105 protein-coding genes, 1 tRNA gene, 1 other RNA gene, 2 pseudogenes and 1 riboswitch (2 of these 110 cut by a window edge) are annotated in these 112,416 nt (G+C 67.9%); of the genes and pseudogenes, 53 read left to right on the forward strand and 56 right to left on the reverse strand.

The window, feature by feature from the left end; genetic code table 11:
• From MYA_RS10780 to apbC, 4 genes are all read right to left on the reverse strand, one after another.
• A protein-coding gene (locus MYA_RS10780; protein ID WP_011885706.1) for an arginine/lysine/ornithine decarboxylase crosses the window boundary here: on the reverse strand, positions 1-1,064 show its 5' end (the start). Its footprint begins 1,216 nt before the window's first position; only the first 1,064 of its 2,280 coding nucleotides appear in the window; it begins with the start codon at positions 1,062-1,064; its stop codon lies off the left edge, out of view.
• An 81-nt stretch (positions 1,065-1,145) separates the two neighbouring features.
• Positions 1,146-1,715 (reverse strand): dCTP deaminase, encoded by a 570-nt coding sequence (gene dcd / locus MYA_RS10785; protein WP_006398615.1) that lies wholly within the window; start codon positions 1,713-1,715, stop codon positions 1,146-1,148.
• A gap of 115 nt (positions 1,716-1,830) precedes the next feature.
• Positions 1,831-2,367, reverse strand: coding sequence for a superoxide dismutase family protein (locus MYA_RS10790; RefSeq protein ID WP_014723460.1), 537 nt, complete (start codon positions 2,365-2,367; stop codon positions 1,831-1,833).
• Positions 2,368-2,501: 134 nt separating this feature from the next.
• A complete protein-coding gene (gene apbC / locus MYA_RS10795) occupies positions 2,502-3,593 on the reverse strand; it encodes an iron-sulfur cluster carrier protein ApbC (RefSeq protein ID WP_014723461.1) in 1,092 nt (363 codons plus the stop codon).
• A 352-nt stretch (positions 3,594-3,945) separates the two neighbouring features.
• Between apbC and MYA_RS10800 the strand changes: the two genes are divergently transcribed.
• Positions 3,946-4,587 carry an OmpA family protein gene (locus MYA_RS10800; RefSeq protein ID WP_011885709.1) on the forward strand — a complete coding sequence of 214 codons (642 nt, stop codon included), beginning with the start codon at positions 3,946-3,948 and terminating at the stop codon, positions 4,585-4,587.
• 374 nt (positions 4,588-4,961) lie between these two features.
• Entirely contained in the window at positions 4,962-7,127 is a 2,166-nt protein-coding gene (gene metG, locus MYA_RS10805) for a methionine--tRNA ligase (protein ID WP_041493876.1), read from the forward strand.
• A 97-nt stretch (positions 7,128-7,224) separates the two neighbouring features.
• On the opposite strand, the gene MYA_RS10810 is transcribed toward metG, so the two are convergent.
• Both MYA_RS10810 and MYA_RS10815 read right to left on the reverse strand, forming a co-directional pair.
• The gene (locus MYA_RS10810; RefSeq protein ID WP_014723463.1) at positions 7,225-11,280 is read right to left on the reverse strand and encodes a translocation/assembly module TamB domain-containing protein; all 4,056 of its coding nucleotides are present in this window, start codon (positions 11,278-11,280) and stop codon (positions 7,225-7,227) included.
• A gap of 28 nt (positions 11,281-11,308) precedes the next feature.
• Complete coding sequence (locus MYA_RS10815) at positions 11,309-13,138, reverse strand: autotransporter assembly complex protein TamA (RefSeq protein WP_014723464.1); 1,830 nt, start codon at positions 13,136-13,138, stop codon at positions 11,309-11,311.
• Between the two features lie 233 nt (positions 13,139-13,371).
• Here MYA_RS10815 and MYA_RS10820 point away from each other — a divergent pair, with 233 nt between their 5' ends.
• The 4 genes from MYA_RS10820 (at position 13,372) to panD (ending at position 15,955) form a co-directional block, all read left to right on the forward strand.
• Positions 13,372-13,560 carry a DUF3460 family protein gene (locus MYA_RS10820; RefSeq protein WP_011885713.1) on the forward strand — a complete coding sequence of 63 codons (189 nt, stop codon included), beginning with the start codon at positions 13,372-13,374 and terminating at the stop codon, positions 13,558-13,560.
• A 4-nt stretch (positions 13,561-13,564) separates the two neighbouring features.
• A complete protein-coding gene (locus tag MYA_RS10825) occupies positions 13,565-14,437 on the forward strand; it encodes a segregation and condensation protein A (RefSeq protein ID WP_011885714.1) in 873 nt (290 codons plus the stop codon).
• Positions 14,438-14,689: 252 nt separating this feature from the next.
• Entirely contained in the window at positions 14,690-15,529 is an 840-nt protein-coding gene (gene panC / locus MYA_RS10830) for a pantoate--beta-alanine ligase (protein WP_041493877.1), read from the forward strand.
• Positions 15,530-15,568: 39 nt separating this feature from the next.
• Positions 15,569-15,955 carry an aspartate 1-decarboxylase gene (gene panD / locus MYA_RS10835; RefSeq protein WP_014723465.1) on the forward strand — a complete coding sequence of 129 codons (387 nt, stop codon included), beginning with the start codon at positions 15,569-15,571 and terminating at the stop codon, positions 15,953-15,955.
• A gap of 191 nt (positions 15,956-16,146) precedes the next feature.
• On the opposite strand, the gene MYA_RS10840 is transcribed toward panD, so the two are convergent.
• From MYA_RS10840 to MYA_RS10850, 3 genes are all read right to left on the reverse strand, one after another.
• Positions 16,147-16,806, reverse strand: a complete 660-nt coding sequence (locus tag MYA_RS10840) for a ParA family protein (protein ID WP_011885717.1) — start codon at positions 16,804-16,806, stop codon at positions 16,147-16,149.
• A 138-nt stretch (positions 16,807-16,944) separates the two neighbouring features.
• Positions 16,945-17,346, reverse strand: coding sequence for a DoxX family protein (locus MYA_RS10845; RefSeq protein ID WP_014723466.1), 402 nt, complete (start codon positions 17,344-17,346; stop codon positions 16,945-16,947).
• 279 nt (positions 17,347-17,625) lie between these two features.
• Positions 17,626-19,125, reverse strand: a complete 1,500-nt coding sequence (locus tag MYA_RS10850; RefSeq protein WP_041493878.1) for a cobyric acid synthase — start codon at positions 19,123-19,125, stop codon at positions 17,626-17,628.
• A 94-nt stretch (positions 19,126-19,219) separates the two neighbouring features.
• Between MYA_RS10850 and cobU the strand changes: the two genes are divergently transcribed.
• The 4 genes from cobU to MYA_RS10870 are packed head-to-tail and all read left to right on the forward strand — an operon-like array spanning position 19,220 to position 22,638.
• Positions 19,220-19,780 (forward strand): bifunctional adenosylcobinamide kinase/adenosylcobinamide-phosphate guanylyltransferase, encoded by a 561-nt coding sequence (gene cobU / locus MYA_RS10855; RefSeq protein ID WP_011885720.1) that lies wholly within the window; start codon positions 19,220-19,222, stop codon positions 19,778-19,780.
• Positions 19,774-20,718 carry an adenosylcobinamide-phosphate synthase CbiB gene (cbiB, locus tag MYA_RS10860; RefSeq protein ID WP_014723468.1) on the forward strand — a complete coding sequence of 315 codons (945 nt, stop codon included), beginning with the start codon at positions 19,774-19,776 and terminating at the stop codon, positions 20,716-20,718. The genes cobU and cbiB overlap by 7 nt, the downstream gene beginning before the upstream one ends.
• On the forward strand, positions 20,711-21,730 hold the full coding sequence (gene cobD / locus MYA_RS10865; protein ID WP_014723469.1) for a threonine-phosphate decarboxylase CobD: 1,020 nt from the start codon (positions 20,711-20,713) through the stop codon (positions 21,728-21,730). Before cbiB ends, cobD begins: the two co-directional genes overlap by 8 nt.
• Positions 21,727-22,638 (forward strand): cobalamin-binding protein, encoded by a 912-nt coding sequence (locus MYA_RS10870; protein WP_014723470.1) that lies wholly within the window; start codon positions 21,727-21,729, stop codon positions 22,636-22,638. Before cobD ends, MYA_RS10870 begins: the two co-directional genes overlap by 4 nt.
• Positions 22,639-22,683: 45 nt before the next feature.
• On the opposite strand, the gene cobC is transcribed toward MYA_RS10870, so the two are convergent.
• Genes cobC through MYA_RS10895 form a run of 5 tightly spaced genes read right to left on the reverse strand, consistent with a single transcriptional unit; the run spans position 22,684 to position 26,922 of the window.
• The gene (gene cobC, locus MYA_RS10875; protein ID WP_011885724.1) at positions 22,684-23,268 is read right to left on the reverse strand and encodes an alpha-ribazole phosphatase; all 585 of its coding nucleotides are present in this window, start codon (positions 23,266-23,268) and stop codon (positions 22,684-22,686) included.
• On the reverse strand, positions 23,253-24,026 hold the full coding sequence (locus MYA_RS10880; protein ID WP_011885725.1) for an adenosylcobinamide-GDP ribazoletransferase: 774 nt from the start codon (positions 24,024-24,026) through the stop codon (positions 23,253-23,255). Before MYA_RS10880 ends, cobC begins: the two co-directional genes overlap by 16 nt.
• The gene (gene cobT, locus MYA_RS10885; protein WP_014723471.1) at positions 24,019-25,074 is read right to left on the reverse strand and encodes a nicotinate-nucleotide--dimethylbenzimidazole phosphoribosyltransferase; all 1,056 of its coding nucleotides are present in this window, start codon (positions 25,072-25,074) and stop codon (positions 24,019-24,021) included. Before cobT ends, MYA_RS10880 begins: the two co-directional genes overlap by 8 nt.
• A 55-nt stretch (positions 25,075-25,129) precedes the next feature.
• Positions 25,130-25,927: an ABC transporter ATP-binding protein gene (locus tag MYA_RS10890; RefSeq protein WP_011885727.1), complete on the reverse strand. Its 798-nt coding sequence runs from the start codon at positions 25,925-25,927 to the stop codon at positions 25,130-25,132.
• Positions 25,924-26,922, reverse strand: coding sequence for a FecCD family ABC transporter permease (locus tag MYA_RS10895; protein ID WP_011885728.1), 999 nt, complete (start codon positions 26,920-26,922; stop codon positions 25,924-25,926). The genes MYA_RS10890 and MYA_RS10895 overlap by 4 nt, the downstream gene beginning before the upstream one ends.
• 480 nt (positions 26,923-27,402) lie before the next feature.
• A riboswitch (cobalamin riboswitch) is annotated at positions 27,403-27,657 on the reverse strand.
• A 165-nt stretch (positions 27,658-27,822) separates the two neighbouring features.
• Here MYA_RS10895 and MYA_RS10900 point away from each other — a divergent pair.
• From MYA_RS10900 to MYA_RS29660, 6 genes are all read left to right on the forward strand, one after another.
• The gene (locus tag MYA_RS10900) at positions 27,823-28,173 is read left to right on the forward strand and encodes a hypothetical protein (RefSeq protein ID WP_011885729.1); all 351 of its coding nucleotides are present in this window, start codon (positions 27,823-27,825) and stop codon (positions 28,171-28,173) included.
• Positions 28,170-28,484: a cell division protein ZapA gene (locus MYA_RS10905; protein ID WP_011885730.1), complete on the forward strand. Its 315-nt coding sequence runs from the start codon at positions 28,170-28,172 to the stop codon at positions 28,482-28,484. Before MYA_RS10900 ends, MYA_RS10905 begins: the two co-directional genes overlap by 4 nt.
• 92 nt (positions 28,485-28,576) lie before the next feature.
• Positions 28,577-28,758: non-coding RNA, 6S RNA (gene ssrS / locus MYA_RS29655), on the forward strand.
• 70 nt (positions 28,759-28,828) lie between these two features.
• Positions 28,829-29,290: an EVE domain-containing protein gene (locus MYA_RS10910; RefSeq protein ID WP_011885731.1), complete on the forward strand. Its 462-nt coding sequence runs from the start codon at positions 28,829-28,831 to the stop codon at positions 29,288-29,290.
• Positions 29,291-29,470: 180 nt separating this feature from the next.
• Positions 29,471-30,211, forward strand: coding sequence for an SIMPL domain-containing protein (locus tag MYA_RS10915; RefSeq protein WP_011885732.1), 741 nt, complete (start codon positions 29,471-29,473; stop codon positions 30,209-30,211).
• Between the two features lie 87 nt (positions 30,212-30,298).
• A protein-coding gene (locus MYA_RS29660; RefSeq protein WP_085954470.1) for an IS5-like element IS402 family transposase occupies positions 30,299-31,116 on the forward strand; the annotation gives its coding sequence in 2 pieces (ribosomal slippage) (positions 30,299-30,647 and positions 30,647-31,116; 819 coding nt in all).
• A 157-nt stretch (positions 31,117-31,273) separates the two neighbouring features.
• On the opposite strand, the gene lgt is transcribed toward MYA_RS29660, so the two are convergent.
• Positions 31,274-32,164 (reverse strand): prolipoprotein diacylglyceryl transferase, encoded by an 891-nt coding sequence (lgt, locus tag MYA_RS10920; protein ID WP_034192612.1) that lies wholly within the window; start codon positions 32,162-32,164, stop codon positions 31,274-31,276.
• An 88-nt stretch (positions 32,165-32,252) separates the two neighbouring features.
• A pseudogene (locus MYA_RS32115) lies at positions 32,253-32,650 on the reverse strand (LysR family transcriptional regulator); the annotation flags it as partial.
• Positions 32,651-32,811: 161 nt separating this feature from the next.
• Between MYA_RS32115 and MYA_RS10925 the strand changes: the two are divergent.
• Positions 32,812-33,141, forward strand: coding sequence for a c-type cytochrome (locus MYA_RS10925; protein WP_011885733.1), 330 nt, complete (start codon positions 32,812-32,814; stop codon positions 33,139-33,141).
• Positions 33,142-33,286: 145 nt separating this feature from the next.
• Here the strand turns inward: MYA_RS10925 and MYA_RS10930 are convergent, their stop codons facing one another.
• From MYA_RS10930 to MYA_RS10940, 3 genes are read right to left on the reverse strand one after another with little or no spacing between them, the layout of a single operon-like run.
• Positions 33,287-34,036: a DUF2486 family protein gene (locus MYA_RS10930; RefSeq protein ID WP_011885734.1), complete on the reverse strand. Its 750-nt coding sequence runs from the start codon at positions 34,034-34,036 to the stop codon at positions 33,287-33,289.
• Between the two features lie 25 nt (positions 34,037-34,061).
• On the reverse strand, positions 34,062-34,478 hold the full coding sequence (locus tag MYA_RS10935; protein WP_011885735.1) for a DNA polymerase III subunit chi: 417 nt from the start codon (positions 34,476-34,478) through the stop codon (positions 34,062-34,064).
• A 34-nt stretch (positions 34,479-34,512) separates the two neighbouring features.
• On the reverse strand, positions 34,513-36,024 hold the full coding sequence (locus tag MYA_RS10940; RefSeq protein WP_011885736.1) for a leucyl aminopeptidase: 1,512 nt from the start codon (positions 36,022-36,024) through the stop codon (positions 34,513-34,515).
• A gap of 122 nt (positions 36,025-36,146) precedes the next feature.
• On the opposite strand from MYA_RS10940, the gene lptF reads away from it, so the two are divergent.
• Genes lptF through MYA_RS10955 form a run of 3 tightly spaced genes read left to right on the forward strand, consistent with a single transcriptional unit; the run spans position 36,147 to position 38,799 of the window.
• Positions 36,147-37,238, forward strand: coding sequence for an LPS export ABC transporter permease LptF (lptF, locus tag MYA_RS10945; protein WP_011885737.1), 1,092 nt, complete (start codon positions 36,147-36,149; stop codon positions 37,236-37,238).
• Positions 37,239-37,241: 3 nt separating this feature from the next.
• Positions 37,242-38,390: an LPS export ABC transporter permease LptG gene (lptG, locus tag MYA_RS10950; RefSeq protein WP_011885738.1), complete on the forward strand. Its 1,149-nt coding sequence runs from the start codon at positions 37,242-37,244 to the stop codon at positions 38,388-38,390.
• Positions 38,391-38,415: 25 nt separating this feature from the next.
• Entirely contained in the window at positions 38,416-38,799 is a 384-nt protein-coding gene (locus tag MYA_RS10955) for a sirohydrochlorin chelatase (RefSeq protein WP_014723476.1), read from the forward strand.
• Positions 38,800-38,878: 79 nt separating this feature from the next.
• On the opposite strand, the gene cobA is transcribed toward MYA_RS10955, so the two are convergent.
• From cobA to MYA_RS10985, 6 genes are all read right to left on the reverse strand, one after another.
• On the reverse strand, positions 38,879-39,628 hold the full coding sequence (gene cobA / locus MYA_RS10960) for a uroporphyrinogen-III C-methyltransferase (protein WP_011885740.1): 750 nt from the start codon (positions 39,626-39,628) through the stop codon (positions 38,879-38,881).
• 77 nt (positions 39,629-39,705) lie between these two features.
• The gene (locus tag MYA_RS10965; protein WP_011885741.1) at positions 39,706-41,022 is read right to left on the reverse strand and encodes a sulfate adenylyltransferase subunit 1; all 1,317 of its coding nucleotides are present in this window, start codon (positions 41,020-41,022) and stop codon (positions 39,706-39,708) included.
• Positions 41,023-41,044: 22 nt separating this feature from the next.
• A complete protein-coding gene (gene cysD, locus MYA_RS10970; RefSeq protein WP_014723477.1) occupies positions 41,045-42,007 on the reverse strand; it encodes a sulfate adenylyltransferase subunit CysD in 963 nt (320 codons plus the stop codon).
• 75 nt (positions 42,008-42,082) lie between these two features.
• Positions 42,083-42,829 (reverse strand): phosphoadenylyl-sulfate reductase, encoded by a 747-nt coding sequence (locus MYA_RS10975; protein ID WP_014723478.1) that lies wholly within the window; start codon positions 42,827-42,829, stop codon positions 42,083-42,085.
• Entirely contained in the window at positions 42,826-43,368 is a 543-nt protein-coding gene (locus MYA_RS10980) for a DUF934 domain-containing protein (protein WP_011885744.1), read from the reverse strand. Before MYA_RS10980 ends, MYA_RS10975 begins: the two co-directional genes overlap by 4 nt.
• Before the next feature lie 25 nt (positions 43,369-43,393).
• Complete coding sequence (locus MYA_RS10985; protein ID WP_011885745.1) at positions 43,394-45,073, reverse strand: nitrite/sulfite reductase; 1,680 nt, start codon at positions 45,071-45,073, stop codon at positions 43,394-43,396.
• Between the two features lie 216 nt (positions 45,074-45,289).
• Between MYA_RS10985 and MYA_RS10990 the strand changes: the two genes are divergently transcribed.
• From MYA_RS10990 to MYA_RS11000, 3 genes are all read left to right on the forward strand, one after another.
• Positions 45,290-46,231 (forward strand): CysB family HTH-type transcriptional regulator, encoded by a 942-nt coding sequence (locus tag MYA_RS10990; RefSeq protein ID WP_014723479.1) that lies wholly within the window; start codon positions 45,290-45,292, stop codon positions 46,229-46,231.
• Positions 46,232-46,308: 77 nt separating this feature from the next.
• Positions 46,309-47,466, forward strand: coding sequence for an ABC transporter substrate-binding protein (locus tag MYA_RS10995; protein ID WP_014723480.1), 1,158 nt, complete (start codon positions 46,309-46,311; stop codon positions 47,464-47,466).
• A 97-nt stretch (positions 47,467-47,563) separates the two neighbouring features.
• Positions 47,564-47,648 (forward strand) — tRNA-Leu (locus MYA_RS11000).
• A 128-nt stretch (positions 47,649-47,776) separates the two neighbouring features.
• Here MYA_RS11000 and MYA_RS11005 read toward each other — a convergent pair.
• Positions 47,777-48,679, reverse strand: a complete 903-nt coding sequence (locus MYA_RS11005) for a LysR family transcriptional regulator (protein ID WP_034192619.1) — start codon at positions 48,677-48,679, stop codon at positions 47,777-47,779.
• Positions 48,680-48,799: 120 nt separating this feature from the next.
• Here MYA_RS11005 and MYA_RS11010 point away from each other — a divergent pair, with 120 nt between their 5' ends.
• Positions 48,800-49,537: an SDR family oxidoreductase gene (locus MYA_RS11010; RefSeq protein WP_014723481.1), complete on the forward strand. Its 738-nt coding sequence runs from the start codon at positions 48,800-48,802 to the stop codon at positions 49,535-49,537.
• A gap of 44 nt (positions 49,538-49,581) precedes the next feature.
• A complete protein-coding gene (locus MYA_RS11015; protein ID WP_014723482.1) occupies positions 49,582-50,481 on the forward strand; it encodes an SDR family oxidoreductase in 900 nt (299 codons plus the stop codon).
• A gap of 110 nt (positions 50,482-50,591) precedes the next feature.
• Here the strand turns inward: MYA_RS11015 and MYA_RS29670 are convergent.
• Positions 50,592-50,708, reverse strand: a pseudogene (locus MYA_RS29670) (DinB family protein); the annotation flags it as partial.
• 106 nt (positions 50,709-50,814) lie between these two features.
• On the opposite strand from MYA_RS29670, the gene MYA_RS11020 reads away from it, so the two are divergent.
• Positions 50,815-51,531 (forward strand): pseudouridine synthase, encoded by a 717-nt coding sequence (locus MYA_RS11020; RefSeq protein ID WP_014723483.1) that lies wholly within the window; start codon positions 50,815-50,817, stop codon positions 51,529-51,531.
• A 105-nt stretch (positions 51,532-51,636) separates the two neighbouring features.
• The gene (locus tag MYA_RS11025; protein WP_011885752.1) at positions 51,637-51,825 is read left to right on the forward strand and encodes a hypothetical protein; all 189 of its coding nucleotides are present in this window, start codon (positions 51,637-51,639) and stop codon (positions 51,823-51,825) included.
• Here MYA_RS11025 and MYA_RS11030 read toward each other — a convergent pair.
• Positions 51,808-52,845: an NAD-dependent epimerase/dehydratase family protein gene (locus MYA_RS11030; protein WP_014723484.1), complete on the reverse strand. Its 1,038-nt coding sequence runs from the start codon at positions 52,843-52,845 to the stop codon at positions 51,808-51,810. The two genes, MYA_RS11025 and MYA_RS11030, sit on opposite strands and share 18 nt — an antisense overlap.
• Before the next feature lie 106 nt (positions 52,846-52,951).
• Between MYA_RS11030 and MYA_RS11035 the strand changes: the two genes are divergently transcribed.
• From MYA_RS11035 to MYA_RS11045, 3 genes are all read left to right on the forward strand, one after another.
• Entirely contained in the window at positions 52,952-53,983 is a 1,032-nt protein-coding gene (locus tag MYA_RS11035; RefSeq protein ID WP_011885754.1) for a CDP-6-deoxy-delta-3,4-glucoseen reductase, read from the forward strand.
• A gap of 292 nt (positions 53,984-54,275) precedes the next feature.
• Entirely contained in the window at positions 54,276-55,460 is a 1,185-nt protein-coding gene (locus tag MYA_RS11040) for an acetylornithine transaminase (protein ID WP_011885755.1), read from the forward strand.
• A 13-nt stretch (positions 55,461-55,473) separates the two neighbouring features.
• On the forward strand, positions 55,474-55,929 hold the full coding sequence (locus MYA_RS11045) for a GNAT family acetyltransferase (protein WP_011885756.1): 456 nt from the start codon (positions 55,474-55,476) through the stop codon (positions 55,927-55,929).
• Between the two features lie 29 nt (positions 55,930-55,958).
• On the opposite strand, the gene MYA_RS11050 is transcribed toward MYA_RS11045, so the two are convergent.
• From MYA_RS11050 to MYA_RS11085, 8 genes are all read right to left on the reverse strand, one after another.
• Positions 55,959-56,630 (reverse strand): DUF2278 family protein, encoded by a 672-nt coding sequence (locus MYA_RS11050; RefSeq protein ID WP_014723486.1) that lies wholly within the window; start codon positions 56,628-56,630, stop codon positions 55,959-55,961.
• A gap of 241 nt (positions 56,631-56,871) precedes the next feature.
• Positions 56,872-57,588 carry an ABC transporter ATP-binding protein gene (locus MYA_RS11055; RefSeq protein WP_011885758.1) on the reverse strand — a complete coding sequence of 239 codons (717 nt, stop codon included), beginning with the start codon at positions 57,586-57,588 and terminating at the stop codon, positions 56,872-56,874.
• On the reverse strand, positions 57,588-58,364 hold the full coding sequence (locus MYA_RS11060) for an ABC transporter ATP-binding protein (protein ID WP_011885759.1): 777 nt from the start codon (positions 58,362-58,364) through the stop codon (positions 57,588-57,590). The genes MYA_RS11055 and MYA_RS11060 overlap by 1 nt, the downstream gene beginning before the upstream one ends.
• 24 nt (positions 58,365-58,388) lie before the next feature.
• Positions 58,389-59,558 (reverse strand): ABC transporter permease subunit, encoded by a 1,170-nt coding sequence (locus MYA_RS11065; protein ID WP_011885760.1) that lies wholly within the window; start codon positions 59,556-59,558, stop codon positions 58,389-58,391.
• A gap of 19 nt (positions 59,559-59,577) precedes the next feature.
• Positions 59,578-60,528 carry a branched-chain amino acid ABC transporter permease gene (locus MYA_RS11070; RefSeq protein ID WP_011885761.1) on the reverse strand — a complete coding sequence of 317 codons (951 nt, stop codon included), beginning with the start codon at positions 60,526-60,528 and terminating at the stop codon, positions 59,578-59,580.
• 211 nt (positions 60,529-60,739) lie between these two features.
• Complete coding sequence (locus MYA_RS11075) at positions 60,740-61,573, reverse strand: branched-chain amino acid ABC transporter (protein ID WP_080957740.1); 834 nt, start codon at positions 61,571-61,573, stop codon at positions 60,740-60,742.
• Between the two features lie 270 nt (positions 61,574-61,843).
• Positions 61,844-62,824, reverse strand: a complete 981-nt coding sequence (gene ispH / locus MYA_RS11080) for a 4-hydroxy-3-methylbut-2-enyl diphosphate reductase (RefSeq protein WP_011885763.1) — start codon at positions 62,822-62,824, stop codon at positions 61,844-61,846.
• A gap of 2 nt (positions 62,825-62,826) precedes the next feature.
• The gene (locus MYA_RS11085) at positions 62,827-63,282 is read right to left on the reverse strand and encodes an FKBP-type peptidyl-prolyl cis-trans isomerase (protein ID WP_011885764.1); all 456 of its coding nucleotides are present in this window, start codon (positions 63,280-63,282) and stop codon (positions 62,827-62,829) included.
• Positions 63,283-63,417: 135 nt separating this feature from the next.
• Here MYA_RS11085 and radC point away from each other — a divergent pair, with 135 nt between their 5' ends.
• From radC to nadB, 4 genes are all read left to right on the forward strand, one after another.
• Positions 63,418-64,194 carry a RadC family protein gene (gene radC / locus MYA_RS11090; RefSeq protein WP_011885765.1) on the forward strand — a complete coding sequence of 259 codons (777 nt, stop codon included), beginning with the start codon at positions 63,418-63,420 and terminating at the stop codon, positions 64,192-64,194.
• A gap of 239 nt (positions 64,195-64,433) precedes the next feature.
• The gene (rpmB, locus tag MYA_RS11095; RefSeq protein WP_004186391.1) at positions 64,434-64,667 is read left to right on the forward strand and encodes a 50S ribosomal protein L28; all 234 of its coding nucleotides are present in this window, start codon (positions 64,434-64,436) and stop codon (positions 64,665-64,667) included.
• A 17-nt stretch (positions 64,668-64,684) separates the two neighbouring features.
• The gene (gene rpmG, locus MYA_RS11100) at positions 64,685-64,852 is read left to right on the forward strand and encodes a 50S ribosomal protein L33 (RefSeq protein WP_006478046.1); all 168 of its coding nucleotides are present in this window, start codon (positions 64,685-64,687) and stop codon (positions 64,850-64,852) included.
• 172 nt (positions 64,853-65,024) lie between these two features.
• Positions 65,025-66,611 (forward strand): L-aspartate oxidase, encoded by a 1,587-nt coding sequence (gene nadB, locus MYA_RS11105; protein ID WP_011885766.1) that lies wholly within the window; start codon positions 65,025-65,027, stop codon positions 66,609-66,611.
• 78 nt (positions 66,612-66,689) lie between these two features.
• Here nadB and nadC read toward each other — a convergent pair whose 3' ends face one another.
• The 6 genes from nadC to purN all read right to left on the reverse strand — a co-directional run bounded on the left by nadC (position 66,690) and on the right by purN (position 73,735).
• Entirely contained in the window at positions 66,690-67,571 is an 882-nt protein-coding gene (nadC, locus tag MYA_RS11110) for a carboxylating nicotinate-nucleotide diphosphorylase (RefSeq protein WP_014723489.1), read from the reverse strand.
• Positions 67,568-68,704, reverse strand: a complete 1,137-nt coding sequence (gene nadA / locus MYA_RS11115; RefSeq protein WP_014723490.1) for a quinolinate synthase NadA — start codon at positions 68,702-68,704, stop codon at positions 67,568-67,570. The genes nadC and nadA overlap by 4 nt, the downstream gene beginning before the upstream one ends.
• 282 nt (positions 68,705-68,986) lie before the next feature.
• Entirely contained in the window at positions 68,987-70,183 is a 1,197-nt protein-coding gene (locus MYA_RS11120) for a DesA family fatty acid desaturase (RefSeq protein WP_011885769.1), read from the reverse strand.
• Between the two features lie 220 nt (positions 70,184-70,403).
• Positions 70,404-71,795: a mechanosensitive ion channel family protein gene (locus MYA_RS11125; RefSeq protein WP_011885770.1), complete on the reverse strand. Its 1,392-nt coding sequence runs from the start codon at positions 71,793-71,795 to the stop codon at positions 70,404-70,406.
• 18 nt (positions 71,796-71,813) lie between these two features.
• The gene (locus tag MYA_RS11130) at positions 71,814-73,076 is read right to left on the reverse strand and encodes an RsmB/NOP family class I SAM-dependent RNA methyltransferase (RefSeq protein ID WP_011885771.1); all 1,263 of its coding nucleotides are present in this window, start codon (positions 73,074-73,076) and stop codon (positions 71,814-71,816) included.
• Complete coding sequence (gene purN / locus MYA_RS11135) at positions 73,073-73,735, reverse strand: phosphoribosylglycinamide formyltransferase (protein WP_011885772.1); 663 nt, start codon at positions 73,733-73,735, stop codon at positions 73,073-73,075. Before purN ends, MYA_RS11130 begins: the two co-directional genes overlap by 4 nt.
• Before the next feature lie 122 nt (positions 73,736-73,857).
• On the opposite strand from purN, the gene MYA_RS11140 reads away from it, so the two are divergent.
• The 5 genes from MYA_RS11140 (at position 73,858) to dut (ending at position 80,074) form a co-directional block, all read left to right on the forward strand.
• On the forward strand, positions 73,858-74,850 hold the full coding sequence (locus MYA_RS11140) for a bifunctional riboflavin kinase/FAD synthetase (protein ID WP_011885773.1): 993 nt from the start codon (positions 73,858-73,860) through the stop codon (positions 74,848-74,850).
• Between the two features lie 102 nt (positions 74,851-74,952).
• Complete coding sequence (gene ileS, locus MYA_RS11145; RefSeq protein ID WP_014723492.1) at positions 74,953-77,790, forward strand: isoleucine--tRNA ligase; 2,838 nt, start codon at positions 74,953-74,955, stop codon at positions 77,788-77,790.
• 2 nt (positions 77,791-77,792) lie between these two features.
• Positions 77,793-78,293: a signal peptidase II gene (gene lspA, locus MYA_RS11150; protein ID WP_014723493.1), complete on the forward strand. Its 501-nt coding sequence runs from the start codon at positions 77,793-77,795 to the stop codon at positions 78,291-78,293.
• A 67-nt stretch (positions 78,294-78,360) separates the two neighbouring features.
• Entirely contained in the window at positions 78,361-79,572 is a 1,212-nt protein-coding gene (coaBC, locus tag MYA_RS11155; protein WP_041493880.1) for a bifunctional phosphopantothenoylcysteine decarboxylase/phosphopantothenate--cysteine ligase CoaBC, read from the forward strand.
• A gap of 55 nt (positions 79,573-79,627) precedes the next feature.
• Complete coding sequence (gene dut, locus MYA_RS11160; protein ID WP_011885777.1) at positions 79,628-80,074, forward strand: dUTP diphosphatase; 447 nt, start codon at positions 79,628-79,630, stop codon at positions 80,072-80,074.
• Positions 80,075-80,129: 55 nt separating this feature from the next.
• On the opposite strand, the gene MYA_RS11165 is transcribed toward dut, so the two are convergent.
• The 4 genes from MYA_RS11165 to clpS all read right to left on the reverse strand — a co-directional run bounded on the left by MYA_RS11165 (position 80,130) and on the right by clpS (position 85,125).
• A complete protein-coding gene (locus MYA_RS11165) occupies positions 80,130-80,900 on the reverse strand; it encodes a COG4705 family protein (protein ID WP_011885778.1) in 771 nt (256 codons plus the stop codon).
• Positions 80,901-81,030: 130 nt separating this feature from the next.
• Positions 81,031-82,410: an amino acid permease gene (locus MYA_RS11170; protein WP_014723495.1), complete on the reverse strand. Its 1,380-nt coding sequence runs from the start codon at positions 82,408-82,410 to the stop codon at positions 81,031-81,033.
• Positions 82,411-82,513: 103 nt separating this feature from the next.
• Complete coding sequence (gene clpA / locus MYA_RS11175; protein ID WP_011885780.1) at positions 82,514-84,814, reverse strand: ATP-dependent Clp protease ATP-binding subunit ClpA; 2,301 nt, start codon at positions 84,812-84,814, stop codon at positions 82,514-82,516.
• The gene (clpS, locus tag MYA_RS11180) at positions 84,811-85,125 is read right to left on the reverse strand and encodes an ATP-dependent Clp protease adapter ClpS (RefSeq protein WP_006398529.1); all 315 of its coding nucleotides are present in this window, start codon (positions 85,123-85,125) and stop codon (positions 84,811-84,813) included. Before clpS ends, clpA begins: the two co-directional genes overlap by 4 nt.
• A 549-nt stretch (positions 85,126-85,674) precedes the next feature.
• Here clpS and MYA_RS11185 point away from each other — a divergent pair.
• Positions 85,675-85,878: a cold-shock protein gene (locus MYA_RS11185; RefSeq protein ID WP_004196460.1), complete on the forward strand. Its 204-nt coding sequence runs from the start codon at positions 85,675-85,677 to the stop codon at positions 85,876-85,878.
• A gap of 178 nt (positions 85,879-86,056) precedes the next feature.
• Here MYA_RS11185 and MYA_RS11190 read toward each other — a convergent pair whose 3' ends face one another.
• The gene (locus MYA_RS11190) at positions 86,057-87,655 is read right to left on the reverse strand and encodes a multicopper oxidase family protein (RefSeq protein WP_014723496.1); all 1,599 of its coding nucleotides are present in this window, start codon (positions 87,653-87,655) and stop codon (positions 86,057-86,059) included.
• Positions 87,656-88,342: 687 nt separating this feature from the next.
• On the opposite strand from MYA_RS11190, the gene MYA_RS11195 reads away from it, so the two are divergent.
• Entirely contained in the window at positions 88,343-88,567 is a 225-nt protein-coding gene (locus tag MYA_RS11195) for a hypothetical protein (protein ID WP_011885782.1), read from the forward strand.
• Between the two features lie 105 nt (positions 88,568-88,672).
• On the opposite strand, the gene MYA_RS11200 is transcribed toward MYA_RS11195, so the two are convergent.
• Positions 88,673-90,901 (reverse strand): NADP-dependent isocitrate dehydrogenase, encoded by a 2,229-nt coding sequence (locus tag MYA_RS11200; RefSeq protein WP_014723497.1) that lies wholly within the window; start codon positions 90,899-90,901, stop codon positions 88,673-88,675.
• A gap of 280 nt (positions 90,902-91,181) precedes the next feature.
• The gene (gene icd / locus MYA_RS11205; RefSeq protein WP_011885784.1) at positions 91,182-92,438 is read right to left on the reverse strand and encodes an NADP-dependent isocitrate dehydrogenase; all 1,257 of its coding nucleotides are present in this window, start codon (positions 92,436-92,438) and stop codon (positions 91,182-91,184) included.
• Between the two features lie 284 nt (positions 92,439-92,722).
• On the opposite strand from icd, the gene MYA_RS11210 reads away from it, so the two are divergent.
• From MYA_RS11210 to MYA_RS11225, 5 genes are all read left to right on the forward strand, one after another.
• On the forward strand, positions 92,723-93,301 hold the full coding sequence (locus tag MYA_RS11210) for a pseudouridine synthase (RefSeq protein ID WP_014723498.1): 579 nt from the start codon (positions 92,723-92,725) through the stop codon (positions 93,299-93,301).
• Between the two features lie 301 nt (positions 93,302-93,602).
• Positions 93,603-93,815 (forward strand): hypothetical protein, encoded by a 213-nt coding sequence (locus MYA_RS29675; protein ID WP_072465376.1) that lies wholly within the window; start codon positions 93,603-93,605, stop codon positions 93,813-93,815.
• A 159-nt stretch (positions 93,816-93,974) separates the two neighbouring features.
• The gene (locus MYA_RS11215) at positions 93,975-94,475 is read left to right on the forward strand and encodes a DUF192 domain-containing protein (RefSeq protein ID WP_014723499.1); all 501 of its coding nucleotides are present in this window, start codon (positions 93,975-93,977) and stop codon (positions 94,473-94,475) included.
• Positions 94,476-94,692: 217 nt separating this feature from the next.
• Positions 94,693-96,804, forward strand: a complete 2,112-nt coding sequence (gene fusA, locus MYA_RS11220) for an elongation factor G (protein ID WP_011885787.1) — start codon at positions 94,693-94,695, stop codon at positions 96,802-96,804.
• A 169-nt stretch (positions 96,805-96,973) separates the two neighbouring features.
• Entirely contained in the window at positions 96,974-97,996 is a 1,023-nt protein-coding gene (locus tag MYA_RS11225) for a HoxN/HupN/NixA family nickel/cobalt transporter (protein ID WP_011885788.1), read from the forward strand.
• 212 nt (positions 97,997-98,208) lie between these two features.
• Here the strand turns inward: MYA_RS11225 and MYA_RS11230 are convergent, their stop codons facing one another.
• Positions 98,209-99,054: an aldo/keto reductase gene (locus MYA_RS11230; RefSeq protein ID WP_014723501.1), complete on the reverse strand. Its 846-nt coding sequence runs from the start codon at positions 99,052-99,054 to the stop codon at positions 98,209-98,211.
• Positions 99,055-99,211: 157 nt separating this feature from the next.
• Here MYA_RS11230 and MYA_RS11235 point away from each other — a divergent pair, with 157 nt between their 5' ends.
• Entirely contained in the window at positions 99,212-99,958 is a 747-nt protein-coding gene (locus MYA_RS11235) for a GntR family transcriptional regulator (protein WP_034192708.1), read from the forward strand.
• 21 nt (positions 99,959-99,979) lie between these two features.
• Here MYA_RS11235 and MYA_RS11240 read toward each other — a convergent pair whose 3' ends face one another.
• Positions 99,980-101,371, reverse strand: coding sequence for a CoA transferase (locus MYA_RS11240; RefSeq protein ID WP_014723503.1), 1,392 nt, complete (start codon positions 101,369-101,371; stop codon positions 99,980-99,982).
• 138 nt (positions 101,372-101,509) lie between these two features.
• Between MYA_RS11240 and MYA_RS11245 the strand changes: the two genes are divergently transcribed.
• The gene (locus MYA_RS11245; protein WP_014723504.1) at positions 101,510-102,742 is read left to right on the forward strand and encodes a citrate/2-methylcitrate synthase; all 1,233 of its coding nucleotides are present in this window, start codon (positions 101,510-101,512) and stop codon (positions 102,740-102,742) included.
• On the opposite strand, the gene MYA_RS11250 is transcribed toward MYA_RS11245, so the two are convergent.
• A complete protein-coding gene (locus tag MYA_RS11250) occupies positions 102,715-103,038 on the reverse strand; it encodes a DUF2917 domain-containing protein (protein ID WP_014723505.1) in 324 nt (107 codons plus the stop codon). The genes MYA_RS11245 and MYA_RS11250 overlap by 28 nt on opposite strands.
• Positions 103,039-103,249: 211 nt before the next feature.
• Here MYA_RS11250 and mdtD point away from each other — a divergent pair, with 211 nt between their 5' ends.
• Both mdtD and MYA_RS11260 read left to right on the forward strand, forming a co-directional pair.
• A complete protein-coding gene (gene mdtD / locus MYA_RS11255) occupies positions 103,250-104,689 on the forward strand; it encodes a multidrug transporter subunit MdtD (RefSeq protein WP_014723506.1) in 1,440 nt (479 codons plus the stop codon).
• A 222-nt stretch (positions 104,690-104,911) separates the two neighbouring features.
• Entirely contained in the window at positions 104,912-106,186 is a 1,275-nt protein-coding gene (locus tag MYA_RS11260) for an EAL domain-containing protein (RefSeq protein ID WP_011885794.1), read from the forward strand.
• 15 nt (positions 106,187-106,201) lie between these two features.
• On the opposite strand, the gene MYA_RS11265 is transcribed toward MYA_RS11260, so the two are convergent.
• Together MYA_RS11265 and MYA_RS11270 are read right to left on the reverse strand one after the other, a co-directional pair.
• Positions 106,202-106,804, reverse strand: coding sequence for a class I SAM-dependent methyltransferase (locus tag MYA_RS11265; protein ID WP_014723509.1), 603 nt, complete (start codon positions 106,802-106,804; stop codon positions 106,202-106,204).
• A gap of 132 nt (positions 106,805-106,936) precedes the next feature.
• Positions 106,937-107,461 (reverse strand): Mpo1 family 2-hydroxy fatty acid dioxygenase, encoded by a 525-nt coding sequence (locus MYA_RS11270; RefSeq protein ID WP_011885796.1) that lies wholly within the window; start codon positions 107,459-107,461, stop codon positions 106,937-106,939.
• Between the two features lie 81 nt (positions 107,462-107,542).
• Here MYA_RS11270 and MYA_RS11275 point away from each other — a divergent pair, with 81 nt between their 5' ends.
• Both MYA_RS11275 and chrA read left to right on the forward strand, forming a co-directional pair.
• On the forward strand, positions 107,543-108,250 hold the full coding sequence (locus tag MYA_RS11275) for a Crp/Fnr family transcriptional regulator (protein ID WP_011885797.1): 708 nt from the start codon (positions 107,543-107,545) through the stop codon (positions 108,248-108,250).
• 126 nt (positions 108,251-108,376) lie between these two features.
• Positions 108,377-109,594 (forward strand): chromate efflux transporter, encoded by a 1,218-nt coding sequence (gene chrA, locus MYA_RS11280; protein WP_014723510.1) that lies wholly within the window; start codon positions 108,377-108,379, stop codon positions 109,592-109,594.
• A 118-nt stretch (positions 109,595-109,712) separates the two neighbouring features.
• On the opposite strand, the gene sodB is transcribed toward chrA, so the two are convergent.
• Together sodB and xseA are read right to left on the reverse strand one after the other, a co-directional pair.
• Positions 109,713-110,291, reverse strand: coding sequence for a superoxide dismutase [Fe] (gene sodB, locus MYA_RS11285; protein WP_014723511.1), 579 nt, complete (start codon positions 110,289-110,291; stop codon positions 109,713-109,715).
• A 239-nt stretch (positions 110,292-110,530) separates the two neighbouring features.
• Positions 110,531-111,913 carry an exodeoxyribonuclease VII large subunit gene (gene xseA, locus MYA_RS11290; RefSeq protein WP_014723513.1) on the reverse strand — a complete coding sequence of 461 codons (1,383 nt, stop codon included), beginning with the start codon at positions 111,911-111,913 and terminating at the stop codon, positions 110,531-110,533.
• Between the two features lie 450 nt (positions 111,914-112,363).
• On the opposite strand from xseA, the gene lpxK reads away from it, so the two are divergent.
• On the forward strand, positions 112,364-112,416 hold the beginning of the coding sequence (lpxK, locus tag MYA_RS11295; RefSeq protein WP_011885810.1) for a tetraacyldisaccharide 4'-kinase. Its footprint extends 976 nt past the window's final position; 53 of the gene's 1,029 nt are visible here — the first part of the coding sequence; its start codon is at positions 112,364-112,366; its stop codon lies beyond the right edge, outside the window.

Raw genomic sequence — 112,416 nt, forward strand, 5'->3', positions numbered from 1 at the left:
TTGATCATCTCGACGTTGTAGATCACGCCGTCGTAGGTGCTCTGCGTGATCGTCAGGATGCGCGGCTTCATGTCCGGGTTCTCGCGCAGCGCCTCGCGCGCGAACGGGTTGGCCTCGATCTTCTTGCGGATGTTCTCCGGCTTGAATTCGTCGCGCGGGATCGGCCCGATGATGCCGAAGTGGTTGCGCGTCGGCGTGAGGAACACCGGAATCGCGCCGGTCATCGTGATCGCGTGCAGGATCGACTTGTGGCAGTTGCGGTCGACCAGCACGATGTCGCCGGGCGCGACCGTCGCGTGCCACACGATCTTGTTCGACGTCGACGTGCCGTTGGTCACGAAGAACAGGTGATCGGCGCTGAAGATGCGCGCGGCGTTGCGCTCGGACGCGGCGACCGGGCCGGTGTGATCGAGCAGCTGGCCGAGCTCGTCGACCGCGTTGCACACGTCGGCGCGCAGCATGTTCTCGCCGAAGAACTGATGGAACATCTGGCCGAGCGGGTTCTTCAGGAACGCGACGCCGCCCGAGTGGCCGGGGCAGTGCCACGAGTACGAGCCTTCGTCGGCGTACTTCACGAGTTCCTTGAAGAACGGCGGCGCGAGCGAGTCGAGATAGACCTTCGCCTCGCGGATGATGTGCCGCGCGACGAACTCCGGCGTGTCCTCGAACATGTGGATGAAGCCGTGCAGCTCGCGCAGGATGTCGTTCGGCAGGTGGCGCGACGTGCGCGTCTCGCCGTACAGGAAGATCGGGATGTCCGCGTTGCGGCGGCGCACTTCGGTGACGAACGCGCGCAGCTCGATGATCGCGGTCGCGAGTTCGGGCAGCTCGCCGTCCGGGCCCGTTTCGCCGAGCATGAGTTCGTCGTCGTCGATCGACAGGATGAAGCACGACGCGCGGCTCGACTGCTGCGCGAACGACGTCAGATCGCCGTAGCTCGTGAGGCCGAGGACTTCGACGCCCTCCTTCTCGATCGCTTCGGCCAACGCCCGGATGCCGGAGCCCGAGATGTTCTCGGAGCGGAAATCTTCGTCGATGATGACGACGGGGAAACGAAACTTCATGGGCGATTCTCCAAAAAGAACGACCGCGGCGCGTCACGCGCAGCGGTCACCCGGAAACTGGTGAGACGTTATGCAAGCAGATCAGGTTTTCGGCAGCGTGACACCGCGCTGACCCTGATACTTGCCGCCGCGATCGGCGTACGACACGTCGCACACTTCGTCGCTTTCGAAGAACAACACCTGCGCGACGCCTTCGTTCGCGTAGATCTTCGCGGGCAGCGGCGTGGTATTCGAAAATTCCAGCGTGACGTAGCCTTCCCATTCGGGTTCGAACGGCGTCACGTTGACGATGATTCCGCAGCGCGCGTACGTCGACTTGCCGAGGCAGACGGTCAGCACCGTGCGCGGGATGCGGAAATATTCGACGGTGCGGGCCAGCGCGAACGAGTTCGGCGGGATGATGCACACGTCGCCCTTGAAATCGACAAACGAACCTTCGTCGAAGTTCTTCGGATCGACGATCGTCGAGTTGATGTTGGTGAAGATCTTGAATTCGTCCGCGCAGCGGATGTCGTAGCCGTAGCTCGACGTGCCGTAGCTGACGATCCTGCGGCCGTCCTCGGACGCGCGAACCTGATCGGGCACGAACGGCTCGATCATCTTGTGTTCTTCGGCCATGCGCCGAATCCACTTGTCGGACTTGATGCTCATAACGGGGCGCCAGGAAACGGTGCGTGACGGTGACAGACGGCGGCCGCCGCGTCGACGCGGCAGCCGGGAAAACCGGACATTTTACGCGATGATCGCCGCGTGTACGCGGCGGCGCTCAACGGATCACGCCGCAGGCCAGCGCGGGCCCCGCGCCGTGCTGCGCGAACGCCGGATCGCTCGGGTCGCGGTAGACCAGCGCCGCGCGGTTCAACGCGGAGCGCACGCCGTCGAGGGCCAGATCGGGCGCGACGATGAAGCCGGCGGCGACGCCGTTCGCGTCCGCGTGGATGTTGCCGAGATCGCCGGCGACGCGCGCGCCGGCGCGCAGCCGGTCGGCGGCCGGCGCGAACACCTGGCCGGCGCTCGAGCCGTCGCCGGCGTTGCAGTCGCCGCGTTCGTGCACCTGCAGCGCGTGATCGGTGTTCGGCGGCAGCCCGACCAGGTTGTAAGTGACCTGGACGCCGTCCGGGCGCTCGACGAACGTGACCGCGCCGCGCGCCTGCGAGCCGACGGTCGGCTGCAACTGGGCGTCGGCGCGCTTCTCGTGCGTCGAGGAAAAGGAGGTACAGCCGGCCAGCAGGCCCAGCGCGGCGGCGGTCAGCAGCGCGCGCCGCGCGCGGCCGACGCACGCGCCGTGGTGTCGTTGGTTCATTCGATCCTCATGCCGGCTGGCGGCCGTTGTAACACGGCGGCCATACCGGGCGGGTAAAGGGACCCGGGAAAAGTCGCCATGATACCGCGCCTCGCGGCGCCGTAAACAGCGTGCAGGCCCGCCCCGCAAGGGCTTTAAGTATTCTGAACAACGATCGACGGGAACTTCGACGTCATGTCGCGCGCCCGTTCCGCGATCGCCAGCGCGACGCCGCGCGCGATGTCGCGATAGCGCCGCGCCAGCGCGCCGTCCGGGTCGGCCACGACCGTCGGCGTGCCGCTGTCGGCGCGCTCGCGGATCGCGATGTCGAGCGGCAGGCTGCCGAGCACGTCGACGTCGTAGTCCTTCGCCATCCGCTCGGCGCCGCCCGCGCCGAAGATGTGCTCCTCGTGCCCGCAGTTCGAGCAGACGTGGATGCTCATGTTCTCGACGATGCCGAGGATCGGAATGCCGACCTTCTCGAACATCTTCAGCCCCTTCTTCGCGTCGAGCAGCGCGATGTCCTGCGGCGTCGTCACGATCACCGCGCCCGTCACCGGCACGCGCTGCGCGAGCGTGAGCTGGATATCGCCGGTGCCCGGCGGCATGTCGACGATCAGGTAGTCGAGCTCGCGCCAGTTGGTCTGCCGCAGCAGCTGCTCGAGCGCCGACGTCGCCATCGGGCCGCGCCACACCATCGGATTGTCCTCGTCGATGAGAAAGCCGATCGAGTTCGCCTGCAGCCCGTGGCCGACCAGCGGGTTCATCGACTGGTTGTCCGGCGACTCGGGGCGCTGGCCGTGGATGCCGAGCATCGTCGGCAGCGACGGGCCGTAGATGTCGGCGTCGAGAATGCCGACCGACGCGCCTTCGGCGGCGAGCGCGAGCGCCAGGTTCACGGCCGTCGTGCTCTTGCCGACGCCGCCCTTGCCCGACGCGACCGCGACGATGTTCTTCACGTTCGGCAGCAGCTTCACGCCGCGCTGCACCGTGTGCGCGACGATCTCCTGCGACACGGCGACACGTGCGTCGCGCACGCCCGGCACGGCCTGGAGGGCCGCCGCGATGCGCGCGCGCACGTCATCGTGCTGGCTGCGCGCCGGATAGCCGAGCACCACGTCGACCGCCACGACGTCGCCATCGATCGCGACGTTGCGCACGCCCTTGTTGGCCGCATACGGACGGCCGGTGTTGGGGTCGACGACAGCCGCCAGCGCGGCGTCGACTTGTGCCCGGTCAATGCTCATCGAAACTCCGTGAAATCGTTTTTCCGCGCGCAATCGTCAAAAAAGATCAAATTACGCAGCAAAAATCAGGAAAAGTGAAAGAATCTGTTGCACGCCATTGCGCGAATGCGCACGACGGCGCAATCTTCGCGTGCGGTATGCTATGGGGCCAAATCGGCCGCGAACCGCCTATATTGTAGAGGCTGATGCGTCGCCCTGTACGAACAGCCCCGCTGGCGAACAGGGCATGCAGCCGCCTTCGCGGCAACCGTCTACAAGGGCCTGCCCGCCGTTTTCCGGGCGTCCGTGCAACGGAGCCGCACCTGATGTTTGTCGTCGTTGTCGACTCGTTCAACCAACAGAGGAATCCAAGATGAACATGAAAATCGCGACTCGCCTGTCCGTCTTCGCACTCGCCGGCGCACTGCTCGCCGGCTGCGCCACGCAGCAAGGCAACAACACGGCCGTCGGCACCGGCACGGGCGCGGCGCTGGGCGCGGGCATCGGCGCGCTGGCCGGCGGCGGCAAGGGCGCGGCGATCGGCGCGGGCGTCGGCGCGCTGGTCGGCGGCGTGACGGGTTACAACTGGCAGGCGATCAAGAACAAGCTCGCGCCGTCGGCAGCGAAGACGGGCACGCAGGTGACCGAGCAGCCGGACGGCTCGCTGAAGCTGAACGTGCCGAGCTCGGTGACGTTCGCCACCAACCAGTACGCGATCACGCCGGCATTCACGCCGCTGCTGAACGATCTGGCGACGACGCTGAACCAGAACCCGCAAGTGACGGCCTCGATCGTCGGCTATACGGACAGCACGGGCTCGGCACAGCTGAACCAGACGCTGTCGCAGAACCGCGCGCAGAGCGTCGTCAATGCGCTCGTGCAGCGCGGCGTCGCCGGCGGCCGCCTGTCGGCACAGGGCATGGGCGCGTCGAACCCGATCGCGGACAACGCGACCGAAGCCGGCCGCGCGCAGAACCGCCGCGTCGAAATCTACCTGCGCGCGGCGCAGCAGTAAGCGGCACGACGACCGGAGACGAGGCCGCGCATTCGGCGCGCGGCCGCGTGCCACAAGGCTTGGCGCGGGCTCCGTAACAAATCGAAAAAAATTTCGAACTTCTGTCGCGACCCGCGGTCTGTCTTTACGGTACGCGGCTGGCGCAGCCGGCGCGTCACCATTCTCCTCTTGTCGTTGTTGCTCCGGGGCCGTATCCGCCCCGGTTTTTTTTGCCCGGAATTTTCGTGCTGCGGCGCAGCATCGCAGCGCCGGGCACGCACTTCATGGGCGCCGCACGCCGCGCCCGCCCTCGCACCGCCCCGGCCCGACTGGGCGACCCGCGCCCCTGCTAGAATCGCAGTTTCCGTCGTTTAGCCGTTCCTTCTACAGACCCTATGTCCGCAACCGACCTCGCTTCCGTGCAGGCCGCGGCGCCGCAAGGCAGCCGCCAGATCCTCGTTACGTCCGCCCTTCCCTATGCCAACGGCCAGATCCACATCGGCCATCTGGTCGAGTACATCCAGACCGACATCTGGGTGCGGACGCTGCGAATGCACGGGCACGAGGTCTACTACATCGGCGCCGACGATACGCACGGCACGCCGATCATGCTGCGCGCCGAGATGGAAGGCCTCACGCCGAAGCAGCTGATCGACCGCGTGTGGGCCGAGCACAAGCGCGACTTCGACAGCTTCGGCGTGTCGTTCGACAATTTCTATTCGACCGATTCGGACGAAAACCGCGTGCTCAGCGAGAAGATCTACGTCGCGCTGAAGGAAAACGGCCTGATCGCCGAGCGCGAGATCGAGCAGGCGTACGACCCGGTCAAGGAAATGTTCCTGCCGGACCGCTTCATCAAGGGCGAATGCCCGAAGTGCCACGCGAAGGACCAGTACGGCGACAGCTGCGAAGTATGCGGCTCGACCTACCTGCCCACCGACCTGCTGAACCCGTACTCGGTCGTGTCCGGCGCGACGCCGGTGCGCAAGACGTCGACGCACCACTTCTTCCGCCTGTCCGACCCGCGCTGCGAGTCGTTCCTGCGCGACTGGGTCAGCGGCCTCGCGCAGCCCGAAGCGACCAACAAGATGCGCGAATGGCTCGGCGACGCCGGCGAAGCGAAGCTCGCCGACTGGGACATCTCGCGCGACGCGCCCTACTTCGGCTTCGAAATCCCCGGCGCGCCGGGCAAGTATTTCTACGTGTGGCTCGACGCGCCGGTCGGCTACTACGCGAGCTTCAAGAACCTGTGCGAGCGCAAGGGCATCGACTTCGACGCGTGGGTCCGCCCGGGCGCGACGGCCGAGCAGTATCACTTCATCGGCAAGGACATCCTGTATTTCCACACGCTGTTCTGGCCGGCGATGCTCGAATTTTCGGGCCACCGCACGCCGACCAACGTGTTCGCGCACGGCTTCCTGACCGTCGACGGCGCGAAGATGTCGAAGTCGCGCGGCACGTTCATCACCGCGCAGAGCTACATCGACACGGGCCTGAACCCCGAGTGGCTGCGCTACTACTTCGCCGCGAAGCTGAACGCGACGATGGAAGACATCGACCTGAACCTCGACGACTTCCAGGCGCGCGTGAACAGCGATCTGGTCGGCAAGTACGTGAACATCGCGAGCCGCGCGGCCGGCTTCCTGATCAAGCGCTTCGACGGCCGCGTGCAGGACAGCGCGATGAATCATCCGCTCGTCGCGAAGCTGCGCAGCGCGATCGACTCGATCGCCGCGCACTACGAAGCCCGCGAATACAGCCGCGCGCTGCGCCAGACGATGGAGCTCGCCGACGAAGTCAACGCGTACGTCGACGGCGCGAAGCCGTGGGAGCTCGCGAAGGACCCGGCCAACGCGGTCGCGCTGCACGAGACCTGCAGCGTGAGCCTCGAGGCGTTCCGCCTGCTGTCGCTCGCGCTGAAGCCGGTGATGCCGCGCGTCGCGCAGGCCGTCGAGGCGTTCTTCGGGATCGCGCCGCTCGCATGGGCCGATGCCGCGAAGCCGCTGTCGTCCGCGCAGCCGATCAACGCGTACCAGCATCTGATGACGCGCGTCGACGCGAAGCAGATCGACGCGCTGCTCGCCGCGAACCGCGGTTCGCTGCAGGCCGACGGCGCTGCTGCGGCGGCCGCCTCGGGCGCGACCGGCGCCGCCGCCGCGAAGGACGCGAAGCCGGCCAAGGCGAACGCGAAGGCCGCCGCCGCGAACGCCGCGGACGACGGCCCGATCTCGATCGACGACTTCGCGAAGATCGATCTGCGCATCGCGAAGATCGTCGCGTGCCAGGCCGTCGAAGGCTCGGACAAGCTGCTGCAGCTCACGCTCGACGTCGGCGAGGAAAAGACCCGCAACGTGTTCTCGGGCATCAAGTCGGCGTATCAGCCCGAGCAGCTCGTCGGCAAGCTGACGGTGATGGTCGCGAACCTCGCGCCGCGCAAGATGAAGTTCGGGCTGTCCGAAGGGATGGTGCTCGCCGCGTCGGCCGCCGACGAGAAGGCCGAGCCGGGCCTCTACATCCTCGAGCCGCACAGCGGCGCGAAGCCCGGCATGCGCGTGAAGTAAGCGGCGCACCGCACTCGCAACAACGAAAAAGCCCCGCACGATGACGTGCGGGGCTTTTTTCATGGTCGCGCCACGGGCCGTGCGTGCGTGGGCTCGCTCAGCGCTGGCTGAACCAGCGGTCGAAGCGCCGCGTGTAGTTCAGATCGACGCCCTGGAACGTGCCGCCGTACGCGGACACCGACCAGAAGCGCGTCAGGTTGATGGTCGCCTTGAACGCGTTGCTGGCCGACTGCAAGCCCTGCTCGAAGCCGAGCACGAAGCGCTCGTTGATCGCCTTCGACACCTGGATCACCTGCGGATCGGTCAGGCCGACGTCGCTGCGGCCGATCGAGAATTCGTCGAGGCCGAAGGTCTGCGCGACCCGCTTGCCCGTCACGCTGCCGAGCAGCGCGAGCGCGGCCGTCATCGTGCCCTGCTGGCCGACGTTGTTGCCCTGGTCGGTGCCGTGCCCGAACAGCAGCCACGACAGCTTCTCGTTGTCGGTGACGTTCGGCTCCGACACCAGTTTGACCGTCAGCGACTGGATCGTGCCGGTCACCTGCACGCCGGCCTCGACCTCCTGATTGCGCCGCATCGCGAGGATGTTCACGCCGGGGTTCGACACGGGGCCGTTGAACGTGAAGAAGCCGTTCTCGATCGCGAGCTTGCGGCCGAACGACGTGTAGGTCGAGCCTTCGGTCACGCGCACGTTGCCGACCGCGCGCAGCGGCACGCCCGGCGCGCTCATCACCGTGATGGTGCCGCGCAGGCCGAGATCCGCGCCGTGCCCCTTGAAGCGGAAATCGTTGCCGAGGCCGATGTCGATGTTCGCGCGCGGCGCGAGCGACGGCGCGGGCTTGTTCTCGACCTTCTGCGGCTTGGCCGCCGCGGTGCCCGTCTGCACGTCGCCGCGCACCGTGCCCTCGGGGCCGACGATCACGACGTCGTCGGACAGGTGCGGCGCCGATTGCTCGGGCAGGTCGAACAGCGCGTGATCGACGACGAACTTGCCGTCGATCGACAGCGCGCCGCGCGGCCCGTCGTTCGCGACGGTCGCCTTGCCCGACAGCGACAGCTTGCGGTCCGGCGCGGCGAACAGCTCGAGCTTGTCCGCGACGATGCTCGCGGTCAGGTCGGGCGCCTCGCCGTCGAGCCGCACGCGGCCGATCGCGCGCAGCGTGCCGTCGCCGCCGTGGAACTCGACCTGCTGGAATTCGACGAGGTTCTCCGCCAGCTTCACGCGCACGATGCCGTCCTTCAGCTGCACGCCCTGATCGACCAGCGTCGCGGACAGCTCGTCGCCCGTCAGCATCCCGGACACGCTCGGCTTGACCGGCGTGCCGGCGATCGTCAGCTTCAGCGCCGCGCGCCCGCCGAGCAGGTAGCTCGGCCCGAACAGGTTGCCGGTCGCCCGCAGCGACGGGATGTCGGCGTCGATGCGGCCGGCCAGCGGGCCGTCGTCGACGACGCCGAACACGCCGTCGCGCAGCGCCACCGGCACCGTGACGTTCGCGTCGAGCGTGCCGACCCGGTTCGCCTTCGCGAGCGCCACGACGTTGAGGCGGTTGCCCGGCACGAAGTTCGCGCGCGCCGACAGATCGGTCAGCCCGAGCGATGCGATGCCGCGCCCCGTCTCGATCGTCACGTCGCCGCCGCGCCGCTTCACCTGCAGGTAGCCGGTCGAGTTCGCGCCGAGCGAGAAGTCCCAGTCGGCGTCGAGCACGACGTCGGTTCGCACCGGCGAGCGCTGCCCCGTCAGCGTCTGGCGGATCTCGAGGAAGCGCGCGACCGATGCGCCGCGCACGGCGCCGGCCGAGCGCATCTGGCCGTGATCGAACACGAACGACTTCAGGTCGATCGCGGCGCCTTCGAGCGTGAGCTGCGTGGCGCCGAGCGTCACCCGGCCGGCGCCGGCCGACACGGCGAGCGGCGCCTGCAGCGCGAGCGTCGGCGTGCCGCGGTTCGCGAGGCGCGTGACGGTGCCGTCCCAGCGCATCCCGTCGCGATTCTCGACCACGCCGCCGTTGGCCGCGACCGTCAGGTCGATCATGCGGCCGCCGGCCGCGCCCGTCGCCGATGCCTCCAGCGTGTGCTTCGCGCGCGTGCCGTTCAGGTTCGCGCGCAGCGACTTCAGCTGCAGCGAGCCGAGCGCGACGTCGGTCGCGTCGGCGGTGAACACCAGCGTGCCGTTCGCGCCGTCGCGGATGTCCGCGTGCCCGTCGGCGGCGCCGATCCGGTTCGAGCCGATCACCAAGTGCTGCACCTTGTAGGCGGCCGTCACGTTCGGATGCGCGAAGCTGCCGGTCAGGTCGCCCTGCGCCTGCACGAGCCCCTGCAAGCCGAAGCCGAGCCGCTCGAGCGCCGGCGCATCGACGACGAAGCGCAGCCGGTCGCCCGGCGCGCCGAAGCTGCCGTGCAGGTCGACGTGGTTGCCGGCGATCGACAGGTTCGCGTTGCTCGGCAGGATGCGCGTCCCGGCGAGCTGCACGACACCGGCGCCGGTCAGCGGCACGCCGTCGTACAGGCTGTCGCCGAGCTTGAAGGTCGCCTTGGTCGACAACTGCGGCGCCAAGACGCCCGATGCGGTCAGCGTGCCCGACACGCGCGTTTCGCCGCGCCTGGGCCGCGCCGTCGCCGGCGCTTTCGGCTGCTTGCCGCCGCCTGCGGCCGGCGCCTGCAGCGCCGCGAGCAGCAGCGGATCGAACGCGGTCAGCGTCGCCTTCGCGTCGTAGCTCGCATGCGCGTCGTGGCGGAACACGCCGGTCAGGTCGATGCGGCCCTTGCCGGCCGTCACGCGCGCGTCGGACAGCACCGTCTGCTGCGACGTCAGCGCGACCTTCGCGCGCGCGCCCAGTGCGAGCTTCGGATCGTTCAGGTCGAAGTCGACGGTCGTCACGCCGCCGGCCAGCGTCACGCCGAGCGGGCCACCGAGACGCATCGGCCGCAACTGGGCGACGAACGCGTTGAGGTCGAGATTCGCGGCCTTCAGATCGAAGCGGCCCTTGCCGCCCGTCAGCGTGCCGCCGCCCGTCACGCTGCCGTCGCGGATCAGCTTCAGCGCGAGGCCGTCGATGCGCTGCGCATGCGCGTCGAGCTTCACGGTCGCATGCGCGTCGACGACCGGCAGCAGGTGCTCGCCGAGCGTGCCCGGCTTCGCGTTGACGATCGACACCGGTCCCGTCACGGCGAAGCCCTTCGCGGCCGCGGCGCCCGGCGCGGCGGTGACCGGCGCGAGCTCGGCGCGCAGCGCGAGGTCGGCGGCCGGCGCGCCGGGCGCAAACGCCTGCGGATTCACGTGATCGAACGCCAGCGACGCGCGCGTGAGCGGCACCGCGCCGAACGCCGCGGCCTCGACGTGCGCGCGGCCGTTCAGCTTCATCCCGCTCGCGGACACGTCGGCGACGAGCGCTTCGAGCGAACCCGACACGTTCGCGCTCGCGTTGACCGGTTCGTCCGAGAGCTTGCCGGCGTACGTCGCGGTGCCCGTCAGCGCGAACGGCTTCACGCCGTCGAGCTTGGCGCGCGCGGTCAGCGCGCCGTACGGCGTGTCGACGCCGTCGAGCGCGAGCTCGTGGTGACGGCCGTCGCTGCGGCCGTTCAGCGCGAGATGGTCGAGCTGGGTCGTCGATGCGCCTTCGTGGATCGCCAGATGATCGACGCGCAGGTCGTCGATGCGCAACTGCAGCGGCACGCGCAGATCCTGCGGCGGCGTCGACGGCTTCGACGGTCCCGGCACGATCCGCACGTCGACGGTGCCCGCGCGCAGATACGCGATCGACAGGCGCCACGGCGCGCGCGTCAGCGCCCAGCGGCCGTCGAGCCGATCGATCCGCACTTCGGTGCCCGCGCCGGCCGGGCTGGTCCACGCGAAGTCGCGCAGCCGCACGCCGGTCGCGAGCGACCCGCCCTCGAGCGTGCCGGCGAGGCGCCCGCCCAGCACGCGCACCGCGCTCTGCCACGCGAGCCGCGTGCCGCGCTCGGTGGTCGCCGCGGCCAGCACGAGCGCCACCGCCAGCACGACCAGCAACACGAGCGTCGCGAGCGTCCACGCGACGACGCGCCACGCGCGGCCGCGCCGCCGCGCGCGCGGCGGCGTATCGGGCTCCCCGTGGGGCGCACCCTCGGGCGAGTCCGGATCGTGAGGCGGCGGCGTGTCGTTCGGGTCCTTCGTCATGCGGTTCGTCGTGGATCGGGCTGCGAGGTCAGAAAGCGATGCCGAGCGTCAGGTACGGGCGCACGCTGCGGTTGCGCAGCCCGTATGCGACGTCGACGTTGATCGGGCCGACGGGGCTGCGCCAGCGCGCGCCGATGCCGACGCCCGGATAGAACACGCGCTCGCCCCACGCATCGGTCGCGGTGCCGATGTCGAAGAACGTCGCGGCGCCCCAGTCGTGGTTGAACCAATGCTGGTATTCGGCGGTGCCGGTCATGAGGTACTTGGTCGGCAGCACGGAGCCGTCGACGTTGTTGCCGATGCTCTGATAGCCGTAGCCGCGCACCGAGTTCGAGCCGCCCGCGCGGAACAGCAGCGATGCCGGCACGCCGGCCGAGCTGCCGCTGGTGAACACGCCGCCGAGCTCGGCGCGGAACACGAACAGGTCGCGCCTGCCGATCGGCAGGTATTGCTGGCCGCGCGCGTAGCCGCGGATGAAGGTCTGGTCGGTCAGCACGCCCTTGATCGCGAAGCCGGCTTCCGCGTGGATCAGGTTGCCCGAACGCGGGAACAGCGGATCGTCGACGTTGCGGCGCGTCCACGACCACTGCGGCACCAGCGCGCGGCTCGTGGTCGGGCCGGCGCTGTTCTGGTCGAGCCGGTCCTGGTAGTACATCAGCGAGTACGCGTAGTCGATGAACTGGCCGGAGCGCGTGCGCTGCGCGCCGACCCGCGCGCTGTAGATCCGCGTGCCCGACACGTTGGTGTTCGTGTACGACGCGAGCACGCTGTTGGTCCATCCTTTCTGGCCGGGCGGCATCGACAGCTGGACCTGCCCGTACTGCTGGATCTGGTCGAGCCGGCCCGACACGGTGAGCGGCCACGCGGCGCCGAACGTGTCGAGGTACGTGTACGACCCCTGCACGTGCGGGCCCGTGTCCGTCGCGTAGCCGACGCCGCCGCGGATGCTGTTGTACGGAAACTCGCTGACCTTCACGTGTACGGGCGTGCGTTCGGGCTTCGACGTGTCGTCGCCGACGTCGATCGCGACGCTCGCGTAGTACGGCGTGTTCTGCAGCTGCCGCTGCAGCTCGGCGATGCGCTGCACGTCGTAGATCTCGCCTTCCGACAGCGGATTGACGTTCGTGACGATCTTTTCCGGATAGCGGCGCACGCCGTCGACATCGAGCTTGCCGATCGTGAAGGTCGGGCCGCTGTCGAACGTGACGGCCAGCGTCGCGCGCTGCGTGCGCGGATCGACGCGCGCCTCGGACGACACGATCTTCGCGCCGAGATAGCGGCGCGACTGCAACTGCTTGAGCGCCGCGCTCTTCGCGCCGTCCCAGTCGGACTGCGTGAACGGGTCGCCCGGTTTCAGCGAGAACGCGAAACGGGTCGCGGCCTCCTGCTTCGGGTCTTCGGCGTCGACCGGCCCCTTGAACGTCAGGTCGACCGCCGAGACGACGGTCTGCGGCCCCGGGTCGACGGCGACGCGCACGTCGCGCTTGCCGTCGCGGCTGCGCACGTCGGTGCGCACGACCGGCGAGAAATAGCCGGCCGTCGCGGTCAGGTCGCGCACCTGCTGCGGCGTGGCCGTCACGAGGAAGTCGAATTGATCGTCGCTGATGTCGTCGCGCTTCGCGAAGCGCGCGATGTCGAGGTGCGCGCCGAGCAGCTTGCGGATCGCGCGCGGCGCGTCGATGTCGACGTCGTATTTGGCATAGGCGGGCAGCGCGAAGAATGCGGCGACGCAGCCCGCGACGGCGGCCCGCGCCGCGGTGGCGGCGCCGCGGCGCGAGCGCCGGCGCGAATCGCGGGCCGAACGTGCGGCCGCGTCGTGCGCCGTATCTGCGTGGTGGTGGTTCGCCTGACCCGCCAAATATGACCTCGCCCTCGGTTATCGTGATTTCGTGGAAAACCCTGTATTTGACCACACGGCCGCGGCCGCGCCCGCAGCGGCGCCGCTTTGATGCTTGCACGCAACGCCGGCGGCCGGCAGCCCGGCCAGCGCGTTCGACGTGCGATTGACACCGGCTGTTCCCCGCTATGCGGTAAAATCCCGCCATCGCGAATCCGGCGCATCGTGCGCCGCCAGAAACGGAAAGCCAAGCCATGCCGTACCAGTCCGACGTCACGCAGTTCCTGAACCAGCTCAAGCAACAGAAGCCGACGCTCGAGGAAGAGCAACGCAAGGGTCGTGCCCTGCTGTGGGACAAGCAGCCGATCGACCTCGACGAGCGCGCCGAGCAGCAGGAATCGCGCGTGAAGCAAACGTCCTACGTCTACTACCAGAACTTCTGACGACGTGAGCGCCGCCGACGAGGCCAGCGCCGCCCGCAAGGACGACGCGATCGCCGCGCCCGCGGGCGCCGATTCGACGCCCGACACCGTCGACGGTGTCGCGGCGTTCGCACGTCTGTACGGCGAGCCGCTCTTCAAGCTGCCGCAGGATCTGTACATCCCGCCCGATGCGCTCGAGGTGTTCCTCGAGACCTTCGAAGGCCCGCTGGACCTGTTGCTGTACCTGATCCGCAAGCAGAACTTCAACGTGCTCGACATCCCGATGGCGCAGGTCACCGCGCAATACCTCGGTTATGTCGACCAGATCCGCACGTCGAATCTCGAGCTGGCAGCCGAATATCTGCTGATGGCCGCGATGCTGATCGAGATCAAGTCGCGGATGCTGCTGCCGGTCAAGAAGGCCGACACCGGCGAGGAAGCCGAGGATCCGCGCGCGGAGCTGGTGCGCCGGCTGCTCGAATACGAGCAGATGAAGCTCGCCGCGCAGCGCCTCGATCAACTGCCGCAGCTCGGCCGCGACTTCCTGCGCGCCGAGGTCTATATCGAGCAGAGCATCACGCCGCGCTTTCCCGACGTGAACTCGGACGACCTGCGCGCCGCGTGGGCCGACGTGCTCAAGCGCGCGAAGCTCGTCCAGCATCACAAGATCTCGCGCGAGGAGCTGTCGGTGCGCGAGCACATGAGCCTGATCCTGCGCCGGCTGCAGAATGCACGCTTCATGGAGTTCGCCGAGCTGTTCGACACGTCGCGCGGCGTGCCGGTGGTCGTCGTGAACTTCATCGCGATGCTCGAGCTCGCGCGCGAATCGCTCGTCGAGATCACGCAACCCGAACCGTTCGCGCCGATCTACGTGCGCCTCGCCTACCTGCCCGCCTGATTCCGGCACGGTCACGGCGCCCCGCCTCCCCTGCAATGCAGCATCGAGCGCGCTCACACCCGCGCCGCCCCGCCGCGCCATGCCCGGATAAAAAGTGAACGACCGTTCTCTTTGCGGTGCGTGCGGCGGCCAAATCCTCTACAATCCGCCGACGCCCGATGCGCCGCCCGCGCACCGGCGTGCTCCGCTTCGACCCCGACGCCGCTGCTGCGGCGCCAACGCGCGCATGCGCGAGGAACCCGCTACCCGATCATGAAAGTCATCAGCTCGATCCAGGAACTGCGCGACCAGCTGCGCGGCCAGAACCGCACGGCGTTCGTGCCGACGATGGGCAACCTGCACGAAGGTCACCTGTCGCTGATGCGCCTCGCGCGCCAGCACGGCGACCCGGTCGTGGCGAGCATCTTCGTCAACCGGCTGCAGTTCGGTCCGAACGAGGATTTCGACAAATATCCGCGCACGCTGCAGGACGATATCGAGAAGCTGCAGAACGAAAACGTCTACGTGCTGTTCGCGCCGACCGAGCGCGACATGTATCCGGAGCCGCAGGAGTATCGCGTGCTGCCGCCCGACGACCTCGGCGGCATCCTCGAAGGCGAGTTCCGGCCCGGCTTCTTCGCCGGCGTATGCACGGTCGTGACGAAGCTGATGTCGTGCGTGCAGCCGCGCGTGGCCGTGTTCGGCAAGAAGGACTACCAGCAGTTGATGATCGTGCGCCGCATGTGCCAGCAGCTGGCGCTGCCGGTCGAGATCATCGCGGCCGAGACCGTGCGCGACGAAGACGGCCTCGCGCTGTCGTCGCGCAACCGCTACTTGACGGCCGACGAACGCACCGAGGCGCCCGAGCTCGTGAAAACGCTGCAGCGCGTGCGCGAAAGCGTGCTGGGCGGCGAGCGCGACCTCGGCAAGCTCGAGCAGCACGCCCGCGCGTATCTGGCCGAACGCGGCTGGGCGCCCGACTACATCGCGATCCGCCGCCGCGCGAACCTGATCGCGCCGAGCGCCGCCGAGCTCGAGGCGGGCGAGCCGCTCGTCGTGCTCGCGGCCGCGAAACTCGGCGCGACGCGCCTCATCGACAACCTGGAAATCTGACCGGCCGCGCCGCCGCCTGTCACGCATCACGGAGATACCATGCATCGCCACATGCTCAAATCGAAGATCCACCGCGCGGCCGTCACGCACTGCGAGCTGCACTACGAAGGCTCGTGCGCGATCGACGAAGACCTGCTCGAAGCGGCCGGCCTGATCGAAAACGAACGGATCGACATCTGGAACATCAACAACGGCGAGCGCTTCTCGACCTACGCGATCAAGGGCGAGCGCGGCAGCGGGATGATTTCGCTGAACGGTTCGGCCGCGCGTCGCGCGCAACTCGGCGACCTCGTGATCATCGCGGCGTTCGCGATGGTCGATGAAGCCGAGCTGCAGGCCGGCTGGAAGCCCAAGCTCGTGTTCATCGACGAAGGCAACAAGATCAAGGGCCACCGCGATCACGTCCCGACACAGAGCTGGACCTGATGCGCACGGCCGCCGGCACGTCGCAGCGGCTTGCCCGAGGCGGCCGCTGCGCCGCCGAGGCACGAAGGGCCTGATCGGGCACGCTGCCGGATCAGGCCCTTCGTCATTCGGCCGAGCTTCGCTGAGCGTCACTGAACGAGCCGGCAGGCGGGTGACGCCCGCCTGCCGCCGACGCGGCGCGGCCGGCCGACTCACGACGCGCGGGCGGCCTTTTCCGCTTTCGGCGCGCGACGCTCGGCCCATTCGACGATCGGCCGCCACTGTTCGAGATCCTTCTCGACGCGGCTCCTGGCGACGTCCCACAGCGTCAGGCCGTGCGCGGCGATCTGCACGTAGTTCTGCGTGTCGCGCACGTAGCCGAGCACCGGCAGCCCGAGCCCTTCGACGAAACGGTGCAGCTGGTCGGACGAGCGCGTGCGCGCGTCGACCCGCATCCCGACGATCCCGACCTCGACGCTGCCCTTGCGCACGGCCTTCTCGCCGGCGAGGCGCTCCAGAAACTGCTGGGTCGCGAGAATATCAAACATGGAAGGCTGCAGCGGCACGATCACCTTGTCGGCCAGCCGCAGCGCGACGTCGAGCCGGTTGCCGTGCAGCCCGGCCGGCGTGTCGATGACCGCATATTCGAGGCCGCGCGGCGGCTTCGAAGGCGCGTCGGGGTCGAGATTCCACGCCTCGATCTGCGGCAGCCCGGCCGGCCGCAGATCGAGCCACGCATGCGCCGACTGCTGCCGGTCGAGATCGGCGAGCGCGACCCACGCGCCCTGCGCCGCGAAATAGCCGGCAAGATTGGTGGACAGCGTACTCTTGCCGACGCCGCCCTTCGGATTCGCCACCACGATGACCGTCATGAATTCCCCCGAAAAAGCCGCGCGGCGCCCACCGTCCGGCAGGCGCCGCTCGATTGCGGATACAGGGAGCGATGATATCGGCAAACGGGGCATCACCGAAACCGGTGGAGCCGACGCGGGCGGCGCGCGGTTACGCGGTTACGCGCTGCGCGGCGCGCCGAGCGCGAACGCGCCGCCGCCGAGCAGCGCCTGGACGGCCAGCGTGACGGCCCAGAACGCCGGATATTCCCAACCGCCGTGCGGCGACGCGAAGCTCCAGCCGTTCGGCAAATGCGCGCACACCGCGCCGAGCATGAACGGCAGCAGCACGAGCGCGGCAGTCCGTACGCGCACGCCCGCGAGCAGCGCGAGGCCGCCGGCCAGCTCGACGGCCGTCGTCAGATACGCGAGCCAGCCGGGCAGGCCGATCGACGCGAAGAACTGCGCGGTGCCGGGCAGCGTGAAGACGAACACCTTCTGTGCGACGTGCGCGAGATACAGCACGCCGAGCGCGACACGCAGCAGCGTCGCGCCGAGATCTTGCAGACGGGTGGGGTTCATGGCGGATTCCTTTGTGAGTGGATGACGATGGATCGCACTCTATTCGAAGCTATTTCACCGATAAATGCGCGATATGGCTTTGAATGATTCTCGACAGGAACGAATTGGCCCGCAAAAGGGGGCATGAGTGGGCCGTGGCCGGTTGTGCCTTGTGCCCTCTGCCGCGCGACGGCCTCCGCGCCGCCGCTGTCGCACCATGCGGCACCCGCCGCACCGAACTCCCGCCCGGCCAAGCCGAACGCGGACGCACGCACCATGCGGCGCCCGCCCTCGGCCCCGTCAGCGAAATTCCGCGTACAGCGCGCGCAGGTCGAGGTGCTCGGCGAACGAATCGGCGAGCCGCTCGATCGACGCCTCGCGCAGCGCCGGGTAATCGATGCGCTCCACCCCGTCGAGCCCCGCCCATGCGAGCAGTGCCGCGCACGCAGCGGGCGTGTCGAACAGGCCGTGCACGTAGGTGGCGAGGAGCTGGCCGTCGGCGGACAGCGCGCCGTCGGCGCGGCTGCCGCCCGCTGCATCGTCCGCCGCCAGCTGCAGCGCCGGCGCCGCGAGCGCGGGGCCGCGCGTGTCGCCCAGGTGGATCTCGTAGCCGCACACGGCGGGCGCGCCGGGCAGCACCAGTTGGCCGGTCACGTTCTTCAGCGTCTTGTGCGGCAGCAGCGTCGTGTCGAAATCGAACAGCCCGAGACCCGGCACGCTGCCCGGCGCGCCTTCCAGGCCGAGCGGATCGTCGAGCGTGCGGCCGAGCATCTGCATGCCGCCGCAGATGCCGATCACCTTGCCGCCATAGCGCAGATGCCGGCGGATCACCATGTCCCAGCCCGCGTCGCGCAGCCATTGGAGATCGCGCTGCACGCTCTTCGAGCCGGGCAGGATCAGCAGATCGGCGGCCGGCACCGGGCCGCTCTTCCAGTACGTGAATTCGACCTGCGGATGCGCACGCAGCGGATCGAAATCCGTATGGTTGCTGATGCGCGGCAGCGCCGGCACCACCACCCGCAGCACGCCCGCGCCGTCGCGCGTGGCGGCGCTGCGCGCCTGCCGCGGCAGCATGTCCTCGGCGTCGAGCAGCAGCCCGTGCAGGTACGGCAGCACGCCGAACACCGGCTTGCCCGTCTGCGCGCGCAGCCAGTCGAGCCCCGGCTCGAGCAGTCCGATGTCGCCGCGGAAGCGGTTGATCACGAAGCCGCGCACGCGCGCACGCTCGCTGTCCGACAGGCACGCGAGCGTGCCGACCAGATGCGCGAACACGCCGCCGCGGTCGATGTCGGCCACCAGCACCACCGGGCAATCGACGCGTTCGGCGAACCCCATGTTGGCGATGTCGCCGTCGCGCAGGTTGATCTCGGCCGGGCTGCCGGCGCCTTCGACGATCACCGTGTCGTAGCCGTCGCGCAGGCGCGCATACGACTCGAGCACCGCGTCGAACGCGACCGGCTTGTAGTCGTGATACGCGCGCGCATCGAGGTTCATCCGCGCGGCGCCGTGGATGATCACCTGCGCGCCGCGATCGCTGGTCGGCTTCAGCAGCACCGGGTTGAAGTCGGTATGGGGCGCCACGCCGGCCGCGAGCGCCTGCAGCGCCTGCGCGCGGCCGATCTCGCCGCCGTCGGCCGTCACCGCGCTGTTCAGCGCCATGTTCTGCGGCTTGAATGGCGCGACGCGCGCGCCCGCGCGCCGCGCGAGACGGCACAGGCCCGCGACCAGCGTGCTCTTGCCCGCGTCGGAGGTCGTGCCCTGGATCATCAACGTGCCGCGCGGCGGTTCGGGTGCGTTCATCGTGGGAATCGTGGGGATCGGGAAGAAAAATCGTGGCGACACAAAGCGGGCATTATCGCCCGCGTCGTGCTGCGCGCGCCGTTACAATCACGCGATGATTCCGCACGACCTCACCTTCGTCCTCGGCGGCGCGCGTTCGGGCAAGAGCGCGCACGCCGAGCGTCTCGCCGCCGACAGCGGCCGCCCCGTCACCTATGTCGCGACCGCGACGCCAAGCGCCGACGACGCCGAATTCGAACGCCGCATCGCCCATCACCGCGCGCGCCGGCCGGCCGACTGGGGCTTCGCCGCCGCGCCGGTCGATCTCGCCGGCACGCTCGCGCGGCTCGACGATCCGCACGCATGCGTGCTCGTCGACTGCCTGACGCTGTGGCTCACCAATCTGCTGTGCCCGCTCGACGGCGAGCCGCTCGACGACGCGCAGTACACGGCGGAGGTCGAGCGGCTCGAGCGCGCCTTGTGCGAGACGCGCGCGAAGGTGATCGTCGTCAGCAACGAAATCGGGCTCGGCGTCGTGCCGCTCGGCTCGGTCACCCGCCGCTACGTCGACGAACTCGGGCGGCTCAATCAGCGCATCGCCGCGCTCGCCACGCGCGTGACGCTGCTGGTCGCCGGGCTGCCGCTGACGATCAAGGCCGGAGCGCCGTCATGCTGATGCTGTCGCTGCCGGTCGTCGCCGTGCTCGCGGTCGCCGCCGCCTTGGTCGATCGGCTGATCGGCGAACCGGCCGGCTGGCATCCGCTCGTGGCGTTCGGCCGGCTCGCCGCGCGCATCGAGGCCGCGCTGAACACGGGCCGGCGCGGCCGCATCGTCGGCGTCGCCGCGTGGGGCGCGGCCGTGCTGCCGCCGGTGGCCGTCGCCGCGTGGCTCGCGAGCGTGCTGCCGTGGCCGCTCGCGGCCGCGCTGCACGTCGCGCTGCTGTGGTTCGCGCTCGGCGCGAAGAGCCTCGGCGAGCACGTCGCGCCGATCGCCGCCGCGTTGCTGCGACACGATCTCGCCGCCGCGCGCGCGCTGACCGCTCGCATCGTCTCGCGCGACACGAGCGACGCCGACGAAGGCGCGCTGTCGCGCGCGGCCGTCGAATCGGCGCTGGAGAACGGCAACGACGCGATCTTCGGCGCGCTGTTCTGGTTCATCGTCGCGGGCGGCCCCGGCGCGCTGCTGTTCCGGCTCGCGAACACGCTCGACGCGATGTGGGGCTATCGCACGCCGCGCTTCCTGACCTTCGGCTGGGCCGCCGCGCGCATCGACGATGCGCTGAACTGGATTCCCGCACGACTGACGGCGGCGAGCTATGCGCTGCTCGGCGACACGGCCGCCGCATGGCGCTGCTGGCGCACGCAGGCGCGCCACTGGGACAGCCCCAACGCGGGGCCCGTGATGGCTGCCGGCGCCGGCAGCCTGAACGTGCGGCTCGGCGGCCCGGCCGTCTATCACGGCGCGCTCGAGGAGCGCCCGACGCTCGGCACCGGCGCGCCGGCGTCGGCCATCCACGTCGCGGCCGCGCTGTCGCTCGTCACGCGTACGCTCGCCCTGTGGCTCGCGCTACTGGTCGCGAGCGGCGCGCTCATCCTCGCTACCCATCATGTCTGACGCACGTATCACGCACGGCGGCAACCTGCACGAAGCCGCGCGTCGCCATCGCATTCCGTACGACGCGTGGCTCGATCTGTCGACCGGCATCAATCCGGTCGGCTATCCGGTGCCGCCGGTGCCCGCCGACGCATGGCGCCGCCTGCCCGACGACGGCGACGCGCTCGCCGCACGCGCGGCCGCTTATTATCACGCGCCCGACGCCGCGCACGTGCTGCCGGTCGCCGGCAGCCAGGCGGCGATCCGCGCGCTGCCCGCGCTGTTGCCGCCCGGCGACGCCGCCGTCGCGGCGCTCGCCTACGGCGAATATGCGCCAGCGTTCTCGCGTCACGGCCATCGCATCGTCGCGCTCGACATCGAAGCCGACCGCCTGCCCGCGACGCTGCTGCACGCGATCGTCGGGAACCCGAACAATCCGACCGCCGACGCGGTGCCGGTCGAGCGACTGCTGGGCTGGCATGCGCAGCTGTCGGCGCGCGGCGGCACGCTGATCGTCGACGAGGCGTTCGCCGATACGGGCGCGACGCCGTCGCTCGCCGCGCACGTCGATCGCCCCGGCCTCGTCGTGCTGCGCTCGGTCGGCAAGTTCTTCGGGCTCGCCGGGATCCGCGCGGGCTTCGTGCTCGCGCAGCCGGAACGGATCGCCGCGCTCGGCGACATGCTCGGCGCGTGGACCGTCAACGGCCCGGCCCGTCACGCGGTCACGGCCGCCTTCGCCGATCGCGCCTGGCAGGCCGCCGCGCGCGCGCGGCTCACGGCCGACGGCGAACGACTCGCCGCGCTGCTGCGCGCACACGGCTTCGCGGTGCGCGCGACGCCGCTGTTCAGCTGGACCGACGATCCGCGCGCAGCCGCCTTGCACGAGGCGCTCGCCGCGCAAGGCATCTGGACCCGGTACTTTGCCGCGCATCCGAGCGTGCGCGTCGGCCTGCCGGGCAACGACGCGCAATGGCAGCGCCTCGCGCATGCGCTCGCGCAGTGCGTGCCGATGCTGCACCGGGCATCCGCATGAGCGCCGCCGTGTGGCGCGTCCCGGCCGCGCTCGCGGCGATCGTTGCGTTCGCACCGATCGCGCGCGCCGACGTCACGGCCCACGACGACGCCGGCAATACCGTCACGCTGCCGGCGCCCGCGCAACGCGTGATCAGCCTCGCGCCGCACGCGACCGAACTGATCTACGCGGCCGGCGGCGGCGCGAAGCTGGTCGGCACCGTGACGTACAGCGACTATCCGCCCGCCGCGCGCGCGGTGCCGCGCGTCGGCGACAACAAGGCGCTCGACCTCGAACGGATCGCCGCGCTCAAACCCGACCTGATCGTCATCTGGCGGCACGGCAACGCCGAGCGGCAGACCGATGCGCTGCGTGCGTTGCACATTCCGCTGTTCTTCAGCGAGCCGAAGCATCTCGACGACGTCGCGACGTCGCTGCACCGGCTCGGCACGCTGCTGGGCACCAACGCTGCCGCCGATGCGGCCGCGGCCGCGTACTCGCGCGACATCGCGGCACTGCGCGCACGCTACGCGGCGCGCCCGGCCGTCACGATGTTCTTTCAGGTATGGGACCGGCCGCTGACCACGCTCAACGGCGCGCACCTGTTCAACGACGTCATTGCGCTGTGCGGCGGCCGCAACGTGTTCGCCGCGCTCGAGCCGCTCGCGCCGACCGTCACCGACGAGGCCGTGCTCGCCGCGAATCCGGAAGCGATCGTGACGACGAGCGCCGGCGCGACGCGCTCGGACGCGCCGCTGCCGAGCCTCGCGCGCTGGCGTGCCTGGCCCGCGCTGACGGCCGTCGCGCGCAACAACCTGTTCGCGATCGACGGCGATCTGCTGACGCGGCCGTCGCCACGGATCGCGCAGGGCGCGGCCGCGCTGTGCGCGGATCTCGACGCGGCGCGCGCACGGCGGCCCGCGCATTGAGGGCGGCGCGCGAGCGATCGCCGGTCCAAGATCGGCACGCGGCGTCTACGCGTCCCAGTGGACGATCTTCCACGCACCGGCCGCCTCGCTCATCCGCAGCCACACGACCCCGCCCGTCGGCACCGGTCGCGCGAGCAGCGTGTCGAGCGGCACGCGCAACGCGTACGCGGCGAACGCGCGAATCACGCCCGCATGCGTGAGCGCCCATTGCGCGACGCCCGCCTGCTCGACCGCAGCCGCCACCTGCGCGACGCGCGCGGCGAACTGCGCGACGCTCTCGCCGCCGTGCGCGCATGCATGCAGCAGATCGGCCGCCCACGCATCGAGCGCGGCGCGGTCGATGTCGTCCCAACGCTGCAGCTCCCACGCGCCGAAGTCCATCTCCTGCCAGCGCGGGTCCGGCCGCAACGGCGCGTCGACTGCGTGTGCGAGCCGTTCGGCGACCGACGCGCAGCGCGCGAGCGGGCTCGTCCAGATCTGCTCCGGCAACGGCGCGCCCAGCGCCGCGAGACGCGCACGCACCGCCTGCGCACCGGCGTCCGCCGATTCCGCGAGCGGCACGTCGCTGCGCCCGTAGCACACGCCGCGCTCGACGCCGACGGCCGGATGGCGAATCAGGACGACGTCCATCCGAGCACCACGAGATAGATCGCCAGTTCGTTCAGCTGCTGCGCGAAGCCGAGGCAGTCGCCCGTATAACCGCCGATCCGCTTCACGAAGTAGCGCGCGGCCCACGCGCGCACGAGCGCCAGCGCGATGAACGCCGCGACGCCCGCGCGCCAGTCCGGCCAGAACAGCCACGGCAGCCCGAACACCGCGGCGGCGCAGGCCGCGCGCGCGCTCATGCGTTGCGCGACGGGCTTCGCCTTGCCTTCCGGGCGGACGTAGTCGAGCGACATCAGCAGGCTCACCGCCGCCGCGCGGCTCGCCGCGTGCGCGGCGATCATCGTCCATGCGGCGCGCAGCGGCGGCATGGCGGCCAGCGCCTGCCATTTCAGGCCGAGCGCGATCACGAGCGCCGCCGCGCCGAACGTGCCGATCCGCGAATCGTGCATGATCCGCAGCACGTCGTCGCGCGTGTAGCCGCCGCCGAACGCATCGCAGCTGTCGGCCAGCCCGTCCTCGTGGAACGCGCCGGTCGCGAGCAAGGTCGCGGCCATCGACAGCCCGACCGCGATCGCCGCGGGCAGCACGCGCAGCGCGGCCAGATAGACCAGCGCGCCCCATGCGCCGACGCATGCGCCGACCAGCGGGAAGTAGCGCGCCGCCTGATCGAGATCGCCGGCCGCGTAGCCGATCGCGCGCGGCACCGGCACGCGCGTGAAATAGCCGAGCGCGACGAAGAAGTAGCGCAGTTCCGCGCGCACGCCGCGTGCGCGCTCACGCATCACGATCGTCGACGCCTGCGGATTCGAAGCTCGCCATCTCGGTCAGGAACGCGGCGGCCGCGCGCACCAGCGGCAGCGCGAGCGCGGCGCCCGTGCCCTCGCCGAGCCGCAGGTCGAGCGCGAGCAGCGGCTTCGCGCCGAAATGCTCGAGCATGCGCCGATGCCCGGCTTCGTGCGACGCGTGCGAGAACACGCAGTAGTCGCGCACGCCGGGCGCGATGCGTTCCGCGACGAGCAACGCGGACGTCGCGATGAACCCGTCGACGAGAATCGTCATCCGCTCGCTCGCGGCGGCCAGATACGCGCCGGTCATCATCGCGATTTCGAAGCCGCCGAACGTGGCGAGCACGTCGAGCGGCGCGATCGCATGCGCATGCCGCGCGAGCGCGCGGCCGAGCACCGCGCGCTTGTGGGCGAGCCCCTGGTCGTCGAGGCCGGTGCCGCGCCCGACGCACGCATCGATCGGCACGTCGAGCAGGCGGCTCATCAGGCACGCGGCCGACGACGTGTTCGCGATCCCCATCTCGCCGAAGCCGATCACGTTCGTGCCGAGCGCTGCGTGCTGGCGGACCCGCGCGGCGCCGGCGGCGAGCGCCGCGTTCGCTTCGTCGAGCGTCATCGCGGGCTCGAGCGCGAAGTTGCGCGTACCGCGCGCGATCGGCAGCGACACGAGCCGCTCCGACGCCGGCAGCGGCGACGCGACGCCCGCGTCGACGATCTCCAGCACGCTCTGCGCGACGCCCGCGAACGCGTTGATCGCGGCGCCGCCGGCCAGGAAGTTCGCGACCATCTGCGCGGTGACCGATTGCGGATACGGGCTCACGCCCTCGGCCGCGATCCCGTGGTCGGCGGCGAAGACGATCGTGACCGGACGCTGCACCTGCGGCCGCTCGGTGCGCTGGATCAGCGCGAGCTGCAACGCGAGCGCCTCGAGCTGGCCGAGACTGCCGGGCGGCTTGGTCTTGTGATCGATCACGTGCTGCAGGCGCTCGCGCAGCGTAGCGTCGAGCAGCGCGAGCGCGGGCGGGAAGTCGGTCGGGTTCGTCATCGGGAAAGTGCCTCGTTGGCGCGGCCGGTGCCGCGTGCGAAAGAAGGAAGGTGAATCATCGTCGCTCGGGCCACGCCGGCAGCAGCGCGTCGCGGCCGTTCTCGCGAATCAGCACGAGCGGATAGCCGAACGCATCGCTCGCGCGCGCAGGCGTCAGCACGTCGTGCACGCGGCCCGCCCACGCATGGCCGCGGCCGTCGAGCAACAGCGCGTGAGTCGCGAAGCGGCGCGCGAGATTCAGGTCGTGACACGAGAACAGCACCGTGCGCGGGCCTGCGTCGACCCACGCGGTGAGCGCGGTCAGCGCGTCGATCTGGTGATGCAGGTCGAGATGCGCGAGCGGTTCGTCGAGCAGCAGCAGCGGCGCGTCCTGACACAGCGTCGCAGCCAGCGCGACGCGCTGCCGCTCGCCGCCCGACAGCGACAGTACGTCGCGCGAGGCGAGCGCGGCGAGCCCGAACGTCGCGAGCGCATCGCGCGCCGCGGCGCGGTCGCCGTCGCGCTCCCATCCCCAGCCGCCCAGATAGGGGAAACGGTTCAGCAAAACCGTATCGAACACCGTCGCGCTGAACGCGTCGTGCAGTTGCTGCGGCATCAGCGCGCGGCGGCGTGCGAGCTGCTCGGGCTGCCATGCCGCGAGCGGCCGGCCGTCGTACTCGACGTGCCCGCCGGCCGGCTGCTGCAAACCCGCGAGCGTCGCGAGCAGCGTCGTCTTGCCGGCGCCGTTCGGCCCGGCGACGCACCAGATCTCGCCCGGCCGGAACGCCTGCGTGAAGCCGTCGAGCAGCGTCCGCTCGCCGGCCTCGAGCGTGAGCGCGAGCGCCGTGCAATCCGCGTCGGCAGCGTGCGTCATCGCGGCGGCCTCCTCAGCAGCATCCACAGGAACACCGGGACGCCGATCAATGCGGTCATCACGCCGACCGGCAATTGCGCGGGCGCGATCGCGGTGCGCGCGAGCAGGTCGGCCGCCATCACGCCGCCGCCGCCCGCGAGCATCGCGGCCGGCAGCAGCATGCGCTGGTCGTTGCCGAACGCGAGCCGCAGCGCATGCGGTACGACGAGGCCGACGAAGCCGATCGTGCCGGCCGTCGTCACCGCGGCCGCGGCGGCCAGCGACGCGACCAGGTAAATGCGCACGCGCACGCGCGCGACCGGCACGCCGAGCGCCAGCGCGGTCGCGTCGCCGCGCAACATCACGTTCAGCTGCGGCGCGGCCGGCAGCGCCGCCGCGGCGGCGAGCAGCAACGCGCCCCATGCGAACCACGGCGCGCTCACGCCGCTCAGGTCGCCGGTCAGCCAGAAGATGATGCCGCGCAGCCGCGCGTCGGGCGCGAGCGACAGCAGCAGCGTGACGAGCGCGCCCCACCCGGCCGCAATCACGACGCCGGTAAGGAGCAGCCGCGGCGATGCATCGCGCGAGTCGCCGCGCCGCAATTCGCGGCGCGCCAGGCCGAGCACGAGCGTGACCGACACGAGCGCGCCCGCGAACGCGCATGCATCGACGAGCCACCACGCGGCGCCGGCGATCATCGCGACGAGCGCGAAGCCGGCCGCGCCGCCTGACACGCCGAGCACGTACGGTTCCGCGAGCGGGTTGCGCAGCAGCACCTGCAGCAGCGCGCCGGCCAGCGCGAGCAGCGCGCCGCACGCGAAACCCGCGAGCGCGCGCGGCAAGCGCAACGTGCGCACGATGTCGGCGAACAGCGCGTCGCCGCCGTGCGACACGAGCGATGCGAGCGCCTGCCACGGCGACATCGGCACACTGCCGATCGACAGCGACGCGACGAACAGCAGCGCCACCACGCCGGCGAGCGTGGTCCAGATCGCGACGGCACGCGCGGCATTCATGCGCCGCATCCGACGAGGGTCGAGCAGCGGCACACGCGCGTGGCGCTGCGGTGAGACGAACGCATGACGGAGATTGCGTTGCGCCGAGGCGAACGCCGAACGGACGTCGCGCTGCGACGTGTCGAACCGATGTGCAGGTTGCCGGCCCCCGTACGGCGAGTTGCTGCGCCGCACTTCGGCGACGCCGGCCCGTGACGGTCGAGATCCATCGAACGGCCGGTCCGCGCGCACGGCGTCGCGCGCACGCTCGCGCCTCGCGCGCTTGCCGGTCGTGCGGCATCGCGCTCGCGTGCGAGGCCGCCGCACTCGCCGAACTCGCCGAGCCCGGCGCAGCCGCACTGGCCGCACGCAACGTGACGGCGGCACACGGCACGCGGCGGCATGCGCAGCGTCGTGCGAATGATTGGGGTCGGCATCGAAGACAGTTCCCGTGAAGCGCTGCGCACCCTGCTTCCCCGCAGCGCGCGCGTCATGAAGCCCGACGGGCTCCTCGTCTCGGCCGGTATCCGGGCTGACGGCGTGCCGGCTCGCCTTCCCGCGCGCATCGCGCGCAGTGGCCCGCGCCCGCATGCGCAAGCTGCATGCGAAACGCGCCCGAGCCGGCCTGCGTCGTACGACGCGGCCGCTTACCGTTGCGGGGGCAGCGCAGGTTGGCGAGCTCCTGGCGAAGCGCACGCCCTGCTTCCCGTTTAACCGCGCGACGCACGCGCGAGCACCGAGGCCGCGCCAGTTTAGGAGCGGGCCGCGCGAGCGTCAAGAAAGCGTCGGCACGCACGCGGCGCATGCGTCGGATGCGCATATTCGCGGCAAGAAGCCGGGGTGTTACGACTGGAAACGTTACAGATGTCGGAAAGCGGGGTATTCCGCGCTAAAATGCTGGGTCTTTAGAGGACGCAGCAGATGCTCAACGAACTCGAAACCTTATCTCAAAATATTGGCCGTCTGATTTCGCTGAACAAGCGCTATCACTCGGAACGGCTCGCGCTCGAGGAGCAGGTCACGCAATTGCGCGCGGACGCGGACACGGTCCGTGCGGAACTCGCGCAGCTGCGCGAAGAACGCAATGCGCTTGCGGCCGAGCGCGACACGCTGTCGGCAAAGATCGACGACGCCCAGGTCAAACTGAACGCGATCCTCGAGAAGCTGCCGCGCACGAAGAGCGTGGAGCAAGCCGACAACCAGCTCGACCTGCTGGACGGGCAGGCGCGCCCCGATAGCGACGACGCGGCCAGCCACGGAGAACATGCATGAGCACCAAGCAGATCGAAGTCTCGATTCTCGGTCAGCCGTATCGGCTCGCCTGTTCGGCCGAGACCGAAGCGGCACTGCTCGAGGCCGTCGCGCGCGTCGATGCCGAAATGTCGAAGATCCGCGCGAACAGCTCGGTGCGCGGCACCGATCGCATCGCGGTGATGGCCGCGCTGTCGCTCGCGTCCGAATTGCTGCGGCTGCAAACGAGCGTGCGGCACGGTGAAGCATTTCCGGCCGAGGAAATCCGTCGTACAATGCACCAGATGAACGAACAGCTCGGCGCTGTGCTCGCACAGCACGAGACGCAGTAACAAGCGCAGTAACGTTTGATTGTTGTGTCGATTCCCCTTGATCTCGGCGATCAACGGTGTTCAAATTGGCGCAACGAAACACAGTTTAGTCAGCTTCCCTGCCTGGTTCGCCAAGGTCATATATTCCTTGAACCAATGCCATGTGCACGGTTGCGGAAATTTGTAGCACGGGCGCGCGCGTCACTCTGTCTGATGTACCCGATGTGCTGCTAACTGCGACCAATTCTGAACCCCAGGTTCAGGATGCCGGCCTAGCGGCCAAGGCGGGGGCCTATTCAACGGCATCGGGCTTGTCCCGATGCCGTTTCCTTTTGCAACAGCCCTTTCTGCGTCGATCACGATCCATGCAATACTGGCTGATGAAGTCCGAACCGGACGAAGCAAGCATCGACGATCTCGCACACGCACCGCAGCGCTCGCTGCCATGGACCGGCGTGCGCAACTATCAGGCGCGCAACTTCATGCGCGACACGATGAAGATCGGCGACGGCGTGCTGTTCTATCACTCGAGTTGCCCCGAACCGGGCATCGCGGGCCTCGCCGAAGTTGCATCGGCGCCCTACCCCGACCCGACCCAGTTCGATCCGAAGAGCCCGTATTACGACCCGAAGTCGACGCACGAAACGCCGCGCTGGCTGCTCGTCGACGTGCGCTTCGTGAAGAAGTCGGCGCTCGTGCCGCTCGCCGCGCTGCGCGAACACGACGAGCTCGCCGACATGCGCGTGCTCGCGCGCGGCAACCGGCTGTCGATCACGCCGGTCACGCGCGCCGAATGGCGCTTCATCACCGAAAGGCTGATGAAGTAGTCGCGCATCGAAGGTCAAATCCGGTCAGAACGCGCGGCCGTCGAGGAACTCGCGGCGCGCTTGCGCAGCCTAAGCAACGGCCGTCGCCCGAACGGGCCGACGGCCGTTTTTTCGTCGCGCGGTACGCCCGCGTCGCGCACGCGCGATCCGCATGCGCGCTCTCGCACAAGGAGTCCAACAATGACCAAGAAATCCGCTCTCGCGCTGTCGCTCGCGCTCGCCGCCGCCGTGCCCGTCGCGCTGACGCTCGCGTCGCCGGCCGCACACGCACAAACCGCCAACCCGCATTTTCCGGAGCCGGCCGGCGTGCTGTCGCTGTCGTCGCAGGCGAGCGCCGACGTGCCGCAAGACATCATTCATATCACGCTGTTCTACGAACAGCAGGCCAAGGACGCCGGTAGCCTGACGGCTACGCTGAACCAGCGCGCCGACGCCGCGCTCGCGCAGGCGAAGGGCGTGTCGGGCGTCACCGCGCATACTGGTGCGTTCTCCGTCTATCCGAGCACCGATCGCGACGGCAAGATTTCCGCATGGCGCGGCCGCACGGAAGTCGTGCTCGAGTCGCGCGACTTCGCGGCCGCGTCGAAGCTCGCGGGCCAGCTGTCGAACCAGATGCAGATCGCGAACGTCGAATTCTCGCTGTCGCCCGAAGCGCAGCGCGCGGCCGAGCAGAAGCTGACGACCGAAGCGATCAAGTCGTTCCGCACACGCGCGGACGAAGCCGCGAAGGCGTTCGGCTACAGCAGCTACTCGATCCGCGACGTGAACGTCGGCGGCAGCCGCAACGTGCAGCCGTATCCGCGCATGATGGCGATGGCCGCGGCGCCGATGGACAACGCGAAGATGAGCGCGCCGATTTCCGTCGAAGGCGGCAAGGCCACCGTGTCGGTCACGGTCAACGGTTCGGTGCAGATGAAGTAAGAGACGGTTTCAAAAAGGCCCCGTGGGGCTGTTAACTTTCGCGGTGAGCTGTTAACCTCAGGCATCGGAACAACCGAGACTGAGGAGATGGCCAAGCCGATCATCGACGATGAATTGTGGACACTGATCGAGCCGTTACTGCCGCCACCCAAGCCGCGGCGCGAGAAGAACCCGGGCCGCCTGCCTGTTTCGAATCGCGCCGCGCTGACCGGCATCCTGTTCGTTCTCAAGACCGGACTACGCTGGCGCGACCTGCCGGCCGAGATGGGATGCGGCTCGGGCGTGACATGTTGGCGCCGGCTGCGCGATTGGCAAGCAGCCGGTGTCTGGGATCGCTTGCACGAGCTACTGCTCGCAAAGCTGCGCGCAGCGGACCAGATCGACTTCTCACGAGCCGCCGTCGATTCATCATCGATTCGCGCCGTTGGGGCAGGCCAAAAACTGGGCCAAACCCCACCGATCGCGCGCGACCCGGTTCCAAGCACCACATCGTCACCGACGCCAACGGTACGCCGCTCGCCGCGATCCTGACCGGCGCGAACGTCAACGACGTCACGCAATTGCTGCCGCTGATCGACGCGATTCCGCCGATCCGCGGATTGCGTGGCCACCCATTGCAGCGGCCGCGTGTGGTCTACGCGGATCGCGGTTACGACTCCGAGCGACATCGGCGCGCGTTGCGCGATCGCGGTATCGAGCCAGTGATCGCCAAGCGCCGTACCGAACATGGCAGCGGCCTTGGCAAATATCGCTGGGTCGTCGAACGCACGCATGCCTGGCTGCATCACTTCCGTCGTCTCCGTATTCGTTTCGAGCGCCGTGCAGACATTCACGGCGCGTTCCTCAAACTCGGTTGCTGTCTGATCTGCTGGAATACCCTTCGGCGGGCCGATCAGTCTTTATGAAACCGTCTCTAAGCACGAAGCAACGCGCGGCGCGCAACGCCGCGCAGATGCGAAAACGCCGGCCCTCGGGCCGGCGTTTTTCGTTCGAGCATCTGCATGCGACGAGCACGTGTGGCGAGCCCGTCGGCGTGGCGTCGCGCGTCACGCGGCACGCATGTCACGCAGCCGCATTCGCTCCACGGCGACGATACGCCCACACCAGCATCGCGATGCCGGCGACGATCATCGGCAGCGACAGCCATTGCCCCATCGACAGGCCGAGCGCGAGCAGGCCGAGGAAATCGTCGGGCTCGCGGGCGAACTCGACGGTGAAGCGCGCGAGGCCGTAACCGATCAGGAACAGCGCCGACACCGCGCCCATCGGCCGCGGCTTGCGCGAGAAGAAGAACAGCACGAAGAACAGCACGACGCCTTCGAGCGCGATTTCATAGAGCTGCGAAGGATGGCGCGGCAGCATCTGGTACTGCATGAACACGTCGGCGAGATGCCACTTCTCGACGAGCGCCGGGTGCTTCGGCAGCCATGCGGCGTCGTCGCGCATCGCGCCCGGGAACAGCATCGCCCACGGCGCGCTCGGATCGGTCACGCGGCCCCACAGCTCGCCGTTGATGAAGTTGCCGAGCCGCCCGGCCGCAAGCCCGGTCGGCACCATCGGCGCGACGAAGTCGGTCACTTGCAGCCAGTGCCGCTTGCGCTGCCATGCGAACAGGATCATCGCGAGCGTCACGCCGAGAAAGCCGCCGTGAAACGACATCCCGCCTTCCCATACCTTGAATATGTCGAGCGGGTGCGACAGGTAGAAGTCGGCCTTGTAGAACAGCACGTAGCCGAGCCGGCCGCCGAGCACGGTGCCGAGCACGCCGTAGAACATCATGTCGTCGATGTCCTTCGCGGTCCAGCCCTGCGCCGCGACGTGCGGCAGCTTCAGGCGGACCCGGCCGACGACGATCGCCGCGATGAAGCCGACGAGATACATGAGGCCGTACCAGCGCACGGCCAGCGGGCCGAGATGGATCGCTACGGGGTCGAAATTCGGGTGAATGATCATGAGTTCGCGATGAAGTTTTCGAATGCGGTACGGCTCGCACAGGGCACGCACCGCGCGTTGGACGGCGCCGACGCGCCATCGTTCGCATCGCGCGGCGACTCCGTGCACGCGTGACATCGACGAAGCGGGCGAGCACCGCGCCGACGTCACCGGTGCACCACACGAGCCGCGCGTCGACGACCGGCGCGTCGAGCACGCCGGTGCGCCGCAGGTTACGCAGCGACTGCGGCATCCGTGCGACATCCAGGCCGGCCGACACGAGGCTGACGATCGTCTGCATCTGAATCGCCTGCGGGTCGATCGGCGGGTTTGCCCGGCTGCACCGTAGCAGGCCGTAATGATGTCATAAAAGCCGGGTGCCAAACGAAGCCGGGAGATCACGCGTCGCGACGCGGCGAGGTCGGTCGAGCGCACTGGCCCTTCGGCTTCGGCTTCGTCAGCGCCGGCGGCAGGCGCCGCGCCCACCGACCTCGCCATCACGGCCACCTCGCCCGCCATACCGCAGCGCGACAACCGTCACGATACAGCGCACCGTACCTGCGACCGCGTAGCGCGCCCCGACTCGGGAAACGCGCAAAACGCGCGTTCCCTTTGCTCTTATAATGCGCGGACCGTGAAGCCGGCCGTTCGCGCCGGCGGAGGACTGCATGAAACAGACGATATCCGCCGCGCTGCTCGCGGCGCTGTTGGCGGCCGGCGCAGCGGCGGCGCACGCCGAGCCGGCCGGCGACGGGCTCGCACTCGCGCAACGCAAGAACTGCATGGCGTGCCACGCGGTCAACAAGCCACTGATGGGTCCGTCATTCCGCGACATCGCCGGCAAGTACGCGGCGCGCGCCGATGCGGCCGACTACCTCGCGCAGTCGATCGTGAAGGGCAGCGTCGGTGTGTGGAGCGGCGTGCCGATGCCCGCCAATACGCAGCTCACGAGCGCCGAAGCGCACACGCTCGCGCAATGGGTGCTGTCGCTGCGTTAACGCAATTCCGGGCACAACCCGGCGCGCGCGGCGGCGTCGTGCGACGCGGGCCGCTCCGGCACGCCGCCGCGCAGCAGGCCGCGCGCGTCATCCTAGCCGCGCAGCGCGTTACCCGAAACGACTACACACGCCGCGTGCCGGCCGCTCAGCCCGAATGACCGGCGCGGCGACGATCGATCTCTTCGTCGACCGCGTCACGCACCCATTCCATCACTTCGGTTTCCAACGCAAGCGCGACTTCGCGCGTGATCTGGCCGACCAGCCAGGCCGTGTGGTCGTGCAGCGCGTCGCGACAGCGCGCCTCGATCGCGTCGCGCCCGGCACCGGTCAAATAGTTCGTGAGCCGGTCGCGCAAACGCTCGGCGATATGCTGCGCGTCCTCGGGCGTCAGCGCCGCCGCGGCGGCGGGCGCGCCCAGCGGCGGCGGCGACGCGTCGGCCGGTCGATCCGCGAGCGCCGCGGCAGCGGCCGCAGCCGGCACGAGTGCCTGCGGCAGTGTCGCGTCGTCGAGCGGCGCCGCGGCGAGCTCGGGCTGCGACGGCGCATCGTCCGCCAGGACCGAGCGCAGCGGCGCCGGCGTGGCGGCCGCTTCCTCGGCCACCACGTGCCCGGCCGCGGCCGGTTGCGCCGGCGCATCGCTGTCGCCGGGCAGCTCGACGGTCGGCAGATACGGCGTCGGCACCGGCTCGACGATCACCGCCTCGGTGCCCACCGTGTCGTGATCGAGCGCGTCGAACGCTGCCGTTCGGCCGCGCGCAATCATGTCGTTCAGCACCGGAATGTCGGCATCGTCGCGCGATCGTGCGTCGCCCACTGACGGCGCGGCCGGCACCGGCTTGCCGGGCACCAGCACGTCGGTCAGCGTCGGGATCGAGAATGGTTCGGCTTGTGTCACGGGAACGCTCCGTCGCCGGTTTCGGCTAGCTGCCCTGCTTGTAATTGTTCAGCGCGTATCCGCGATCGCGGTAGAAGCGGTAGCGGTCGCGGCCCGCAGCCAGCTCGTCGGGCGCGTTGCCGACCACTTCGAGCAGGCGCTCGAAGCGCGCGAACTGCGCGGGCACCGTCGCGCCGAGGTTCAGCAGCACCTGATGATGCGGCGCCTGGTCGAGATCGGCGGTGAGCAGAATCGGCGTGGCGGCCGCGTGCGGGCTGTCCACGCTGCAGTGCGGGATGAAGTCGAGCGGCGAAAAGGTCCACAACCGCTCGTCGAGCGCGCGCAGGCGCGCGGCTTCGGCGAGCACGACGACCGGCTGCCCGGCCTGATAGGCCTTGCGCAGCAGCCGGCATGCATACGCGAGCGAATCGCCGACGTTCGAATGGAAATCGATTCGCGTCATTGCCCGCTCGCCCGCATCGTCGTGTGACCGGCCATCACTGCCCGGCGCGGTCGATCAGGAATTGCGCGAGCAACGGCACCGGACGGCCCGTCGCGCCCTTCGCCGCGCCGCTCTTCCATGCGGTGCCGGCGATGTCCAGGTGCGCCCACGGGTAGCTTTCGGTGAAGCGCGACAGGAAGCACGCCGCCGTCACGGCGCCGGCCGGCCGGCCGCCGATGTTCGCGATATCGGCGAAATTCGACTTCAGCTGATCCTGGTATTCGTCGTCGAGCGGCATGCGCCACGCCGCATCGTTCGCTTCGCGCGATGCGTCGAGCAGTTCGCCCGCGAGCGCATCGTCCTTCGAGAACAGGCCGCTGTTGTGGCCGCCGAGCGCGATCACGCACGCGCCCGTGAGGGTCGCCACGTCGATCACCGCGGCCGGCTTGAAGCGCTCCGCATAGGTGAGCGCGTCGCACAGGATCAGACGGCCTTCGGCGTCGGTGTTCAGCACTTCGATCGTCAGGCCCTTCATGCTCGTGACGATGTCGCCCGGCTTCGTCGCGTTGCCGCCCGGCATGTTCTCGCAGGTCGGCACGATCGCGACGACGTTGATCTTCAGGCCCATTTCGGCGACCGCACGCATCGTGCCGAGCACCGAACCGGCGCCGCACATGTCGTACTTCATCTCGTCCATGCCTTCGCCCGGCTTCAGCGAGATGCCGCCGGTGTCGAACGTGATGCCCTTGCCCACCAGCACGACCGGCGCGGCCTTCGCCGCGGCGCCCTGGTAGTGCAGCACGATGAACTGCGGCGGCTCGACGGATGCGCGCGCGACCGACAGGAACGAGCCCATCTTCAGCGCCTGGATCTGCTTGAGCCCGAGCACCTCGGCCTTCAGGCCCCAATCCTTCGCGAGCTTCTTCGCGGTGTTGCCGAGATAGGTCGGCGTGCACACGTTGCCCGGCAGATTGCCCAGATCGCGCGTGAGGTCCATCCCGTTGGCCAGCGCGACGGCCTGCTTCGCCGCGAGCTTCGCCGCCTTTTCGTCGGACGGATCGACGCTGAACACGACGCGCTTGAGCGCGTGCGACGCCGGCTCCGGCTTGCTCTTCATCTGCGTGAAGCGGTACGTTTCGTTGCGCAGCGCGAGAATCGCGGCGCGCACGCCCCAGTCGGAGCCGCGCTCGTCGACCGGCAGCTGCGCGAGCGTGAACGTGACCTGCCCGACCTTGGTCGCCAGCAGCGCGCGCCATGCGGCCGTAGCCGCATCGTTATAGGCTTTCTGATTGAAAGCATCCTGCTTGCCGAGACCGACCAGCAGCACGCGCGATGCGCCGATCCCCGAGACCTCCGGCAGGAACAGCGTCTTGCCGCGCTTGCCGTCCATGTCGCCGGCCTTCACCACGCGCGAGATCAGCCCCTTGGTGGCCGTATCGATGTCGAGCGCCGCGCCCGAAAGAGTTTGCGCCTCGAAGATGCCGAGTACGATGCAATCGGACTTCCCGGTCAGGAACCCCTTGGCCTCGCCTTTGCTCCAATCACAGCCTTTTATGCTAAAGTCCATCGCGCTTGTCCTCGGATAAAATCTGGGCTAAGGATGAAAGCCGCAATTATCCGCTATTTTTCCCGTGGCGGCGCGAGCGCTCCACCACGCGTGCGCAGCCTCCCGCCCTCTTCTCATCAAGAATGATCTTCGAACGCTCCCTCCAGCGCGAGCTTGCGTATACGGCTGGCGCCGTGTTCATGGTGCTGCTCACGATCATGCTCACGACGATGATGATCCGCATCGTCGGCTACGCCGCGTCCGGCGAAATCGATCCGCGGGACGTGCTCGTGCTGATCGGCCTGACCGTGATCGGCTATCTCGCGGTGATGCTCGTCGTCACGCTGTTCGTGTCGATCCTGTTCGTGCTGACCCGGTGGTACCGGGACTCCGAAATGGTCGTCTGGCTCGCGTCGGGCGTCAGCCTCACGCGCCTGATCAAGCCGATCGGCGTGTTCGCGACGCCGATCATCCTGCTGATCGCGTTCTTCGCGTTCGTCGGCTGGCCGTGGTCGAACCAGCAGAGCAAGATGATCAAGGCGCGCTTCCAGCAGCGCGACGAAATCTCGCTGCTCGCGCCGGGCCAGTTCCGCGAATCGGCGTCGAACCATCGCGTGTTCTTCATCGAAAAAATGTCGCCGGATCAGAGCAAGGTCCAGAACGTGTTCGTCACGTCGACGGAGAACGGCAAGGTCAACGTCGTCGTGTCGCACGCGGGCCATACCGAGACGCGCGACGGCGACCGCTTCGTCGTGCTGGAGGACGGCCGCCGCTACGACGGCACGCCGGGCCAGCCGAACTTCAAGATCATGGAGTTCCAGCGTTACGGCGTGAAGATCACGAGCACGCCGGTCACCAACGTGCCGACCACCAACAGCACGCCGACGCCGGAGCTGCTCAGCAACCCGACGCGCAACAACCTCGCCGAGTTCGCATGGCGTGCGGGGCTGCCGCTGATCGCGATCAACCTGATGGTGCTCGGCATTCCGCTGTCGTACCAGAACCCGCGCCGCAGCCGCACGATCAACCTCGTGATGGCCGTGCTGATCTACCTCACCTACTCGAACCTGCTGAACGTCGTGCAGGCGCAGATCGAGCAGGGCAAGATGTCGTTCGGCGTCGGGCTCGTCGGGCTGCATCTGGCCGTCGCGGCGATCGTCGCGGTGATCTTCTGGTTGCGCGTGCGCAATCGCCCGCTGTTTACACGCGCGCTGTTCGGCCGCTCGGGAGCATGATCGATGCGGCTCTATGAAAAGTATTTCGCGCGACAGATCTACGTCACGTTCGTCTTCATCCTGTTCGCGTTCTCGGGGCTGTTCTTCTTCTTCGACCTGATCAGCGAACTGAACTCGGTCGGCCACGGCAATTACAAGTTCGGCTACGCGGTGCTGCGCGTGGCGCTGCAGACGCCGTCGCGCTTCTACGAGATCATCCCGGTCGCCGCGCTGATCAGCGCGATCTACGTGTTCGCGCAGATGGCCGCGAGCTCGGAATTCACGATCTTCCGCGTGTCGGGCCTCGCGACCAACCAGGCGCTGCGCTCGCTGCTGAAGATCGGCGTGCCGCTCGTGATCATCACCTATCTGATCGGCGAATTCGTCGGCCCGTACGCCGACCAGCTGTCGGAGCGGGTGCGATTGCAGGCGCTCGGCGCATCGGTGTCGTCGAACTTCCAGTCGGGCGTGTGGGTGAAGGACACGCTCGCGGCGCGCGAGAACGGCGAGCAGGTCACGCGCTTCGTCAACGTCGGCAGCCTGTCGCCCGATTCGACGATCAGCAACGTGCGCATCTACGAGTTCGATTCGAAATTCCAGCTGCAGAACGTTCGGATCGCGCAGACAGGCCGCTACGAGCCGCCCGGCCACTGGCTGCTCAAGGGCGTGACGGAAACCGAACTGACGCCGATCAAGCCGATCGCCGGTCAGCCGGCCGACGCGCTGAACCCGGTGTACCGGTCGCAGCAGGTGTCGCTGCCCGAATACCGGCTGCGCTCCGATCTGACGCCGCAGATCCTGTCGGTGCTGCTCGTGTCGCCCGAACGGATGTCGCTGATCAACCTGTTCCGCTACATCCAGCATCTGCGCGAGAACCAGCAGGACACGCAGCGCTACGACATCGCGTTGTGGCGCAAGCTGCTCTACCCGTTCGCGGTGTTCGTGATGCTGGTGCTGTCGCTGCCGTTCGCGTACCTGCATACGCGCGCCGGCGTGGTGGGCGTGAAGGTGTTCGGCGGCATCATGCTCGGCATGAGCTTCCAGCTGCTCAACACGCTGTTCTCGCACATCGGCACGCTGAACACGTGGCCCGCGCCGCTCACCGCGGCAACGCCGGGCCTCATCTATCTCGCGCTCGGCCTGTTCGCGCTGAAGTGGGTCGACCGGCACTGAGCGCCGCCACGAGGGAGATCACGACATGAGTTCGCACGGCATCGTCCTGTTCGGTCACGGCGCGCGCGATCCGCGCTGGGCCGAGCCGTTCGAACGGCTCGCCGCGCGGTTGCGCGGCGCCGGCGAACCGGCCGCTCACGTGTCGCTCGCGTTCCTCGAACTGATGACGCCGTCGCTCGACGCGGCCGTCGCCGCGCAGGTCGCGGCGGGATGTGCGCGGATCACCGTGGTGCCCGTGTTCTTCGGCCAGGGCGGCCACGTGCGGCGCGACCTGCCGCAGCTGATCGACGCGTGCCGCGCCGCGCATCCGCACCTCGACATCCGCTGCGCGACGGCCGTCGGCGAGGACGACGGCGTGCTCGACGCGATCGCGCGCTACTGCATCGATCAGATCGGCCGCGACGCGTAGCCGAATCGCGGCATCCAAACAAAAAAGCGCTGGCTTCATCGAAGCCAGCGCTTTTTTTTTGCCCGGACGCCAGGTCGATTCACGCGGCGTTGCGCAACGCATCACCCTCGTTCGCGCGCGCGGCGCGTTCGGCGAACGCGTCGCCGATCATCAGCAGGCTCGGTTCGGCCGGATCGAGCCACGACTGCGCGTCGCCCGCGGCCATCTGCGCGAGCGTCAGCGTCAGCGTGCGTTCGCGCGCGGTGCTGCATGCCTCGACGATCGCCACCGGCGTCGCCGGGGCGCGGCCCGCGTCGATCAGCTGCTGCGCGATGCCCGGCGCGCTGTCGCGCCCCATGTAGTAGACGATCGAATCGGCGCGCGCGGCCTCGCGGATCTCGTCGCTGCCGGGCGCGCGGCTGTGCGTCGCGAACGCGACGCTGCGCGACACGCCGCGCAGCGTCAGCGAGCGCTTCAGCGTCGCCGCGCCGGCCAGCGCCGCGGTGATGCCCGGCACGACCTCGTAGTCGATGCCGGCTGCCTCGAGCGCGCGCATTTCTTCTTCGGCGCGACCGAACAGCATCGGGTCGCCGCCCTTCAGACGCACCACGCACGCATGCTCGCGCGCCGCATCGACGATCTGCTTGTTGATGAAGTGCTGCGCGGTCGAACGCTGGCCGCAGCGCTTGCCCACCGCGATGCGGCGCGCGTTCGGCGCGTAGTCGAGCATCGCCGGCTCGACGAGCGCGTCGTGCAGCACGACGTCGGCTTGCTCGAGCAGCCGTGCGCCGCGCACCGTGATGAGGTCCGCGGCGCCCGGCCCTGCTCCGATCAGATACACCTTGCCCATGTTTGTCGCTTCGCTAGTCGTGCCATGGCGGCTCGCGCGCCGCCGCAGAGGCGGCGCGCGGTGCCCCGCAGTGCCCGTTACGCCGAGAAGGCGCGGATCATGCCGGCGGCGACCGTGTGATGCGTCGCCTCGTCGATCAGCACGAACGCGCCCGTGCCCGGATGCGCGTCGTAGGTGTCGCAGACGATCGGCTTCTGCAGCGTCAGCGCGACGCGGCCGATGTCGTTCATCTTCAGTTCCTGACGGTCGGTCGCGTGCGACAGCGTATGCACGTCGAGCACCTCGTTGACCGCGCCGATCTTCGCGAACACCGTGCTGGTGGTCTGCTTCAGCAGGTACTTGCGCTGCGGCGACAGCGGCGTCTCGTCGAACCAGCACAGGTCCGCGTCGAGCTTCTTCGCCGGTACGACCGGCTCGGCTGCCGTCACGAACATGTCGCCGCGCGACACGTCGACGTCTTCGCCAAGGCGGATCGTGACCGTCTGGCCCGCGAACGCGTGCGGGACTGCCGCGGTGCCGCCCGGCACCGGCGCGATGATCTCGGCGATCGTCGCGGTGCGGTTCGACGGCAGCACGACGATCTCGTCGCCGACCTTCACCTCGCCCGATTCGATCCGGCCCATGTAGCCGCGGAAATCGTCGGCCGAGCTGCCGTCCTGGCGCGCGACCCACTGCACCGGGAAGCGCAGCGCGTCATGCGCCTGCGTCTCGACCGGCAGCGATTCGAGCACGTCGAGCAGCGGCTCGCCCGCGTACCAGGGCATGCGCTCGCTCGCGCCGACGATGTTGTCGCCCTTGAGCGCCGACACCGGCACGAAGCGCACGTCGGTCAGGCCGAGCTGCTGCGCGAGCGCGACGTACGCGTCGCGGATCTCGTTGAAGCGCGCTTCGCTGTAGTCGACCAGGTCCATCTTGTTGATCGCGACGATCACGTGCTGCAGCGCCAGCAGCTTGACGATCGCGCTGTGGCGTTTCGTCTGCGGCAGCAGCTGCGCGACGCCGTTCTCGATCGTCACGCGCGTCGCGTCGACCAGGATGATCGCCGCGTGTGCGGTCGACGCGCCCGTCACCATGTTGCGCGTGTACTGCTCGTGGCCCGGCGTGTCGGCGATGATGAACTTGCGCTTCGCGGTCGCGAAATAGCGGTACGCGACGTCGATCGTGATGCCCTGCTCGCGCTCGGCCTCGAGCCCGTCGGTCAGCAGCGCGAGGTCGAGCTCGTCGCCGACCGTGCGCTTGTTCTTCGCGCGCGACAGCGCGGACAGCTGGTCCGACAGCACGGCCTTGCTGTCGTACAGCAGGCGGCCGATCAGCGTGCTCTTGCCGTCGTCGACGCTGCCCGCGGTGATGAAACGCAGCACGCCGAGGTCTTCGGTGTTCTCGATGATGCTCATGATGTGAATGTCCTCGTGTGCTTCAGAAATAGCCTTGCTTCTTGCGCTGCTCCATCGCAGCTTCCGACGCCTGATCGTCCATCCGCGTCGCGCCGCGTTCAGTGATCTCGGTCACGGCCGTCTCGGCGATGATCTTCTCGACGTCGTCCGCATCGCTCTCGACCGGGCACGTGCAGCTGATGTCGCCGACCGTGCGGAAGCGCACCTGCGCGAACTCGCTCGTCTCGCCGTCACGCATCGGCGTGAGCGGCGTGACCGGCACGAGCAGCCCGTTGCGGCGCACGATCTCGCGCTGGTGCGCGTAGTAGATCGACGGCAGTTCGAGGTTTTCGCGGGCGATGTACTGCCACACGTCGAGCTCGGTCCAGTTCGAGATCGGGAACACGCGCAGGTGTTCGCCCTTGTGCAGACGCGCGTTGTACAGGCTCCACAGCTCGGGGCGCTGCGCCTTCGGGTCCCACTGGCCGAATTCGTCGCGGAACGAGAAGATGCGCTCCTTCGCACGCGCCTTCTCTTCGTCGCGGCGCGCGCCGCCGATCAGCGCCGTGTAGCCGTGCTGCTCGATCGTCTCGAGCAGCGTGACGGCCTGCGCGGCGTTGCGCGAATCGGTTTCGCGGCGCAGCACGACCGTGCCGCGCTTGATCGAATCCTCGACGTGGCCGACCACCAGCTCGGCGCCGAGCTCTTGCGCACGGCGGTCGCGGAAGTCGATCACTTCCTCGTAGTTGTGGCCCGTGTCGATGTGCACGAGCGGGAACGGCAGCGTCGTCTTGCGGTTCGCGCCGAGGCCGAATGCCTTCAGCGCGAGATGCAGCACGACGACCGAATCCTTGCCGCCCGAGAACAACAGCGCCGGCTTGCTGCATTCGGCGACCAGTTCGCGCAGGATGTGGATCGACTCGGCTTCGAGCCAGTCGAGGTGGCCCATGCGGTTGTCGGCACCGGCGGGCGGGGCAAAGGCGGATTGCTCGAGCGTCGTGCTCATGATTTCGGTCCTTCTCTTCTGGGTTCGTGCGGCCCGTTGTCGCGGGCCGCGCAATATTCGGGTTCTGGTCGGCGTTCAGTGCGCGGCGCCGGCTTCGGCGCTTGCGGGAATCGGTGTGATCGTCGTGATGTGCAGCCCGCATTCCTTGGTGTCGCGCGACTCCCACCACCAACGGCCCGCGCGGCTGTCCTCGCCGGGGCGAATCGCACGCGTACACGGCTCGCAGCCGATGCTCGGGTAACCGCGCGCGTGCAGCGGATTGACCGGCACTTCGAACGCGTTAAGGTACGCCCACACGTCGGCTTCCGTCCAGTCGGCGAGCGGGTTGTACTTCGCGATCCCACGCGATTCGTCCCTTTCTTCCTCGTGCAGCTCCGCGCGCGTCACCGACTGCTCGCGACGCTGGCCCGTGACCCACGCGCCGACGTCGGCCAGCGCGCGGTTCAGCGGCTCCACCTTGCGGATGTGGCAGCACGACTTGCGCAGCTCGACGCTGTCGTAGAACGCGTTCGCGCCGTGCTCGGCGACGTACTGATCGACCGCCTCCTGGTTCGGATGGAACTGCTCGATCTCGTAGCCGTAGCGCTCGCGCACGCGGTCGATCATGCCGAGCGTCTCCGCGTGCAGGCGGCCGGTGTTCAACGAGAAGATGCCGATCGGCACCTGCTTCGACAGGATCGCGTGCGTCAGCAGCATGTCTTCCGCGGCGAGGCTGCTCGCGAACTTGACCTTGTCGTGGCTCGCGCCGATCTGCGCGAGCAGCGCGTCGAGCCGCTCGACCTTGGCGGCCAGTTCGGGCGTGAGTGCGGTCGCGGCGCTCATGCGTTCACCTTCGCGTCGGATGCAGCCGCGCGGCGGCGGAACAGCGGCGCCGGCTCGTCGAACGCGCCCTGGTAACGCTGCGTGAATTCGCCGAACGCGTTGAGCGCGTCGTGGATGTCCTTGTCGGCACGCACCGCGAACGCGTCGAAGCCGCAGCGCGACATGTACAGCAACTGATCGCGCAGCACGTCGCCGATCGCGCGCAGCTCGCCGGTCCAGCCGTAGCGCTCGCGCAGCAGCCGCGCGATGCTGTAGCCGCGGCCGTCCGCGAACCGCGGGAAGTCGACCGCGATCAGCGAGATCGCGCCGAAGTCGGCCGCCAGTTCGGCCGGCTCGCTGTCCGGCGCGAGCCATACGCCGAGTTCGTCCTTCGTCTTCGCCGCGACGAGCGCCGCGCGCTCCGCTTGCCACAACGCGAACGGCACCAGCACCTTGCCGGCCGGCAGTGCGTCGACCGCGGGCAGCGCGCCGTCTTCCGCCGCGCGCACGACCTGCCATGCGTCGTCGATCACTGCGCGGTTCTTGATAATCGAAGCCATCTGCAAATTCCTTCTAGCCGGTGGGTTAGGCGTTCACTGCCTGGCGCGCCGCATAAACGCGCTCCTTGAACGGCGCGATGCCGATGCGGTCGTACGTGTCGATGAAGCGCTCGCCGTCGGCGCGCGCATCGACGAACGTGTCGATCAGCTTCGCGATCACGTCGGGCACTTCGTCGGCGGAGAACGACGGCCCGATCACGCGGCCGAGGCGCGCGCCGTTCTGGCCCGTGCCCTGCTCGCCGCCGAGCGACACCTGGTACCACTCGGCGCCGTCCTTGTCGACGCCGAGGATGCCGATGTTGCCGACGTGATGGTGACCGCACGAGTTCATGCAACCGGAGATGTTCAGCGACAGGTCGCCGAGGTCGTACACGTAGTCGAGATCGTCGAAACGCTGCTGGATCGCCAGCGCGATCGGGATCGACTTCGCGTTCGCGAGCGAGCAGAAGTCGCCGCCCGGGCACGCGATGATGTCGGTCAGCAGCCCGATGTTCGGCGTCGCGAAGCCGGCCGCCTTCGCCTTTTCCCACAGCGCGAACAGGTCGCGCTTCTTCACGTTGGCCAGAATCAGGTTCTGCTCGTGCGACACGCGCACTTCGCCGAACGAGTACGCGTCGGCCCATTCGGCCACTTGATCCATCTGCTCGGCGCTCGCGTCGCCCGGCGCGACGCGGTGATCCTTCAGCGACAGCGTGACCGCCGCATAGCCGGCCACCTTGTGCGGCGCGACGTTGCGCTCGACCCAGCGCGCGAACGCCTTGTTCTCGAGCAGGTGCTGTTCGAACGACGCGTCGGTGTCGGCCAGCTTCTCGTAGACGGGCGGCGCGAAATACTGCGACACGCGGTCGAGTTCGGCCTGCGTCAACGTGGACGGGCCGTCCTTCAGGTGCTGCCACTCTTCTTCGACCTGCTGCGCGAACTTCGCCGGCGACAGCGCCTTCACGAGGATCTTGATCCGCGCCTTGTACAGGTTGTCGCGGCGGCCGTAGCGGTTGTACACGCGCAGCACGGCTTCGCAGTACGTCAGCAGATGCTGCCACGGCAGATCTTCCTTGATCACCGCGCCGACGATCGGCGTGCGGCCGAGGCCGCCGCCCGCGAGGATGCTCGCGACCACCTCGCCCTGCGCGTTCTTCTTCAGATAGACGCCGAGGTCGTGGATCTGCACGGCCGCGCGGTCGTCGTGCGAGCCGGACACCGCGATCTTGAACTTGCGCGGCAACCACGCGAATTCGGGATGGAACGTCGACCACTGACGCAGGATCTCGGCCCACGGACGCGGATCGATCTCCTCGTCCTGCGCGACGCCGGCGAACTGGTCGGCCGTGATGTTGCGGATGCAGTTGCCCGACGTCTGGATCGCGTGCATCTGCACCGAGGCGAGCTTCGCGAGGATCTCGGGCGTGTCTTCGAGCTCGACCCAGTTGAACTGGATGTTCGAGCGGGTCGAGAAGTGACCGTAGCCGCGGTCGTGCTCGCGGGCGATGCGCGCCAGCATGCGGAGCTGGTTGCTGCGCAGGTTGCCGTACGGAATCGCGATGCGGTGCATGTACGCGTGGCGCTGCATGTACAGGCCGTTCTGCAGGCGCAGCGGACGGAATTCGTCTTCGCTCAACTCGCCCGACAGGCGGCGGCGCACCTGATCGCGGTACTGTGCGACACGCTCGTCGACGATCGTCTGGTCGTACTGGTCGTACTGATACATTCGGGGACCCCAGGGTGTTCGTGGTGACCGCGCGACGTCCTAGCCACGTCGCGCCCGAATCTCTGTTTCGCCGCTCCGGCCGGCCTTCCGCTGCCCGGCTGGATTGCTAATGACGAAAACAGATATCCATATTTGAAAAACTCCGGTGAATCGTAATAAACTCGCCTTATATTTCAAACGACTAAAAAATTCTGTTGATATGCGGAAGGGTTATAAATGAACCTGCACCAATTTCGCTTCGTGCGCGAGGCCGTCCGGCAGAATTTCAACCTCACCGAGGCCGCCAAGGCGCTCTATACGTCGCAGCCGGGGGTGTCGAAGGCGATCATCGAGCTGGAGGACGAGCTCGGCGTCGAGATCTTCACCCGCCACGGCAAGCGGGTTCGCTCGCTCACCGAGCCGGGCAGAATCATACTCGCGTCGGTCGAGCGGATCCTGCAGGAAGTCGAGAGCCTCAAAAGGGTCGGAAAGGACTACGCCGCGCAGGACCAGGGCAACCTGACCATCGCCGCCACGCACACGCAGGCGCGCTATTCGCTGCCGGCCGCGATCGCCGAATTCAAGAAGCGCTTCCCGAAGGTGCATCTGTCGATCCTGCAGGGCAGCCCGACGCAGGTCGCCGAGATGGTCATCCACGACCAGGCCGACCTCGCGATCGCGACCGAGGCGATCTCCGACTACAAGGAGCTCGTGTCGCTGCCGTGCTTCCAGTGGCATCACGCGGCCGTGGTGCCGGCCGACCATCCGCTGCTCGAGCGCAAGCCGATCACGCTCGACGACCTCGCGCAGTATCCGCTGATCACGTATGACAACGCGTTCGCCGGCCGCAAGAAGATCAACCATGCGTTCGCGCTGCGCGGGCTATCGCCGGACATCGTGCTCGAGGCGATCGACGCCGACGTGATCAAGACCTACGTCGAGCTCGGGCTGGGCGTCGGGATCATGGCCGACATCGCGTTCAATCCGGAGCGCGACCGCAACCTGCGGCTGATTCCGGTCGGCCATCTGTTCGGCAGCAACGTGACGCGCGTCGCGCTCAAGCAGGGCGCGTACCTGCGCAGCTATGTGTATACGCTCGTCGAGCTGCTGTCGCCGACGCTGAACCGCAAGCTGATCGAGCAGGCGCTCAAGGGCGAAGCCGAATCGTACGAGCTTTGACACACGCGGTATGAACGCGGGGGCACGGTTCGATATCGCGCCCCTTTTGGTTGCCCGATGCAGATGGAGACTTCCGCATGACGCTTCCCGCCCTGTTGCGCCGCGCCGCTGCCGGCGCCCTGTTGCTCGGCTGCGCGGCCGCGCATGCCGACCTGAAGGTCGGCGTCGACCTGTCGTCGACCGGCCCGGCCGCCGCGATCGGCATCACCAGCAAGAACGCGATCCTGATGTGGCCGAAGACGATCGCCGGCCAGCCGGTGCAGCTGACGGTGCTCGACGATGCGTCCGATCCGGGCGCGGCCGTGCGCAATATCCGCAAGCTGGTCGTCGAGGATCACGTCGACGTCGTGGTCGGGCCGAACATCACGCCGGCCGCGCTTGCGGCGCTGGACGCGGTGGCCGCGTCGCAAACGCCGATGATTACGCTGGTCGGCTCGGGCGCGATCGTCGAGCCGCAGGAAGGCGCGCGCACCTGGGCGTTCAAGATGGCGCAGAGCGACAGCGCGATGGCCGACGTGATGACGCGCTACATGGCCAATCACGGCGTGAAGACGGTCGGCTTCATCGGCTTCGCGGACAGCTATGGCGACAGCTGGCTGAACGAGTTCACGCGCTTCGCCGAGATCCGCAAGATCCGCGTGATCGCGACCGAGCGCTTCAACCGGACCGACGCGAGCGTGACCGGGCAGGCGCTGAAGCTGATCGCGGCGAAACCGGATGCCGTCCTGATCGCGGGCTCGGGCACGCCGGCCGTGCTGCCGCAGCGCACGCTGATCGAGCGCGGCTACAAGGGCGCGATCTACCAGACGCACGGAATCGCGACGCCGGAATTCATCCGGCTCGGCGGCAAGGACGTGGAAGGCACGCTGTTCCCGACGCAGCCGGTCGTCGTCGCCCGCACGTTGCCGGCCGACGACCCGGCGCGCAAGGCGGCGCTGGCGTTCGTCGATGCATATGAAGCGCGCTACGGCGCGGGCACGGTCACGCAGTTCGCGGGCGACGCGGCCGGCGTGTATCCGCGCCTCGCGGACGCGGTCGGCCGCGCGCTGAAGGCGGCGCAGCCGGGCACGCCGGCGTTCCGGACGGCGCTGCGGCGCGAACTCGAACGGGCGCACGAGCTGGTCGTGCCGAACGGCGTCGTCAACACGAGCGACAAGGACCACGTCGGACTCGATCAGCGCGCGAGCGTGATGGGGATCGTGAAACAGGGCCGGTTCGTCTACCTGAGCCGGTAACGGGCGGCGCGGCGCGCCGATGGCTTGCCCGGCACCCCATTTTCCGCCATAATCCGCGTTTCGCCGCGCAGCATCGCTGGTGCGGCAACGATCACAAGCCCAGGTGGTGAAATTGGTAGACGCAGGGGACTCAAAATCCCCCGCCGCAAGGCGTGCCGGTTCGATTCCGGCCCTGGGCACCAGTCTTTCGCAGCGTCGTGCGCTGCGTCTGTCGACACCCGCGCAAGCTCGCCGCTTCGCGGGTTTTTTGTTGGTGCCGCGCGTTCCGCAGCGCATCGGCTAACCGGCGGCGGCCAGCCGCCCGGTGCGCTCAGACCATCAGCTCGCGGACGAAGTCCAGAAACACCCTCACCTTCGCCGAAACGAGATTCGACGCATGGTGATACGCGTAAAGCGGGAAAGTCTCGTCCGCCCACTCGGGCAACAACTGCACCAACCTTCCGTCGGCCAGGACGTCCCGCGCATAGAGTTCGAGCAACTGCGCAATGCCGACGCCGCCCAGGCACGCGCCGAGCAGTCCGCCCGTATCGTTCACCGTCAGCCTGCCGACGGCGTCGACCGGCACGACTTCGTTGCCGCGATGAAACTCCCATTCATACGGCCGCCCGGTCACCGGATCGCGGATCAGCACGCACCGGTGACCGTCAGCGAGATCCCGCGGGTGCAGCGGTTCGCCATGACGCGCGATGTAGGCCGCCGACGCGCACGTCAGCACGCGCGTCTCGAGCAGCAATCGCGCGCGATATGACGACGGCTCCGGGATGCCGAAGCGCACGGCCACGTCGAAGCCGTCCGCGACGAGGTCGCCCATCCGGTCGCGCACACTGATCTCGACCGACAGCTCCGGATAACGATCGAGAAATTCCGCCATCCGCGGCGCCAGCACGTAGTGGCCGAACGTGCCGTCCACATTGACCCGCAGCCGCCCTCTCACGCGCGCCTTCGACTGACCGGCGTCGAGCGCCGCCTCCTCGATGCCGGCCAGCAGCGGCGCGACCGTCTCGTAGAAGCGCCGCCCTTCGTCGGTCAGCGTGATCGCACGCGCCGTCCGGTTGAAGATCCGGATCCCGACGCGCTCCTCCAGCCGCGCCACCGCACGGCTCACCGCCGGCTGCGTCAATCCCATCGCCTCGCCCGCCCGCGCGAAGGTACCCGCCTCGATCACCGCGGAGAGCACGCCGATACCGCTGAGCAATCTGCTGTCGAATCCCATGAGACATACTTTCAGTCATTCATTGACTGATCATTATTCATTATTTTTATTTATCGAGGAAGCCTACAGTGGTCCTGTCGCCGGATCGAACGGCACTCATCCACTCGACAGGAGCAGAACATGAGCACATCGGAACAGGTCGCCATCGTCACAGGTTCGTCGCGCGGCATCGGCGCGGAAATCGCGCGCCAACTCGCCCGGGACGGCTTCCGGGTCGTCGTCGACTATGCCGGGAGCGCCGGCCCGGCCCGCGAAGTGGTCGACGCGATCATCGCCGACGACGGTCAGGCGATCGCCGTGCAGGCGAACGTCGCCGATCCGGCCGCCGTCACCGCGCTGTTCGACGCGGCCCGCGATGCCTTCGGCGGGATCGACGTGGTGGTGAACTCGGCGGGCGTGATGAAGCTCGCGGCGATCGCCGAGTTCGACGATGCGGTGTTCGACAACACGTTCGCGATCAACGTGAAGGGCACGTTCAACGTATGCCGCGCGGCAGCGCAGCGCGTGCGCGACGGCGGCCGGATCGTCAACCTGTCGACCAGCGTGATCGGGATGCGCATGCCGACCTACGGGCTGTACGTCGCGAGCAAGGCGGCGGTCGAAAGCATGACGCAGGTGCTCGCCCAGGAAATGCGCGGGCGCGGCATCCGCGTGAACGCCGTCGCGCCGGGACCGGTCGCGACCGAGTTGTTCCTGCAGGGCAAGAGCCCCGAACTTATCGATCGGCTCGCGAAGCTGAACCCGCTCGAGCGGCTCGGCCAGCCCGACGACATCGCGCGCGTCGTCGCGTTCCTCGCCGGCCCGGACGGCGCGTGGATCAACGGCCAGATCCTGCGCGCCAACGGCGGCATGTGCTGACGGACCGCTCGCCGCCCCCTCATCTTTCCGCCAGGAGATTGCTCATGAAGGAAGTCGTCCTCGTCACCGGCGCGTCCAGCGGCTTCGGCTTGCTGACGGCCCAGGCGCTCGCCCGCGCCGGTCACACGGTCTACGCCTCGATGCGCGAGAGCGCCGGGCGCAATACACCGCGCGTCGCCGCCGTCGCCGCCTATGCGCAACAACACGGCGTCGATCTGCGCAGCGTCGAACTCGACGTCGGCGACGACGCATCGGTCGACGCCGCCATCGATCGCGTGATCGCGGACAACGGCCGCCTCGACATCGTCGTCCACAACGCCGGTCACATGGTGTTCGGGCCGGCCGAAGCGTTCACGCCCGAACAGCTGGCGCAGCTCTACGACGTCAACGTCGTGTCGACCCAGCGCGTGAACCGCGCGGCGCTGCCGCACCTGCGCCGCCAGCGCCGTGGCCTGCTCGTGTGGGTGTCGTCCTCGTCGGCGCGCGGCGGCACCCCGCCGTTCCTCGCGCCCTACTTCGCCGCGAAAGCCGCGATGGACTCGCTCGCGGTGTCCTACGCGGCCGAGCTCGCACGCTGGGGCATCGAAACGTCGATCGTCGTGCCGGGCGCGTTCACCCGGGGCACGAATCACTTCCTCCATGCGGGCAAGCCGGCCGATACCGCCGTGCAGGCCGCCTACGACGGCGGGCCGTACGCGGGTGTCGCCGATCAGGCGTTGAAGGGCCTCGCCGCGCTCGAACCGGCCGACGCCGACGCCGACGCCGTCGCCACGGCCATTGCCGAACTCGTCGCGGCGCCGGCCGGCAAGCGCCCCTACCGCGTGTTCGTCGACCCGTCGCAGGACGGCGCCGAGGAAGTGTTCCGCGTCGGCGATCGCATCCGCCGCGAGATGTTCAGGAACATCGGGCTCGCCGATCTGCTCGCGCCGCGCGTCGGCGGCTGATCCTTCGCGCGCCGGGCCGGCCGGCACCGTGCTGCTGGCGCGCGCGACACGCCGTACGCGTACGCGCGCAACATGGTCGGCATGGAGCGCGAAGTGCGCGCGCGGCTGCGCGCCGCGTCGATCTTGCCGAGCAGCCACTGCATGCCGGCAAGATGCTGCCGGTCGTGGCGGCACAGGTCGTGGACGAGCCCGCGCACGGTCAGCGAACCGCAGCCGTCGAACTCGCCGTACGCTCGAACTGAACGAACGGGCGCCGCGCGGCGTTCCGGCAGCTTACCGACGCATGCGCGTTCATGCCGTCCCTGCGCCGCCGCTTGATAGAATGCGCGCGCTATGGACCTCGAAAGCATTCTCTACACGCAGGGCTTCGGCTCGCGCCGCCAGTGCCGCGGCCTGATCGAATCGGGCCGCGTCACCGTCGCGGGCGCGAGCTCGACCGACCCGGACGCAGCCTTCGACACGGACGGCCTCGTGTTCACGCTCGACGGCACCGCGTGGCCGTATCACGCGCGCGCCTATCTCGCGCTCAACAAGCCGGCCGGCTACGAATGCTCGCGCGACCCGCAGCACCACGCGAGCGTGTTCAGCCTGCTGCCCGCGCCGCTCGTCGCGCGCGGCGTGCAGTGCGTCGGCCGCCTCGACCAGGACACGACCGGCCTGCTGCTGATGTCCGACGACGGCCAGTTCGTGCACGCGTACACGTCGCCGAAGCGCAAGGTGCCGAAGACCTACGTCGCGACCGTGCGCCATCCGCTCGACGAAGCCCAGCTGAATGCACTGCGCAGCGGCGTCCAGCTGCACGGCGAGCCGAAGCCGATCGCGGCAGTCGCGGCGGTCGCACGCGATACCCACATGCTCGCGCTGACCGTCCTCGAAGGCAAATACCATCAGGTCAAGCGGATGGTGGCCGCCGCCAGCAACCGCGTCGAGGCGCTGCACCGCGAGCGTATCGGCGGTTTCGCGCTGCCGGCCGGGCTGGCGCCCGGTAGCTGGTGCTGGCTCGCAGAGGCTGAGCTGGCAGCGCTGCGCAATCCGGTCGAAACCCTGTAAGGGAAAATCCGCACGACCGTTCGACGCCGCTGCGCATCGCGGCCGCCCGATCCCCCGCTATACTCAAATCACAAGCTGTCCGAGCAGCGAAGCAGGGGAGACATCATGGGCGTCAACCACTCTTTCGAACTGTCGTACGTGATGATCGCGTTCGCGATCATCGGTGTCGTGGCAATCGGCGCGCTGCTGGCCGCGATGCATCTGAAGCACCGCTATCACCCGAACCTGATCGGCGCGCTGATCGGCGCGTTGCTGTGCTTCCTGTTGATCGAGGCGCTACCGGCCCTCACCTGACGCGCGACGCTGCGCCAGCGTTTGAAGGAATTCGTCTACGGTCGGATAGCGCAGCGTCACGCACAATTCGGCCTTGAGGCGGGCATTGGACAGGCGCCGCGACTCGCGCATGAACGACAACAGCGTCGGCTCGAGCCGGCCTTCGGCGTCCGCGCGGCTGATGCGTGGCGGCGGCGGCAGGCCGAACGCCTGCGCGACCCGGTCGAAGTACTCTCCCATCCGCAGTTCGCTGTCGTCCGACGCGTGCACCGCGCGCGCCGGCCGGCCGCGCACGGCCGCACGCCGCAGGATCGCGGCGAGATCGTCCGCGTGGATGTGGTTCGTATAGACGTCGTCGGCCGGCAGCAGCGCCGGCGTGCCGCGCTCGAGCCGCGCGAGCGGCAAGCGGTTCGCCGCGTAGATGCCCGGGATGCGCACGATGCGGGCGGACACCACGCCGCGCACCGTCGCCGCCCGCAGCTGACGCTCGGCCGACACGCGCCGGAACGCGCGCGGATTCGCGGGCCGCAGCGGCTGCGTCTCGTCGATCCGCGCGCCGCCGCAATCGCCGTATACGCCGGTCGTGCTGGCATAGACGAGCGTGGGCGCGCGAAGGGCCTCGGGTACAATACGCGCTGCCCGCGGCACCACGCCGGCCTGTCGGGTCGCGGCGCGCAGCGTGCGCAGCCGGCCGACCGACGCTACCGCCGGCGCGTGCAGCTGCCGCGCGGGCATGGACAATGCGGCGATCAGCGCGCGAGTGCGCCGGTCGTCGCGACCGTCGGATTGCGGCGGCGCGAGATGCAGGATCGTGCGCGCGACTCGCGCGATGCGCTCGAGCGTGGCCCGCTGGTCGAGGTTGCCGACGATCGGCGTCACGCCTGCCGCACGCAATACGTCGCGGCGGTCCGGATGGCTCGTCAGTGCGACGATGCGCAGGTCGCGGCGCGCGGCGCGCCATTGCGCGACGCACCGCAGCCCGACGTCGCCGCAGCCGACGATCAAGGCGCGCGGCCGGCGAAGGATTCGAGTCGCGATCATGTTGGTTGCGAAATGAGTAGCCACCGTTGCGCGGCGCACAACGGTTTTGCATTGTAGCTGCCGTGCGCGACATGCACGGTTTCCCCATTTTGTTCTATTCGGTTCTATGGCATTCAACGTTACTCTCAAGCAAAGCGGCCGGCAGTTCCAGGTCGAGTCGGACGAAACCGTGCTGGCGGCGGCGCTGCGCCAGAACGTCCACCTGCCGTACGGCTGCAAGAACGGCGCATGCGGCTCCTGCAAGGGGCAGATCGTGTCGGGCCAGATCGAACAGGGCCCGCACGCAGCATCGGCGCTGTCCAGCGACGAACGCACGCGCGGCCTCGCGCTGCTGTGCTGCTCGAAGGCGCAATGCGACCTCGAGATCGACGTGCGTGAAATCGCCGGCGTCGACGGCGTGCAGGTCAAGAAGCTGCCGTGCCGGGTCGCCGCGCTCGAGCGCCGCGGCGACGACGTGATGATCGTGAAGCTGCAGTTGCCGGCGAACGAACGCCTGCAATACCTGGCCGGCCAGTACGTCGAATTCATCCTGAAGGACGGCTCGCGCCGCAGCTACTCGATGGCGAACGCGCCGCACGAGGAAGGCCCGATCGAGCTGCACATCCGTCACATGCCGGGCGGCAAGTTCACCGATCACGTGTTCGGCGCGATGAAGGAACGCGACATCCTGCGCTTCGAAGGCCCGCTCGGTACGTTCTTCCTGCGCGAGGATTCCGACAAGCCGATCGTGCTGCTCGCGTCGGGCACCGGCTTCGCGCCGATCAAGGCGATCATCGAGCACGTGAAGCACGCGGGCATCACGCGCCCGATGACGCTCTACTGGGGCGCGCGCCGCAAGCAGGACATCTATCTCGGCGAACTCGCCGAGCAATGGGCGCGCGAGATCCCGAACTTCAAGTACGTGCCGGTGCTGTCCGAACCGGAAGACGCCGACCAGTGGACCGGCCGCACCGGCTTCGTCCACCGCGCGGTGATCGAGGATCTGCCCGACCTGTCCGGCTACCAGGTGTACGCATGCGGCGCGCCGGTGATGGTCGAATCGGCGCAGCGCGACTTCACGCAACACCACGCGCTGCCGGCCGACGAGTTCTACGCCGACTCGTTCACGAGCGCCGCCGATCTCGTGAATCCGGTCTGAGCGCCGGGCGCACGCGCGCCCCGCTGCGCGCCGCCGTGTCACATCCGTGGCATCGCGGCGGTTTACAGTGGGGCGCGGGATGCCTTATGCTTGCGCACATGAACCGCTTCCTGTCCGCTCTCCGACGTCGCCGCTCGCCGCTCCTCCCGGATGCCGCCGGCTCGTCACGGACTCGCGCGTAACCCACCTCCGCTTCACCGGTTACGCACAAGCTGTTCGATCCACCAGCCACGGCCTTCCGTGGCTTTTTTATTGCCCGTTTCCCTTTCAACGCCCGCTGGAGTCTGTTGCCATGCCCCTGAACGATTACCCGATCGACTCGCTGATGTACATCACGAACCGCCCCGACATCGTGTTTACGCACGGCAAGGGCTCGTGGCTCTACGATCACACGGGCAAGCGCTATCTGGACTTCATCCAGGGTTGGGCGGTCAACAGCCTCGGTCACTGCAACGACGGCATCGTCGAAGCGCTGAAGACGCAGGCCGAGAAGCTGCTGAACCCGTCGCCGGCGTTCTACAACGAACCGATGGCGAAGCTCGCGGGCCTGCTCACGCAGCACAGCGTGTTCGACAAGGTGTTCTTCACCAACAGCGGCGCGGAAGCGAACGAAGGCGCGATCAAGCTCGCGCGCAAATGGGGCCGCAAGTTCAGGAACGGCGCATACGAGATCATCACGTTCGACCACAGCTTCCACGGCCGCACGCTCGCGACGATGTCCGCGAGCGGCAAGCCGGGCTGGGACACGATCTACGCACCGCAGGTGCCGGGCTTCCCGAAGGCCGAGCTGAACAACATCGAGTCGGTCGAGAAGCTGATCACCGACAAGACCGTCGCCGTGATGCTCGAGCCGATCCAGGGCGAAGGCGGCGTGATCCCCGCGACGCGTGAATTCATGCAGGCGCTGCGCGCGCTGACGCGGCAGCACAACCTGCTGCTGATCGTCGATGAAGTGCAAAGCGGCTGCGGCCGCGCCGGCACGTTGTTCGCGTACGAGCTGTCGGGCATCGAGCCGGACATCATGACGCTCGCGAAGGGCATCGGCGGCGGTGTACCGCTCGGCGCGCTGCTGTCGAAGGCCGACGTCGCGGTGTTCGAGGCCGGCGACCAGGGCGGCACCTACAACGGCAACCCGCTGATGACGGCGGCCGGCTATTCGGTGATCTCGCAACTCGTTGCGCCCGGCTTCCTCGAAGGCGTGCGTGCGCGCGGCGAATACCTGAAGCGCAAGCTGCTCGAGCTGTCGGAGGAGCGCGGCTTCGAGGGCGAACGCGGCGAAGGCATGCTGCGCGCGCTGCTGCTCGGCAAGGACATCGGCCCGCAGATCGTCGAGAAGGCACGCGACATGCAGCCCGACGGCCTGCTGCTGAACGCCGCGCGTCCGAACCTGCTGCGCTTCATGCCGGCGCTGAACGTCACGACCGAAGAAATCGACCAGATGATGGCGATGCTGCGGTCGATTCTCGACACGCTCTAAGGAGACCGCCGCGATGGATGCCGCCGCCGATGTCGTCACCATCCGTCCGTTCGAACGCGCCGACACCGCAGCGGTCCTCGCCGTCTGGCGCGACGCGTTCCCGAACTACAGCGCGGCCGGCGCGCCGCCGCATCGCGATCCGCTGCGATCGATCGAGCTGAAGTTCGCGACGCAGCCGGAGCTGTTCTTCGTCGCGATCTGCGGCGGCCGGCTGGTCGGCACGCTGATGGCGGGCTTCGACGGACATCGCGGCTGGCTCTACTCGTTCGGCGTGGCGAACGACGCGCGACGACTCGGCATCGGCCGCGCGTTGCTCGATCATGCCGAGCGCGCACTCGCCACGCTCGGCTGCCTGAAGATCAATCTCCAGGTGCTGCCGGGCAACGACGATGCATGCCGCTTCTATGCGGCGCTCGGCTATCGCGTCGAGGAGCGCATCACCTTCGGCAAGGCGCTGCCGGCTGCCTGACGGCACCGGCCCGCCGGCGCATGCCGGCGTCAGTGCGTGATCGGCCCGGCGCCCGGCAGCGGGTTGCCGAGCGCGTCGGTCGGCACGGCCTGCTGCTCGAACGCCGCGAAATACGCGGCCCATTGCGACTCGCTCACGCGCACGAACAGCGCGCCGTCCTGCCACACGTCGTTGTGATCGTTGTGGTCGTCGCCGGCGCGATGCAGGTAGTTCGAGCCCGTCGAGCCCTGGTTCATGTGCGTGTCGTGAATCCCGTTGCCTTCCGAATAGGTGCGGCCGAACACGACCACGTCGAGCCCGTGCGACTGCGCCGCGTTCACGAGCCGCAGCAGCGACGGGATCGGCTCCGCGTGCTCGGTGCCGTCCATCACCGCGCTCGCGCGCCAGGTGCCCGTCTCGTTCAGGATGTCGCTGCGCAGATAGTCGAGCGCCGGCAGCGCGCTCTGCCCGGTGAGATCGGTATAGCCTTCGGCCGCCGCCGCGAGCGTCGCCGTGAGCGGATGGTGGAAATCGTAGACGAGCTTGTAGTTCAGCAAGTCGTCCGCATCGTTGGTACCGACGTTGATCGCGACGTCCCAGTCGCCGCCCGGCAATGCGAGCGTCAGGTGGACGTGATACTGGATCTCGCCGCCATGCGGCGAGCCCTTGAGCCGCGCCACCGACGTCACCTTCGCCTTCACGAAACCGTAGTCCAGACTCATGCGTGCTCTCCGTGTCCTGATGGATCGACCATGCTACGCAATCCGCGTGTCGGTTTGCGCAGCGCCGCCTGCCGGCGTTCGCCTGCCCGGCTTGCGCCCTGTCGAGACAATGGAGTCGCATCCGCGCGCACAGTTCGCCGCGCGGTGCACCGCATGAAAAAAGGCTGCCACGGTATCCCGTGACAGCCTTTCGAAAGCACCCGGCGACGCGCCGGCATGCGCCGGCGCCTCGCCGCGGCGGTCATTCGCCCAGATACGCGGCGCGCACCTTCGGGTCGTCGAGCATCTGCTTCGCGTCGCCTTCCATCGTCACCGTGCCGGAATCCATCACGTAGCCACGGTCGGCGGCCTGCAGCGCGAGGCGTGCGTTCTGCTCGACCAGCAGCACCGTGATCCCTTCCTTCGAGATCTCGCGCACCACTTCGAAGATCTTCTCGACCATGATCGGCGACAGACCCATCGACGGCTCGTCGAGCAGCAGCAGCTTCGGCTTCGACAGGATCGCGCGCGACATCGCGAGCATCTGCTGCTCGCCGCCCGACAGCGTGCCGGCGAGCTGCGTCGCACGCTCCTTCAGACGCGGGAAGAAGCCGAACATGCGGTCGACGTCCTTCTTGATCTGGTCCTTGTCGTTGCGCAGATAGGCGCCCATCTGCATGTTCTCGATGATCGACATCCGCGCGAAGATCCCGCGGCCTTCCGGCACCATCGCGAGGCCGCGCTTGAGTAGCTCGTGCGGCGGAATGCCCTTGATCGACTTGCCCTCGTACTCGATGTCGCCCGCCGAGTACGGCTTCAGGCCGGTGATCGCCTTCATCGTCGTGGTCTTGCCTGCGCCGTTCGCGCCGATCAGCGTCACGAGCTCGCCCTGGCGAACTTCCATGTCAACGCCCTTGACGGCCTGGATGCCGCCGTAGTTGACCTGCAAGCCCTTGATTTTCAACATTGCCGCTGCCATCAGTGCACCCCTGCGCCGAGATATGCCTCAATCACCTTCGGATCCTTCTGCACGTCCTGCGGCAGACCCTCGGCGATCACCTTGCCGTAATCGAGCACCGTCATCCGGTTGCACAGACCCATCACGAGCTTCACGTCGTGCTCGATCAGCAGGATCGTGCGGCCGTCCGAGCGGATCTTGTCGAGCAGGCGCGTGAGTTCGACCTTCTCGGTCGCGTTCATCCCGGCCGCCGGCTCGTCGAGCGCGAGCAGCTTCGGATCGGTCGCGAGCGCACGGGCGATCTCGAGACGGCGCTGGTGGCCGTACGACAGGTTGCGCGACGTGTAGTCCGCGTACTGCAGCACGCCCACGTAATCGAGCAGCTCGATCGCGCGCTCCTTGATCTCGCGCTCTTCCTGGCGCTCGGCCGGCGTCTGGAACACTGCGCCGAGCAGGCCGTGCTTGGTGCGCACGTGGCGGCCCACCATCACGTTCTCGAGCGCCGTCATCCCGCCGAACAGGCGAATGTTCTGGAACGTACGGGCGATGCCGGCCTTCGCGACCTGGTGCACGGCCGTCGGCGTGTAGTTCTGGCCGTCCAGCTTGAAGTCGCCGGAGTCCGGCGTGTAGAGGCCGGTGATCACGTTGAAGAACGTGGTCTTGCCGGCGCCGTTCGGGCCGATCAGCCCGTAGATCTCGCCTTCCCTGATCTGGAGGCCGACGTCGGACAGCGCCTGCAGGCCGCCGAAGCGCTTGTTCACGCCCTGGACGGACAATCGGATTTGCTTGTCGCTCATGTGTGATATCCCCTTGTCCGTTGGTTAAGCGCGCACCGGCTTCTTGCTGTTGCGCTTCGCCAGTTTCGCGATCTTGTCCTCATGCTTCGGCGCCGGCCACAGGCCTTCGGAGCGATACAGCATGATGACGACCATCGCGAGGCCGTACAGCGCCTGACGGATCACTTCGGTGTCGACGATGTCGTGGCCGAACAGCGCGTGCTGCAGCGGGCTCATCGTCGAACGCAGGAATTCCGGGAAGATCGCGAGCAACACCGCGCCGAGGATCACGCCGGGGATGTGGCCCATGCCGCCGAGCACGACGCATGCGAGCACGACGATCGATTCCCAGAACGTGAACGACTCGGGCGACACGAAGCCCTGGAACGCGCCGAACATCGCGCCCGACAGGCCGCCGAACGATGCGCCCATCGCGAACGCGAGCAGCTTCACGTTACGGGTGTTGATGCCCATCGCCTTCGCCGCGATTTCGTCTTCGCGGATCGCCGCCCATGCACGGCCGATACGCGAGTGCTGCAGACGCGTACAGACCCAGATCACCAGCAGCGAGCACAGCACGAACAGGTAGTAATACATGTAGACCGACGGCAGCTGGAAGCCGAAGAGCGAGTGCGTCTGCGACAGGTTGAAGCCGCCGATGTGCACCGGATCGATACCCGTGATCCCCTTCGGGCCGTTCGTGATGTTCACCGGACGGTCGAGGTTGTTCATGAAGATCCGGACGATTTCACCGAAGCCGAGCGTCACGATGGCCAGGTAGTCGCCGCGCAGGCGCAGCGTCGGCGCACCGAGCAGGATCCCGAAGGTCGCCGCCAGCGCCATCGCGATCGGCACGATGATCAGGAACGGGATGTGCAGCCCGTTCGGCGCGAGCGCCGCGATCCACTCGAACTGCGAGGTCAGGTGCGGCGAGCTCAGCAGCGCGGCCGTGTAGGCGCCCACCGCGTAGAACGCGATGTAGCCCAGGTCGAGCAGGCCGGCGAAGCCGACCACGACGTTCAGGCCCAGCGCGAGCATCACGTACAGCATCGCGAAGTCGAGCACGCGGACCCAGTAGTTGCCGCCTGCCGAGCCGATGATGATCGGCGCGGCGATCACGAAGGCCGCGGTCAGGATGCCGATGAGGACGGTCTTCGTCGTGTTGCGCTCTTCGACGAGCGACGTCGACGATTCGATCGGTTGAATGGATGTCATGTTGTTTGCTCCCCTTCCGTTACGCGCGGTCCGCGACACGTTCGCCCAGCAGGCCCGACGGACGGAACACCAGCACGATGATCAGCACCACGAACGCGAACACGTCCTGGTAGTTACTGCCGAACACGCCGCCCGTGAGGTTGCCGATGTAGCCCGCACCCAGCTGCTCGATCAGACCGAGCACCACGCCGCCGACCATCGCGCCGCCGAGGTTGCCGATCCCGCCGAGCACCGCCGCGGTGAACGCCTTCATGCCGGGGATGAAGCCCATGTAGAAGTGCACGTTGCCGTATTCGGACGCGATCATCACGCCGGCCAGCGCGGCGAGCGCGGAGCCGATCATGAACGTCGCCGAGATCACGAAGTTCGGGTTCACGCCCATCAGGCTCGCGGTGTTGGGGCTTTCGGCGATCGCACGCATCGCGCGACCGAGCTTGGTCTTGTGCACCAGCAGCAGCAGGCCGGCCATCACGATGAACGCCACCGCGATGATCACGATTTCGGTCACCGAGATCACGGCGCCCGGCGTCGTGTCGGTTGCCTTGATCACGTTGATCGGATCGGTCGGCAGCAATTGCGGGAACGGCAGCGGGTTACGCGACCAGATGATCATCGCGGCCGTCTGCAGCAGGATCGACACGCCGATTGCGGTGATCAGCGGTGCGAGACGCGGCGCGCGGCGCAGCGGCCGGTATGCGACGCGCTCGATCGTGTAGCCCACGCACGCGCAGACGACCGCCGCGATACCCAGGCCGATCGTCAGCGTCGCGACGTTGCCGAGTTGGGGGAAGTGATTCTGCAGCACGGTGATCGCCGACAGGGCGACCATTGCGCCGATCATCAGCACGTCGCCGTGCGCGAAGTTGATGATGCCGAGAATGCCGTACACCATCGTGTAACCCAACGCGATGATGGCGTACACACTGCCGAGCACCAGCCCGTTGAGGATCTGTTGGATGAAAATATCCATTTAAAGCTCCTTGGCCCATGCTGCCGGATGACGTTGCGCCCCGCGGGTAAGCGAGGAATCGCGCCTTCTCGGCGACACTGCGGGTACTAGTCGATACCGGTAAGGGTGGATCGTCCCGGCGCGCACCGCCCGGCCTGTACGGCCGGGCTTGCCGCCGGAGCGGATACAAAAACGGCACCGCACTGTTTCGGTGCCATCATGAGTCCTGTCGCTAAATCGTCACGACGTCGAGGACGGTGTACTTGGCCTCCTTGAAGTCGTAGGGCAGCGTGCCGACACGCCCGGCGTCCGGCTGTCCGGAATCCGTGCCTTTTTCCGTCCGGGCCGCGGCGAACGCCGTGTCCGGGCCGATCAGGTTCCGCGCCGCGTCGCCCGCGGGCTCGACCACCTTGGCGACGCACGCGCCGATGTCGCCAAGGGTTTGTACTCCGATGCCGAACGGCGCCGCCTGCGCTGCAAGCGCGCCGTCCGCTGCCCGCGCGGCGCCGGAACCGGCTGCGCGAAGAACGCGCCCGACTTTCGTCCGGCACGCGTCGGAATTCATGGACCGAAACAGGCCGCCGGCCACGACGCGATGCGTCGTGCCGACACGCTGCCAGGTCGAATCGATATGAAAGGAGAGCGGTGCCATCTGCACGTCGCCTGCGTTGCCGCGGATCTTGCCGCGAATCTGGCCGCAAAGCGCACGCGCCGGCGGTGTGTCGCGTGCCGCCGTCGTCGCCTCGCGGTTGCCCGCGCGGGCTGCGGCAATCACCGTGCCCGTTGCGCTGCCGCGCGCGGCGCACCGTGCCGAATGCATGCCGTGCTTCGGGCGCTGCGCGTTGAATGCGTCGCTCGCCAAACCTGCCCCGTTATCCGTGTCACTGTCCGATTGCGCGATGCGGCACACGGCCCGCCGCGCATGACCGGTGATGGCAACGCGCACGTCGTTGGCTGCCGGAACCGCATATGCCACTACTGCCCTGCCATCGCTCTTTTTGCTGCCCCGGCCGAGCATTGCAACCGGTGCGGCGACGGACATGGCGTACACCAACTTCACATGCATTGAATAGGTCTCCCGCGCCTTGCCAAAACCCGATTTCAAAGCCATTCCGGCCTGAAAACGGGCGCATTGTAACTCCATTTACAAGACGCCAATAATCCTGATGCGATGGGGTTTTCCTGCATTGCAACCAATTTTGAGAGGGGCTTAATCGCGCGGATAGCAACCCGGTTGCACCAATGGTGTGAATAATGGTTGCGCCTGCATTTTCGCGGTGCAAAAAAAAGCGCGCCGGGAGGCGCGCTTCGGGTATTGCGAAAGCGGAGCGGACAATCAGGCGGCGGGCGGCAGATTCAGCCCGCGCGGCAGCGGAAACGCCACGTTTTCCTCGATGCCTTCGAGTGCGCGGACATTGCGCACGCCGAGTTCGCGCAGCCGGGCGATCACGGCCTGCGCGAGCACTTCCGGCGCCGATGCGCCGGCCGTCACGCCGATGCGGCGCTTGCCGGCGACCCACGCCGGATCGATCTGCTCGGGCGCGTCGACCATGTACGCGGCCACGCCGCGCTTCTCCGCGACTTCGCGCAGGCGGCTGGAATTCGAACTGTTCGGGCTGCCGACCACGATCACGACGTCGCACTGCGGCGCCATGAACTTCACCGCGTCCTGACGGTTCTGCGTCGCATAGCAGATGTCCTGCTTCTTCGGCTCGCGGATCTTCGGGTACTTCGCCTTCAGCGCGCCGATGATTTCGGCTGCGTCGTCAACGGACAGCGTCGTTTGCGTGACGAGTGCGATGCGCTCCGGATCGGCGAGTTCGAGCTTCTGGACGTCCTCGACGCTTTCGACCAGATGCATGCCGCGCTCGACCTGCCCCATCGTGCCTTCGACTTCCGGGTGGCCCTTGTGGCCGATCATCACGATGTCGACGCCGTCCTGGCGCATCTTCGCGACTTCGACGTGCACTTTCGTGACGAGCGGGCAGGTCGCGTCGTAAATGCGCAGTCCGCGCACGTCGGCCTCGTCGCGCACGGCTTTCGACACGCCATGCGCACTGAAGATCACCGTGTTGCCGGCCGGCACTTCCTCGAGCTCTTCGACGAAGATCGCGCCCTTCTTCCTCAGATCCTCGACCACGTACTTGTTGTGGACGATTTCGTGACGCACGTAGATCGGTGCACCGTGCATCGCGATCGCGCGCTCGACGATCTCAATCGCGCGGTCGACACCGGCGCAGAAGCCGCGCGGCTGTGCCAGCAGGATTTCGGCATCGGCTGCGACGGTCTGCCCGGGCAGCGTATCGGTGTTGCTCATGGTTACAGAATTCCGATGATTTTCACTTCGAACGTGAGCGCTTGGCCCGCGAGCGGATGATTGAAATCGAACAGGGCCGAGGTTTCGCTGACTTCCTTCAGCACACCTGCATAGCGGCCGCCGTCCGGCGCGTTGAATTCGATCAGGTCGCCCGGCGTGAAGTCTTCGCCGACCATGCCGTTCTCACGCAGCGTCGACAGCGTCACGCGCTGCAGCATCTCGGGATTGCGGGGACCGAACCCTTGCTCCGGCGTTAGCTGAAAAGTCGAATGGTCGCCGACCCGCAGCCCGAGCAGAATCTGTTCCAGCGACGGCGCCAGTTGTCCAGCGCCGAGCAGCAGCGTGGCTGGCTTGTCGGAAAAGGTGTTGACGATGTCGGCGCCGTCGGCCAGCGCAAGCCGGTAATGCAGCGTGACATGGGAACCGGGCTTCACTTCGGATAGATCGATGAGGCTCATGAATGACTCGTGTTCGTCGGCGCCCGAACGGGCCGCAAGGCCCGGCGCAAAGTCAATATTGTAAGTCACCTTCGCGCGCAAGGCTGAAAGTGCGACGACGTCGCGCCCGTGCCCGCCGCCATTGGAGTTTCGAACATGCCTTCATCCTGCGTCGCCGCCCCGGCGACGGAATGTCGCGACCTCGCGGACCCCGCGCCCGCTCCGGCCCACCGGGTCGCCATCGAGTGGCCGCGCAAGCGGCGCGCGCGGAACTGGAAGCCGCACCTGCCGCGCGAGCGGCTGCTCGAACGCGGGCCGGCGGCGCTGACCGACGCGGAACTGGTCGCGCTGCTGCTCGGCACCGGCGGCGGCGGCCGCGACGTGTTCGACAGCGCGCGCGCCCTGCTCGCCCGGTTCGGCGACTCGCTGCGCGACATGCTCGATGCGCAGCCCGGCGTATTCACCACGCATCCCGGCATCGGCGACGCGCGCGCCGCGGTGCTGATCGCCGTGACCGAGATCACGCGGCGCGCGCTGGTCGAGAAGGCGCGCAGGCGGATGCCGATCGACTCGCCCGGCGCGGTGGAGGACTATCTGCGGCTCAGGATCGGCATGCGCCCGTACGAAGTGTTCGTCACGCTGTATCTGGATGCGCGGCACGGCCTCATCGAGGTCGAGGAAAGCGCGCGCGGCTCGCTCACGCGGATGGCCGTCTATCCGCGCGAAATCGTGCGGCGCGCGCTGATGCTCAATGCCGCGTCGCTGATCATCGCGCACAATCATCCGTCGGGCGCCGTGCAGCCGAGCGCGGAAGACCGTCGGCTCACGCGCGTGCTGCACGAGGCGCTCGCGCTCGTCGACGCGAAGCTGCTCGATCACGTCGTGGTCGGCACGGCCGATACATTTTCCTTCGCACGCGCCGGTTGGCTGTAGACTGTGGCCCGGCGAACCGTTTGCGGGTCGCCGCGACGGCAACGCGAAATTAGGTTTGATTTTTCTGAACTTTTTCTGCTAGAATCGCCGTCTGTCTTTTTTCCAACCAGTTCTAGCCATCGAAGGGCCTTGTCTGTAAGGGCTTCGGCGTTCTGAGTGCAGCCATGGATCACGTGGCGGTGCGATGAGAACCTTCACCGGCGATCGAACCCCGAATTTAGCGTATTAGGAGTGCTCTCATGGCACGCGTATGCCAAGTAACTGGGAAAGCGCCGATGAGCGGCAACAACGTTTCCCACGCCAACAACAAGACGAAGCGCCGCTTCCTGCCGAACCTGCAAAACCGCCGGTTCTGGGTAGAGAGCGAAAACCGCTGGGTGCGCCTGCGCGTTTCGAACGCCGGCCTGCGCCTGATCGACAAGAACGGCATCGATTCCGTGCTCGCTGACCTGCGCGCACGCGGCGAAGCCTAAGCCCAAGGAGCACAATCATGGCAAAAGGCGCACGCGACAAGATCAAGCTCGAGTCGACCGCTGGTACGGGTCATTTCTACACGACCACGAAGAACAAGCGCAACATGCCGGAAAAGATGGCGATCAAGAAGTTCGATCCCGTCGTCCGCAAGCATGTGGAATACAAAGAAACCAAGATCAAGTAATCTCCTGGTTTCTGCAGCCTGACGGCGACCGAAAAGCCCCGCACATGCGGGGCTTTTCGTTTTGCGCGCACGTTTCCGCACGCACATGCAAGCCCGACGCGGTATGCTCTCCCCTTTCCGTCGCGACGGCCGACGGAGCGCACGAGACCTGAAGCGTAAAGATGGAGATAGCATGAAATTCGATGTGGCGATCGTCGGCAGCGGCCTGGCAGGGCTGTCGGTCGCGCTGAATCTGGCCAGCACGCGGCGCGTCGCGCTGATCGCGAAACGATCGATGATGGAAGGCGCCAGCGACTACGCACAAGGCGGCATCGCCGCCGTGCTCGACTCGGCGGACAGCATCGAGAATCATGTCGACGACACGCTCGTCGCCGGCGGCGGGCTATGCGACGAAGGCGCGACGCGCTACATCGTCGAGCACGGCCGAGAAGCGATCGAATGGCTGATCTCCCACGGCGTGCCGTTCACGAAGGACGACGCGGCCGAACTCGGCTTCCACCTCACGCGCGAAGGCGGCCATAGCCACCGCCGGATCATCCACGCGGCCGACGCGACCGGCCATGCGGTGCTCGCGACGCTGTCCGAGCGCGCACGCCAGCATCCGAACATCACGTTCTTCGAGAACCACCACGCGATCGACCTGATCACGTCGGACCGGCTCGGCCTGCCCGGCCGGCGCTGTCACGGGTTGTACGCGCTCGACGTCGACAACGACCGCACGATCACCATCGAGGCGCCGCACACGGTGCTCGCCACCGGTGGCGCCGGCAAGGTCTATCTGTACACGACCAATCCCGACACCGCGACCGGCGACGGTATCGCGATGGCGTGGCGCGCAGGCTGCCGCGTGTCGAACATGGAGTTCATCCAGTTCCATCCGACCTGCCTGTTCCATCCGTATGCGAAGTCGTTCCTGATTTCGGAAGCCGTGCGCGGCGAAGGCGGCCTGCTGAAACTGCCCGACGGCACGCGCTTCATGCCCGCGCACGATCCGCGCGCCGAGCTGGCGCCGCGCGACATCGTCGCGCGCGCGATCGACTTCGAAATCAAGAAGCGCGGCATCGACTGCGTGTATCTCGACATCAGCCATCAGCCGGAGGCGTTCCTGCGCGAGCACTTCCCGACGATCTACGCGCGCTGCCTCGAATTCGGCATCGACATCGCGAAGCAGCCGATTCCGGTCGTGCCGGCCGCTCACTACACGTGCGGCGGCGTCGTCACCGACCTCGCCGGACGCACCGACCTCACCGGCCTGTATGCGGTCGGCGAAACGTCGTACACCGGGCTGCACGGCGCCAACCGGCTCGCGAGCAACTCGCTGCTCGAATGTCTCGTGATCGGCCGCGCGGCCGCCGAGGCGATCGAGGCGGCGGGCTTCGACACCCAGACGCCGGCCGAGCTGCCCGCATGGGACGAAAGCCGCGTGTCGGATGCGGACGAGGAAGTCGTCGTCGCGCACAACTGGGACGAACTGCGCCGCCTGATGTGGAATTACGTCGGCATCGTGCGCACCGACAAGCGCCTGGAACGCGCGAAGCACCGGCTGTCGCTGCTGCGCGACGAGATCCAGGAGTATTACGCGAACTTCCGCGTGACGCGCGATCTGCTCGAACTGCGCAATCTCGTCGATGTCGCGACGCTGATCGTGAAGAGCGCGTATTCGCGCCGCGAAAGCCGCGGGCTGCACTTCAGCCGCGACTGGCCGCACACGCTGCCGAAGGCGCTGCCGAGCGTGCTCACGCCGCGCTCGCGCCGCTGAGCGGCTACGCAGGTCGCAAAAAAAAGCCGCCGGCGTGCAAGCGCCGGCGGCCTTTTCATATCGGACGACAGGTCGGGCTCAGTCGACGATGCGCATCGAATAGTCCGTTGCGCGCACGTCCTTCGTCAGCGCGCCGATCGAGATGCGGTCCACGCCCGTCTCCGCGAACGTGCGCACCGTATCGAAATTGACGCCGCCCGACACTTCGAGCACCGCCTTGCCGGCCGCGACGCGCACGGCCTCGCGCATCATGTCGAGCGTGAAATTGTCGAGCAGCACCGACTGCGCGCCATGGGCGAGCGCCGTGTCGAGCTGCGCGAGCGTCTCGACCTCGATCTGCACCGGCACGCCGGCGTTCAGCGCGAACGCGGCGTCGAGCGCCTCGCCCACTCCGCCGGCCGCCGCGATGTGGTTTTCCTTGATCAGAATCCCGTCGTACAGCGCGAGCCGCTGGTTCTCGCCGCCGCCGACGCGCACCGCGTACTTCTGCGCGAGCCGCAGGCCCGGCAGCGTCTTGCGCGTATCGAGGATCTTCGCGCGCGTGCCTTCGACACGATCGACGTAACGGCGCGTCGCCGTCGCGACGCCCGACAGCAACTGCAGGAAGTTCAAGCCGTTGCGCTCGGCGGTGAGCAGCGCACGCGCCGGCCCGTCGAGCTCGCAGACGGTCGAGTCGGCCGTCATCCGGTCGCCTTCCCGATAGCGCCACTGCACGACGATCGACGGATCGATGCGCGCGATCACGGCCTCGAACCACGGCACGCCGCACAGTACCGCTTCCTCGCGGACGATGATGCGCGCGCGCCGCCGCTCGTCGGCCGGCACGAGGCGTCCGGTCTGGTCGCAGGCGCCGACGTCTTCGGCAATCGCGTCGGCGACGTTGCGCGCGATCGCTTCGTCGAATGCCGCGCCGTATTGCACACGGACGCTGTCGAACAGCGGGGATACCGCGTCGCTCATGCCGCCCCCACGTTCGCGAACAGTTGCTGATCGCGCTGCAGATCGCCGCTCGCCTGCACGCGCTTCTTGTGGGCCGCTGCGAAATCGAGCATCCGGTCGATCGGCACGCGCGCACGCGCGGCGATCACCGGATCGACGAAGATCTCGTTGTGGCCGCGCTCGAGCACGTCGGCGAGGTTCGCGAGGCCGTTCATGGCCATCCACGGGCAATGCGCGCAGCTCTTGCAGGTTGCGCTGTTGCCTGCCGTCGGCGCGGCGATGAAGGTCTTGCCCGGTGCGGCGAGCTGCATCTTGTGCAGGATGCCGAGATCGGTCGCGACGATGAAGTGCGTCGCGTCGAGCTTCACCGCGGCGTCGATCAACTGCGTCGTCGAACCGACGACGTCCGCCTGCGCGACGACGTTTTCCGGCGACTCGGGGTGCACGAGCACCTTCGCGTCCGGGTATTCGGCGCGCAGCAAGTCGAGCTCGATGCCCTTGAATTCGTCGTGCACGAGGCACGAGCCTTGCCACAGCAGCATGTCCGCGCCGGTCTTCTTCTGGATATAGCTGCCGAGATGGCGATCCGGCGCCCAGATGATCTTTTCGCCGCGTGCGTGCAGGTCGGCGACGATCTCGAGGCCGATCGACGACGTGACCATCCAGTCCGCGCGCGCTTTCACGGCGGCGCTGGTGTTCGCATAGACGACGACGGTGCGATCGGGATGGGCGTCGCAGAACGCCGAGAATTCGTCGGCCGGGCAGCCGAGGTCGAGCGAGCAGGTGGCGTCGAGATCGGGCATCAGCACGCGCTTGCCGGGGCTGAGGATCTTCGCGGTTTCGCCCATGAAGCGCACGCCGGCGACGACGAGCGTTTGTGCGTCGTGGTCGCGGCCGAAGCGGGCCATTTCGAGCGAATCGGCGACGCATCCGCCGGTTTCGTCGGCCAGTTCCTGCAGTTCGGCGTCCACGTAATAGTGGGCGACCAGCACGGCCTTTTCGCGTGCGAGCAGCGTCTTGATGCGTGCCTTGAGAGCGGCGCGCTCTTCGGCGGACGGTGCATCGGGCACTTTGGCCCATGCTTGCCCGACGCTACAGACGGTCCCGGCCGAGACCGGTCGGTCGTACTCGACGGCTTTGATCGTCGATTCCATCTCCATATCTCCTGTCGACCCACGTTAGCGCTTTAGCGCTTACGTGGGTCCCATGCTTCGCGGTCGACCCACGTTGGCGCTTCAGCGCTTACGAAGGCCCCATGCTTTGCGGTCGGCCCACCTTGGCGCTTCAGCGCCTACGTGAACTCCACACTTCCCGGTCGCCCGAAGTTTCAACCCTATTCCGCCGCCTTCATCCGACCTGGACAAAACGTCGGCCCAAAAGAAAAAACCCCGCCAGCGCGGGGTTTGTGACGTCCTAAGATTCTAATCGATTTCGAATCAGGCGTAGCGACGCAGGCGCGTCGCAAATTCCTGCAGCGACTTGATGCCGCTTTGTTCCGCGCGATGGCACCAATCCTGCAATTGCGCGAGCAGCTGTTCGCGCGATGCGGTCGAGCGATCCCAGATCGCAGCCAGATCCTGGCGCAACTGGTAGTACGTATGCAACTTCTGGCTGTTCGCGAAAATCTCCGGGAGCAGCTTCTTCTGCGGCTCGTCGAGACCGTCGGCATCCTTGTGGAACCACTTGCGCGCGCCGCGCATCAGCTGGTACTTGTCACGCGAACCGAGCTCCTTCAGATGCGCAAGCTCCTGACGGTACGCACGCTTGACGGCCTTGCCGTAGCGCGCCATCACTTCGTAGCGGTTCGACAGCACGGCCTGCAGCGTTTCCTGATCGAGCACCGTCTTCGGCTTGTTCAGGCGCGGCGTCGGCGCGATCTTCTTCACCTTCGCGAGGCCGAATGCCGACATGATGCGGATGTACATCCAGCCGATGTCGAACTCGTACCACTTGTTCGACAGCTTCGCCGACGTCGCGAACGTGTGGTGGTTGTTGTGCAGCTCTTCGCCACCGATCACGATGCCCCACGGGAACAGGTTCGTGCTCGCATCGGCCGAGTTGAAGTTGCGGTAGCCCCAGAAGTGGCCGAAACCGTTCACGACACCGGCGGCCCAGAACGGGATCCAGACCATCTGCACGGCCCACACGGTCAGACCGAGCACGCCGAACAGCGCGACGTCGATCACCATCATCAGGCTCACGCCGAGGATCGGATACTTCGAGTACACGTTGCGCTCGATCCAGTCGTTCGGCGTGCCGTGACTGAACTTGCGCATCGTCTCCTCGTTCTTCGCTTCGGCGCGATACAGCTCGGCGCCTTCGAGGAACACCTTCCAGATGCCGCGCGTCTGCGGGCTGTGCGGGTCTTCCTCGGTTTCGCACTTCGCGTGATGCTTGCGGTGGATCGCGGCCCACTGACCCGTCAGCATGCCGGTCGTCATCCACAGCCATACGCGGAAGAAGTGGCTGGCGATCGGATGCAGCTCCAGCGCGCGGTGCGCCTGGCAGCGGTGCAGATACACCGTCACGCCGATGATCGTCACGTGCGTGACGGCCAGCGCGAACAGCGCGACCTGCCACCACGAAAAGCGCAGAAGCCCGTGGGAAAGAAAATCGAGCAGGGAATTCAACAAGGCAGTTACCTGTGGTGAGAGCGATGCCGGCCAAGCCGACGTCAGAAAAATGAAAGCATACCGCGTGTAGACCGGAATTTTACTTCAACCGTTCCAAGTCTTTGTAAAAAATGAATATTTTCTTGTCATGACGCAACGACGATAGTCCACCTCCGGACCGGCGACGGCCAACGATCCGATTGTGGCCGCCGCTGCATCAGACTCGCAGCGGCCCGCCCCGCTACGCCGCCGACGCATGCCCGGCCGGGGCGCTGGCATCGGCCGAAACCGGCGAGCCTTCCGCCACCACGCCGGTCGCGCCAAAACCAAAACCTTCCGGCAGCCCGACCACGCGCACTTCCCGCTGCGGAAACGGGATCGAGATGCCGTGCTCGGTGAACAGCCGCCAGATGTTGCGATTCACGGCCGAACGCACGCCCGACGTGCCCTTCGCCGAATCCTCGATCCAGAAACCCAGCTCGAGGTCGATCCCGTCCGCCCCGAAGCCGACCAGATACGGCGTCGGCGCCGGTTCGTCGAGCACGCGCGGCACGCCCTGCGCAGCCTCTGCCAGCAAGGCGAGTGCCTGCTCGACGTCGCTCGTGTAGGCGACCTGTACCGCGAGCTTCGCGTAGCCGCGCGTCAGGTACGACGACTGGTTCTGCACGACGTCCGTGATCAGTTTTTCGTTCGGAATCAGCGTCTCGTTGCCGTCCAGCCCGCGCACGACCGTATAACGCGTGCGGATCTGCGTGACGACGCCTTGCAGGCCGCCGACGCTGATCGCATCGCCGAGCCGCAGCGAACGATCGAGCAGGATGATGAAGCCCGATACGTAGTTGCTGGCGATCTTCTGCAAGCCGAAGCCGAGGCCGACGCCGAGCGCGCCGCCGAACACGCCGAGCACGGTCACGTCGATGCCGACCAGCGACAGGCCGATCAGGACCGCCGCGAACACCAGCAGCGCGCGGCCGACCCGCGACATCACGACCTTCAGGTTCGCGTCGAGCGTGGTCGCGCGCGCAAGACGCTCCTCCAGCACCGAGCCGAGCCACATCGCGACCATCAGCGTCACGCAGACCCACAGCGCGCCGGAGATCACCGACAGCAGCGTCAGATGCGCGTTCGCGACGCGAAACTGCACGCTGTCGAGCCAGCCGAGCACGTCGCGCTGGATGCCGAGCACGGTCAGCACCATCGCGACCCAAACGACGCTCGACACGATCTTCTCGACGATCGACAGCCACGCATGCGTGTGTCCGTCGCGCGCGAACACGCGCCGCGCGAAGAAGAACAGCACGTAGATCAAGCCGATGCCGAACAGCGGCACCAGCGCGAGCGACAGCAGCGACGTCGACATGAACGGCTCGAAACCGAGCTCCGCAATGCCGACGAACACCCCGCCGAACAGCGGAAACAGCGCACGCTGCAGGCTCTGCGCGCCCGCGCCGGGTGCGCGGCCGGCCGCCCGGCGGCGCGCGTCGATGCGCGCATGCGCGAAGCGCGCGGCGAGCCACGCGAAGCACAGCGCGCCGACGAGGATCGCCGCCTGCCAGATCATCACCGGCTGGTGGAAATCGCGAATCACCGACGCCAGCCGGTGCGACAGCAGACGGCTCTGCAGACTCTCCATCATGCCGGCCCGCCGTCGTTACTGCGCACGCCGCTCGAGCACCGCGGCGAAGAAGCCGTCGGTCGCGTGGCGATGCGGCCACAGCGACAGGTAGTCGCCGGTATCGAGCTCGATGCGCTGGTCGGCCAGCACCTTCTGCGCGGGCACGAGCACGAAGTCGGGGTGATCGGCCAGGAACTGCTCGACGATCGCCTCGTTCTCGGCGTCCAGCACGCTGCAGGTCGCGTACACGAGCCGGCCGCCCTTCTTCACGAGCCGCGCGGCGCTCGCGAGGATCGACGCCTGCTTCGGCGCGAGCTCGTCGATCGACGTGCGCGTCTGGCGCCACTTCAGGTCGGGATTGCGGCGCAGCGTGCCGAGCCCGCTGCACGGCGCGTCGACCAGCACGCGGTCGATCTTGCCGGCGAGCCGCTTGATCTTCGCATCGTGCTCGCTGTCGATCAACACCGGGTTCACGTTCGACAGCCCGCTGCGCGCGAGGCGCGGCTTGAGCTTCGCGAGACGCTTTTCCGACACGTCGAACGCGTACAGGCGCCCGGTCGAACGCATCATCGCGCCGAGCGCGAGCGTCTTGCCGCCGGCGCCCGCGCAGAAATCGACGACCATCTCGCCGCGACGCGGCGCGACCAGCGAGCACAGCAGCTGGCTGCCCTCGTCCTGCACTTCGATCTGGCCTTCCTCGAACAGCTTCAGGCGCGTGAGCGCCGGCTTGCCGACCACGCGCACGCCGTTCGGCGCGAACGGCGTCGCGCCCGCCTCGATACCGTTCGCGCGCAGCGCGTCGATCACCTGGTCGCGCGTCGCCTTCTGCACGTTGGCGCGCAGGTCGAGCGGCGCCGGGTAGTTCAGCGCGGCGGCGAGCTGCGCGAGCTCGTCGGCATCGAAACGCGCCGACAGCGCCTGGTAGATCCAGTCCGGCAGGTTCGTGCGCACGCGCACCGGCAGGCTCGCCGGGTCGATCTTCGACACGTGCTCGAGCCACGCGGCCTCGTTGTCCGACACGAACGGCTTCAGCGCGTTGCGGCCGAGCGTCTGCATCAGGCCCAGCAGCGTCAGGCGCCGCGCGGGGCTGCCCGTGCCGCTTTCGGCGAGGTGCGAAAACTCCATCTTGCGGCGCAGCACCGCGAACACCGCCTCGGCGATCACGCCGCGCTCGGCATGGCCGAGCTTCGGGTGCGCGCGGAAGAACCGGCTCGTGGTCGCGTCGGCCGGGCCGGCGAACTTGAGCACCTCCGCCAGCAAGGTCTCGGTCTGGCCAATCAGAAATCCGTGCAGCTTCATACGCCCTCGCTCGTTTCGGTATGCGGTTGATCCGCGAAAATCCAGCGCGCCTCTTGCGGCGCCACCACTGCCCGGCCGTTCTCGAGGCGCAGGCTGCCTTCGACGAACCAGCGCACCGCACGCGGATACAGCACGTGCTCGACCGCCAGCACGCGCTGCGCGAGCGCCGCGGCGTCGTCGCCGGCCAGCACGGGCACCGCGCCCTGCGCGACGATCGCGCCGCTGTCGAGTTCGGGGCTGACGAAATGCACGGTCACGCCGTGCAGCGCGACGCCGGCGTCCAGCGCCTGCTGATGCGTGTGCACGCCCTTGAAGCTCGGCAGGAGCGACGGATGGATGTTCAGCAGCCGACCCTCATATCGTCTGACGAAATCGGGGGTGAGAATGCGCATGAAGCCGGCCAGCACGACGAGATCGGGCGCGAAGCGGTCGATTTCGGCGGCGAGCGCCGCGTCGAAGCTGTCGCGGCCGTCGAAGGCGCGATGGTCGACCACCGCGGTCGCCACGCCGTGCGACGCGGCAAAAGCCAGGCCGGCCGCGTCGGGCCGGTTGGCGATCACGGCGGCGACCTGGGCCGGCCAGCGTTCCTGCGCGCACGCGCGGACGATGGCCTCCATGTTGCTGCCGCGACCGGAAATCAGGATCACGAGTTTTTTCATCCGCGAATTTTACCATTCGCCCCCGCGTTTCCTGCCTTCTCGGCCGCCAGGCCGCCCGAACGTTTATAATCTTCTGCTTTGCGGCATTCCACCGCTCATTCCCCGACGCTGCATCCGCTATCGTGAAAGTCTTCCGCGGCCTGCCCAACGCCGAGAGCCGCGCGCCCTGCGCGCTGACGATCGGCAACTTCGACGGTGTCCATCGCGGCCACCAGGCCTTGCTCGCGCGCGTGCGCGCGGCAGCGGACGCGCGTGGGCTGCCCGTGTGCGTGATGACCTTCGAGCCGCATCCGCGCGAGTTCTTCAACCCGGCCGGCGCGCCGCCGCGCATCGCGATGCTGCGCGACAAGCTCGAGGCGCTGCGCGAGCACGGCGTCGATCGCGTCGTCGTCGAGCACTTCAACCACACGTTCGCGAGCCAGTCGCCGCAGGCGTTCGTCGAACGCACGCTGGTCGGCGGCCTGCACACGCGCTGGATGATGGTCGGCGACGATTTCTGCTACGGCGCGAAGCGCGCGGGCACCTTCGACACGCTGAAGGCCGCCGGCGAGCTGCACGGCTTCGAGGTCGAGCAGATGGACACGGTGGCCGGCAGCGACGGCACGCGCATTTCGAGCTCCGGCGTGCGCGCGGCGCTCGCCGCCGGCGATCTCGACGCGGCCGCGCAGGCGCTCGGCCACGGCTACGCGATCAGCGGCCACGTCGCGCACGGGCTGAAGCTCGGCCGCGACCTCGGCTTCCCGACGCTGAACCTGCCGATCGCGCACAAGCGGCCGGCGCTCGCCGGCATCTTCGTCGTGCAGGTGCACGGCCTCGGGCCGGCGCCGCTGCCGGGCGTCGCGAGCCTCGGCGTGCGCCCGACCGTCGACGATTCCGGCCGCGTGCTGCTCGAAGTCCACCTGCTCGACTGGCATGGCGACGCGTACGGCAAGCTGATCCGCGTCGAATTCCTGAAGAAGCTGCGCGACGAGGCCAAATACGACGATCTCGAGGCGCTGTCGCGCGCGATCGCGCTCGACGTCGCGAACGCGCGCGCGTATTTCGTGGAGCGCGCACGCGCACCGGGCAGCCGCGCGACCGGCTTCTCGACGTCGGCGACCGACCGAATTAGCTGATCCGGACGGCGGCGCCGCGCGCCGCACCCTCGCGCCGCCGAACCGCGCGCATCCCCGATTCACGACGCTCGAGCGTCCCCCGATTTAGATAGCGATCCCACCATGAGCAACAAGAAAGCCGATTCGAAACCGCAGGCCAAGTATCCGGTCAACCTGCTCGACACGCCGTTCCCGATGCGCGGCGATCTGCCCAAGCGCGAGCCGCAGTGGGTGAAGGAGTGGGAAGAGCGCGGCATCTACGAGAAAATCCGCGCGGCCAGCAAGGGCCGGCCGAAGTTCATCCTGCACGACGGCCCGCCGTATGCGAACGGCGACATCCACCTCGGTCACGCGGTCAACAAGATCCTGAAGGACATCGTCGTGAAGTCGCGCAACATGGCCGGCTTCGACGCGCCGTACGTGCCCGGCTGGGATTGCCACGGGATGCCGATCGAGATCCAGATCGAAAAGCAGTTCGGCAAGTCGCTGCCGGCCGCCGAAGTGATGAGCAAGGCGCGCGCGTACGCGACCGAGCAGATCGAGAAGCAGAAGGTCGGCTTCAAGCGCCTCGGCGTGCTCGGCGACTGGGCCAATCCGTACAAGACGATGAACTTCGTGAACGAGGCGGAAGAGATCCGCGCGCTCGGCAAGATCATCGAGAAGGGCTACGTGTACCGCGGGCTCAAGCCGGTGAACTGGTGCTTCGACTGCGGCTCGGCGCTCGCCGAGGCGGAAGTCGAGTACAAGGACCGCACCGACCCGACGATCGACGTGATGTTCGCGTTCGCGGAGCCGGAAAAGACCGCACAGGCGTTCGGCCTGCCGGCGCTGCCGCGCGCCGACGGCGGCATCGTGATCTGGACCACCACGCCGTGGACGATCCCGGCGAACCAGGCGCTGAACCTCCATCCCGAGATCGTCTATGCGCTGGTCGACACCGAGCGCGGGCTGCTGATCATCGCCGAGGAGCGCGTCGAAGCCTGCATGGCCGACTTCAAGCTGACCGGCCGCATCGTCGCGACCGCGCCGGGCGTGAAGCTCGCGAACCTGCGCTTCCACCATCCGCTCGCCTCGGCCCACCCCGGCTACAAGCGCACCGCGCCCGTCTACCTCGGCGACTACGTGACGACCGACACCGGTACCGGCGTGGTCCATTCGTCGCCCGCGTACGGCATCGAAGACTTCGTCTCGTGCAAGTCGCACGGGATGACCGACTCCGACATCATCAACCCGGTGATGGGCGACGGCCGCTACATCGAATCGCTGCCGCTGTTCGGCGGCCTGTCGATCTGGGATGCAAACCCGAAGGTCGTCGAGGCGCTGCGCGCGGCCGGCTCGCTGCTGCGCAGCGAGAAGTACACGCACAGCTACATGCACTGCTGGCGCCACAAGACGCCGATCATCTACCGCGCGACGTCGCAGTGGTTCGCCGGCATGGACGTGACGCCGCACGCCGGCGGCAAGACGCTGCGCGAAACGGCGCTCGAAGGCATCGACGCGACCGCGTTCTACCCGTCGTGGGGCAAGCAGCGGCTGTTCAGCATGATCGCGAACCGTCCCGACTGGACGCTGTCGCGCCAGCGCCAATGGGGCGTGCCGATGGCGTTCTTCGTGCACAAGGAAACCGGCGAGCTGCATCCGCGCACGCTCGAGCTGCTCGAGGAAGTCGCGAAGCGCGTCGAGCAGTCGGGCATCGAGGCGTGGCAGTCGCTCGACCCGCGCGAGCTGATCGGCGACGACGCGAACCTCTACGAGAAGAACCGCGACACGCTCGACGTGTGGTTCGACTCGGGCACGACGCACTGGCACGTGCTGCGCGGGTCGCACAAGGATCAGCTGCAGTTCCCGGCCGACCTCTACCTCGAAGGCTCGGACCAGCATCGCGGCTGGTTCCACTCGTCGCTGCTGACCGCGGCGATGATCGACGGCCGCGCGCCGTACAAGGGGCTGCTCACGCACGGCTTCACGGTCGACGGCGAAGGCCGCAAGATGAGCAAGTCGCTCGGCAACGGCATCGATCCGCATGAAGTCGCGAACCGCCTCGGCGCGGAAATCATCCGGCTGTGGATCGCGTCGACCGACTATTCGGGCGAACTGGCGATCTCCGAAGAGATCCTCAAGCGCGTGACGGAAGGCTACCGCCGCATCCGCAACACGCTGCGCTTCCTGCTCGCGAACCTGTCGGACTTCGATTTCGCGCAGCACGCGGTGCCGGTCGACGAATGGCTCGAGATCGACCGTTATGCGGTCGCGTTCTCCGCGCAACTGCAGACGGATCTGCTCGGCCACTACGAGAAATACGAGTTCCATCCGGTCGTCGCGAAGCTGCAGACGTACTGCTCGGAAGATCTCGGCGGCTTCTACCTCGACGTGCTGAAGGACCGGCTGTACACGAGCGCGGCCGATTCGCGCGCGCGCCGCTCCGCGCAGACGGCGCTCTACCATCTGACGCAGGGGCTGCTGCGCGTGCTCGCGCCGTTCCTGTCGTTCACCGCGGAAGAGGCATGGAAGGTGTTCCAGCCGGCGAGCGACACCGTGTTCACGGAGACGTACTACGCGTATCCGGAAGTCGCCGGCGCGGCCGCGCTGATCGAGAAGTGGGCGCTGCTGCGCGACGTGCGCGGCAACGTGACGAAGGCGCTCGAGGAAGCCCGCACCGCCAATCGCATCGGCTCATCGCTGCAGGCCGAAGTGGCCGTGCACGCGAGCGGCGCGCGCTACGACGCGCTCACGAGCCTCGGCGACGATCTGAGGTTCGTGCTGATCACGTCGGCGGCAAGCGTCGTGAAGGTCGACGACGAAGCGCACGAAAGCGTCGACGTCGCGGCGTCGAAGTACCAGAAGTGCGAACGCTGCTGGCACTACCGTGAAGACGTGGGCGCGCACGCCGAGCATCCGACGCTGTGCGGCCGCTGCTTCTCGAACCTGTTTGAAAACGGCGAAATCCGGAGCGCTGCGTAACCATGGCGAAAACCCTGTCGAAACCGGCCAGCGGCGCGCTCGCGCCCTGGCTCGGCATTTCGCTGATCGTGATCCTGTTCGACCAGCTGTCGAAGATCGCGATCCTGAAAACGTTCGCGTACGGCGCGCAGCATGCGCTGATGTCGTTCTTCAATCTCGTGCTGGTGTACAACCGCGGCGCCGCGTTCGGCTTCCTGTCGACCGCGAGCGGCTGGCAGCGCTGGGCGTTCACCGCGCTCGGCATCGGCGCGACGCTGGTGATCTGCTACCTGTTGCGCCGGCACGGCCAGCAGCGGCTGTTCAGCCTGTCGCTCGCGCTGATCCTCGGCGGCGCGCTCGGCAACGTGATCGACCGGCTGCTGTACGGCCACGTGATCGACTTTCTCGATTTCCATCTCGGCGGCTGGCATTTCCCGGCGTTCAACCTCGCCGATTCCGCGATCACGGTCGGCGCGGTGCTGCTGATCTACGACGAACTGCGTCGCGTGCGCGGCACGCGCTGAGCGCGCATACTCCGTGTCGACGGCCGGCTTCACGCCGGCCGTTCCGTTTGATCCTTGGAGACCCGAGTTGGCACACGCAGAACTCGCAGGAAAACACCTCGTCCTCGGCCTCACGGGCGGCATCGCCTGCTACAAGATCGCCGAGCTCACACGGCTGCTGACGAAGGCCGGCGCGACCGTCCAGGTCGTGATGACCGAAGCCGCCGCGCAGTTCATCACGCCCATCACGATGCAGGCGCTGTCCGGCCGGCCCGTCTACACGAGCCAGTGGGACGCCCGCGTCGACAACAACATGGCGCACATCGACCTGTCGCGCGAAGCCGATGCGATCGTGATCGCGCCGGCCTCCACCGACTTCCTCGCGAAGCTCGCACACGGGTTCGCCGACGACCTGCTGTCGACGCTGTGCGTCGCGCGCGACTGCCCGCTGCTCGTCGTGCCGGCGATGAACCGGCAGATGTGGCAGAACCCGGCCACCCAGCGCAATGCGGCGCAGCTGCGGGCCGACGGCGTGTCGGTGCTCGGCCCCGATTCGGGCGCGCAGGCGTGCGGCGAGGTCGGCGACGGCCGCATGCTCGAGCCCGAGGCGATCTACGAAGCGATCGTCGCGCACTTTGCGCCGAAGCTGCTCGCGCACCGCCGCGTGCTGATCACGGCCGGCCCGACGTTCGAGCCGCTCGATCCGGTGCGCGGCCTCACGAACCGCTCGAGCGGCAAGATGGGCTTCGCGCTCGCGCGCGCCGCGCAGCAGGCCGGCGCGGACGTGCATCTGGTGGCCGGGCCGGTCGCGCTCGACACGCCGTGGGGCGTGTACCGGCAGGACGTGCAGACCGCGCAGCAGATGTACGACGCGGTCATGCACGCGGTATCGGACGCGGACATCTTCATCGCGGTGGCCGCGGTCGCCGACTGGCGCGTCGAGCAGCCGGCCGAGCACAAGATGAAGAAGACCGCCGATCGCAAGATGCCGGCGCTCACGTTCGTCGAGAACCCCGACATCCTCGCGTCGGTCGCCGCGCTGCCCGATCCGCCGTACTGCGTCGGCTTCGCGGCCGAAAGCGGCGACCTCGACGTGCACGGCGACGAAAAGCGCAAGCGCAAGAACGTGCCGCTGCTGATCGGCAACCTCGGCCCGCTGACGTTCGGCCGCGACGACAACGAAGTGGTGCTGTTCGAGGCGGCCGGCCTCACGCCGCTGCCGCGCGCGCCGAAGGACGAACTCGCCCACGTGCTCGTCGCCGAAATCGCGCGGCGCCTGCCCGACAACCGACTGATCTGATCTCCCGCGCGGCGGCTCGCGCCGCCGCGCCCTACCCGAACGACTCGACCACCGCATGAAACTCGATCTGAAGATTCTCGACGCGCGCATGCGCGACTACCTGCCCGCCTATGCGACTACCGGCAGCGCAGGCCTCGACCTGCGCGCGTGCCTCGACGCGCCCGTCACGCTGCAACCGGGCGAAACCACGCTGGTGCCGACCGGCCTCGCGATCCATCTGGCGGACCCCGGCTATGCGGCGCTGATCCTGCCGCGCTCGGGCCTCGGTCACAAGCACGGGATCGTGCTCGGCAACCTCGTCGGCCTGATCGATTCCGACTACCAGGGCCAACTGATGGTGTCGACGTGGAACCGCGGCCAGAGCGAGTTCGTGCTGAACCCGTTCGAACGGCTCGCGCAACTGGTGATCGTGCCGGTCGTGCAGGCGCAGTTCAACATCGTCGACGACTTCGCGCAAAGCGAGCGCGGCGAAGGCGGCTTCGGCAGCACCGGCCGGCACTGAGCCGCGCCGCATCGAAAAGGGGCCGCGCGGCCCCTTTTGCTTTTCCGGGTGCCGCTCAGCGGCCGGCCGTTTGCGCGATGCGCACGGGTGTCCGCTCGCGGCGCCGCGCCTGCGCGATGCTCGCGTAGATCACCATCGCGACCAGCACGCCGAGCAATACGGCAGACGAGCCGACCGTGCCGAGTGCCAGGCCGCCCTTGGCGGCCGGTTTCGTGAGCCAGTCCCCGAGCGTCGCGCCGAACGGACGCGTGAGCACGAACGCCGCCCAGAACAACAGCACGCCGGAGACGCGGGTGAGATAGCGCGCGAGCACGATCGCCGCGAGCAGGCTGCCGATCAGCAATGCGCCGCCGCCGAAACCGAGGCCCGAACTGTCCGCGAGAAAGTCGCCGAGCGCGGTGCCGAGCGTGTTCGAGAACAGGATCGCCACCCAGTACAGCAGCTCGACGCGACGCGTGCGGATCAGGTCCACCGAAAGCGATTCGCCGCTGAGCCGCCACACCGCGAAAGTCGCCAGCAGGATCGCGACGAGAATCGACGAGCCGGCTGCGTAGCCGAGGCCGAGCGTGCGGTCCATGAAGTCGGACATCGTCGTGCCGGCCGTGCTGGTGGCGACGATCACGGCCCAGTAGAGCGCCGGGCGATAGTGCGTGGCCCGCAGCTGCGCGCCGAGCGTCACGAGAAAGAAACCGAGCAGCAGCAGCGAGCTTGCCGCGTAGCCGACGTCGAGGGTCATCGACAGCAGGTCGCCGCCCGTTTCGCCGAGCGTCGTCGCGCAGATCTTCATGATCCAGAACGCGAGCGTGATTTCAGGAAGCTTCTTCATCCGAACCCCTTTGCGAATGGCGATGGGCCGCCAGGCGGCCCTGAATCGCGAACGGGTTCGACTGTACGCGCCGCCGGCTTAACGCAAGCTTAGCGGCTCGCCGGCGCGCCCGGCCGCGTGCCACCACGCATCACCGCGCGTGCCGATGCCGGTAATGCAGCGCGTACGCGAGCGTCAGTAGCACGACGAACACGACGCCGACCACCATCGTCATCCGGAATGCGTGCGTGAACGCGGTCGTGAGCAGGATCGCGCCTACGAGCGCCGCACCGAGCAGGCTGCCGAACGGATGCGCCCACATGCGGAACGCGAGCGCCGGGCCGCTGTAGCGCGCACGAAAGCGCAGGTGCGTGACGAAGATCATCAGCCACGTGAACAGCGCGCCGAACATCGCGATCGCCATCATCACGGTGAATGCGGTGCCGGGCGACAGCGCGACCAGCACGGCCGCGACCGCGACGCCGCTGGTCGAGATCCACAGCGCCGCACGCGGCACACCGTTGTCGCCCACCCGCCCGAACACCGCCGGCGCGAGCCGCGCGCGCGACAGGCTGAACATCATCCGCGTCGTCACGTAGAGCTGGCTGTTCATCGCCGACAGCGCCGCGATCAACAGCACGAAGTTGATCACGCCGGCCGCGTACGGCACGTGCGTCGCGGCCATCACCTTCACGAACGGGCTTTCGTCGGTGCCGGCCTGCGTCCACGGCACGATCGCGAGCATCAGCGCCAGCGTCAGCAGATAGAACAGCACGAGCCGGAATACCGTCGAGCGGAACGCGCGCGTGACCGCATGCTGCGGATCGCGCGCCTCGCCGGCCGCGATCGCGACCGCCTCGATGCTCATGTAGCTGAAGATCGCGACGATCACCGCGACCCAGGTGCCCCACGGCCCTTTCGGCATGAAGCCGCCGTGGCCGGTGTAGTTCGCCAAGCCGATGCCGGACGCCGGCGGCGCCGACCACACCAGATAGGCGCCGAGCACGATGAACACGATGATCGCCGCGATCTTCAGCAGCGAGAACGCGTATTCGACCGACCCGTACAACGTGACGCTCGCCAAGTTCACGGCGATCAGCAGCGCGGAGAAGCCGATCACCCAGTACCAGCCGGGCACGGCGGGAAACCAGTACTTCATGAATACGGCGATCGCGCTGATCTCGGTGCCGATCGCGAACACCACGGCGAACCAGTACGCGTAGCGCACCAGAAAGCCCGCGAGCGGGCCGACGTAGTGCTCCGCATAGGCGCCGAACGAGCCGGCCGTCGGATGCGCGACCGTCATTTCGGCGAGCGCGCCCATCAGCAGCAGCGCGATCAGCGCGCCGATCGCATACGAAACCAGCACGCTCGGGCCTGCGAGTCCGATCGCGAACCCGCTGCCGAGGAACAGCCCCGTGCCGATCGCGCCGCCGATCGCGATCATCGCCATCTGCCCCGATGTGAGCGCGTGGCGCAACCCTTGTTCACGCGCGACGATGTTGTCGAACGATCGTTGTTGTTGTGTCACTGCGTTACCACTCCCCTGCACCGCCGTGGCGCCGCTGGCGCCGGATAAAACGAAACGGCGCGGAGAACTTCCCGCGCCGTTCGCATGAACCGCCAATTATCGCTTACTCGACTTCGACCGTCTCTTCGTTCGGCTTGTGCGGCGGATTCGCCAGCTTGTCGAACGACAACTGCACCTTGTCGTTCTCGTCGACGTCGACCGTCACGTGGCCGCCCGCGACCAGCTTGCCGAACAGCAGCTCGTCCGCGAGCGCACGACGGATCGTGTCCTGGATCAGCCGCTGCATCGGCCGCGCGCCCATCAGCGGGTCGAACCCGTGCTTGGCCAGATGCTTGCGCAGCGCGTCGGTGAACAGCGCATCGACCTTCTTCTCGTGCAGTTGCTCCTCGAGCTGGATCAGGAACTTGTCGACCACGCGCATGATGATTTCCTCATCGAGCGAGCGGAAGCTGATGATCGCGTCCAGACGGTTGCGGAACTCCGGCGTGAACAGACGCTTGATGTCGTTCATCTCGTCGCCCGTCTCGCGCCGCGTCGTGAAGCCGATGGTCGCCTTCTGCATCGACTCGGCGCCCGCGTTCGTCGTCATGATGATGATGACGTTGCGGAAATCCGCCTTGCGGCCGTTGTTGTCCGTCAGCGTGCCGTGGTCCATCACCTGCAGCAGCACGTTGAAGATGTCCGGATGCGCCTTCTCGATTTCGTCGAGCAGCAGCACGCAATGCGGCTTCTTCGTGACGGCTTCGGTCAGCAGCCCGCCCTGGTCGAACCCGACGTAGCCCGGCGGCGCGCCGATCAGACGGCTCACCGCATGACGCTCCATGTATTCCGACATGTCGAAGCGGATCAGCTCGATGCCGAGCGTGAACGCGAGCTGGCGCGCCACTTCGGTCTTGCCGACGCCGGTCGGGCCGGAGAACAGGAATGCGCCGATCGGCTTGTCCATCTTGCCGAGGCCCGCGCGTGCCATCTTGATCGACGCCGCGAGCGCGTCGATCGCCGGATCCTGGCCGAACACGACGCTCTTCAGGTCGCGATCGAGCGTCTGCAGCTTGCTGCGGTCGTCCTGCGACACGCTCTGGGCCGGCACGCGCGCGATCTTCGAGATGATTTCCTCGATCTCGCTCTTGCCGATCGTCTTCTTCTGCTTCGACTTCGGCAGGATGCGTTGCGCGGCGCCCGCTTCGTCGATCACGTCGATCGCCTTGTCGGGCAGATGGCGGTCGGTGATGAAGCGCGCCGACAGTTCGGCCGCGGCCGACAGCGCACCCGACGAATACTTGACGCCGTGATGCTCCTCGAAGCGCGACTTCAGCCCGCGCAGGATCGCGACCGTCTGCTCGACGGTCGGCTCCGACACGTCGACCTTCTGGAAGCGCCGCGACAGCGCCGCATCCTTCTCGAAGATGCCGCGATATTCGGTGAAGGTGGTCGCGCCGATGCACTTGAGCGTGCCCGACGACAGCGCGGGCTTCAGCAGGTTCGATGCGTCGAGCGTGCCGCCCGACGCGGCGCCCGCGCCGATCAGCGTGTGGATCTCGTCGATGAACAGGATCGCGTGCGGACGCTCCTTGAGCTCCTTGAGCACCGTCTTCAGACGCTGTTCGAAGTCGCCCCGATACTTGGTGCCCGCGAGCAGCGCGCCCATGTCGAGCGAATACACCTGCGCGTTCGCGAGAATGTCCGGCACCTCGCCGCGCGTGATGCGATAGGCGAGCCCTTCGGCGATCGCCGTCTTGCCGACGCCGGCTTCGCCGACGAGCAGCGGATTGTTCTTGCGGCGACGGCACAGCACCTGCACCACACGCTCGACCTCCGGCTCGCGGCCGATCAGCGGATCGATGCGGCCGTCCTTCGCCATCTGGTTCAGGTTCTGCGTGAACTGGGCGAGCGGGGTTTCCTTCTGCGCGTTCGCGTCTTCGCTTTCCGCATTGCCGTCGGTCGACTTCGCGGCTTCGCCGCCGTTCGTCTTCGCGATGCCGTGCGAAATGAAGTTCACCACGTCGAGACGCGTCACGCCCTGCTGCTGCAGGTAATAGACGGCATGCGAATCCTTCTCGCCGAAGATCGCGACCAGCACGTTCGCGCCGGTGACCTCCTTCTTGCCGTTCGACGTCGACTGGACGTGCATGATCGCGCGCTGGATCACGCGCTGGAAACCGAGCGTCGGCTGGGTATCGACATCGTCGGTGCCCGGCACGGTCGGCGTGTTGTCGTGGATGAAATTGCGCAGGTTCTGACGCAAGTCCTCGATATTGGCCGCACACGCGCGCAACACCTCGGCTGCCGTCGGATTATCCAGCAGGGCCAGCAACAGGTGCTCTACCGTAATGAATTCATGGCGCGCCTGACGTGCTTCCATGAACGCCATGTGCAGGCTGACTTCCAATTCCTGGGCAATCATGCTTCCTCCATCACGCACTGCAGCGGATGCCCGGCCTGCCGCGCATGGGTAACGACTTGCTCAACCTTGGTCGACGCGATGTCCCGCGTATAGACCCCACATACCCCTCGCCCTTCGCGATGGACCTTCAGCATGATCTGCGTGGCCGTCTCGCGATCCTTCTTGAAATACTCCTGGACGACCATGACGACGAACTCCATTGGCGTGAAGTCGTCGTTGAGCAGCACCACCTTGTACATCGAAGGCGGCTTGAGCTTCTGCTGCTTGCGTTCCAGGACGGTGCTGTCCTGCTTGTCCGGGATAATCGCCATACACCCATTCTAAACAACTCGGACAGGCCCGCAATCCTGCCATTACCCGACCGACAGGCCGGCGCCCTTCGTGGTTCCCGACGACGCGCGATCGTCTTCGTGCCATACGAAAGCCGGCTGCGGTGCCGGCTTTCACGCGTGGCGCGGAACACGAACCGTCAGGAGGAAACCGCACCGGACCGTCGCATCCGCATCCAGTATCCCACAACAAGCCGGGACGACTCGATCGCGTGTCACTCGAGCCTGGTATATGAACCGATTATGCGACTTTTCAAGTGCGCGCGCTCGGCGGCATGCTGCGAAGCAAAGCCGGAAAAACCCTGAAAATGGGTTCTTTACAACGTCCCTCCAAACGTCTAAAAATTCCGCTTGACACTCAAATAAAGAGCGCCAACAATCAAGCTGGCACCTTTTTTCATTCGCCGGCTGGCGAAATGAAAAGGGCCGAAGGTGAGCTTGTGAGGGGGGAACGGCTGTATTTACGGTCGTTTAGCTTTTCGAGCGTGCTCGTGGTAAGTAGCAGCGACTGTGTGACAGGGGAAGTAGGAAATGGCAACTGGTATCGTTAAGTGGTTCAACGACGCGAAGGGCTTCGGTTTCATCACTCCCGACGAGGGCGGTGAAGATCTGTTTGCGCACTTCTCGGCCATCAACATGCAGGGCTTCAAGACCCTGAAGGAAGGCCAGAAGGTAAGCTTCGAGGTCGTTCAAGGGCCGAAGGGCAAGCAAGCGTCGAACATCCAGGCCGCGTAAGGGCACCGGATATCGGACGAAGAAACCCGGCATTGCGCCGGGTTTCTTTTTTTCAGGCCGGCCAATCGTTAATTCGATTGGCCGGCCTTTTCGTTCAATCCCAATAATTGAACGCGCATTGTCCACGCGTACACGCAAATCGAATGCGTTCATACGCGTGAAACAAAATGATTCACCGTTACACGACTTTCAGCGTGCCCATCATGCCCAGGTCCTCGTGCTCCAGAATATGGCAGTGAAACATGCGCTCGCCGGGCATGTCCTGCTTCACCAGTAGCGTGACGGTTTCGCCGCTGCGCACGTTCACCGTATCGCGCCAGGCACGGAACGGCTCGGCCGTGCGCGTGCCGCCGGATGCACGTTCGGTCACCTGAAACTGCGTGCCGTGCAAGTGGAACGGATGATCCATGTCGGTGGTGTTGCGGATCGTCCAGCGCTCGAGTTCGCCGCGCCGGCTCGTCAGCGTCGCCCGGTGCGGCGCGTAGGTCGCGCCGTTGATCATGAAGCGCATCCCGGCCGGCCGGCCGTGCGCCGGGCCGCTCATCATCGCGTTCATGTCCATCGCCTCGCCGAGCGCGACGTCCTTGTCCGCCACCGGCTCGCCCGGCGCGGGCACGGCGCGCAACGTGGCCGGCAGCGCCCGCGCGGCGGCCGGCGCGAACGTGACGTCGGCCAGCGGCAGCGCCGGATCGGGCGGCAGGCTGCCGCGGCCGCCGTCGTGCGACATCGCCATCTTGCGGCGATCGTATTCGGCCGCCTGCAGCACGGCGCGTGACGCGCGATCGCCGGCCCGCACCAGCAGTTCCGCGCGCTCGCCCGGAGCCAGCAGCAGCGACGTCACGCGACGCGGCGTTTCGAACAGCCCGCCGTCGGTGCCGACATGCTCGAATGCGCGTCCGTCGTCGAACGCGACGCACACGTAGCGCGCGCTGCAGGCGTTCCAGACCCGCCAGCGCTCGTCGCCCGCGACGTCGATGCGCGGCCGGCGCGCGCCGTTGACCAGCGCGAACTGGCCTTCGCGGCCGTTCATCCAGTCCATCATGTCGTTCGGCGGAATCGAGCCGTCGCTCGCGAGCTTCAGATCCGACACGAACAGGTGGCGCTCGGGCCAGCCGGCGAGCGGATCGTCGGCCGCACGCACGATGAACGGACCGGCCAGCCCGCGAAACGCCTGCTCGGCCGTCATCATGTGCGGATGCGGGTGATACCAGTACGTGCCCGCACTGCCCTTCGGCAGCGTGAAGCGATAGACCCGCGACGCGCCCGGCGCGACCGGATCCGACGGGTTGCCGTCCTGCTCGGGCGGCACCGGCAGGCCGTGCCAGTGGATCGTCGACGGCTGCGGCAGCTTGTTCACAAAGCGGATTTCGACGGTGTCGCCCTCGTGCACGTCGATCAGCGGGCCGACCACCGGCCCGGCAGTGCCCGCGCCGAATTGCCAGAAGGTCGTCGGATGCGCGTGTTGCAACATCGGACGCGCGACCGGCTGCGCGACCAGCGTCGCGCGGAACGTGCCGGCTTCGCCGCTTTCGTTCGCGAGCGTGCGCAGCGGTGCGAGCGGCGCGCCGGCCGGCAGCGCGTCGACGGCCGCGAGCGCGGCCGGTGCAGGCTTCGCGTGCTGCGCGTGATCCGCCATCCCCGCCATGCCGGGCATGTCGTCCATCGGTTCCATGCCGGCCATGCCCGCATGAGCGGCCTGCTGCGCCCACGCGCTGCGTGCAAACAGCGATGCGGCTGCGACACCGATCGCGTACGACAGGAAGGTTCTCCGTATCATCAATCGTTCCTCGTTATGGGTACTGTATCGCGCGGCCGCCGCGACACCGGTGCCGCCGGTGCGTAATGGACCCGCCGCGACGAGAAACCGGATGGCCGCGCCATGATAACCGCAGCCTCGGGCGACGGCGCAGCGCGGGCCGCCAAGGGCCTGCCCGCGTCAATACGCCGCAGCGCTCGGGGGCTCGCATGACTCGCCTGCCTCGAGCGGCGCCTGCGCGCGATTCCCGACGCCCCGACGCGCTCCAGACCCCGCTCCAACGAGCCCGGCCACACCACACGCTATGCGCAATCGACACAGCGTTCGCCGGTTGTATCTACCGGCCTAACCCGCGCGACAGGCGCGCCCTGTCGAAAATCCGCCAATTTTTCACGATGCGGAACAACGCCTTGCGTTATAAAAATTCGTGGTGCAGGGCACAAATTCGCTGTTTCGCGATGCCAAAAATCGTTCCGCAATACAAAACACACGACGTAAGCCAATGTTTATAAAGCGATATTTTTCTCTCGAAAAAGCGCTCTACGCGCACCATCGGACGCGGCCGCAGACGTAGACTTTGTTCCATGCACTGACGCTTCGCCGCGACGTTCGACACGGCACCCGATACGGACCACCGGCCGGGCCACCGTCGGACCAACCGGCAGACGTCACAACAGAATCGCTTGCAATCAGATAGGGAGAACGGAAATGAAGGGATTTCGCTTTGGTTCGGCGCTCGGGTCGTTCTATATCCTGCCCGGCAACGGCGGCTGGGAAGCCAGCTTCGGCAACGCTCGGCTCGGCGCGTTCTCGTGCCCCGAAGTCGCAGCAGACCACATCTCCCGCGGCGACTGCGAGCAGCTGTCCGACCTCGACACGGCCACGCTCGAAGTGCCGCACGAAATCGCCGAATGGGAAATCGTTCACGTCTGAATGAACGCCCCGCAACGCAAAACGCCCCGGGCGACCGGGGCGTTTTCATGTTCGGCGCGACGGCGAGCCGCGCTGGCTGCTGCCGTCGCCGCGATGCGGCCGCTGTCAGGCGACTGCGTCGACGATCGCGTTCAGCGTCGCGCTCGGACGCATCGCCTGGCTCGTCAGCGCGACGTCCGGACGGTAGTAGCCGCCGATCGCCTGCGCCTTGCCCTGCGCCGCACCGAGTTCTTCCAGAATGCGCGCTTCGTTGTCGGCGAGCGACTTCGCGACGCCTTCGAATTGCGCCTTCAGTGCTGCGTCCTCGGTCTGCTCCGCCAGCGCCTGCGCCCAGTACATGCACAGGTAGAAGTGGCTGCCGCGGTTGTCGATGCCGCCGACCTTGCGCGCGGGCGAGCGGTTTTCATCGAGGAACTTGCCGGTCGCGCGATCGAGCGTCTTCGCGAGCACCAGCGCCTTCGGGTTGTGGTACGCGTTGCCGAGGTGCTCGAGCGACGCAGCCAGCGCGAGGAATTCGCCGAGCGAATCCCAGCGCAGGAAGCCTTCTTCGACGAACTGCTGCACGTGCTTCGGCGCCGAACCGCCCGCACCCGTTTCGAACATGCCGCCACCGGCCATCAGCGGCACGATCGACAGCATCTTCGCGCTGGTGCCGAGTTCCATGATCGGGAACAGGTCGGTCAGGTAGTCGCGCAGCACGTTGCCGGTCACCGAGATCGTGTCCTTGCCCGCACGGATGCGCTCGAGCGAGAAGCGCGTCGCGTCGACCGGCGTCATGATGCGGATATCGAGGCCGTTCGTGTCGTGATCCTTCAGGTAGCGCTCGACCTTCGCGATGATCTGCGCGTCGTGCGCGCGCACCGGGTCGAGCCAGAACACGGCCGGTGCGCCGGTCGCGCGCGCGCGGTTGACCGCGAGCTTGACCCAGTCCTGCACCGGTGCGTCCTTCGTCTGGCACATGCGCCAGATGTCGCCCGACTCGACCGCATGTTCGAGCAGCACGTTGCCGGCTTCGTCGGTGACGCGCACCACGCCGTCGGCCGGGATCAGGAACGTCTTGTCGTGCGAACCGTACTCCTCGGCCGCCTGCGCCATCAGGCCCACGTTCGGCACGCTGCCCATCGTGACCGGGTCGAACGCGCCATGCTGCTTGCAGTCCTCGATCACCGCCTGATAGACGCCCGCGTAGCAGCGGTCCGGAATCACGGCCTTCGCGTCGTGCAGCTGGCCGTCGACGCCCCACATGCCGCCCGAATCGCGGATCATCGCCGGCATCGACGCGTCGACGATCACGTCGCTCGGCACGTGCAGGTTGGTGATGCCCTTGTCCGAGTTGACCATCGCGAGGCGCGGGCGCACCGCGTACTCGGCCTTGATGTCGGCTTCGATCGCTTCGCGCGTATCGGCCGGCAGGTCCTTCAGGCGCGCGTACAGGTCGCCGATCCCGTTGTTCGGGTTGAAGCCGGCCTGCGCGAGCACGTCGGCGTGCTTCGCGAGCACGTCGCCGTAGAACACCGACACGAAGTGGCCGAACATGATCGGGTCCGAGACCTTCATCATGGTCGCCTTCAGGTGCACCGAAAACAGCACGTCCTGCGCCTTCGCGTCGGCGATTTGCGCTTCGATGAAGCTGCGCAGCGCCTTGCGGCTCATCACCGATGCGTCGATGACTTCACCGGCCTTCACGGCCGTCTTTTCCTTCAGCACCTTCTTCACGCCGTCGGTCGTCGTGAGTTCGATCTTGACGCTGCCGGCGTCGGCGATCAGCGCCGACTTCTCGCTGCCGTAGAAATCGCCGTCGGTCATGTGCGCGACGTGCGACTTCGACGTGGGCTTCCATGCGCCCATCTTGTGCGGATGCTTGCGTGCGTAGTTCTTCACCGACAGCGGCGCGCGGCGGTCCGAGTTGCCTTCGCGCAGCACCGGGTTCACCGCGCTGCCCTTGATCTTGTCGTAACGGGCCTTGACCGCCTTTTCCTCGTCGGTCGACGGCTCTTCCGGATAGGCGGGCAGCTTGTAGCCCTGAGCCTGGAGTTCGGCGATCGCCGCCTTCAGCTGCGGCACCGATGCGCTGATGTTCGGCAGCTTGATGATGTTCGCTTCAGGCTTCAGCGTGAGCTGGCCCAGGTCGGCCAGATCGTCGGAACCCTTCTGCTCCGGCGGCAGCACGTCGGCGAATGCCGCGATGATGCGGCCGGCGAGCGAGATGTCGCGCGTTTCGACGGCGACGCCCGACGAGTGCGTGAAGGCCTTGACGATCGGCAGCAGCGAGTAGGTCGCGAGCGCGGGCGCTTCGTCGGTGAGGGTGTAGATGATCTTGGGCGAAGTGGACATGGTCGATGCGTTGCTACGTGAAAATTTGGGGCTGAATAGCGCCGGCGGTAACCGGCGGGGGAGCGACCGGGTGGATCGCGAAAGGAGCGCGCCGGCTAGCCGGGCGGTGGTGTTGCGAGGGCCGTCATGTTCTACCTTGCAGGGCATGCACGCCGCTTCGCGGCGCCGCGGCCCGCATGCCGGACCGTCCTGCCAACAAACCTGCCGTTCGTGAAACGCCCCGGCGCCGGCAGTAGGCGCCGGGGCGGCCGGCATGCGCCGGCCTGCCCGCGAGGGGCGCTTACATGTTCTCGATCAGCACGTCGCCGAAGCCCGAGCACGACACCTGCGTCGCACCTTCCATCAGGCGCGCGAAGTCGTACGTGACGCGCTTCTGCAGGATCGACTTCTCCATCGCGGCGATGATCGTGTCGGCCGCTTCCGTCCAGCCGAGGTGGCGCAGCATCATTTCGGCCGACAGGATCTCGGAACCGGGGTTCACGTAGTCCTTGCCCGCGTACTTCGGCGCCGTGCCGTGGGTCGCCTCGAACATCGCGACCGAGTCCGACAGGTTCGCACCCGGCGCGATCCCGATCCCGCCGACCTGCGCGGCCAGTGCGTCGGAGACGTAGTCGCCGTTCAGGTTCAGCGTGGCGATCACGTCGTATTCGGCCGGACGCAGCAGGATCTGCTGCAGGAACGCGTCGGCGATCGAATCCTTGATGACGATCTCGGCGCCCGTCTTCGGGTTCTTCACGCGCATCCACGGGCCACCGTCGATCAGCTCGCCGCCGAATTCCTTCTGCGCGAGCGCATAACCGGCGTCACGGAACAGGCCTTCCGTGAACTTCATGATGTTGCCCTTGTGCACCAGCGTGACCGACTTGCGATCGTTGTCGATCGCGTACTGGATCGCCTTGCGCACGAGACGCTCGGTGCCTTCGGTCGACACGGGCTTGATGCCGATCCCCGAGGTTTCCGGGAAGCGGATCTTCTTCACGCCCATCTCGTCCTGCAGGAACTTGATGACCTTCTTCGCCTGCTCGGAGCCGGCCGCCCACTCGATGCCCGCGTAGATGTCTTCCGAGTTCTCGCGGAAGATCACCATGTCGATCTTCTGCGGCTCGCGCACCGGCGACGGCACGCCCTTGAAATACTGGATCGGGCGCAGGCACACGTAGAGGTCGAGCTCCTGGCGCAGCGCGACGTTCAGCGAGCGGATGCCGCCGCCGACCGGCGTCGTGAGCGGCCCCTTGATCGAAACGACGTATTCCTTCAGCACCTGCAGCGTTTCGTCGGGCAGCCATACGTCCGGGCCGTACACCTTCGTCGCCTTCTCGCCGGCGAAGATCTCCATCCAGTGGATCTTGCGCTTGCCCTTGTACGTATGCGCGACCGCCGCATCGACGACCTTGATCATCACCGGCGTGATGTCGAAGCCGGTACCGTCGCCTTCGATGTAAGGGATGATCGGCTGATCGGAAACGTTGAGCGAGAAGTCCTTGTTGACGGTGATCTTGTCACCGCCTTCCGGAACCTTGATGTGCTGATACGGCATGATCGACTCCAGTGACGTGGCTGAGCAGGTGATGCTGGTCGAAACTGCGCGCGCGGCGGGTGGCCCTTGCCACCGTCGTGACGGCAACAGCGAGCCGCTATTCTAGCGCCCCAACCGCGGCCGGCGGCACGAAGCGCGACGCTGCGTATCAAGTCTTCCCTTATGTCTTATATAAGACAGAGGACTTGCCGTTCCGTATTATGCATTAAGATTCCGCCATTTGCCATAGACCGCCCGCCGCGCCGCCCGCGCCTTGCGCACGACAGGCTGCGGGCCGCCCCGCCATGACCTTGATCGCCCTCAACAAGCCGTTCGGCACGATTTGCCAGTTTTCCGCGCACGAGACGCGGCCGTCGCTCGGCGACTGGGTAAAAACGCCCGGCGTGTACGCGGCCGGCCGGCTCGACGCCGACAGCGAAGGGCTGCTGCTGCTCACCGACGACGGCGCACTGCAGGCGCGCATCGCCGAGCCGCGCCACAAGCTCGTCAAGCGCTACTGGGCGCAGGTCGACGGCGCGCCGGACGCGGCCGACCTGAAGGCGCTCGCGCGCGGCGTCGATCTCGGCGACTATGTGACGCGCCCGTGCCGCGCCGAATTCATCGAGCCGCCCGCCGCGCTGTGGCCCCGCACGCCGCCGATCCGCTACCGCGCCGCGATCCCGACCACGTGGATCGAACTCGCGATCACGGAAGGAAAGAACCGCCAGGTGCGCCGGATGACGGCCGCGGTCGGCTTCCCGACGTTGCGTCTCGTGCGCGTCGGCATCGGCGCACTGGATATATTCGCGCTCGGCATTGCACCGGGCGAAACAATCGAGCTGCCGCCGCGAGCGCCGTGGGACGGTTTCGCGCGTGCCGACTGAAAGTTCGGTCGGGCCGAAAGCCGATCGTCGATTTTTTCGTCATCTGTTTCGTCAACCGCCCGCGAAGATCGCGCGTTAAACCACGCAGATGCCACCCTGAGCTATCCGGCATTGGCAGCCGAGCCGTTATTTACGCGTTTGCGTCACGAAAGTGACGTTTTCTTCGAATACGATTCGGCGCCCGCAGCGCAATGAGAAATTTCTCGAAGCGTCTGTCAACCGAAAGGTGGATGGCACCGTTAGACGTCATGACTCCTATGCCGGGTCATTTGGTTAATTAACTAAAGCTGAGGAACACAACATGAACAAACTGATCGCCGCTCTGGTCGCTGGCCTCTTCGCAACGGCTGCTTTCGCACAAGCTTCGGCTCCGGAAGCTGCTTCGGCTGCTGCTCCGGCAGCTGCTTCGGCACCGGCAAAGCACGCTGCCAAGAAGCACCACGCAAAGAAGAAGCACCACGCAGCTAAGAAGGCAGCTAGCGAAGCCGAAGCTCCGGCAGCTGCTTCGAACTAAGCAAGCTTGCTGTAATAACGCAGTCAAGAACACGCAGTCTTGCCGTTCTTACGGCGTTGAAAGGCAGATCACCGCGAGGCGATCTGCCTTTTTCCTTTTGTGCCCGCCGCTACGCTTCGCGTACCATGCGGGTCTCGTTTTCCCGATAGGAGCCTTGCTGTGCGACTCTCCCTGCGCTCGTCGCTCGGCCGCCTTGCGCGCGCCGCCGTGTTTCCCGCCGCGCTCGCCGTGCTCGCGCTCGGCATGCAGACCGTCCACGCCCAGGTGCCGCCCGGCGCGAAGCAGCCGAGCGAGTTCCCGCGCGTGAAGCTGCGCGCCGGCATGTACGTGATCGACGCGGCCGTCGCCGCCAACGACGCCGATCGCGAACAGGGGCTGATGTACCGCTCGCAGCTCGCGCCGAACGAAGGCATGCTGTTCGTGTTCAACGAGAACGCCGTGCACTGCTTCTGGATGAAGAACACGCTGATCCCGCTGTCCATCGCGTTCATCCGCGCCGACGGCACGGTCACCGACATCGACGAGATGAAGGCCGAGACGACCGACAACCACTGCCCGCGCAACAACGGCGTCTATGCGCTCGAAATGAGCAAGGGCTGGTTCGCGGCGAAAGGCATCAAGCCGGGCATGAAGCTCGACGGCCTGCCCAAGGCCCCGTAATACATCGGCGGCGGCACCGCCGCGCATCGAACCAGGCCGGTCGCCCGTGGCGCACCGGCTTTTTTTGCGCCGCCCGCCGGCCTTCGCCTTGATTCGGCCGCCGCCGACCGCATCTGCAAAAGCCACGGACAAGCGCTATCCTTTAAATCTCGCTAGTTCCAGTCCGGGCCGCCATATCAGCCGGCCCGCTTACGATCCGAACCACCAGGAGGTTCACGTGCCCCGCAAAACCCCCATCGAGCGCTATCGCAATATCGGGATCAGCGCTCACATCGATGCCGGCAAGACCACCACGACCGAGCGCATCCTGTTTTACACCGGCGTGAGCCACAAGATCGGTGAAGTGCACGACGGCGCGGCCACGATGGACTGGATGGAGCAGGAGCAGGAACGCGGCATCACGATCACGTCGGCCGCCACCACGGCCTTCTGGAAGGGCATGGCCGGCAACTATCCGGAACACCGCATCAACATCATCGACACCCCCGGGCACGTCGACTTCACGATCGAGGTCGAGCGCTCGATGCGCGTGCTCGACGGCGCGTGCATGGTCTACGACTCGGTCGGCGGCGTGCAGCCGCAGTCGGAAACGGTGTGGCGTCAGGCGAACAAGTACAAGGTGCCGCGCATCGCGTTCGTCAACAAGATGGACCGCATCGGCGCGGACTTCTTCCGCGTGCAGAAGCAGATCGGCGAGCGCCTGAAGGGCGTCGCCGTGCCGATCCAGATTCCGATCGGCGCGGAAGATCATTTCCAGGGCGTCGTCGACCTCGTCAAGATGAAGGCGATCGTGTGGGACGACGAAAGCCAGGGCGTGAAATTCACGTACGAGGACATCCCGGCGAATCTCGTCGAGCTCGCGCACGAGTGGCGCGAGAAGATGGTCGAGGCGGCCGCGGAAGCGAGCGAGGAGCTGCTCGAGAAGTACCTGCACGACCATGAATCGCTGACCGAGGACGAGATCAAGGGCGCCTTGCGCAAACGCACGATCGCCAACGAGATCGTGCCGATGCTGTGCGGCAGCGCGTTCAAGAACAAGGGCGTGCAGGCGATGCTCGACGCGGTGATCGACTATCTGCCGTCGCCGGTCGACGTGCCCGCGATCCTCGGCCACGACTTCGCCGATCCGGACAAGCCCGCGGAACGTCATCCGAGCGACGACGAGCCGTTCTCGTCGCTCGCGTTCAAGATCATGACCGACCCGTTCGTCGGCCAGCTGATCTTCTTCCGCGTGTATTCGGGGGTCGTCGAGTCGGGCGACACCGTGCTGAACGCGACCAAGGACAAGAAGGAGCGGCTCGGCCGGATCCTGCAGATGCACGCGAACGAGCGCAAGGAAATCAAGGAAGTGCGCGCGGGCGACATCGCGGCGGCGGTCGGCCTGAAGGAAGCGACCACCGGCGACACGCTGTGCGACCCGGCCAAGCCGATCATCCTCGAGAAGATGGAGTTCCCGGAGCCGGTGATCTCGCAGGCCGTCGAGCCGAAGACGAAGGCCGACCAGGAAAAGATGGGCCTCGCGCTGAACCGTCTCGCGCAGGAAGACCCGTCGTTCCGCGTGCAGACCGACGAGGAATCGGGCCAGACGATCATCTCCGGGATGGGCGAGCTGCACCTCGAAATCCTGGTCGACCGGATGAAGCGCGAATTCGGCGTCGAGGCGACGGTCGGCAAGCCGCAGGTCGCGTATCGCGAAACGGTGCGCACCACGGCGACCGACGTCGAGGGCAAGTTCGTCAAGCAGTCGGGCGGGCGCGGCCAGTACGGCCACGCGGTCATCACGCTCGAACCGAATCCCGGCAAGGGCTACGAGTTCCTCGACGAGATCAAGGGCGGCGTGATTCCGCGCGAATACATCCCGGCCGTCGACAAGGGCATCATCGACACGCTCAAGAGCGGCGTGCTCGCGGGCTACCCGGTCGTCGACGTGAAGGTGCATCTGGTGTTCGGCTCGTACCACGACGTCGACTCGAACGAAAACGCGTTCCGGATGGCCGGCTCGATGGCGTTCAAGGAAGCGATGCGCCGCGCGAAGCCGGTGCTGCTCGAGCCGATGATGGCCGTCGAGGTCGAGACGCCCGAGGACTTCATGGGCAACGTGATGGGCGACCTCTCCAGCCGCCGCGGCATCGTGCAGGGGATGGAGGACATCGCGGGCGGCGGCGGCAAGCTGGTGCGCGCCGAAGTGCCGCTCGCCGAGATGTTCGGCTACTCGACGTCGCTGCGCTCGGCGACGCAGGGCCGCGCGACCTACACGATGGAGTTCAAGCACTACGCGGAAACGCCGGCGAACGTGTCGGAAGCCGTGATCAACGCGAAAACGAAGTAAGCGCGGGGCGGCGCGCGCCGCTGCGCGGCAAGCTGCCATCCGTCCAGCCCGTCCGAATCCGGACGGGCTTTTTTTCGTCCGCGCGCGGGCACGCGTTTTTGACCCGCGAACCCGGCGACTTTTTCGCGTGACACAATCGGCGCTCGATTCGTCCGAAGGAAACGCCGCGATGCCGCCGACCCCTGCCCTGCGCCGCCTGCTGATGCTGTATGCCGGCTTGATCGCCGCCAACGTCGCCGTCTGGGTTTGGGCGCTCGCGGTGCTGCGCGACCATCCGCTGCTGCTCGGCACCGCCGCCGTCGCGTACGGGCTCGGGCTGCGTCATGCGGTGGACGCCGATCACATCGCGGCGATCGACGTCGCGACCCGCAAGCTGATGCACGACGGCCGGCGGCCGGTCACGGTCGGCCTGTTCTTCTCGCTCGGCCATTCGACGATCGTGGTCGCCGCGACGCTCGGCGTCGCGCTGACCGCGTTCGCGCTGCGCGAGCGCTTCGACGCGTTCCGCGAACTCGGCGGCACGCTCGGCACCGCGGTGTCGGCGGCCTTCCTGCTGGTGCTCGCATGCATGAACCTCGCGATCCTGCGCGACGTGTGGCGGCGCTATCGCCGCGCGCCCGGTCACGCGCCCGGTCACGCGCACGGCGGCACGCATACGCATCGCCCGGCCGGCTTCGTCGCGCGGCTGCTGCGCCCGCTGTTCCGGTTCGTGTCGAAGAGCTGGCACATGTATCCGGTCGGCGTGCTGTTCGGACTCGGTTTCGACACCGCAACGGAAATCGCACTGCTCGCGATCGCGGCGGCACACGCGAGTCACGCGCTGCCGGTCTATGCGGTCATGCTGTTCCCCGCACTGTTCGCGGCCGGCATGACGCTGATCGACTCGACCGACAACGTGCTGATGATGCATGCGTACGGATGGGCGATGGACGACCCGCAACGCAAGCTGCTCTACAACGCGAGCATCACGTTGGTGTCGGCGGTCGTGGCACTGGCGGTCGGCGGGATCGAGGCAGCCGGCCTGCTGGCGGACAAGCTGTCGTTGACCGGCCCCGTGCGCGATGGGCTCGATGCGGTCGCTCAGCACTTCGGCGCGCTCGGCTACGGGATCGTCGCGCTGTTCGTCGTCGCCTGGGTCGCGTCGATCCTCTGTCATCGCTGGCCGCGCGCGGCCGACACGACGGCGCGCTGAACGGAGTCGGATTCTTCATCGCGGCAACACAGCGCACACCGGCGACGGTGTTTCCGGCGCTGTCGTGCGGCATATCGGCGCGTAGTCGATCGATGGCGCGAGGCTCGCCATCTGCGTGGTACACGGCGGTCCGTGTGCGCAGAAACGAACGACAACGGCAACCGCGGCAACACCTGCGGCCACCAACCGGCGCACCGCATCCCGCGATCGCTTCAGAGCATTTCGAGCGCGCGCTTGCTGCGCGGCGGACGGAAGTACGCGTCGAGCTGCGCGCGCTCGTCGTCGCTCAGCACGAGATCGAGCGCCGCACGATTGTCGCGCACGTGTTCGATCCGCGACGCCTTCGGAATCGCGATCACCTGCGGCTGCGCGAGCACCCATGCAAGCGCGACGCGCATGACCGACACGCCGCGCTGCCGCGCGATCTCGTCGAGCGGCGAATGCTTCGGCAACCGTCCGTGATCGACCGGGCTGTACGCCATCGCCGGTATCCGGCGCTCGCGCAGCCACGGCAGCAGATCGAATTCCGGACCGCGGCGCGCCAGGTTGTACAGGATCTGGTTGGTCGCGCAGGCGCCGCCGCCCGCGTCGTCGACGAGTTCGGCCATGTCCGACGTGTCGAAATTGCTGACGCCCCAATGGCGGATCTTGCCGGCGCGCCGCAGCGCTTCGAAGCCGTCGACCGTCTCGTCGAGCGGCACCGAGCCGCGCCAGTGCAGCAGGTACAGGTCGATGCGATCGGTGTGCAAGCGCTTCAGGCTCGCGTCGCACGCAGCGACGACGCCGCGCCGGCTCGCATGATGCGGATACACCTTGCTGACGATGAAGACATCGTCGCGCAGGCCGGCGAGCGCGTCGCCGACCAATTCCTCGGTCGCACCGTCGCCATACATCTCCGCGGTGTCGATCAGCGTCATCCCGAGCGCGATGCCCTCGCGCAGCGCGGCGATCTCGTCCGCGCGCCGGGCGGGCCGCTCGCCCATTTCCCAAGTACCGAGGCCGAGCTTCGGAATCGTCTCACCGTTCGGCAGGACGACCGTGGCGATCGTGTCTGTCATGCGCTCCTCGCTGCGGATAGTCGGCCGCACACCGCGGCCGACGCATGGGCCAGTGTAGTCAATCGCCGCGCGGCCCGCCTGTTACTGGGCAAAATCCCGTTATAACGGCACCGCATGTTGACTTAGAATGGCCGGCAACCTGATCGATACCCATTCCATGAAGGCACCCACGGACGACCGCTGGCAGGACCTGCGCCCCGACCCCGACAACGACACGCCGCTTTATCTGCAGCTCGCCCGCAAGCTCGGCGACGCGATCCACGACAACCGCTGGGCGGCCGGCGAGGCGCTGCCGTCCGAGCGCGTGCTGTCCGAAGCGCTCGGCGTGTCGCGCATCACCGCGCGCAAGGCGATCGCGCTGCTGGTCGAGCAAGGGCTGATCCGCCGCACGCAGGGCGCCGGCAATTTCATCCAGCCGCGCTACGAGGATCCGCTGTCGCGGCTGTCGAGCTTCAGCGAGATGCTCGAGCGCCGCGGCTTCAAGCCGAGCTCGCAATGGCTCGAGCGCGAGATCCAGCCGGCGAACCGCGACGAAGTGATCCAGCTCGGCCTGTCGCCGGCCGCATCGGTCACGCGGCTCAAGCGCCTGCGCCTCGCCGACGGCATCGTGATGGCCGTCGAGAACTCGACGTTTCCGGCCACGCTGATTCCCGATCCGCAGGCGATCAGCGGTTCGCTGTACAGCTATCTCGAAGCACGCGGCACGCCGATCGTGCGCGCGCTGCAGCATTTCCGCGCGGTCAACGCGAGCGACGAGATCGCGCAGCAGATGGGCATCGCGCCGCACGACGCGCTGCTGCTGATCACGCGCATCGGCTACACGGCCGACCAGCGCGCGATCGAGCTGACCGACACCTACTGCCGCAACGACTACTACGACTTCGTCGTCGAACTGCGCAGGTAGCGCGGGGCGCGCCGCCTTGGCTCACAGCCAGCGCGCGTCGTCGCTGCCGAGCGGCACCGGCGGTTGCGTGAAGCGCGGCGGCGTCGCCGACAGGCGTTCGGCCGGACGCACGGCATCGATCGTGCCGAACGGCGACGCCATCCGCTCCAGCCGGTCGCGCACGTCGTCCGGCGCGAACTCCGGCGCTTGCAGGCCGTCGGGCACGACACCGAACGATTGCAGCCAGCGCCCCGTCTGCGCGAGCGATACGCGCACGTGCCAACTGCCGCCTTGCGTCGCACGCCGCGCGAGCGCGATCATCGCGCCGAACGCCGCGAGATAACCCGTCGCGTGGTCGAGCGCCTGGCACGGCAGATGGCGCGGGCTCGCCGCACCGGCCGCGTGCTGCTCCTGCCACGCGATGCCGCTCGCCGACTGCACGAGGCTGTCGAAGCCGCGCCGCTTCGACCACGGCCCCGCATGCCCGTACGCGGACACCGACACGCAGACGATACCCGGCCGTCGCTGCGCGAGCGCCTCGGGCGCGAAGCCGCGTGCCGCGAGCGCGCCCGGGCGGTACGACTGCACGAACACGTCCGCGTCGCGCGCCAGCGCATGCAGCGCGGCGGCGCCTGCGGCGTCGCGCAGGTCGATCCACGTCGAGCGCTTGCCGCGGCCGTTGTCGATCACGAGCGACGCGATGTTCGGCAGGTGCGGGCCGTTGACGAGCAGCGTCTGCGCCCCGTGCGATGCGAGCGTGCGGCCGGCGACCGGCCCCGCGATGATGCGCGTGAGGTCCAGCACGCGTACGCCGGCGAGCGGCCGGTCCGGCTCGCCGCGGCCGATCGCCTCGACCGGCGCGTCGCCGATCCGCTCGATCTCGAACAACGGCAGCGCCGCAAGCGCGCGCGCCTGCTCGTGCGTGGCCCATTCGTCTGCGCTCCTGATCAAGGCCGCGCACAGGCCGGCCTCGGCCAGCGCGGTATCGAGCGCCGCGCCGTCCCAGGTGCGAATCGCCGCGGCGACGTCATCGGGCTGCGGGCCGCAGCCCAGCACGTCGAGAATCCCGTGCAGATGGTGCGGGAAGTTCGCGTGCAACTGGATCCAGCGCGCATCGCGCGTCGCATAGAAGCCGGTGACCGGATGGCGCGGCTCCGGCGGCGGCCCGCCGTCGACGCGCAGATAGCGCTCGCTGCGGAACGCGACGAGCGCGTCGCGCAGCGACACGTCGACACGCTGCGCGACGCCCGTGCGCAGCCGATGACATTCGGCGGCCGCGAGCCCCGCCGCCGCGATCGTCGCCGCGGCCAGCGTGCCGACGTGGAAGGTGGACGGCAACGTCGGGGCCTGCCCGGTCACGGTCACGCGAGCCAGTGCGTCGGGCTCGCCGTGTGCGAGTTGCCACAAACGGGTCAATGCGAGTTCGGGTGTCATCGTGCAAGTGCGCCGTTGGGAAAACGGAATCGAGTCTAGAATTCGCGACGGACGCGATCAATCTTGATTGCGCAAATCAACGCATAACGAATAGTTGTAGCCGGGCCGCGCTTCATGCGCACCGACAGGAGTGATCGAATGAGGTCTCTCAGCGCGCCGCAAGCCGCGGACATTCTCGGCGTCAGCATCAGCACGCTCTATGCGTACGTGAGCCGCGGCCTGCTGCGCTCGCTGCCGGACGGCGCGAGCAAGCGCCGCCGCTACGATGCGGACGAAGTGCGTCTGCTCGCACGCCGCCGCGCCGATGCGAAGCGCGCGGGCGGCGTCGCCGAGCGCTCGCTCGACTGGGGTGTGCCCGTGCTCGAATCGAGGATCACGCAGATCGCCGATGGCCGCCTCTACTATCGTGGCATCGATGCGCTCACGCTCGCCCACGACGCGACGCTCGAGGAAACGGCCGCGCGGCTATGGGATTGCGCGCCGGCGCGGCTTGCCGCTGCGTCGCTCGCGTCGACCGGTTTCGACGCCGCGCAATGGAGCGACTGGGCGCGCCGCTGGGCGCATCTCGCGCCGCTGGAGCGCACGCTGGTGCTGCTGCCGGCCGCGGCCGCATCGCTGCCCGGCCGGTGGGCGCCAGGATGCGACGCGCAACTCGACACCGCCGCGCTGCTGCTGCGCGTGACGGCCGCGGCGCTGGCCGGCGTCGCGCCGCGCGACGCGCCCGTGCATCGGCAGCTCGCCGCCGCGTGGGGCATCCGGCGGCGCGCCGACGCCGATCTGCTGCGCCGTGCGCTCGTGCTGTGCGCCGACCACGAGCTGAACCCGTCGACCTTCGCGGTGCGCTGCATCGCGTCGACGGGCACCCATCTGTTCGGCGCGATCGCGGGCGGGCTCGCCGCACTGTCGGGCCCGCGGCACGGCGGCGAGACGTTGCGCGCCGGTGCGCTGCTCGACGAAGCGGCGCACGCCGCCGACCTCGATCGCTACCTCGCGCAGCGGCTCGCGCGCGACGAGCGCAGCGAGGGCGCGCGCACGGCGCTGGCCGGCTTCGCGCATCCGCTCTATCCCGACGGCGATCCGCGCGCACGCGCGCTGCTCGATGCGCTTTGCGCGACGCAGCCCGAACGGCAGCCGCTGCGCGCAGCGGGCGCGCTGGCCGCGCGCGTCGAGGCGGCGACCGGCCTGCGGCCGACGATCGATTTCGCGCTCGCGGTGCTGGAGCGCACGCTCGCGCTGCCCGCAGGCGCCGCCTTCACGCTGTTCGCGGCCGGCCGCACGGCCGGCTGGATCGCGCATGCGATCGAACAGTATGCGGACGGCAAGCTGATCCGGCCGCGCGCGCGTTACGTCGGCAGCGACGCGCCGGGCTGACCCACGCGGCCGCGCGCAGCGTCGAGCCAGCGCCACGTGAGCGGCACAGCCTGGCGAGCGCGAGCGGCCTGCGGACCGAACGCGAACACCGCACCGCCGGCCGCCGCGCTGACCCACACGCGCATGCCGGGCAGCAGCGCCAGCGATTCGCCGGCGTGCAGCCAGTAATCGGCCGGGCGGCCCTCGATCGTCACCCACAGGTCGCCGTCGGCGACGTGCAGGTCGGTACGATCGACGATGCGCCACCGCGCGGCCGGTTCGTTGCCGTCCATTTCGTAGAGTCGCAGTTCGCGCATGGTCGCCTCCGGTCCGCGTGGTTTCGATGGCTCCAGTATTCCGGACCCGGGCACGACGCCGACAGATACGCCTGCGGACAGTTTCGGCTGAACTGTACCGGCGCGCCGGCGCACGAGCGTCCGTTCGACGCTGCTGCGGCGGCTGCCCCGTTCTGCGGGGTGCGGCGGCTTTCCCTACAATGGCGGCTGTCCCGCACCATCGGTCCACTCCATGTTCCAGCGCCCGCCCGCCGCCGCTCCCGGCGAAAAGAACCTCACCGTGATGCTCTGGCTCGTTGCAACGGGCTTCTTCATGCAGACGCTCGATGCGACGATCGTCAACACGGTGCTGCCGTCGATGGCCGTGAGCCTCGGCGAATCGCCGCTGCGGATGCAGTCGGTCGTGATCGCGTATTCGCTGACGATGGCCGTGATGATCCCCGTGTCGGGCTGGCTCGCCGACACGTTCGGCACGCGCCGCGTGTTCTTCAGCGCGATCCTCGTGTTCTCGCTCGGTTCGCTGCTGTGCGCGAACGCGCATACGCTGTCGCAACTCGTCGTGTTCCGCGTCGTGCAGGGCGTGGGCGGCGCGATGCTGTTGCCGGTCGGGCGGCTCGCGGTGCTGCGCACCTTTCCGGCCGAGCGCTATCTGCCCGCGCTGTCGTTCGTCGCGATTCCGGGATTGATCGGCCCGCTGATCGGCCCGACGCTCGGCGGCTGGCTCGTGAAGATCGCGTCGTGGCACTGGATCTTCCTGATCAACGTGCCGGTCGGCATCGCCGGCTGCGTCGCGACGTTCTACTCGATGCCCGATTCGCGCAATCCGGCCGTCGGCCGCTTCGACCTGAAGGGCTATCTGCTGCTGACGATCGGGATGGTCGCGATCTCGCTGTCGCTCGACGGCCTCGCCGATCTCGGCATGCAGCACGCGGCGGTGCTCGTGCTGCTGATCCTGAGCCTCGCGTGCTTCGTCGCGTACGGGCTCTACGCGGTGCGCGCGCCGCAGCCGATTTTCTCGCTCGAGCTGTTCCGGATCCACACGTTCAGCGTCGGCCTGCTCGGCAACCTGTTCGCGCGCATCGGCAGCGGCGCGATGCCGTACCTGATCCCGCTGCTGCTGCAGGTGAGCCTCGGCTATTCCGCGTTCGAGGCCGGGCTGATGATGCTGCCGGTCGCCGCCGCGGGCATGTTCTCGAAGCCCATCATCACGCAGCTGATCACCCGGCACGGCTACCGCAAGGTGCTGCTGGTGAACACGATCATGGTCGGCGTGATGATGGCGAGCTTCGCGCTGATGCGCGACACGGTGCCGGTCTGGGTGAAGGTCGTCCACCTCGCGCTGTTCGGCGGCTTCAACTCGATGCAGTTCACCGCGATGAACACGCTGACGCTGAAGGATCTCGGCACCGGCGGCGCCAGCAGCGGCAACAGCCTGTTCTCGCTCGTGCAGATGCTGTCGATGAGCCTCGGCGTCACGGTCGCGGGCGCGTTGCTCGCCACCTTCACCGGGATGCTGCGCACGGTGACGCCGAGCAACACGCTGCCGGCGTTTCACGCGACCTTCGTCTGCGTCGGGATCATCACCGCGGCGTCCGCGTGGATCTTCGCGCAGCTCGCGCCGGAAATCCGCGGCCGCGCGCCGCACAAGACCGATCCGTCCGAACGCGCATGATGCGCGCCCACGGGCGCCGATCATGCGCCGACGATCGCCACGGCACGCCCGCGATCGCCACGACGGCGCGTGGCGCACCATGTCGGTGCAGCGCCGCTGCATCGGGCCGCAGCGGCGCACGGCAGACAGCCGCGGCGGGCCGCCGCACGGGGCGCAATGCCGTGCATGCTTCTTGCTGACCTATTCTGTAGGTAAACTGGCAGTCTTCCTCCGGCCGACATCATGAGCATGATCGACATCGATCCCCCCGGCTTTCAGCCGCCCCGCCCCGTTGCCGGCGACGACGGCAAGCGCCGCACCGTGCTGTACGGCGCCTACACCGTATTCAGCGTGTTCCAGCCGGTCTTCTCGGTGTCGCATCGCCGCGCGATCGGCTATCACGCGTCGCTGCGCGCGCACGACGAGGAAGGCCGGCAGGTCGCGTCGCACGAGGTGTTCACGCAGGCGGCGCGGCGCGGCGATCTGCTCGAACTCGGCCGTCTCGCCGAATCGCTGCACCTCGGCAACTTCCACGCGTTCGACAGTCACGACGAATGGCTCTTCCTGAGCCTGCATCCGGCCGCGCTGATGGACACCATCTACGGCGACGCGCTGCTCGCGAACCTGAAGGCGCTCGGGCTGCCGCCGCATCGCGTGGTGCTCGAGGTGCCCGAGCAGGCCGGCGGCGAGACGCCGCGCTACGCGGCGATCGTCGACGGGCTGCGCAAGGCCGGCTTCCTGATCGCGCTCGGCGGCTTCGGCGCGAAGCATTCGAACATCGACCGCGTGTGGCATCTGCATCCGGACATCGTCACGCTCGACCGCGGCATCCTCGCGCAGGCGAGCGAACACTCGCATCTGGAACGCGTGCTGCCGGGGCTCGTGTCGCTGCTGCACGAATCCGGGCAGCTCGTGCTGATGGGCGGGCTCGCGACCGAGCGCGACGCGCTGATCGCGCTCGAGTGCGACGTCGATTTCGTGCAGGGACAATACTTCGCCGGTCCGAGTGTCGACCCGGTGCAGCCGCAGGCCGCAGCCGGCTGCATGGATACGCTGTCGGCCGCGTTGCGGTTGCGCGTCGCGCAGCGCGAGCGCACGCAGGCCGAACGGCTCGCGCCGTACGTCGCCGCGCTCGAGGAAGCGAGCCGCAAGCTCGCCGCGGGCGAACCGCTGATCGACGCGGCCGGCTGCGTGCTCGGGCTGGCCGAGACCGCGCGCTGCTTCCTGCTCGACGCATCGGGCCGCCAGATCGGCGACAACGTGCTCGCACGCGGCAGCGTTTCGCAGCGCGCGAAACGCTTCCGGCCGCTGCTGCATTCGGAAGGTGCGAGCTGGGAACGCCGGCCGTACTTCATCGAAGCGATGCGCGCGCCGGGCCGCGTACATCTGACGGCGCCGTACCTGTCGATCAACGAGGCGCACCTGTGCGTGACGGCGTCGATCGCCGCGCCGGCCGCGCAGGGCATGCAGGTGCTCTGCGTCGACATCAACTGGGAAGCGGCGCTCACCCGCGCATGAACGCGCGGGCCGCGCTCATGCCGTGGCCGTGCGGCGCGCGATCAGCCGGTGCACGCGCTTGCCTGACGACGCACTGACCACTTCGTGCTCGTCGAGCACGTCCATGCCGGCGCCGAGCGCGGCACGCATGCGCGCCGCATCGAGCGGCGTATAGAGCCGGCCGCGGTCGTCGCGCAGCGCGCCGTTGCCGGCGACTCGCCAGCTCAGATACAGCGTGCCGCCGGGCATCAGCAACGTGGCCAGCCGCGCAACCGCCGCGGCCGCATCGGCATGCTCGAGGTGCATCACCACCGTCTCGCACAGCACGTTGCGAAACGCGCCGGACGGCACGCCGTCGAGCGCCGGCAGCGCGGCGAGCTCGAACGTCAGCGACGGATGCGACGCGCGCGCCTCGGCGAGCAGCGCGGCGCTCGCGTCGTAGCCGCGCACGTCGTATCCCTGCGACGCGAGCCACGCGGCGTCGCGCCCGACGCCGCAGCCGACGTCGGCCGTCGGCCCCGGCGTAAAATACTGCTCGAGCAGCGCATACATGTCGTCTGGCGCGGCCTGGTCGAGCCAGTCCTGCGCGAATTGCGCGGCATGCGTGTCGTACGCATCCAGAGTCGGGCGATCCACCATGGCGATTGCTCCACGTAAGCGTCGGATGACGCACCCAGCATCTTAGCCGCTGCGCCGCGCGCACGATACGCGGCCGCAGCAGCCGGCCGGCGCCGCCCTTTCGCCCTTGCACCCTTGCCGCGCGGGCGACGCTCACACGTGCGAATGCGCGCCGCCGCGCAGCGGCCCGGCGCGCCGCTCGACTTCGCGGCGCAGGTCGCCGCGCAGGCCGGCGAAAAACGCCACTTCGGCGACGACGAACAGCGGCCCGACCGCCAGCCCGATCAGATCGTCGACGAACGCGGGCTTGCGTCCCTCGAACCAATGACCGACGAACTGCACGATCCAGCCGACCACGAACGCGCCGATGCCGATGCCGAGCCAGCGCGCCGTCGGCAACAGCGCGACGGTGTGCGCCGCCCACAGGCCGACGGCGAGCAGCGCGGTCATCGCGAGCCCGAAGCGCAGATCCAGGCGCAGGTAGAACGCCGCGAACGCGGTCGCGAACAGCAGCGCCGGCGACCCCGCGACGCCGGCCAGCGTGCCGAGCAGCGGCCGCGACAGCAGCACTTCGACCGCGAACACGATCAGCGGAATGCCGACCAGATGGGTCGCGATGTTGCGCACGTCGCGGTGGTAGGCCGCATACTGGGACAGGTGGTCTTCGAGGGTCTTCATCGCGTCTCCTGAACGGTCATCGAGCGCTATGATGCGCGTCACGCCCGAGAACCTCTGTCAGCTATCCGACATCGCGCCGCCATGACCTCGTCGCTCGCCCCGTACCTGCCGCAACTCGAAGCGCACCCGTGGTTCGCCGCGCTGCCGCCGGCGTTGCGCGCGGCGCTGCTCGAGCGCGCCGCGCTGCGCCGCCTGCCGGCCGGCCATCCGCTGTTCCGGCGCGGCGATCCGCCGTGCGGGCTGTATGCGGTGCTGAGCGGCTCCATCACGATAGGCGCCGTCGACGCGCACGGCAAGGAAGCGCTGCTGACGGTCGCCGAGCCCGTCACGTGGTTCGGCGAAATCGCACTGTTCGACGGCCTGGCGCGCACCCACGATGCGGCCGCGCTCGACGACACGCTGCTGCTGCACGTGCCGCAGCCAGCGCTGCTCGCGATCCTCGACGCGACGCCGCAATACTGGCGGGAGTTCGCGCTGCTGATGGCGCAAAAGCTGCGGCTGAGCTTCGTGTCGGTCGAATCGCTGAGCATGATGACGGCCGCGCAGCGGCTGGCGGCGCGCCTCGCGATGATCGCGGACGGCTACGGCGGAGTCAGCGTCGGCCGCACGCGGGTCCGGCTGTCGCAGGAGAAGCTGGCGGCAATGCTGTCGCTGACGCGGCAGACCACCAACCAGCTGCTGAAGGCGCTGGAAGCGGACGGCGCGGTGCGGCTGCACGTCGGCGAAATCGAAATCGTCGACCTCGACGCGCTGCGGCGCGCCAGCGGACTGCCCGACGACATGCCGTGACGGCGGCTGCGGCCGCGTGCATGACGCCGCCGCGCTATCGCAGCGCCGCATTTCCGTCGTTACGGCATCGCACTATCCCGCTATCGTGGCGACGCCTCCCCTCTCACCTCTTGCCCGAATCCACTCTTGAACCACGACACCTCGACCGTCACCGCTGCACCGCGCCACGCATGGCCCGTGTTCGTCGCGTTCCTGCGGCTTGGCCTCACGTCGTTCGGCGGCCCCGTCGCGCACCTCGGCTACTTCCGCGAGGCGTTCGTCACGCGGCGCGGCTGGCTCAGCGAGCGCGCGTATGCGGATCTCGTCGGCCTGTGCCAGTTCCTGCCGGGCCCGGCGAGCAGCCAAGTCGGGATGGCCATCGGGCTGTCGCGCGCCGGCTATGCCGGGATGTTCGCCGCGTGGCTCGGCTTCACACTGCCGTCCGCGCTCGCGATGACGCTGGTCGCGCTCGGCATGCACGCGGCCGGCATGCCGATCGCGACCGGCGCGCTGCACGGGCTGCGGATCGTGTCGGTCGCGGTGATCGCGCAGGCGGTGTGGGGCATGGCGCGCACGCTGTGCCCGGATGCGCGCCGCGTCACCCTGATGGCGCTCGCCGCGTGCGTCGCGCTGTTCGCGCCGGCCGCATGGCTGCAGGTCGTCGTGATCGCGGCGGCCGGCGCGGCCGGCCTCGTGCTACTGCCGCAGCCCGAGCGCGGCGCGCACGAGCCGTTGCCGCTGCACGTCTCGCACCGCGCGGGCGCGTTGTGGCTCGTGCTGTTCGCCGCACTGCTCGTCGCGCTGCCGCTCGCGGCCGATGCGCTCCATTCGCACGCGCTCGCGGTGGTCGACGCGTTCTTCCGCACCGGTGCGCTGGTGTTCGGCGGCGGCCACGTGGTGCTGCCGCTGCTGCAGGCCGCCGTCGTCGCGCCGGGCTGGGTCGGCGATTCGGCGTTTCTGGCCGGCTACGGTGTCGCGCAGGCGGTGCCGGGCCCGCTGTTCACGTTCGCAGCGTTCCTCGGCGCGGCGCTGCGCGATGCGCCGAACGGCTGGCTCGGCGCAACGCTCGCGCTCGTGTCGATCTTCGCGCCGTCGTTCCTGCTGGTCGCGGGCACCGCGCCGTTCTGGGAACGCCTGCGCCGCAGCACGCGCATGCAGGCGGCGCTCGCGGGCGTCAATGCGGCGGTGGTCGGGTTGCTGCTCGCCGCGCTGTATCAGCCGGTATGGCGCGAGACGATCGTGTCGTCGCGCGATTTCGCGGCCGCGCTCGTCGCGTTCATTGCGCTGGTGTTCTGGCGCGTGCCGCCGTGGGCCGTCGTGATCGCGAGCGCGGCGCTCGGCTGGGCGGCGACGACGTTGATCTGATCCCGCGCCGCGTGAGGCGCAGCGCGACGGAAAACGAAAAAGCCCTCGAAGCGTTCCGTTTCGAGGGCTTTTAGCTGGAGCGCACGGCGCGCCGTGACGGCGCGCGGCACCTGCGGACTTACGCGAAGTTCTTCGCTGCGAAGTCCCAGTTCACGATGTTCCAGAACGCTTCGACGAACTTCGGACGTGCGTTGCGGTAGTCGATGTAGTACGCGTGTTCCCACACGTCGATCGTCAGCAGCGGCTTGTCGGCCGTCGTCAGCGGCGTCGCGGCGTTGCTCGTCGACACGATGTCGAGCGAACCGTCGGCCTTCTTCACGAGCCATGCCCAGCCCGAACCGAACGTGCCGACCGCAGCCTTCGTGAAGGCTTCCTTGAATGCGTCGTACGAACCCCACTTCGCGTTGATCGCGTCGCCCAGCGCGCCCGACGGTGCGCCGCCGCCGTTCGGCGACAGGCTGTTCCAGAAGAACGTGTGGTTCCAGATTTGCGCGGCGTTGTTGAAGATGCCGCCCGACGACTTCTTCACGATCTCTTCCAGCGGCAGGTTTTCGAATTCCGTGCCCGGGATCAGATTGTTCAGGTTCGTGACGTATGCCTGGTGATGCTTGCCGTAGTGGTACTCGATCGTCTCTTTCGAGATGGTCGGCGCGAGTGCGTCTTCTGCGTACGGGAGCGGCGGGAGCGTATGAGCCATGGCAATTCCTTCGTTGAGTATGTAGGGGGGCTGTGTTGAATGCTGCCGAGCGTCCGATTGTAGGCGAGTCCGAATATCCCCGCAAACTCACGGGTATTCGTCCGCCGTATGCGGAAAATCGGCGCTGGCGCTGCATCCGGCGGGATAGCGGGCAAGCCGATGCGGCGCGCAGTATCCGTTCCTGCCGCGCGCACGGCGCACGCGTGCGCACGACGTGCGCAGCGCAGCCGCCGCGGCGGTCAGATCGTATCGGTGAGCCGCGGCTGCACGTCGGCGAGCGACACGTCGGCGGAGCCTTCGGCGAGATGCACGGTCAGGCGCCGCTGCGGCTTCAGCGCGCTCGGCGAGCGCACCGCACGGCCCGTCTGCGCGTCGATCAGCGCCGCGTAGCCGCGCTCGAGCGTGCGTTGCGGGCTCAGCACCTCGAGCCGCGCCGCGCACGCCGACACGCGCGCGCTGTCGCGCTCGTGGCGGCGCTGCAGCGCGACCGCGAGACGCTGCGACAAACCGGCGAGCACGTGACGCGCCTGCGCCGGATCGGGACGCGCGCGTTGCCAGCGCAGCTGCGCGAGCGCGAAGCGCGCACGCGCGTCGCGCACCGGGCGCGACGCCGCCGACGCGAGCCGCGCGGCCAGTTGGTCGACGTGGACGCGTTGCCGCTGCAGCCGCTCGGCCGGGCTGACGAGCCGGCGCGCGAGCCAGTCGAGCTGCTGCGCGCGCTGCTCGAGCCCGCGCGCGACGCAGCGCGCGAGCGCACGCTGCCGCTCGCTCAACTCTCGCAGCAACAACGCGCGCTGCGGACTCGCGAGCTCGGCCGCGCCGGTCGGCGTCGGCGCGCGCACGTCGGCCGCGAAGTCCGCGATCGTGAAATCGGTTTCGTGGCCCACGCCGCAGACGACCGGCAGCTCGCTCGCGGCGATCGCCCGCGCGAGCGCTTCGTCGTTGAACGACCACAGATCCTCGATCGATCCGCCGCCGCGACACACGAGCAGCACGTCCACCTCGTGCCGCGCGTTCGCGGTCTGCACGGCCGCGACGAGCTTCTCGGCGGCGCCCGCGCCCTGCACGGGCGCCGGGTAGACGATCACCGGCAGATGCGGCGCGCGGCGCGCGAGCGTGGTCAACACGTCGCGCAGCGCGGCCGCCTGCAGCGACGTGACGATGCCGATCGCGCGCGGATGCACGGGCAACGGCCGCTTGCGCTCGGGCGCGAACAGCCCCTCGGCCTCGAGCTGCGCCTTCAGGCGCAGGAACGCCTCGTACAGGCGCCCCTGTCCGGTGCGCCGCACGGCCTCGACGTTGAGCTGCACCTCGCCGCGCGGCTCGTACATCGTGACGACCGCGCGCACCTCGATGCGATCGCCCTCGCGCGGCGTGAATTCCGCATACTGCGCCCGGCCGCGAAACATCACGCAGCGCATCTGCGCCTGCTGGTCCTTGATCGAGAAATACCAGTGCCCGCTCGCGGCGCGCGTGAAGTTCGACACTTCGCCCGCGATCCACAGCAGCGGAAACGAGCGCTCGAGCATCGTCGAAATCGCCCGGTTGAGCGCCGAAACGGGGATCACTTCGTCGCCGCCGCGCGAGGCGCCGGGCGCGGAAAAAGGAGTATCGGAAGGCATGAGCGGTCGGATGAATGCTGGCGGCGACACGATAGTCCGACACGCGCGCCGCGTCCAGCGCCGACCGTCCGCGGCGCGCCGCTGAAAATGTTTCCACATTCCGACAATCGTCCGGCAAAACCATTTGAAAAGCCCGGAAAAAGCCAGACGATTCTTCGCAACGCATTGATTTTTATATATTTTTAAACCTTGCAAGGCGATTCGGAGTCGATTCGATGTCCGTCCGACGGGCATTCGGCGGGAGCGGACGGGGAGTTCTTCACAGAGTTGTCCACAGGCCACCTCGATCCGGCCCCACCAGCGGCGTCGGCCGGCGGCGCTTGCCGCGTGCGCCTGCGGCGCGCTAGAGTGCCGCCTTCCGAAGACCTAGCGGCATCCGCCGCCCAACGGAGCATCCGTGTTGACGAATCCGTTCCACGCCGCGGCGCACGACACGCCGCGCCCGGCCCGATGAGCGCCCGCGGCGGCCCGCTCGCGCGGCTCGAAGCGCGCATCACGCGCGA

Origin of the sequence: Burkholderia sp. KJ006, assembly GCF_000262695.1 — a bacterium.
GTDB lineage: Bacteria > Pseudomonadota > Gammaproteobacteria > Burkholderiales > Burkholderiaceae > Burkholderia > Burkholderia vietnamiensis.

What these genes read in the sequence shown, in the direction of transcription:
- dcd (WP_006398615.1), bottom strand. Translation starts at nt 1,715, where the DNA reads ATGAGCATCAAGTCCGACAAGTGGATTCGGCGCATGGCCGAAGAACAC.
- MYA_RS10790 (WP_014723460.1), bottom strand. Translation starts at nt 2,367, where the DNA reads ATGAACCAACGACACCACGGCGCGTGCGTCGGCCGCGCGCGGCGCGCG.
- apbC (WP_014723461.1), bottom strand. Translation starts at nt 3,593, where the DNA reads ATGAGCATTGACCGGGCACAAGTCGACGCCGCGCTGGCGGCTGTCGTC.
- MYA_RS10800 (WP_011885709.1), top strand. Translation starts at nt 3,946, where the DNA reads ATGAACATGAAAATCGCGACTCGCCTGTCCGTCTTCGCACTCGCCGGC.
- metG (WP_041493876.1), top strand. Translation starts at nt 4,962, where the DNA reads ATGTCCGCAACCGACCTCGCTTCCGTGCAGGCCGCGGCGCCGCAAGGC.
- MYA_RS10810 (WP_014723463.1), bottom strand. Translation starts at nt 11,280, where the DNA reads ATGACGAAGGACCCGAACGACACGCCGCCGCCTCACGATCCGGACTCG.
- MYA_RS10820 (WP_011885713.1), top strand. Translation starts at nt 13,372, where the DNA reads ATGCCGTACCAGTCCGACGTCACGCAGTTCCTGAACCAGCTCAAGCAA.
- panC (WP_041493877.1), top strand. Translation starts at nt 14,690, where the DNA reads ATGAAAGTCATCAGCTCGATCCAGGAACTGCGCGACCAGCTGCGCGGC.
- panD (WP_014723465.1), top strand. Translation starts at nt 15,569, where the DNA reads ATGCATCGCCACATGCTCAAATCGAAGATCCACCGCGCGGCCGTCACG.
- MYA_RS10840 (WP_011885717.1), bottom strand. Translation starts at nt 16,806, where the DNA reads ATGACGGTCATCGTGGTGGCGAATCCGAAGGGCGGCGTCGGCAAGAGT.
- MYA_RS10845 (WP_014723466.1), bottom strand. Translation starts at nt 17,346, where the DNA reads ATGAACCCCACCCGTCTGCAAGATCTCGGCGCGACGCTGCTGCGTGTC.
- MYA_RS10850 (WP_041493878.1), bottom strand. Translation starts at nt 19,125, where the DNA reads ATGAACGCACCCGAACCGCCGCGCGGCACGTTGATGATCCAGGGCACG.
- cobU (WP_011885720.1), top strand. Translation starts at nt 19,220, where the DNA reads ATGATTCCGCACGACCTCACCTTCGTCCTCGGCGGCGCGCGTTCGGGC.
- cbiB (WP_014723468.1), top strand. Translation starts at nt 19,774, where the DNA reads ATGCTGATGCTGTCGCTGCCGGTCGTCGCCGTGCTCGCGGTCGCCGCC.
- cobD (WP_014723469.1), top strand. Translation starts at nt 20,711, where the DNA reads ATGTCTGACGCACGTATCACGCACGGCGGCAACCTGCACGAAGCCGCG.
- MYA_RS10870 (WP_014723470.1), top strand. Translation starts at nt 21,727, where the DNA reads ATGAGCGCCGCCGTGTGGCGCGTCCCGGCCGCGCTCGCGGCGATCGTT.
- cobC (WP_011885724.1), bottom strand. Translation starts at nt 23,268, where the DNA reads ATGGACGTCGTCCTGATTCGCCATCCGGCCGTCGGCGTCGAGCGCGGC.
- MYA_RS10880 (WP_011885725.1), bottom strand. Translation starts at nt 24,026, where the DNA reads ATGCGTGAGCGCGCACGCGGCGTGCGCGCGGAACTGCGCTACTTCTTC.
- cobT (WP_014723471.1), bottom strand. Translation starts at nt 25,074, where the DNA reads ATGACGAACCCGACCGACTTCCCGCCCGCGCTCGCGCTGCTCGACGCT.
- MYA_RS10890 (WP_011885727.1), bottom strand. Translation starts at nt 25,927, where the DNA reads ATGACGCACGCTGCCGACGCGGATTGCACGGCGCTCGCGCTCACGCTC.
- MYA_RS10895 (WP_011885728.1), bottom strand. Translation starts at nt 26,922, where the DNA reads ATGAATGCCGCGCGTGCCGTCGCGATCTGGACCACGCTCGCCGGCGTG.
- MYA_RS10900 (WP_011885729.1), top strand. Translation starts at nt 27,823, where the DNA reads ATGCTCAACGAACTCGAAACCTTATCTCAAAATATTGGCCGTCTGATT.
- MYA_RS10905 (WP_011885730.1), top strand. Translation starts at nt 28,170, where the DNA reads ATGAGCACCAAGCAGATCGAAGTCTCGATTCTCGGTCAGCCGTATCGG.
- MYA_RS10910 (WP_011885731.1), top strand. Translation starts at nt 28,829, where the DNA reads ATGCAATACTGGCTGATGAAGTCCGAACCGGACGAAGCAAGCATCGAC.
- MYA_RS10915 (WP_011885732.1), top strand. Translation starts at nt 29,471, where the DNA reads ATGACCAAGAAATCCGCTCTCGCGCTGTCGCTCGCGCTCGCCGCCGCC.
- lgt (WP_034192612.1), bottom strand. Translation starts at nt 32,164, where the DNA reads ATGATCATTCACCCGAATTTCGACCCCGTAGCGATCCATCTCGGCCCG.
- MYA_RS10925 (WP_011885733.1), top strand. Translation starts at nt 32,812, where the DNA reads ATGAAACAGACGATATCCGCCGCGCTGCTCGCGGCGCTGTTGGCGGCC.
- MYA_RS10935 (WP_011885735.1), bottom strand. Translation starts at nt 34,478, where the DNA reads ATGACGCGAATCGATTTCCATTCGAACGTCGGCGATTCGCTCGCGTAT.
- MYA_RS10940 (WP_011885736.1), bottom strand. Translation starts at nt 36,024, where the DNA reads ATGGACTTTAGCATAAAAGGCTGTGATTGGAGCAAAGGCGAGGCCAAG.
- lptF (WP_011885737.1), top strand. Translation starts at nt 36,147, where the DNA reads ATGATCTTCGAACGCTCCCTCCAGCGCGAGCTTGCGTATACGGCTGGC.
- lptG (WP_011885738.1), top strand. Translation starts at nt 37,242, where the DNA reads ATGCGGCTCTATGAAAAGTATTTCGCGCGACAGATCTACGTCACGTTC.
- MYA_RS10955 (WP_014723476.1), top strand. Translation starts at nt 38,416, where the DNA reads ATGAGTTCGCACGGCATCGTCCTGTTCGGTCACGGCGCGCGCGATCCG.
- cobA (WP_011885740.1), bottom strand. Translation starts at nt 39,628, where the DNA reads ATGGGCAAGGTGTATCTGATCGGAGCAGGGCCGGGCGCCGCGGACCTC.
- MYA_RS10965 (WP_011885741.1), bottom strand. Translation starts at nt 41,022, where the DNA reads ATGAGCATCATCGAGAACACCGAAGACCTCGGCGTGCTGCGTTTCATC.
- cysD (WP_014723477.1), bottom strand. Translation starts at nt 42,007, where the DNA reads ATGAGCACGACGCTCGAGCAATCCGCCTTTGCCCCGCCCGCCGGTGCC.
- MYA_RS10975 (WP_014723478.1), bottom strand. Translation starts at nt 42,829, where the DNA reads ATGAGCGCCGCGACCGCACTCACGCCCGAACTGGCCGCCAAGGTCGAG.
- MYA_RS10980 (WP_011885744.1), bottom strand. Translation starts at nt 43,368, where the DNA reads ATGGCTTCGATTATCAAGAACCGCGCAGTGATCGACGACGCATGGCAG.
- MYA_RS10985 (WP_011885745.1), bottom strand. Translation starts at nt 45,073, where the DNA reads ATGTATCAGTACGACCAGTACGACCAGACGATCGTCGACGAGCGTGTC.
- MYA_RS10990 (WP_014723479.1), top strand. Translation starts at nt 45,290, where the DNA reads ATGAACCTGCACCAATTTCGCTTCGTGCGCGAGGCCGTCCGGCAGAAT.
- MYA_RS10995 (WP_014723480.1), top strand. Translation starts at nt 46,309, where the DNA reads ATGACGCTTCCCGCCCTGTTGCGCCGCGCCGCTGCCGGCGCCCTGTTG.
- MYA_RS11005 (WP_034192619.1), bottom strand. Translation starts at nt 48,679, where the DNA reads ATGGGATTCGACAGCAGATTGCTCAGCGGTATCGGCGTGCTCTCCGCG.
- MYA_RS11010 (WP_014723481.1), top strand. Translation starts at nt 48,800, where the DNA reads ATGAGCACATCGGAACAGGTCGCCATCGTCACAGGTTCGTCGCGCGGC.
- MYA_RS11015 (WP_014723482.1), top strand. Translation starts at nt 49,582, where the DNA reads ATGAAGGAAGTCGTCCTCGTCACCGGCGCGTCCAGCGGCTTCGGCTTG.
- MYA_RS11020 (WP_014723483.1), top strand. Translation starts at nt 50,815, where the DNA reads ATGGACCTCGAAAGCATTCTCTACACGCAGGGCTTCGGCTCGCGCCGC.
- MYA_RS11025 (WP_011885752.1), top strand. Translation starts at nt 51,637, where the DNA reads ATGGGCGTCAACCACTCTTTCGAACTGTCGTACGTGATGATCGCGTTC.
- MYA_RS11030 (WP_014723484.1), bottom strand. Translation starts at nt 52,845, where the DNA reads ATGATCGCGACTCGAATCCTTCGCCGGCCGCGCGCCTTGATCGTCGGC.
- MYA_RS11035 (WP_011885754.1), top strand. Translation starts at nt 52,952, where the DNA reads ATGGCATTCAACGTTACTCTCAAGCAAAGCGGCCGGCAGTTCCAGGTC.
- MYA_RS11040 (WP_011885755.1), top strand. Translation starts at nt 54,276, where the DNA reads ATGCCCCTGAACGATTACCCGATCGACTCGCTGATGTACATCACGAAC.
- MYA_RS11045 (WP_011885756.1), top strand. Translation starts at nt 55,474, where the DNA reads ATGGATGCCGCCGCCGATGTCGTCACCATCCGTCCGTTCGAACGCGCC.
- MYA_RS11050 (WP_014723486.1), bottom strand. Translation starts at nt 56,630, where the DNA reads ATGAGTCTGGACTACGGTTTCGTGAAGGCGAAGGTGACGTCGGTGGCG.
- MYA_RS11055 (WP_011885758.1), bottom strand. Translation starts at nt 57,588, where the DNA reads ATGGCAGCGGCAATGTTGAAAATCAAGGGCTTGCAGGTCAACTACGGC.
- MYA_RS11060 (WP_011885759.1), bottom strand. Translation starts at nt 58,364, where the DNA reads ATGAGCGACAAGCAAATCCGATTGTCCGTCCAGGGCGTGAACAAGCGC.
- MYA_RS11065 (WP_011885760.1), bottom strand. Translation starts at nt 59,558, where the DNA reads ATGACATCCATTCAACCGATCGAATCGTCGACGTCGCTCGTCGAAGAG.
- MYA_RS11070 (WP_011885761.1), bottom strand. Translation starts at nt 60,528, where the DNA reads ATGGATATTTTCATCCAACAGATCCTCAACGGGCTGGTGCTCGGCAGT.
- MYA_RS11075 (WP_080957740.1), bottom strand. Translation starts at nt 61,573, where the DNA reads ATGCATGTGAAGTTGGTGTACGCCATGTCCGTCGCCGCACCGGTTGCA.
- ispH (WP_011885763.1), bottom strand. Translation starts at nt 62,824, where the DNA reads ATGAGCAACACCGATACGCTGCCCGGGCAGACCGTCGCAGCCGATGCC.
- MYA_RS11085 (WP_011885764.1), bottom strand. Translation starts at nt 63,282, where the DNA reads ATGAGCCTCATCGATCTATCCGAAGTGAAGCCCGGTTCCCATGTCACG.
- radC (WP_011885765.1), top strand. Translation starts at nt 63,418, where the DNA reads ATGCCTTCATCCTGCGTCGCCGCCCCGGCGACGGAATGTCGCGACCTC.
- rpmB (WP_004186391.1), top strand. Translation starts at nt 64,434, where the DNA reads ATGGCACGCGTATGCCAAGTAACTGGGAAAGCGCCGATGAGCGGCAAC.
- rpmG (WP_006478046.1), top strand. Translation starts at nt 64,685, where the DNA reads ATGGCAAAAGGCGCACGCGACAAGATCAAGCTCGAGTCGACCGCTGGT.
- nadB (WP_011885766.1), top strand. Translation starts at nt 65,025, where the DNA reads ATGAAATTCGATGTGGCGATCGTCGGCAGCGGCCTGGCAGGGCTGTCG.
- nadC (WP_014723489.1), bottom strand. Translation starts at nt 67,571, where the DNA reads ATGAGCGACGCGGTATCCCCGCTGTTCGACAGCGTCCGTGTGCAATAC.
- nadA (WP_014723490.1), bottom strand. Translation starts at nt 68,704, where the DNA reads ATGGAATCGACGATCAAAGCCGTCGAGTACGACCGACCGGTCTCGGCC.
- MYA_RS11125 (WP_011885770.1), bottom strand. Translation starts at nt 71,795, where the DNA reads ATGGAGAGTCTGCAGAGCCGTCTGCTGTCGCACCGGCTGGCGTCGGTG.
- MYA_RS11130 (WP_011885771.1), bottom strand. Translation starts at nt 73,076, where the DNA reads ATGAAGCTGCACGGATTTCTGATTGGCCAGACCGAGACCTTGCTGGCG.
- purN (WP_011885772.1), bottom strand. Translation starts at nt 73,735, where the DNA reads ATGAAAAAACTCGTGATCCTGATTTCCGGTCGCGGCAGCAACATGGAG.
- ileS (WP_014723492.1), top strand. Translation starts at nt 74,953, where the DNA reads ATGAGCAACAAGAAAGCCGATTCGAAACCGCAGGCCAAGTATCCGGTC.
- lspA (WP_014723493.1), top strand. Translation starts at nt 77,793, where the DNA reads ATGGCGAAAACCCTGTCGAAACCGGCCAGCGGCGCGCTCGCGCCCTGG.
- dut (WP_011885777.1), top strand. Translation starts at nt 79,628, where the DNA reads ATGAAACTCGATCTGAAGATTCTCGACGCGCGCATGCGCGACTACCTG.
- MYA_RS11165 (WP_011885778.1), bottom strand. Translation starts at nt 80,900, where the DNA reads ATGAAGAAGCTTCCTGAAATCACGCTCGCGTTCTGGATCATGAAGATC.
- clpA (WP_011885780.1), bottom strand. Translation starts at nt 84,814, where the DNA reads ATGATTGCCCAGGAATTGGAAGTCAGCCTGCACATGGCGTTCATGGAA.
- clpS (WP_006398529.1), bottom strand. Translation starts at nt 85,125, where the DNA reads ATGGCGATTATCCCGGACAAGCAGGACAGCACCGTCCTGGAACGCAAG.
- MYA_RS11185 (WP_004196460.1), top strand. Translation starts at nt 85,675, where the DNA reads ATGGCAACTGGTATCGTTAAGTGGTTCAACGACGCGAAGGGCTTCGGT.
- MYA_RS11190 (WP_014723496.1), bottom strand. Translation starts at nt 87,655, where the DNA reads ATGATACGGAGAACCTTCCTGTCGTACGCGATCGGTGTCGCAGCCGCA.
- MYA_RS11195 (WP_011885782.1), top strand. Translation starts at nt 88,343, where the DNA reads ATGAAGGGATTTCGCTTTGGTTCGGCGCTCGGGTCGTTCTATATCCTG.
- MYA_RS11200 (WP_014723497.1), bottom strand. Translation starts at nt 90,901, where the DNA reads ATGTCCACTTCGCCCAAGATCATCTACACCCTCACCGACGAAGCGCCC.
- icd (WP_011885784.1), bottom strand. Translation starts at nt 92,438, where the DNA reads ATGCCGTATCAGCACATCAAGGTTCCGGAAGGCGGTGACAAGATCACC.
- MYA_RS11210 (WP_014723498.1), top strand. Translation starts at nt 92,723, where the DNA reads ATGACCTTGATCGCCCTCAACAAGCCGTTCGGCACGATTTGCCAGTTT.
- MYA_RS29675 (WP_072465376.1), top strand. Translation starts at nt 93,603, where the DNA reads ATGAACAAACTGATCGCCGCTCTGGTCGCTGGCCTCTTCGCAACGGCT.
- MYA_RS11225 (WP_011885788.1), top strand. Translation starts at nt 96,974, where the DNA reads ATGCCGCCGACCCCTGCCCTGCGCCGCCTGCTGATGCTGTATGCCGGC.
- MYA_RS11230 (WP_014723501.1), bottom strand. Translation starts at nt 99,054, where the DNA reads ATGACAGACACGATCGCCACGGTCGTCCTGCCGAACGGTGAGACGATT.
- MYA_RS11235 (WP_034192708.1), top strand. Translation starts at nt 99,212, where the DNA reads ATGAAGGCACCCACGGACGACCGCTGGCAGGACCTGCGCCCCGACCCC.
- MYA_RS11240 (WP_014723503.1), bottom strand. Translation starts at nt 101,371, where the DNA reads ATGACACCCGAACTCGCATTGACCCGTTTGTGGCAACTCGCACACGGC.
- MYA_RS11245 (WP_014723504.1), top strand. Translation starts at nt 101,510, where the DNA reads ATGAGGTCTCTCAGCGCGCCGCAAGCCGCGGACATTCTCGGCGTCAGC.
- MYA_RS11250 (WP_014723505.1), bottom strand. Translation starts at nt 103,038, where the DNA reads ATGCGCGAACTGCGACTCTACGAAATGGACGGCAACGAACCGGCCGCG.
- mdtD (WP_014723506.1), top strand. Translation starts at nt 103,250, where the DNA reads ATGTTCCAGCGCCCGCCCGCCGCCGCTCCCGGCGAAAAGAACCTCACC.
- MYA_RS11260 (WP_011885794.1), top strand. Translation starts at nt 104,912, where the DNA reads ATGAGCATGATCGACATCGATCCCCCCGGCTTTCAGCCGCCCCGCCCC.
- MYA_RS11265 (WP_014723509.1), bottom strand. Translation starts at nt 106,804, where the DNA reads ATGGTGGATCGCCCGACTCTGGATGCGTACGACACGCATGCCGCGCAA.
- MYA_RS11270 (WP_011885796.1), bottom strand. Translation starts at nt 107,461, where the DNA reads ATGAAGACCCTCGAAGACCACCTGTCCCAGTATGCGGCCTACCACCGC.
- MYA_RS11275 (WP_011885797.1), top strand. Translation starts at nt 107,543, where the DNA reads ATGACCTCGTCGCTCGCCCCGTACCTGCCGCAACTCGAAGCGCACCCG.
- sodB (WP_014723511.1), bottom strand. Translation starts at nt 110,291, where the DNA reads ATGGCTCATACGCTCCCGCCGCTCCCGTACGCAGAAGACGCACTCGCG.
- xseA (WP_014723513.1), bottom strand. Translation starts at nt 111,913, where the DNA reads ATGCCTTCCGATACTCCTTTTTCCGCGCCCGGCGCCTCGCGCGGCGGC.